The organism is Octadecabacter dasysiphoniae, assembly GCF_021532615.1.
In the GTDB taxonomy this organism is placed as follows: Bacteria; Pseudomonadota; Alphaproteobacteria; order Rhodobacterales; family Rhodobacteraceae; genus Octadecabacter; species Octadecabacter dasysiphoniae.
The window spans coordinates 567,965-680,031 of record NZ_JAKGAQ010000001.1; the positions used below are offsets into that span (position 1 = coordinate 567,965).

At 57.6% G+C, this 112,067-nt stretch carries 115 protein-coding genes, 1 tRNA gene, 1 other RNA gene, 1 pseudogene and 1 riboswitch (2 of these 119 running past the window's edge); of the genes and pseudogenes, 78 read left to right on the plus strand and 40 right to left on the minus strand.

What is annotated here, in order from left to right; all coding sequences use genetic code 11:
* The 7 genes from L0664_RS02760 to L0664_RS02790 form a co-directional block, all read right to left on the minus strand.
* Window positions 1–987 carry the 5' portion of a TFIIB-type zinc ribbon-containing protein gene (locus L0664_RS02760; RefSeq protein ID WP_235224098.1) on the minus strand. The gene continues 132 nt to the left of window position 1, outside the view, so 987 of the gene's 1,119 nt are visible here — the first part of the coding sequence; the start codon lies at window positions 985–987; the stop codon falls past the left edge of the window.
* Window positions 987–1,364, minus strand: a complete 378-nt coding sequence (locus L0664_RS02765) for a hypothetical protein (RefSeq protein ID WP_235224099.1) — start codon at window positions 1,362–1,364, stop codon at window positions 987–989. Before L0664_RS02765 ends, L0664_RS02760 begins: the two co-directional genes overlap by 1 nt.
* 57 nt (window positions 1,365–1,421) lie before the next feature.
* A complete protein-coding gene (locus tag L0664_RS02770; RefSeq protein ID WP_235224100.1) occupies window positions 1,422–2,525 on the minus strand; it encodes an SPFH domain-containing protein in 1,104 nt (367 codons plus the stop codon).
* 32 nt (window positions 2,526–2,557) lie between these two features.
* Window positions 2,558–3,484, minus strand: a complete 927-nt coding sequence (locus L0664_RS02775) for a DUF2927 domain-containing protein (protein WP_235224101.1) — start codon at window positions 3,482–3,484, stop codon at window positions 2,558–2,560.
* Window positions 3,485–3,542: 58 nt separating this feature from the next.
* Complete coding sequence (locus L0664_RS02780) at window positions 3,543–4,745, minus strand: toxic anion resistance protein (RefSeq protein ID WP_235224102.1); 1,203 nt, start codon at window positions 4,743–4,745, stop codon at window positions 3,543–3,545.
* 25 nt (window positions 4,746–4,770) lie between these two features.
* A complete protein-coding gene (locus tag L0664_RS02785; protein ID WP_235224103.1) occupies window positions 4,771–5,643 on the minus strand; it encodes a 5-bromo-4-chloroindolyl phosphate hydrolysis family protein in 873 nt (290 codons plus the stop codon).
* A 301-nt stretch (window positions 5,644–5,944) separates the two neighbouring features.
* Complete coding sequence (locus L0664_RS02790; RefSeq protein WP_235224104.1) at window positions 5,945–6,781, minus strand: pseudouridine synthase; 837 nt, start codon at window positions 6,779–6,781, stop codon at window positions 5,945–5,947.
* An 87-nt stretch (window positions 6,782–6,868) separates the two neighbouring features.
* Here L0664_RS02790 and L0664_RS02795 point away from each other — a divergent pair, with 87 nt between their 5' ends.
* The 9 genes from L0664_RS02795 to rpmG all read left to right on the plus strand — a co-directional run bounded on the left by L0664_RS02795 (window position 6,869) and on the right by rpmG (window position 13,267).
* Window positions 6,869–7,324 carry a nucleoside deaminase gene (locus tag L0664_RS02795; RefSeq protein WP_235224105.1) on the plus strand — a complete coding sequence of 152 codons (456 nt, stop codon included), beginning with the start codon at window positions 6,869–6,871 and terminating at the stop codon, window positions 7,322–7,324.
* 60 nt (window positions 7,325–7,384) lie between these two features.
* Window positions 7,385–8,032, plus strand: coding sequence for a hypothetical protein (locus L0664_RS02800; protein ID WP_235224106.1), 648 nt, complete (start codon window positions 7,385–7,387; stop codon window positions 8,030–8,032).
* Window positions 8,033–8,068: 36 nt separating this feature from the next.
* Window positions 8,069–8,356, plus strand: a complete 288-nt coding sequence (gene gatC, locus L0664_RS02805; protein WP_235224107.1) for an Asp-tRNA(Asn)/Glu-tRNA(Gln) amidotransferase subunit GatC — start codon at window positions 8,069–8,071, stop codon at window positions 8,354–8,356.
* On the plus strand, window positions 8,356–9,834 hold the full coding sequence (gatA, locus tag L0664_RS02810) for an Asp-tRNA(Asn)/Glu-tRNA(Gln) amidotransferase subunit GatA (RefSeq protein ID WP_235224108.1): 1,479 nt from the start codon (window positions 8,356–8,358) through the stop codon (window positions 9,832–9,834). The genes gatC and gatA overlap by 1 nt, the downstream gene beginning before the upstream one ends.
* Before the next feature lie 37 nt (window positions 9,835–9,871).
* Window positions 9,872–10,549, plus strand: coding sequence for a hypothetical protein (locus L0664_RS02815; RefSeq protein ID WP_235224109.1), 678 nt, complete (start codon window positions 9,872–9,874; stop codon window positions 10,547–10,549).
* Window positions 10,550–11,227, plus strand: coding sequence for an N-acetylmuramoyl-L-alanine amidase (locus tag L0664_RS02820; protein ID WP_235224110.1), 678 nt, complete (start codon window positions 10,550–10,552; stop codon window positions 11,225–11,227).
* A gap of 11 nt (window positions 11,228–11,238) precedes the next feature.
* An RNA gene (gene rnpB, locus L0664_RS02825) (RNase P RNA component class A) lies at window positions 11,239–11,621 on the plus strand.
* Between the two features lie 347 nt (window positions 11,622–11,968).
* A complete protein-coding gene (gene mgrA, locus L0664_RS02830; RefSeq protein ID WP_235224111.1) occupies window positions 11,969–13,000 on the plus strand; it encodes an L-glyceraldehyde 3-phosphate reductase in 1,032 nt (343 codons plus the stop codon).
* Between the two features lie 99 nt (window positions 13,001–13,099).
* Window positions 13,100–13,267: a 50S ribosomal protein L33 gene (rpmG, locus tag L0664_RS02835; protein WP_015494428.1), complete on the plus strand. Its 168-nt coding sequence runs from the start codon at window positions 13,100–13,102 to the stop codon at window positions 13,265–13,267.
* A 60-nt stretch (window positions 13,268–13,327) separates the two neighbouring features.
* On the opposite strand, the gene L0664_RS02840 is transcribed toward rpmG, so the two are convergent.
* The gene (locus L0664_RS02840) at window positions 13,328–13,915 is read right to left on the minus strand and encodes a hypothetical protein (protein WP_235224112.1); all 588 of its coding nucleotides are present in this window, start codon (window positions 13,913–13,915) and stop codon (window positions 13,328–13,330) included.
* A gap of 21 nt (window positions 13,916–13,936) precedes the next feature.
* Here L0664_RS02840 and L0664_RS02845 point away from each other — a divergent pair, with 21 nt between their 5' ends.
* Window positions 13,937–14,503 carry a GNAT family N-acetyltransferase gene (locus L0664_RS02845; RefSeq protein ID WP_235224113.1) on the plus strand — a complete coding sequence of 189 codons (567 nt, stop codon included), beginning with the start codon at window positions 13,937–13,939 and terminating at the stop codon, window positions 14,501–14,503.
* 83 nt (window positions 14,504–14,586) lie between these two features.
* On the opposite strand, the gene L0664_RS02850 is transcribed toward L0664_RS02845, so the two are convergent.
* Both L0664_RS02850 and L0664_RS02855 read right to left on the minus strand, forming a co-directional pair.
* Complete coding sequence (locus tag L0664_RS02850; protein ID WP_235224114.1) at window positions 14,587–15,333, minus strand: Bax inhibitor-1/YccA family protein; 747 nt, start codon at window positions 15,331–15,333, stop codon at window positions 14,587–14,589.
* 182 nt (window positions 15,334–15,515) lie between these two features.
* Complete coding sequence (locus L0664_RS02855) at window positions 15,516–15,662, minus strand: DUF1127 domain-containing protein (protein WP_235224115.1); 147 nt, start codon at window positions 15,660–15,662, stop codon at window positions 15,516–15,518.
* Window positions 15,663–15,848: 186 nt separating this feature from the next.
* Here L0664_RS02855 and L0664_RS02860 point away from each other — a divergent pair, with 186 nt between their 5' ends.
* Window positions 15,849–16,733 carry a LysR family transcriptional regulator gene (locus tag L0664_RS02860; RefSeq protein ID WP_235224116.1) on the plus strand — a complete coding sequence of 295 codons (885 nt, stop codon included), beginning with the start codon at window positions 15,849–15,851 and terminating at the stop codon, window positions 16,731–16,733.
* On the opposite strand, the gene L0664_RS02865 is transcribed toward L0664_RS02860, so the two are convergent.
* Complete coding sequence (locus L0664_RS02865) at window positions 16,730–17,686, minus strand: NADPH:quinone oxidoreductase family protein (RefSeq protein WP_235224117.1); 957 nt, start codon at window positions 17,684–17,686, stop codon at window positions 16,730–16,732. The genes L0664_RS02860 and L0664_RS02865 overlap by 4 nt on opposite strands.
* A 287-nt stretch (window positions 17,687–17,973) precedes the next feature.
* Here L0664_RS02865 and L0664_RS02870 point away from each other — a divergent pair, with 287 nt between their 5' ends.
* The 4 genes from L0664_RS02870 to L0664_RS02885 all read left to right on the plus strand — a co-directional run bounded on the left by L0664_RS02870 (window position 17,974) and on the right by L0664_RS02885 (window position 21,214).
* A complete protein-coding gene (locus L0664_RS02870) occupies window positions 17,974–18,342 on the plus strand; it encodes a helix-turn-helix domain-containing protein (RefSeq protein ID WP_235224118.1) in 369 nt (122 codons plus the stop codon).
* 80 nt (window positions 18,343–18,422) lie between these two features.
* On the plus strand, window positions 18,423–19,235 hold the full coding sequence (locus L0664_RS02875) for an inositol monophosphatase family protein (RefSeq protein WP_235224119.1): 813 nt from the start codon (window positions 18,423–18,425) through the stop codon (window positions 19,233–19,235).
* A 177-nt stretch (window positions 19,236–19,412) separates the two neighbouring features.
* Complete coding sequence (locus L0664_RS02880; protein WP_235224120.1) at window positions 19,413–20,750, plus strand: 8-oxoguanine deaminase; 1,338 nt, start codon at window positions 19,413–19,415, stop codon at window positions 20,748–20,750.
* Between the two features lie 11 nt (window positions 20,751–20,761).
* Window positions 20,762–21,214 carry a CAP domain-containing protein gene (locus tag L0664_RS02885; protein ID WP_235224121.1) on the plus strand — a complete coding sequence of 151 codons (453 nt, stop codon included), beginning with the start codon at window positions 20,762–20,764 and terminating at the stop codon, window positions 21,212–21,214.
* Here the strand turns inward: L0664_RS02885 and guaD are convergent.
* Complete coding sequence (guaD, locus tag L0664_RS02890) at window positions 21,211–22,497, minus strand: guanine deaminase (RefSeq protein WP_235224122.1); 1,287 nt, start codon at window positions 22,495–22,497, stop codon at window positions 21,211–21,213. The two genes, L0664_RS02885 and guaD, sit on opposite strands and share 4 nt — an antisense overlap.
* Before the next feature lie 104 nt (window positions 22,498–22,601).
* Between guaD and mgtE the strand changes: the two genes are divergently transcribed.
* Genes mgtE through L0664_RS02915 form a run of 5 tightly spaced genes read left to right on the plus strand, consistent with a single transcriptional unit; the run spans window position 22,602 to window position 28,110 of the window.
* Window positions 22,602–23,975 carry a magnesium transporter gene (mgtE, locus tag L0664_RS02895; RefSeq protein ID WP_235224123.1) on the plus strand — a complete coding sequence of 458 codons (1,374 nt, stop codon included), beginning with the start codon at window positions 22,602–22,604 and terminating at the stop codon, window positions 23,973–23,975.
* Window positions 23,972–24,526, plus strand: coding sequence for a 5-formyltetrahydrofolate cyclo-ligase (locus L0664_RS02900; protein ID WP_235224124.1), 555 nt, complete (start codon window positions 23,972–23,974; stop codon window positions 24,524–24,526). The genes mgtE and L0664_RS02900 overlap by 4 nt, the downstream gene beginning before the upstream one ends.
* Window positions 24,527–24,565: 39 nt before the next feature.
* Window positions 24,566–25,381: a TIGR00282 family metallophosphoesterase gene (locus L0664_RS02905; RefSeq protein WP_235224125.1), complete on the plus strand. Its 816-nt coding sequence runs from the start codon at window positions 24,566–24,568 to the stop codon at window positions 25,379–25,381.
* Entirely contained in the window at window positions 25,378–26,307 is a 930-nt protein-coding gene (locus tag L0664_RS02910; protein WP_235224126.1) for a DMT family transporter, read from the plus strand. Before L0664_RS02905 ends, L0664_RS02910 begins: the two co-directional genes overlap by 4 nt.
* 21 nt (window positions 26,308–26,328) lie before the next feature.
* Window positions 26,329–28,110 (plus strand): SLC13 family permease, encoded by a 1,782-nt coding sequence (locus L0664_RS02915; RefSeq protein WP_235224127.1) that lies wholly within the window; start codon window positions 26,329–26,331, stop codon window positions 28,108–28,110.
* Here L0664_RS02915 and L0664_RS02920 read toward each other — a convergent pair.
* Complete coding sequence (locus tag L0664_RS02920) at window positions 28,092–28,832, minus strand: glutamine amidotransferase (protein WP_235224128.1); 741 nt, start codon at window positions 28,830–28,832, stop codon at window positions 28,092–28,094. The genes L0664_RS02915 and L0664_RS02920 overlap by 19 nt on opposite strands.
* 42 nt (window positions 28,833–28,874) lie before the next feature.
* Window positions 28,875–30,653: an SLC13 family permease gene (locus tag L0664_RS02925; RefSeq protein ID WP_235224129.1), complete on the minus strand. Its 1,779-nt coding sequence runs from the start codon at window positions 30,651–30,653 to the stop codon at window positions 28,875–28,877.
* Between the two features lie 158 nt (window positions 30,654–30,811).
* Here L0664_RS02925 and L0664_RS02930 point away from each other — a divergent pair, with 158 nt between their 5' ends.
* From L0664_RS02930 to ribD, 11 genes are all read left to right on the plus strand, one after another.
* Window positions 30,812–31,567, plus strand: a complete 756-nt coding sequence (locus L0664_RS02930) for a YebC/PmpR family DNA-binding transcriptional regulator (RefSeq protein WP_235224130.1) — start codon at window positions 30,812–30,814, stop codon at window positions 31,565–31,567.
* A 79-nt stretch (window positions 31,568–31,646) separates the two neighbouring features.
* The gene (locus L0664_RS02935; protein WP_235224131.1) at window positions 31,647–32,252 is read left to right on the plus strand and encodes a LysE/ArgO family amino acid transporter; all 606 of its coding nucleotides are present in this window, start codon (window positions 31,647–31,649) and stop codon (window positions 32,250–32,252) included.
* A 17-nt stretch (window positions 32,253–32,269) separates the two neighbouring features.
* Window positions 32,270–33,163, plus strand: a complete 894-nt coding sequence (locus L0664_RS02940) for a DMT family transporter (protein WP_235224132.1) — start codon at window positions 32,270–32,272, stop codon at window positions 33,161–33,163.
* 25 nt (window positions 33,164–33,188) lie between these two features.
* On the plus strand, window positions 33,189–35,144 hold the full coding sequence (gene dnaG / locus L0664_RS02945; RefSeq protein ID WP_235224133.1) for a DNA primase: 1,956 nt from the start codon (window positions 33,189–33,191) through the stop codon (window positions 35,142–35,144).
* 145 nt (window positions 35,145–35,289) lie between these two features.
* Window positions 35,290–37,254: an RNA polymerase sigma factor RpoD gene (gene rpoD, locus L0664_RS02950; protein WP_235224134.1), complete on the plus strand. Its 1,965-nt coding sequence runs from the start codon at window positions 35,290–35,292 to the stop codon at window positions 37,252–37,254.
* 80 nt (window positions 37,255–37,334) lie between these two features.
* Window positions 37,335–37,598, plus strand: coding sequence for a hypothetical protein (locus tag L0664_RS02955; protein WP_235224135.1), 264 nt, complete (start codon window positions 37,335–37,337; stop codon window positions 37,596–37,598).
* Window positions 37,599–37,693: 95 nt separating this feature from the next.
* Window positions 37,694–38,092, plus strand: a complete 399-nt coding sequence (locus L0664_RS02960; RefSeq protein ID WP_235224136.1) for a secondary thiamine-phosphate synthase enzyme YjbQ — start codon at window positions 37,694–37,696, stop codon at window positions 38,090–38,092.
* On the plus strand, window positions 38,089–39,645 hold the full coding sequence (locus L0664_RS02965) for a zinc-binding metallopeptidase family protein (protein WP_235224137.1): 1,557 nt from the start codon (window positions 38,089–38,091) through the stop codon (window positions 39,643–39,645). The genes L0664_RS02960 and L0664_RS02965 overlap by 4 nt, the downstream gene beginning before the upstream one ends.
* Window positions 39,642–40,151, plus strand: a complete 510-nt coding sequence (locus L0664_RS02970) for a hypothetical protein (RefSeq protein WP_235224138.1) — start codon at window positions 39,642–39,644, stop codon at window positions 40,149–40,151. The genes L0664_RS02965 and L0664_RS02970 overlap by 4 nt, the downstream gene beginning before the upstream one ends.
* 133 nt (window positions 40,152–40,284) lie before the next feature.
* Window positions 40,285–40,752, plus strand: a complete 468-nt coding sequence (nrdR, locus tag L0664_RS02975) for a transcriptional regulator NrdR (RefSeq protein ID WP_235224139.1) — start codon at window positions 40,285–40,287, stop codon at window positions 40,750–40,752.
* A gap of 23 nt (window positions 40,753–40,775) precedes the next feature.
* Window positions 40,776–41,828, plus strand: a complete 1,053-nt coding sequence (gene ribD / locus L0664_RS02980) for a bifunctional diaminohydroxyphosphoribosylaminopyrimidine deaminase/5-amino-6-(5-phosphoribosylamino)uracil reductase RibD (RefSeq protein WP_235224140.1) — start codon at window positions 40,776–40,778, stop codon at window positions 41,826–41,828.
* Here ribD and L0664_RS02985 read toward each other — a convergent pair.
* The 3 genes from L0664_RS02985 to L0664_RS02995 all read right to left on the minus strand — a co-directional run bounded on the left by L0664_RS02985 (window position 41,825) and on the right by L0664_RS02995 (window position 46,447).
* Window positions 41,825–43,855, minus strand: a complete 2,031-nt coding sequence (locus L0664_RS02985; protein WP_235224141.1) for a capsular polysaccharide biosynthesis protein — start codon at window positions 43,853–43,855, stop codon at window positions 41,825–41,827. The genes ribD and L0664_RS02985 overlap by 4 nt on opposite strands.
* Window positions 43,855–44,985, minus strand: coding sequence for a polysaccharide biosynthesis/export family protein (locus tag L0664_RS02990; protein ID WP_235224142.1), 1,131 nt, complete (start codon window positions 44,983–44,985; stop codon window positions 43,855–43,857). The genes L0664_RS02985 and L0664_RS02990 overlap by 1 nt, the downstream gene beginning before the upstream one ends.
* A 175-nt stretch (window positions 44,986–45,160) precedes the next feature.
* Window positions 45,161–46,447 carry a capsule biosynthesis protein gene (locus L0664_RS02995; RefSeq protein WP_235224143.1) on the minus strand — a complete coding sequence of 429 codons (1,287 nt, stop codon included), beginning with the start codon at window positions 46,445–46,447 and terminating at the stop codon, window positions 45,161–45,163.
* Between the two features lie 151 nt (window positions 46,448–46,598).
* Between L0664_RS02995 and L0664_RS03000 the strand changes: the two genes are divergently transcribed.
* Genes L0664_RS03000 through L0664_RS03030 form a run of 7 tightly spaced genes read left to right on the plus strand, consistent with a single transcriptional unit; the run spans window position 46,599 to window position 50,581 of the window.
* Window positions 46,599–47,195 carry a riboflavin synthase gene (locus L0664_RS03000; RefSeq protein WP_235224144.1) on the plus strand — a complete coding sequence of 199 codons (597 nt, stop codon included), beginning with the start codon at window positions 46,599–46,601 and terminating at the stop codon, window positions 47,193–47,195.
* Window positions 47,192–47,749 (plus strand): hypothetical protein, encoded by a 558-nt coding sequence (locus L0664_RS03005; protein WP_235224145.1) that lies wholly within the window; start codon window positions 47,192–47,194, stop codon window positions 47,747–47,749. Before L0664_RS03000 ends, L0664_RS03005 begins: the two co-directional genes overlap by 4 nt.
* Window positions 47,746–47,976, plus strand: coding sequence for a hypothetical protein (locus L0664_RS03010; protein ID WP_235224146.1), 231 nt, complete (start codon window positions 47,746–47,748; stop codon window positions 47,974–47,976). Before L0664_RS03005 ends, L0664_RS03010 begins: the two co-directional genes overlap by 4 nt.
* A gap of 58 nt (window positions 47,977–48,034) precedes the next feature.
* A complete protein-coding gene (ribB, locus tag L0664_RS03015; RefSeq protein WP_235224147.1) occupies window positions 48,035–49,165 on the plus strand; it encodes a 3,4-dihydroxy-2-butanone-4-phosphate synthase in 1,131 nt (376 codons plus the stop codon).
* Window positions 49,165–49,704, plus strand: coding sequence for a 6,7-dimethyl-8-ribityllumazine synthase (locus L0664_RS03020; protein WP_235224148.1), 540 nt, complete (start codon window positions 49,165–49,167; stop codon window positions 49,702–49,704). Before ribB ends, L0664_RS03020 begins: the two co-directional genes overlap by 1 nt.
* Window positions 49,701–50,183, plus strand: a complete 483-nt coding sequence (nusB, locus tag L0664_RS03025; RefSeq protein WP_235224149.1) for a transcription antitermination factor NusB — start codon at window positions 49,701–49,703, stop codon at window positions 50,181–50,183. The genes L0664_RS03020 and nusB overlap by 4 nt, the downstream gene beginning before the upstream one ends.
* A gap of 53 nt (window positions 50,184–50,236) precedes the next feature.
* Window positions 50,237–50,581 (plus strand): hypothetical protein, encoded by a 345-nt coding sequence (locus L0664_RS03030; protein ID WP_235224150.1) that lies wholly within the window; start codon window positions 50,237–50,239, stop codon window positions 50,579–50,581.
* Window positions 50,582–50,790: 209 nt separating this feature from the next.
* Here the strand turns inward: L0664_RS03030 and L0664_RS03035 are convergent, their stop codons facing one another.
* On the minus strand, window positions 50,791–51,207 hold the full coding sequence (locus L0664_RS03035; protein WP_235224151.1) for an SRPBCC family protein: 417 nt from the start codon (window positions 51,205–51,207) through the stop codon (window positions 50,791–50,793).
* Window positions 51,204–51,521: an ArsR/SmtB family transcription factor gene (locus L0664_RS03040; RefSeq protein WP_235224152.1), complete on the minus strand. Its 318-nt coding sequence runs from the start codon at window positions 51,519–51,521 to the stop codon at window positions 51,204–51,206. The genes L0664_RS03035 and L0664_RS03040 overlap by 4 nt, the downstream gene beginning before the upstream one ends.
* 107 nt (window positions 51,522–51,628) lie before the next feature.
* Here L0664_RS03040 and L0664_RS03045 point away from each other — a divergent pair, with 107 nt between their 5' ends.
* Window positions 51,629–52,096: an MmcB family DNA repair protein gene (locus L0664_RS03045; RefSeq protein ID WP_235224153.1), complete on the plus strand. Its 468-nt coding sequence runs from the start codon at window positions 51,629–51,631 to the stop codon at window positions 52,094–52,096.
* Here the strand turns inward: L0664_RS03045 and L0664_RS03050 are convergent.
* Window positions 52,093–52,956, minus strand: a complete 864-nt coding sequence (locus L0664_RS03050) for a DMT family transporter (protein ID WP_235224154.1) — start codon at window positions 52,954–52,956, stop codon at window positions 52,093–52,095. The genes L0664_RS03045 and L0664_RS03050 overlap by 4 nt on opposite strands.
* The gene (locus L0664_RS03055; RefSeq protein ID WP_235224155.1) at window positions 52,956–53,147 is read right to left on the minus strand and encodes a DUF6324 family protein; all 192 of its coding nucleotides are present in this window, start codon (window positions 53,145–53,147) and stop codon (window positions 52,956–52,958) included. Before L0664_RS03055 ends, L0664_RS03050 begins: the two co-directional genes overlap by 1 nt.
* Window positions 53,148–53,228: 81 nt before the next feature.
* Between L0664_RS03055 and L0664_RS03060 the strand changes: the two genes are divergently transcribed.
* The 7 genes from L0664_RS03060 to L0664_RS03090 all read left to right on the plus strand — a co-directional run bounded on the left by L0664_RS03060 (window position 53,229) and on the right by L0664_RS03090 (window position 58,451).
* Window positions 53,229–53,711 (plus strand): GNAT family N-acetyltransferase, encoded by a 483-nt coding sequence (locus L0664_RS03060; RefSeq protein ID WP_235224156.1) that lies wholly within the window; start codon window positions 53,229–53,231, stop codon window positions 53,709–53,711.
* Between the two features lie 43 nt (window positions 53,712–53,754).
* Window positions 53,755–53,831 (plus strand) — tRNA-His (locus L0664_RS03065).
* Window positions 53,832–53,873: 42 nt separating this feature from the next.
* Window positions 53,874–54,890: an AbrB family transcriptional regulator gene (locus L0664_RS03070; RefSeq protein ID WP_235224157.1), complete on the plus strand. Its 1,017-nt coding sequence runs from the start codon at window positions 53,874–53,876 to the stop codon at window positions 54,888–54,890.
* Window positions 54,891–54,921: 31 nt separating this feature from the next.
* Window positions 54,922–55,956 carry an RluA family pseudouridine synthase gene (locus L0664_RS03075; RefSeq protein ID WP_235224158.1) on the plus strand — a complete coding sequence of 345 codons (1,035 nt, stop codon included), beginning with the start codon at window positions 54,922–54,924 and terminating at the stop codon, window positions 55,954–55,956.
* A gap of 207 nt (window positions 55,957–56,163) precedes the next feature.
* A complete protein-coding gene (gene rpoH, locus L0664_RS03080; protein WP_235224159.1) occupies window positions 56,164–57,060 on the plus strand; it encodes an RNA polymerase sigma factor RpoH in 897 nt (298 codons plus the stop codon).
* 76 nt (window positions 57,061–57,136) lie between these two features.
* Complete coding sequence (locus L0664_RS03085; RefSeq protein ID WP_235224160.1) at window positions 57,137–58,111, plus strand: Gfo/Idh/MocA family protein; 975 nt, start codon at window positions 57,137–57,139, stop codon at window positions 58,109–58,111.
* 25 nt (window positions 58,112–58,136) lie between these two features.
* Window positions 58,137–58,451 (plus strand): DUF4389 domain-containing protein, encoded by a 315-nt coding sequence (locus tag L0664_RS03090; RefSeq protein WP_235224161.1) that lies wholly within the window; start codon window positions 58,137–58,139, stop codon window positions 58,449–58,451.
* Window positions 58,452–58,553: 102 nt separating this feature from the next.
* Here L0664_RS03090 and L0664_RS03095 read toward each other — a convergent pair whose 3' ends face one another.
* The 4 genes from L0664_RS03095 to L0664_RS03110 all read right to left on the minus strand — a co-directional run bounded on the left by L0664_RS03095 (window position 58,554) and on the right by L0664_RS03110 (window position 63,893).
* The gene (locus L0664_RS03095) at window positions 58,554–60,368 is read right to left on the minus strand and encodes a M3 family oligoendopeptidase (protein ID WP_235224162.1); all 1,815 of its coding nucleotides are present in this window, start codon (window positions 60,366–60,368) and stop codon (window positions 58,554–58,556) included.
* A 66-nt stretch (window positions 60,369–60,434) separates the two neighbouring features.
* Window positions 60,435–61,313 (minus strand): amidohydrolase family protein, encoded by an 879-nt coding sequence (locus tag L0664_RS03100; RefSeq protein ID WP_235224163.1) that lies wholly within the window; start codon window positions 61,311–61,313, stop codon window positions 60,435–60,437.
* Window positions 61,306–62,895, minus strand: a complete 1,590-nt coding sequence (locus tag L0664_RS03105; RefSeq protein WP_235224164.1) for an ATP-dependent DNA ligase — start codon at window positions 62,893–62,895, stop codon at window positions 61,306–61,308. Before L0664_RS03105 ends, L0664_RS03100 begins: the two co-directional genes overlap by 8 nt.
* Window positions 62,892–63,893 carry a ligase-associated DNA damage response exonuclease gene (locus L0664_RS03110; protein ID WP_235224165.1) on the minus strand — a complete coding sequence of 334 codons (1,002 nt, stop codon included), beginning with the start codon at window positions 63,891–63,893 and terminating at the stop codon, window positions 62,892–62,894. Before L0664_RS03110 ends, L0664_RS03105 begins: the two co-directional genes overlap by 4 nt.
* Window positions 63,894–63,984: 91 nt before the next feature.
* Between L0664_RS03110 and L0664_RS03115 the strand changes: the two genes are divergently transcribed.
* A complete protein-coding gene (locus L0664_RS03115; RefSeq protein ID WP_235224166.1) occupies window positions 63,985–64,743 on the plus strand; it encodes an HpcH/HpaI aldolase family protein in 759 nt (252 codons plus the stop codon).
* Here L0664_RS03115 and L0664_RS03120 read toward each other — a convergent pair.
* Both L0664_RS03120 and L0664_RS03125 read right to left on the minus strand, forming a co-directional pair.
* Window positions 64,740–65,684: an alpha/beta hydrolase gene (locus L0664_RS03120; RefSeq protein WP_235224167.1), complete on the minus strand. Its 945-nt coding sequence runs from the start codon at window positions 65,682–65,684 to the stop codon at window positions 64,740–64,742. The two genes, L0664_RS03115 and L0664_RS03120, sit on opposite strands and share 4 nt — an antisense overlap.
* Before the next feature lie 5 nt (window positions 65,685–65,689).
* Window positions 65,690–65,980 (minus strand): SCP2 sterol-binding domain-containing protein, encoded by a 291-nt coding sequence (locus L0664_RS03125; RefSeq protein ID WP_235224168.1) that lies wholly within the window; start codon window positions 65,978–65,980, stop codon window positions 65,690–65,692.
* A gap of 134 nt (window positions 65,981–66,114) precedes the next feature.
* On the opposite strand from L0664_RS03125, the gene L0664_RS03130 reads away from it, so the two are divergent.
* The 5 genes from L0664_RS03130 to L0664_RS03150 all read left to right on the plus strand — a co-directional run bounded on the left by L0664_RS03130 (window position 66,115) and on the right by L0664_RS03150 (window position 70,845).
* Window positions 66,115–66,639, plus strand: a complete 525-nt coding sequence (locus L0664_RS03130) for a tetratricopeptide repeat protein (RefSeq protein WP_235224169.1) — start codon at window positions 66,115–66,117, stop codon at window positions 66,637–66,639.
* Between the two features lie 24 nt (window positions 66,640–66,663).
* Window positions 66,664–69,363, plus strand: coding sequence for a helicase-related protein (locus L0664_RS03135; RefSeq protein ID WP_235224170.1), 2,700 nt, complete (start codon window positions 66,664–66,666; stop codon window positions 69,361–69,363).
* Window positions 69,360–69,728, plus strand: coding sequence for an RNA-binding S4 domain-containing protein (locus L0664_RS03140; protein ID WP_235224171.1), 369 nt, complete (start codon window positions 69,360–69,362; stop codon window positions 69,726–69,728). The genes L0664_RS03135 and L0664_RS03140 overlap by 4 nt, the downstream gene beginning before the upstream one ends.
* Window positions 69,729–69,804: 76 nt before the next feature.
* Complete coding sequence (gene fdxA / locus L0664_RS03145) at window positions 69,805–70,140, plus strand: ferredoxin FdxA (protein WP_235224172.1); 336 nt, start codon at window positions 69,805–69,807, stop codon at window positions 70,138–70,140.
* A gap of 189 nt (window positions 70,141–70,329) precedes the next feature.
* Window positions 70,330–70,845 (plus strand): CarD family transcriptional regulator, encoded by a 516-nt coding sequence (locus L0664_RS03150; protein ID WP_235224173.1) that lies wholly within the window; start codon window positions 70,330–70,332, stop codon window positions 70,843–70,845.
* Between the two features lie 94 nt (window positions 70,846–70,939).
* Here the strand turns inward: L0664_RS03150 and purD are convergent, their stop codons facing one another.
* Window positions 70,940–72,202, minus strand: coding sequence for a phosphoribosylamine--glycine ligase (purD, locus tag L0664_RS03155; RefSeq protein ID WP_235224174.1), 1,263 nt, complete (start codon window positions 72,200–72,202; stop codon window positions 70,940–70,942).
* 63 nt (window positions 72,203–72,265) lie between these two features.
* Between purD and xseA the strand changes: the two genes are divergently transcribed.
* Window positions 72,266–73,801 carry an exodeoxyribonuclease VII large subunit gene (xseA, locus tag L0664_RS03160; RefSeq protein WP_235224175.1) on the plus strand — a complete coding sequence of 512 codons (1,536 nt, stop codon included), beginning with the start codon at window positions 72,266–72,268 and terminating at the stop codon, window positions 73,799–73,801.
* Window positions 73,802–73,834: 33 nt separating this feature from the next.
* Here the strand turns inward: xseA and L0664_RS03165 are convergent, their stop codons facing one another.
* Both L0664_RS03165 and L0664_RS03170 read right to left on the minus strand, forming a co-directional pair.
* A complete protein-coding gene (locus L0664_RS03165; RefSeq protein ID WP_235224176.1) occupies window positions 73,835–74,227 on the minus strand; it encodes a hypothetical protein in 393 nt (130 codons plus the stop codon).
* A gap of 46 nt (window positions 74,228–74,273) precedes the next feature.
* On the minus strand, window positions 74,274–75,308 hold the full coding sequence (locus L0664_RS03170) for an alkane 1-monooxygenase (RefSeq protein ID WP_235224177.1): 1,035 nt from the start codon (window positions 75,306–75,308) through the stop codon (window positions 74,274–74,276).
* A 558-nt stretch (window positions 75,309–75,866) separates the two neighbouring features.
* On the opposite strand from L0664_RS03170, the gene ftsY reads away from it, so the two are divergent.
* The 5 genes and pseudogenes from ftsY (at window position 75,867) to L0664_RS03195 (ending at window position 80,582) form a co-directional block, all read left to right on the plus strand.
* Window positions 75,867–77,204: a signal recognition particle-docking protein FtsY gene (gene ftsY, locus L0664_RS03175; protein ID WP_235224884.1), complete on the plus strand. Its 1,338-nt coding sequence runs from the start codon at window positions 75,867–75,869 to the stop codon at window positions 77,202–77,204.
* Entirely contained in the window at window positions 77,201–78,133 is a 933-nt protein-coding gene (locus L0664_RS03180) for a hypothetical protein (RefSeq protein WP_235224178.1), read from the plus strand. The genes ftsY and L0664_RS03180 overlap by 4 nt, the downstream gene beginning before the upstream one ends.
* A complete protein-coding gene (locus L0664_RS03185; RefSeq protein ID WP_235224179.1) occupies window positions 78,130–79,044 on the plus strand; it encodes a hypothetical protein in 915 nt (304 codons plus the stop codon). The genes L0664_RS03180 and L0664_RS03185 overlap by 4 nt, the downstream gene beginning before the upstream one ends.
* 7 nt (window positions 79,045–79,051) lie before the next feature.
* A pseudogene (locus L0664_RS03190) lies at window positions 79,052–79,955 on the plus strand (EamA family transporter).
* A 9-nt stretch (window positions 79,956–79,964) separates the two neighbouring features.
* Window positions 79,965–80,582 carry an inner membrane-spanning protein YciB gene (locus L0664_RS03195; protein ID WP_235224180.1) on the plus strand — a complete coding sequence of 206 codons (618 nt, stop codon included), beginning with the start codon at window positions 79,965–79,967 and terminating at the stop codon, window positions 80,580–80,582.
* A gap of 2 nt (window positions 80,583–80,584) precedes the next feature.
* On the opposite strand, the gene L0664_RS03200 is transcribed toward L0664_RS03195, so the two are convergent.
* Window positions 80,585–80,866: a PilZ domain-containing protein gene (locus tag L0664_RS03200; protein ID WP_268821541.1), complete on the minus strand. Its 282-nt coding sequence runs from the start codon at window positions 80,864–80,866 to the stop codon at window positions 80,585–80,587.
* Between the two features lie 52 nt (window positions 80,867–80,918).
* The gene (locus L0664_RS03205) at window positions 80,919–81,617 is read right to left on the minus strand and encodes a glutathione S-transferase N-terminal domain-containing protein (RefSeq protein WP_235224182.1); all 699 of its coding nucleotides are present in this window, start codon (window positions 81,615–81,617) and stop codon (window positions 80,919–80,921) included.
* Between the two features lie 80 nt (window positions 81,618–81,697).
* A riboswitch (SAM riboswitch) is annotated at window positions 81,698–81,775 on the plus strand.
* Between the two features lie 43 nt (window positions 81,776–81,818).
* Here L0664_RS03205 and L0664_RS03210 point away from each other — a divergent pair.
* Together L0664_RS03210 and folE2 are read left to right on the plus strand one after the other, a co-directional pair.
* Entirely contained in the window at window positions 81,819–82,997 is a 1,179-nt protein-coding gene (locus L0664_RS03210; RefSeq protein ID WP_235224183.1) for an aminotransferase class V-fold PLP-dependent enzyme, read from the plus strand.
* A 269-nt stretch (window positions 82,998–83,266) separates the two neighbouring features.
* Window positions 83,267–84,370 (plus strand): GTP cyclohydrolase FolE2, encoded by a 1,104-nt coding sequence (gene folE2, locus L0664_RS03215; protein ID WP_235224184.1) that lies wholly within the window; start codon window positions 83,267–83,269, stop codon window positions 84,368–84,370.
* Window positions 84,371–84,523: 153 nt separating this feature from the next.
* On the opposite strand, the gene L0664_RS03220 is transcribed toward folE2, so the two are convergent.
* Complete coding sequence (locus tag L0664_RS03220) at window positions 84,524–85,090, minus strand: phage tail protein (protein WP_235224185.1); 567 nt, start codon at window positions 85,088–85,090, stop codon at window positions 84,524–84,526.
* Window positions 85,091–85,326: 236 nt separating this feature from the next.
* Between L0664_RS03220 and L0664_RS03225 the strand changes: the two genes are divergently transcribed.
* Window positions 85,327–86,778: a TrkH family potassium uptake protein gene (locus tag L0664_RS03225; RefSeq protein WP_235224186.1), complete on the plus strand. Its 1,452-nt coding sequence runs from the start codon at window positions 85,327–85,329 to the stop codon at window positions 86,776–86,778.
* Between the two features lie 2 nt (window positions 86,779–86,780).
* On the plus strand, window positions 86,781–88,388 hold the full coding sequence (locus L0664_RS03230; protein WP_235224187.1) for a thiamine pyrophosphate-binding protein: 1,608 nt from the start codon (window positions 86,781–86,783) through the stop codon (window positions 88,386–88,388).
* On the opposite strand, the gene L0664_RS03235 is transcribed toward L0664_RS03230, so the two are convergent.
* Window positions 88,385–90,151, minus strand: coding sequence for a trypsin-like peptidase domain-containing protein (locus L0664_RS03235; RefSeq protein WP_235224188.1), 1,767 nt, complete (start codon window positions 90,149–90,151; stop codon window positions 88,385–88,387). The genes L0664_RS03230 and L0664_RS03235 overlap by 4 nt on opposite strands.
* Window positions 90,152–90,362: 211 nt before the next feature.
* Here L0664_RS03235 and L0664_RS03240 point away from each other — a divergent pair, with 211 nt between their 5' ends.
* From L0664_RS03240 to glmM, 8 genes are all read left to right on the plus strand, one after another.
* Window positions 90,363–91,280, plus strand: coding sequence for a glycine--tRNA ligase subunit alpha (locus tag L0664_RS03240; RefSeq protein ID WP_235224189.1), 918 nt, complete (start codon window positions 90,363–90,365; stop codon window positions 91,278–91,280).
* The gene (locus L0664_RS03245) at window positions 91,277–91,825 is read left to right on the plus strand and encodes a DUF6446 family protein (protein WP_235224190.1); all 549 of its coding nucleotides are present in this window, start codon (window positions 91,277–91,279) and stop codon (window positions 91,823–91,825) included. Before L0664_RS03240 ends, L0664_RS03245 begins: the two co-directional genes overlap by 4 nt.
* Window positions 91,825–93,858, plus strand: coding sequence for a glycine--tRNA ligase subunit beta (glyS, locus tag L0664_RS03250; protein WP_235224191.1), 2,034 nt, complete (start codon window positions 91,825–91,827; stop codon window positions 93,856–93,858). Before L0664_RS03245 ends, glyS begins: the two co-directional genes overlap by 1 nt.
* A 69-nt stretch (window positions 93,859–93,927) precedes the next feature.
* Window positions 93,928–96,477, plus strand: coding sequence for a putative PEP-binding protein (locus tag L0664_RS03255; RefSeq protein ID WP_235224192.1), 2,550 nt, complete (start codon window positions 93,928–93,930; stop codon window positions 96,475–96,477).
* A 187-nt stretch (window positions 96,478–96,664) separates the two neighbouring features.
* Entirely contained in the window at window positions 96,665–97,321 is a 657-nt protein-coding gene (locus L0664_RS03260; protein WP_235224193.1) for a cell wall hydrolase, read from the plus strand.
* A 90-nt stretch (window positions 97,322–97,411) separates the two neighbouring features.
* Window positions 97,412–98,320: a dihydroneopterin aldolase gene (locus L0664_RS03265; RefSeq protein ID WP_235224194.1), complete on the plus strand. Its 909-nt coding sequence runs from the start codon at window positions 97,412–97,414 to the stop codon at window positions 98,318–98,320.
* Window positions 98,321–99,316, plus strand: coding sequence for a dihydropteroate synthase (folP, locus tag L0664_RS03270; protein WP_235224195.1), 996 nt, complete (start codon window positions 98,321–98,323; stop codon window positions 99,314–99,316).
* A gap of 19 nt (window positions 99,317–99,335) precedes the next feature.
* On the plus strand, window positions 99,336–100,691 hold the full coding sequence (gene glmM / locus L0664_RS03275) for a phosphoglucosamine mutase (RefSeq protein WP_235224196.1): 1,356 nt from the start codon (window positions 99,336–99,338) through the stop codon (window positions 100,689–100,691).
* On the opposite strand, the gene L0664_RS03280 is transcribed toward glmM, so the two are convergent.
* From L0664_RS03280 to ilvC, 3 genes are all read right to left on the minus strand, one after another.
* A complete protein-coding gene (locus L0664_RS03280; protein ID WP_235224197.1) occupies window positions 100,681–101,577 on the minus strand; it encodes a DMT family transporter in 897 nt (298 codons plus the stop codon). The two genes, glmM and L0664_RS03280, sit on opposite strands and share 11 nt — an antisense overlap.
* 146 nt (window positions 101,578–101,723) lie before the next feature.
* Entirely contained in the window at window positions 101,724–102,920 is a 1,197-nt protein-coding gene (opgC, locus tag L0664_RS03285; RefSeq protein ID WP_336247085.1) for an OpgC domain-containing protein, read from the minus strand.
* 130 nt (window positions 102,921–103,050) lie between these two features.
* A complete protein-coding gene (ilvC, locus tag L0664_RS03290; protein WP_235224198.1) occupies window positions 103,051–104,073 on the minus strand; it encodes a ketol-acid reductoisomerase in 1,023 nt (340 codons plus the stop codon).
* A 132-nt stretch (window positions 104,074–104,205) separates the two neighbouring features.
* Here ilvC and L0664_RS03295 point away from each other — a divergent pair, with 132 nt between their 5' ends.
* The 4 genes from L0664_RS03295 to L0664_RS03310 all read left to right on the plus strand — a co-directional run bounded on the left by L0664_RS03295 (window position 104,206) and on the right by L0664_RS03310 (window position 107,156).
* Window positions 104,206–104,661, plus strand: coding sequence for an Lrp/AsnC family transcriptional regulator (locus L0664_RS03295; RefSeq protein WP_235224199.1), 456 nt, complete (start codon window positions 104,206–104,208; stop codon window positions 104,659–104,661).
* Window positions 104,658–105,110, plus strand: coding sequence for an Lrp/AsnC family transcriptional regulator (locus L0664_RS03300; RefSeq protein ID WP_235224200.1), 453 nt, complete (start codon window positions 104,658–104,660; stop codon window positions 105,108–105,110). Before L0664_RS03295 ends, L0664_RS03300 begins: the two co-directional genes overlap by 4 nt.
* A 67-nt stretch (window positions 105,111–105,177) precedes the next feature.
* The gene (locus L0664_RS03305; protein ID WP_235224201.1) at window positions 105,178–105,912 is read left to right on the plus strand and encodes a GGDEF domain-containing protein; all 735 of its coding nucleotides are present in this window, start codon (window positions 105,178–105,180) and stop codon (window positions 105,910–105,912) included.
* Between the two features lie 110 nt (window positions 105,913–106,022).
* Complete coding sequence (locus L0664_RS03310; protein ID WP_235224202.1) at window positions 106,023–107,156, plus strand: aminotransferase class V-fold PLP-dependent enzyme; 1,134 nt, start codon at window positions 106,023–106,025, stop codon at window positions 107,154–107,156.
* A 22-nt stretch (window positions 107,157–107,178) separates the two neighbouring features.
* On the opposite strand, the gene L0664_RS03315 is transcribed toward L0664_RS03310, so the two are convergent.
* A complete protein-coding gene (locus L0664_RS03315; protein WP_235224203.1) occupies window positions 107,179–107,883 on the minus strand; it encodes a TIGR02453 family protein in 705 nt (234 codons plus the stop codon).
* 98 nt (window positions 107,884–107,981) lie between these two features.
* Here L0664_RS03315 and L0664_RS03320 point away from each other — a divergent pair, with 98 nt between their 5' ends.
* Window positions 107,982–109,358: an MATE family efflux transporter gene (locus L0664_RS03320; protein ID WP_235224204.1), complete on the plus strand. Its 1,377-nt coding sequence runs from the start codon at window positions 107,982–107,984 to the stop codon at window positions 109,356–109,358.
* Between the two features lie 26 nt (window positions 109,359–109,384).
* On the opposite strand, the gene L0664_RS03325 is transcribed toward L0664_RS03320, so the two are convergent.
* Both L0664_RS03325 and L0664_RS03330 read right to left on the minus strand, forming a co-directional pair.
* Window positions 109,385–109,801 carry a hypothetical protein gene (locus L0664_RS03325; protein ID WP_235224205.1) on the minus strand — a complete coding sequence of 139 codons (417 nt, stop codon included), beginning with the start codon at window positions 109,799–109,801 and terminating at the stop codon, window positions 109,385–109,387.
* Window positions 109,802–109,861: 60 nt separating this feature from the next.
* Window positions 109,862–111,064 carry a pyridoxal phosphate-dependent aminotransferase gene (locus L0664_RS03330; protein WP_235224206.1) on the minus strand — a complete coding sequence of 401 codons (1,203 nt, stop codon included), beginning with the start codon at window positions 111,062–111,064 and terminating at the stop codon, window positions 109,862–109,864.
* A gap of 90 nt (window positions 111,065–111,154) precedes the next feature.
* Here L0664_RS03330 and L0664_RS03335 point away from each other — a divergent pair, with 90 nt between their 5' ends.
* From L0664_RS03335 to L0664_RS03345, 3 genes are all read left to right on the plus strand, one after another.
* Window positions 111,155–111,550 (plus strand): helix-turn-helix domain-containing protein, encoded by a 396-nt coding sequence (locus L0664_RS03335; RefSeq protein ID WP_235224207.1) that lies wholly within the window; start codon window positions 111,155–111,157, stop codon window positions 111,548–111,550.
* Window positions 111,547–111,816, plus strand: a complete 270-nt coding sequence (locus L0664_RS03340; RefSeq protein ID WP_235224208.1) for a succinate dehydrogenase assembly factor 2 — start codon at window positions 111,547–111,549, stop codon at window positions 111,814–111,816. The genes L0664_RS03335 and L0664_RS03340 overlap by 4 nt, the downstream gene beginning before the upstream one ends.
* A 92-nt stretch (window positions 111,817–111,908) precedes the next feature.
* On the plus strand, window positions 111,909–112,067 hold the beginning of the coding sequence (locus tag L0664_RS03345; protein ID WP_235224209.1) for a MarR family winged helix-turn-helix transcriptional regulator. 357 nt of this gene lie beyond the right edge of the window; the window shows 159 of its 516 coding nt (coding positions 1–159); it begins with the start codon at window positions 111,909–111,911; its stop codon lies off the right edge, out of view.

Genomic DNA, 112,067 nt, shown 5'->3' on the forward strand with positions numbered 1-112,067 from the left:
GCGATAGGTCTTGCCGCGATATTTATAGGCCGCCAGCCAGACAGGCAGCAGCACATGTTTGAACGTCAGCGTGCCAAGCGTCGTGTCGACTGACCCGACCCGCTGCGCGTCCCCGCCAATGTCGAATTTCACATCGCGGTGGATGACGCGGTCCATATGATCGCGCGCTTCGCCAAAGGCATCTTCAAGTTCGACGGAATAACCTTCGGCGCGAAAACCGGCAAGATATTCAGGCTGATAGGGTTCCATCGCGGACAAATCCCAAGGTTCCAAAGCGTCCGTATACCGCTTTGGCAAACTGCGAGAACCAAGCACCAGCACATCATCAAAAAACCGCGCCACGCGGCCCGATACGCCGCGCCAACGGGTTTTGCGCACACGCACCTGTTCACGCTTACCGTCGCGCATCACGGTCTTGGTTTCATAGTAATGTGTGCCGCGCTGGCCGGAATATTTGGATTTTGTATCGGCATCAAATGTCCAATAGGGCACATAAATGCCCGAGAGTGTGCGGCCTTTGCGGGCGAATTCTTGCAGACCGTTGGGCGCGAACCAAAGCGAGCCGAGCCAGTCTGTCATCGTGCCGCGCGCCTGACCTTCATCAAACATGAAGGGCAACAACCCTTTGGGTTTGATATGGCGGTGCGTTCCTGTGTCCGTGACGACGGGCGTCGCACAAAACGGACATTCGGCGGCATGCACGGCTTCGTCAAATTCGGTTTGGGCGCCGCAATTGGGGCAGGACACGACGCGGGTTTCTTCGATCTCTGCCTCGGGCATGTCACCTGCGACGGCGACGCGAAGATCAAGTTCTTGCAAGGTGCCGCCGTGCCAAGGGCCGCCCGCAATTTCATCGGTGTTGCCGCAATGGTCGCAAATCAGTTGGTTGTGCCCGGGATCAAACCGGAAATCCGCCCCGCAATTGTCGCAGGGAAAACGGTGTTCATCTGCGGGTTTGGGTTTGTCCCCAAGGAATGTGTCAGACATTACAAAACCTTATGCATAATCTTGGGCGTGATCAGCCGCAGCGCCCCGTCATAAAGCGCGGTGTGACGCCAAAAGTGGAATAGGCCATGAAACGCACCGATCCCGAGTAAAACGAGCAGTGAAATCCAGGCGGGTCCGGGCGTAAACCAGCCGATCAGTTCACCTGCGTTCAATACCGCTGACACGGTCAGAGTTCCATAAATCGCGCGGTGCATCCACGGATAGGCGGCGCGCGCGGCGGGGCCCAGTTTCGGCCCTGCTTTGCCGATCAACCCGCGTGCCACGGCAATTGCCACCCAAACGGACACGCAGACAACAAATGTCCAGCGCAGCCATTCCGCAGACGCGCCGCCTTTGACCATAGCCAAAATCAGCATGAAGACGGTCCAGTGTAATGCGATATGAACCCTGCGGCGCGTCACTTGTCCGCCGCCTTAAGCGCCCGGTGGGGGTGGGGGCAGTACGGTGAACAATTGGGCCAGTTCAGCCACGTCATCTGCGGCCATCCAGCCGTCCTGGCCCTGGGTCCAGACCATTGTTGCGCGGCTCAATTTGCCATCTGCTGCCATGCGGCCCAATGCTGCCTTTGAAAAGGGGCCCGTCGTCTTCCCGTTGTCTGCGATGTGCCAGACGTGTTCGACGGGCGGCGGTGGGGGTGGTGCTGTCGGCGCCGCAGAAGGCGATTGTTGCGCCCACGGGTTCGCCATTTGCTGGGCCATTGCCATGCCCATACCAGCGCCAAGGCCTGCACCCATCGCACCAGAAGCCTCGCCACCTTTGCGCAGGGCTTCTGCGGCGGCGTATTGCATATGCGCATCCAGATCACCCGTGAGACCGCGCGACGTGCGGGTGTCGAGCGCGGCTTCGACCGCAGGGGGCAAGCTGATGTTTTCAATGTATAATTCAGGGATCATGATGCCGTATTGTGCAACCGTTTCACCAATTGCACCGGCAATCAATTTGCCCAGATCGCGTGTGTTTGCGGCCATGTCGAGGACAGGAATACCGCTGGATGCGATAACTTGGGTGAACGATTGCACGATGATGTTGCGGATCTGGAACGAAATCTCGTCCATCGTAAATTCACCGTCCGTGCCGACAATTTCACGCAGGAATTTCGCGGGGTCTGTGATGCGCACCGAATAGGTGCCAAACGCACGCACGCGGGTTGGGCCAAATTCGGGATCGCGCAGCATGATCGGGTTTTTGGTGCCCCATTTCAGATCGTTGAACCGCGTCGTGTTGACGTAATAGATTTCTGATTTGAACGGCGATTTGAACCCGTGATCCCAATGCTGCAGCGTCGTCATGATCGGCATGTTGTTGGTTTCAAGCATATAAAGGCCCGGCGTGAACACATCCGCCAGCTGGCCTTCGTGCACAAACACCGCCGCCTGACCTTCGCGCACGGTCAGCTTGGCACCATACTTGATCTCGTGGGCCTCACGTTCAAACCGCCACACCATCGTGTCGCGTGTGTCGTCGGTCCAATGGATGACGTCAATAAATTCGCCAGTGAGAAAATCGAGAATGCCCATGAGTGGCTCCTTGTTTCGTTAATTATGCGCGATCAAACTGGACCGCTGTTCATCAATTCGCGTGCGATCACACGTGCGATTGGCGCGGCTTCTGCCGCGGCCATGCCGGTTTGCAGGCGGTCATCATACAGCATCTTGAGAAGCAATTCGTCGTGTGTTGTCAGCAGGCCGAATTCTTCGTCGTCGTTAAAGATACTTGGGCGCGCGCGGGGGCTGTCGTTGGCCAAGCCCAAGCCTTGGGCCAGTTCTTCGTGAATGCAGGCCAGCCGCATCAGATCGGGATGTTCGCCCCGGATCAGCGCCACCGCTTGGCTGTATTGCGGGCTGCCGTCTTTGCTGAACGCCAACACGAGGCACAGCGTATCGCGTGGCACATCCATGAAGGCACGCACGCTGGTATCATCGATCCCGGGCACCAAGGCGCGCAGACGGTCTGCGTACCCCAAACGGTCGTCTTCGTTCAGGATCAGCACGTGAAAATTGGCGTTTGCGTCATCCATGGATGTGGGATGGCCTGATACGCGACCCAGACGAGACACGAAATTGCGCACGTTTTGGCTATCTTCGATCCGCTGGTCCGGCGGAACCGTGTCACCGTATTCGACCGTAAAGCGAACAGGCTGTTCCCAGCGGCGCAAACGGCTGATGGTGGGTTGCGCGCGCAGGCCTGTCGGCGTGGCAATGAATTCATCAAACAGCGCGATGCGCACGAAATTGCGTGCCAATACTGTGTCAGTAAATGTGGTGTCCGGCCCGCCGCCATCCGTGCGCAGCAACCCGCGCGCCAGCAAATCGTTTTGTAGACGCTGGAAATGCACGGACAACGCGCGACTTGCCTCAGAACGCTCAGCCGATGTTGGGGCGGGGGGCGGTACGTCGGGCACCAAACCTGATGGGCGGGTCGGTGGAATGGCCGACGGTTCCGACGGCCCCGCAAGATCACAGGCGGCAAGGGTCATCAGGGCCACAAGACCCAAGACTTTCCCGAAAGTGCCGCCCGCGTTTGGTTTCAAAGGGTTATTCCGAACCCGTGGCTGAACCGATGTTATGCCCTGATGCCGTGCCGCGTGCTTTGGCGGCGGACAATGTGGCCTTCAATTCGGCTTCCATGGTTTGCAGTTCTTTTTCGGCCTCGGCGCGCTTGCGTTTGCCTTCGTCGGCAATCTCTAGGGATTCTTCGATCGTGCCGATCAGGTTGGCATTGGCGGATTTGATTGCCTCAATGTCAAAGACACCGCGTTCCATTTCAGTGCGGATCATTTTGTTGGCAGAGCGCAGGTTTTCCGCGTTTGCCATCAACAGCTCATTGGTCAGATCATTGGCTTCGCGCACGGCCACAGCCGCCTCGGCCGAGCGTTGGATCGTCACGGCCTGCGCCAATTGCGTTTCCCACAGCGGCACTGTGTTGATCAGCGTGGAGTTGATTTTGGTGACCAGCGATTTGTCGTTTTCCTGCACCAAACGGATGGACGGCAGCGATTGCATCGTCACCTGACGGGTCAGTTTCAGATCGTGAACACGGCGTTCCAAATCGTCGCGGGCAGCCCGCAGATCACGCAATTCTTGCGCTTTCATCACGCCGTCTTCTTCGGCGGCGGCGGCCACCTCGGCCTCTTTGGCGGGGATGGCACCTGCATCCATTTCGGCCAGCTTTGCTTCGCCTGCGGCGATATAGAGGCCCAATTCGTCGTAGAAATTCAACGTTTTGTCGTACAATACATCAAGGCTTTCGATGTCTTTCAACAGGATCGTTTCATGCCCGTGCAGATCATCCGTGACCTTATCGATTTGGCCCTGAACGGTCTCAAACTTAGCGGCGAATTTCGCGGCGGGGGCCATGCGGCCCAACAGGCGTTCCCACCAGCTGCGTTTGCGGCGCACATCCAGTTCAGACACGTTAAAGCCGCGAATTGTTGTCACGATTTCGCGCAATGAATCGCCCGCTGGGCCCACGTCTTTGTTGCGCACACCTTGCAGCATAGACTGTGAAATCACCTGCAGTTCTGCCTGTGCGGATGATCCGAACCCGATGATGGAATTCGTGTCTTCCATGTCGAGCTCTGCCATGCGCTTGGTGATTTCCGCGCTTGTTGGTTTGTCAGCTGCGTCAAGCGTGACCAATTCACCCTTGGGTTCGGCCAAAATCACCGCTGTGACTTTTTCAACTGTCTTGAGGCTCGCCTGTGCGGCCTCCATGTTTTTTACGACTGTATCAGACATATTTTGTCCCCCTTATGTGACCCGTTTACAGGCCTTCGCGCTGCAACCGATCGCGCAGCACTTTGATTTCAATATCCATGTCGCCACGCTCATCGAGCAACATTTTTTCTGTTCGCGCGGCAAAATTTTGCTCAAGATCATCTAGCAGTGCCTCAAAATCAGCCCGCGCGCTGTCATCGCGCTGACGTTTATAGAGGTCCGCAAACTTCGCCGCCGCGTCCCGCGCCCCTTCAAGGTAGACGCTGAGGAATTTGCGCGCACGGGTCAGATCACGCGGGTCTTCTTCGACGGTGCGGATCATTTTGCGCGCAATCGCCTGAAACTGCGCTGTGCGGGTTTCCAGATGGCGATCGCCGATGCTGGTGATGTGGTCGGTCATTGCAGCAAGGTGCGCTTCGGCTTTGTCGACGACCTTGGCGACGCGGTCTTGTTGGAAGGTGTCTATGCCCTCCATCCGTTTGTCGCGCAGGGGATCAATGCCAAAGGCCATCGTGTGCAAAACGCCCGCCGCGACGCCGTACAAAATTGCGGCGATGCTGGATGGATCGTTAGAATAGGACGCAATCGCGATCCCCACACCGACCAAGACCGTCCCGAGCAGTTTGCGAGGCACCGCCGGTTTACGCGCCACTTTGCGTTGGTCATAGGCGGCAGCGGCCCGCAGGCCATCACGGGTCAGCCATGCGGCCAACGTCAGCACCGCCGCGCCGACCAATCCTGTGATCAGCCCAACCGCGCCTTCGTTCAGCGATAAAAATGCAAGAACAACACCGGGCACAAACAAAACCGTCGCCTTGGCACCCGCCGCGTCGACCTTGCGTGCATCAACAACGGCCTCGCGCACGCTTGCATCACCTTGCCCGTCAGGGCTGAATTTTCCGCCGAATTTCTTGGCCACGTTAAAGTCCCCCCAGCCAGCCGGTGACGACGCCGAACATCAGCACAATCAGCAGCAGGTAAGAAATGGTCTTGGCTGTTTTAGGCACGCGGGCCTCCTGTTTTGGTCTTATGCGAACGTGTCGCACCACAAGATAGGGCCAATGCCGCGCGATTGCGACTCTGCACACTGATACGTCCCACAAAGGCGCAAATCGTTCCCAACTGCGATGTCACAGCCTTCATGTGCATAAATACGTCCCCAATTTGGCTGAACCGGCCAGTTGCACCAAACATGCACACCAACAAAAGGGGGGCAAGGGTCAACTGTTACCAGTTTTCCCCTTGGCGGATGCATGGGTGCCCCGTTTGGGTGGGGGGCGTTTGCCCTTAGCCGGTTTTCGCCCCATCGGTGCCTTGGGTGTTTCGCGCAGGCCCATCTGGTCGCGCACCACCCGTTGCTTTAATTCTTCCACCGCCCCGGGTTTCAACTGGCCAAGCTGGAAGGGACCATAGGAAATGCGCAAAAGGCGGTTCACGACCACACCTTGGGCTTCCATCAGGCGGCGGATTTCGCGGTTCTTGCCTTCGCGCAAACCCACCGTCAGCCAGGCGTTTGCGCCCTGTTGGCGGTCAAACTTGGCCTCAATCGGGGCGTAGCGGACACCGTCCACTTCGATGCCCGCGCGTAATTCATCCAGCTTTGCCTCTGAGATGGAGCCTTTGATGCGCACGCGGTATCGCCGCAGCCACCCCGTGGCAGGCAATTCCATTGTGCGTTTCAGCTCACCATCGTTGGTCAGCAACAACAGACCTTCGGAATTGATATCAAGCCGCCCGACAGACATCACACGGGGCATGTCATCAGGAAGCTTGGAAAAGACCGTATCGCGGCCCTTTTCGTCACGCTCTGTCGTCACCAAACCGGCAGGCTTATGATACAGCCAGATGCGCGGCGGTTCGGGTTCGGCCAGGGGTTTGTTGTCTACCACGATGCGGTCACGATCGGTGACGTTCAACGCGGGTGACGTGATGATTTTGCCGTTCACCTGCACGCGGCCCGCTTCGATGATGGCTTCGGCACCACGGCGGCTGGCCACACCTGCGCGGGCCAGAACTTTGGCGATGCGGTCGCCGGACGGAGTTGTTTTATCGCTCATGCCTTCCGCCTAATCGCTTGGGGGCCGCATCGCAAGCACAGCCCGCGCCTACTTGCCAAACATGGCCCCAATCGCGCAATGAAGCGTATGACCTTTCGAACCCACATGGACGCCGCCTTGCAAGAGGCCAAATCCGCCGCCTCCCGCGGTGAGGTGCCTGTGGGGGCTGTTGTTGTGTCTGCATCAGGCGACGTGATTGCAACGGCCGGCAACCGCACGCGCGAATTGAACGATCCGACGGCCCATGCCGAAATCCTCGCTATTCGCGCGGCGTGCGACGTTTTGGGACAGGAACGGCTGACGGGGTATGATCTTTACGTGACGCTTGAACCTTGTCCGATGTGCGCCGCCGCGATCAGCAATGCGCGCATTGCGCGGCTGTATTACGGCGCGTCTGATCCTAAATCCGGCGGCGTCGCGCAAGGTCCGGCTGTTTTCACCCATCCGCAATGCCACCACGCGCCCGAGGTCTATGAAGGGTTGTCAGCGCAGGCCTCAGAAACGTTGATAAAGACGTTCTTTGCGCAAAAGCGGGGTGGGTAGGGCCGTGCGAAATCAACTTGTGCTTCGGATTTTTTGCTCGAATTCAAAAGGTTCGGGTTGATGGGCTGGTTTGAACAGATTGATGCCTATTGTGAACGCATCGATTTTTCGATGTGGTCAGAGCCCGTTAACGCCGTAACAAATGCCGCGTTTTTGATTGCAGCAATCGTGATGTGGCGGCGCAGCAAGGGTTTGATCGGTGCGCGGGCGTTAACCATTGTCTTGTTCGCAATCGGCGTCGGCAGTGGCCTGTTTCATACGTTTGCCACCACGTGGGCCAGCACCGCAGACGTGTTTCCGATTGTTGTTTTCATCTTGCTTTATCTGTTTTTGGTGCATGTGCACCTTATCCGTTGGCCTGTGTGGGCGGCCGCAATCGCGACGCTTGGGTTTGTGCCCTTTGCCATCGGGATAACCGTGATATTTCAGGATGTTCCATTCTTCAGCATCTCCAGTTTTTACTGGTCGGTTCCGATCCTACTGGTTGTATATGCGCCGTTTATTGGCGGTAAAACCGCGCGCGGTTTTCTGATCGGGGCGGCACTTTTGGCCTTGTCCATCACCGTGCGTTCTTTGGATGTTGCGCTGTATGACGTCTGGCCGCTGGGCACGCATTTCGGCTGGCATATCCTTAACGCGGTGATGTTGGGCTTCATGATAGACGTTTACCGCCGCCACATGGTTGAAGCCCCTGCAATCCAAGGGTAAAGCAACCCAAAGCGATCACATCTACCGGAGACGCACATGTCCATCGATACAGATACCGCCCGCCGCGTGGCCAAGCTGGCACGCATTCAAGTGCCCGAGGCTGATTTGCCGGAATTGGCCAATGAATTCAGCGCAATACTTGGTTTTATCGAGCAGCTGAACGAAGTTGATATCGAAGGCATTGAGCCGATGACATCCGTCACCCCGCAGCGCCTGAAGCGCCGGACCGACGTTGTGACCGATGGCAACCAGCCGCAAGCCGTGTTGAAAAACGCACCCGATGCCCGCGAAGGATTTTTCGCCGTTCCCAAGGTGGTTGAATAATGTCTGACCTGTCAAAAATGAAAATCTCCGAGGCGCGTGACGCCCTGAAAAAGGGGGATGTGACGTCTGTTGAACTGACGCAAGCCTGCCTGTCCGAGATCGAAAAAGCGGACGCTTTAGGGGCTTTCGTGCACAAGACGCCTGACCTTGCGCTAGACATGGCGAAGGCCGCTGACGCGAATAAAAACGGCGGCGATTTGAACGGAATTCCGTTAGGGATCAAAGACTTGTTCTGCACCAAGGGTGTGCCGTCGCAGGCCGCATCCGGCATCCTTGAAGGGTTCAAACCGGAATATGAATCAACGGTGACCAGCCAATTGTTCGCGGACGGCGCGGTGATGTTGGGCAAGTTGAACATGGACGAATTTGCCATGGGATCGTCCAACGAAACGTCTGTTTACGGCAATGCTGTTAACCCTTGGAAGCGCGGAAATTCTGATGCCGCGTTGACGCCCGGTGGGTCTTCGGGTGGGTCTGCATCTGCTGTGGCCGCTGATCTGTGCCTTGGCGCAACAGGAACCGATACCGGTGGTTCAATCCGCCAACCCGCGGCTTTTGTTGGCATAACCGGCATCAAGCCGACCTATGGGCGTGTATCGCGCTGGGGCATTGTGGCGTTTGCGTCATCGCTCGATCAGGCGGGCCCGATGACGAAAGATGTTCGTGACGCGGCCATTATGCTGAAGGCGATGTCGGGGCATGACCCCAAAGATTCCACGTCTGCCGACCTTGCGGTGCCGGATTTCGAAGCGGCGCTCACAGGTGACATTCGCGGCAAAGTCATTGGTATTCCGAAAGAATACCGCATGGACGGCATGCCCGAAGAAATTGCAAAGCTGTGGGAAGACGGCACCGCTATGCTGAAAGATGCGGGCGCTGAAATCCGCGACATCACCCTGCCGCACACCAAATACGCATTGCCCGCCTATTACGTGATCGCGCCTGCGGAAGCATCCAGTAACCTTGCGCGATATGACGGTGTGCGTTTTGGCCACCGTGCCAAGATCGATGCGGGCGACGGTATCACAGAGATGTACGAAAAAACCCGCGCAGAGGGCTTCGGTAACGAAGTGAAACGCCGCGTGATGATCGGGACTTATGTTCTAAGCGCCGGATTCTACGATGCTTATTACAACCGCGCCCGCAAAGTTCGTGCGCTGATCAAACGTGATTTCGAAAACGTCTTTGATGATGGTGTTGATGCGATCCTGACGCCTGCAACGCCATCGTCGGCCTTTGAACTAGGGTCAATGGCGGATGCTGATCCGATCAAAATGTACCTTAACGATGTGTTCACCGTGACGACGAACCTTGCGGGGCTTCCGGGCATTGCCGTGCCTGCTGGCGTTGACAAAGACGGTCTGCCCCTTGGGTTGCAGTTGATTGGCCGCCCGTGGGAAGAAGCGGATTTGCTGAATACTGCCTACGCTTTGGAACAATCGGCGCAATTTGTAGCAAAACCGAACCGTTGGTGGTAAACCGCCTAACGACCAAAAACAGAGACTGAGTAAGCCCGTGAAAAAGATCGCAATTCTAGGTGTTAGCCTTCTGGCGCTGGCCGCCTGTACTCCGCAGGTGCCGGATAGTGGTGCCGGTGTCGGTTTTAACGACTACGCCGAATACGAACTTGAGCGCGCCCGCCGCGAAGCTGCGTTGCAGGGCGGCACGGCCCCGACGATCAGCGACAACGGCGCGATCCTTCCGCCCGCCGCTGGCATTTCCACGACGGAACTTGCCGCTGCGGGGATCAACACAACTGATGTGGTAGACACGCCGCAAACCGCGCTGGCGTCCAACCCGGAAATTTCGGACGAGCAGAATTTCGCAGCCGTGGCGAGCCGCGAAAGCATTGAATCCGATGCCGAACGTCGTGCCCGTCAGGCGGCAGCCTATCAATTGATTGAGGCCACGGCGCTACCGGATCGTCCGGGCAATGCTGGCCCCAATATCGTGCAATATGCGCTGCAAGCCCCGAACAATCGGGGTGAGGGCGTGTTTGACCGTTCGGGTTTGTCAACGGATGCACGGTTCCAGCGTAATTGTGCCAAGTATCGCACGCCCGATGATGCCCAGCGCGATTTTCTGACCCGTGGCGGCCCGTCGCGTGACCGCCTTGGCATTGACCCTGATGGTGATGGTTTTGCCTGTGGTTGGGATCCGCAAGCGTTCCGCACGATCGCTGCTGGCAACTGATTGGCGCGATCGCCAAATTTTGGCCCGCGCCGCGATGGCGCTGTCCCTGACATCATCGTTTTGCACTATACTGCGATGCCGGACTGGCGCGCGGCCCGCGACTGGTTGTGCAATCCTGACGCACAGGTATCGGCCCATTATATCCTGTCGGAACAAGGGGATGTGGTGCAGTTGGTCGACGAAGATCAGCGCGCGTGGCATGCCGGGGCAGGGTCTTGGGGTGATATCACAGACGTCAATTCACGTTCCATCGGGATTGAGCTTAACAACGATGGATATTCGCCTTTTGCCGCGCCGTTGATGGATGGGTTAGAGCGGTTGTTGCCCCAGATAATGGACCGTTGGGCCATTCCAGCCCACCGTGTGATTGCCCATTCCGACCTCGCGCCGGGGCGCAAAATTGACCCCGGTGCGCGGTTTGATTGGGTGCGTTTGGCACGTGGCGGGATGGCTGTGGCGGCAGATCACAAGACCGCCGCGCCTTTGGATGCTGATACATTTGCACGCGATCTGGTCACGATCGGTTACGTTGCTGATGTTGATCCCGATGTGGTGCTGCATGCCTTTCGTTTGCGCCACAGGCAGGGCCACCACGGCCCCCTTGATGGCGTCGATTGCGCACTCGCCGCTGATTTGGCGGAACGGTTCCCTATTGCGAAACATCGCCTCACCTCTTAACCCGATCCCACGCGGAGGATTGGATGGCCGAGGTCAGCGCAAGTTGATCTAGGAAAGTCCGGACTCCATCAAGGCACGGTGCCGGGTAACGCCCGGGCAGGGCAACCTGACGGACAGCGCCACAGAGAACAGACCGCCTGACTGGTTCAGGTAAGGGTGAAACGGTGGGGTAAAAGCCCACCGCGGCGGTGGCAACATCGCTGGCATGGCAAGCCCCACCGGGAGCAATGCCAAATAGGGGCCGCGTGTGGGGGGTAACTTCACAGGATCGTCTTGATCCGAGCAGGTCCGGGTTGGCAGCTAGAGGGTGTCTGGTAACAGGCACTTGAGATGAATGGTCATCGAACTGGGGCAACTCAGGGAACAAAATCCGGCTTATAGATCCTCCGCGTATTTCTGGACGAAGGTCCAGAAATACGGGTGGCAATGGCATAATTGGCGCAGCCAAATATGCAGCCACTCAGGCGTTAAGGCGCGCTGGCGTGTCCGGACGAATGTCCAGAAATACGGGTGGCAATGGCATAATTGGCGCAGCCAAATATGCAGCCACTCAGGCGTTAAGGCGTACTGGCGTGTCCGGACGAAGGTCCAGATATACGGGTGGCAAAGGGTGCGTCAAACATCTACCCCATATCCAGTCCGCGAAGCCGGACAGCGGCTGAGATCCGTTAGGACGAAGGCGCGCACCCTCTGTTGCAACCACCACCCTTGTCCCGCAAACTCTCAATCAAAGGAGCCCGCATGACATATATCCCCGCCGATACCCGCTACGACACCATGCCCTACCGCCGCTGCGGCAAATCGGGCCTCAAACTCCCTGCGGTTTCCCTTGGCCTGTGGCACAACTTCGGCGGCGATACACCGCATGAGCTGAAACGCGACATGTGCCGCACTGCGTTTGATCACGGGATCACGCATTTCGATTTGGCCAATAATTACGGCCCACCAGCGGGCAGCGCCGAGGAAGCATTCGGGGAAATCCTCGCAACGGATTTCAACGGGTATCGGGATGAGCTGATTATCAGTTCGAAAGCCGGATATATGATGTGGCCCGGCCCTTACGGCGAAATGGGCAGCCGCAAATATCTGATTTCATCGTGCGATCAATCGCTGAAACGGATGGGCCTTGATTACGTCGACATTTTCTATTCGCATCGTTTTGACCCCGACACCCCGCTGGAAGAAACGATGGGCGCGCTTGATCATATCGTGCGATCTGGTCGCGCACTTTACGTCGGTATTTCGTCGTACAACTCTGAACGCACCCGCGAAGCTGTCGCAATCCTCAACGACCTTGGAACGCCCTGTGTTATTCACCAGCCAAGCTATAATATGCTGAACCGCTGGGTGGAACGTGATGGTCTGAAGGACACGTTGGATGATCTTGGGGTTGGGTCGATTGCGTTCACTCCTTTGGCCCAAGGGCTTTTGACCAAGAAATATCTGGGTGGCATTCCTGAGGGCAGCCGCGCGACCAAAGACAGTTCATTGGACGCGGGCGTTATCACCGATGAGATGATCGCAGCGTTGAAGGGGCTGAATGGCATCGCCGAAGCCCGCGGGCAAACGCTGGCGCAGATGGCCATTGCGTGGGTGCTGCGCGACAACGGAATTACAACCGCTTTGATCGGTGCGTCGAAATCCAGCCAGATTGTTGATTGTGCGGGCGCTGCCCAGAACCTTGAATTTAGTGCGACAGAGCTGGCTGAGATTGACAAATTTGCCAGTGACAAAGGCCTGAACCTTTGGGCAACCTCGTCTGAGGAGGTCTAGCGCGGCGATTGGTGTTGACTCGCGCCCACAACCCCTTAGAAGGCGGGTTCAATATGTATTCACGCGCCCGATTCAGCGGCGCGAAGTCGGAGAGAACCCATGGCGAAGCCAACCACGATCAAAATCCGCCTGAACTCCACAGCAGGCACCGGCCACTTCTACGTGGCAAAGAAAAACGCGCGCACGATGACCGAGAAAATGGTCGTCAATAAGTATGACCCAGTGGTCCGCAAGCACGTTGAGTACAAAGAAGGCAAGATCAAGTAAGATCAGCCTTTTGCAAGTTTCAAAGCGGGTCGCCCCAATCGGGCGGCCCGTTTTCGTTTGCTATAGTGTCAGCGGGGCAGGGCGCGCCCACAGGGACAGGGTGCTTGACGTCGCAACGGCCAACGTGCGGCCCGTCCACGAAAAGCCCAGCGCACGGATTTCTTCGCTGCCACGGTCCAACATATAAAATGTCGGGTCTTTCGCGTAACTTTCCCATTTAGGATCAAGGAAATGAATGGACGCGTTCAGCGGATGTAAAATGCTCGCCCCGCGCAGTGCCTCAACCGACCAGCCGTCATCAGTTACGGTGCGCAGGCCGCCACCATATAGCCCTGCCATGTCGAACCGTTCATCTGCCGGATGGTCTAGCCGCGTTCCCTTGAGCGCGGACACATCAAGGCCGTCGTCGTCGCGGTTGCGATAAAGAATGTCACCAGTGGTTCCGGCAATCACGCTTTGACCATTAGCCGACGTGACAAGCAGTGTGTCGCTGGCACGATCAAACCCGATGGCTGTCAGGCCCCCGACAGCCATCACGGTGATCTGGTGCCACGGGCCTGCGTGTTCCGCCACCTCGGCCGTCGCCAAGGCCGCGTCAACCGGATCGCCCGTCCCACCTGCCCCAAACAGGGATTGCATCACTTTCACGCGCCGCGCCTTATGTTGTCATTGCCTAACATTGCCCGGAATGCGGGCTATGTTCCTGACCACGCTACCCGAAACAACAAGGACCGCGACACGATGTTCACCCTGCGCGCCGCCACCAAGCAAGATATCGCCGCTGTTGATGCCCTGTTGGCGCGGGCTTATCCAAGATTGCTGAAGCCCGATTATCCGCCCTCGACGCTTGTTTTGGCCCTGCCAAAGATCAGCCGCGCCCAGCCAGAGCTGGTGACCTGCGGCACGTATTTTCTTGTGGAAGAAGATGGCGTTTTGCTGGGGGCGGGCGGCTGGACTGCAACGGCACCGGGCAAGGGCAGTCTGACCCGTGGTGTGGGGCATATCCGTCATGTTGTGACCGATGATCGTGTAACACGTCGCGGTGTCGGACGTGCCCTGCTGACCCACATCGCAGCGGATGCAAAGGCCCAAGGGTTGCGCCGCCTGCATTGTTATTCGACCCTGACCGCCGCCCCGTTTTACGGCGCAATGGAATTCGACACTTTAGGGCCGATCACCATCCCCCTTGGCCCGGGCATTGATTTCCCCGCCATTGAAATGGAGCGCCATCTGTAGGCCGTCATTTATATGTCGCGCACGAAAAAGGCCGCCCCGGTTTGCACTGGGGCGGCCTTTCAAATGTTATTTCCGAAGATCGATTAGTCGTTGCTGGACAGCAAGAACAGGATCGACCGGAACATCGCGATGAACGAGATATAGAGGCTCAGCGCGCCAACGATGGCCGCTTTTTCAAGATACTGCTCTGCCTCTGGGCCGCCGTATGTGCGGGCCTGAAGATATTCGTTCTTGATGCTTTGCGTGTAGTAGGCTGTGAGGCCCGCAAAAATCACCAGCGCAAGAAGGTTGATCGCGAATTCCATGCCGGATGAAATGCCGATGCCGAATACCCATGCGCCAAGCGTCAAGGCAACCAAGCCCCATGCGCCCATGATCAAGAAGGCGCCAATCGGACCCAGATCGCGTTTGGTGGTGTAGCCGACCAGCGACAGACCAAGGAACGCCACGGATGTGACGCCGAGTGCGACGAAAATTTCGCCCAAGTTGAACATCACAAAGATGACGGACAAGGACGCGCCGGTCAGGGCCGCGTAGGCCCAGAAGATGCCGTTCAAGGCGCCAACAGACAGACGCGCGAAGCTAAAGTTCAGCACCAGCACCAAGGCCAGTGGGCCAAACATGATCGCGTACAGCAACGGGGTGTTCGTAAAGATCGTCTCAAGCGCGGCGTTGCTTGTGCCAATCGTGTAGGCAATCGCTGCCGTCACGACCATCGCAAGCGACATCAGCCCGTAGACTTTGTTCATGTGGGCGCGAAGGCCCTCATCGATATCCGCCGTGCGCACGCCAGCTGCGGTGCCCATTTGCGGGTTTCTGTAGTCAGCCATGGTTCCCTCCAAGGTTGAACGTTTCTAACATTCGGGCCCCTGAAACAGCTGGTTGGCTGCCGGAACTCCCTTGGTGTAGGATATTGGCACGGTTCCCTTGTATTTCAAGGAAAACCGATACCACATCCCCCTAATTCCGCGCAAAATTGTCAGGAATGCCACGGGATCGGGCAAACCAGACCCTAACCGCAGGTCTGGGCCGGCAAATCCCAGAAAGGGCGGGCCGCTTCGATCGCGGCGTCTTGGGGTGAAATCCCCATATCTTTCAGGCGCGACACATCCATGCGGGCCAGCGCACGGCGTTCGGACCAAACGGTTAATGCTGTCATCAATGATGCACGGGGCCGGGGTGCGCGCTGTGTGCAGGAAGATGCCCGTGATGTTGCAATTGAAATCGTCATATCTCGTCCTTTCGTGATGTGTTGATCGTTTAGTATTCGATATGTTGATGTATCTAGGATTATGTGACATAAGTGAAATGAATGATTGAAAGATAAACTATCAGGATTGGTGATATGGCGAGAAATCTGGATACAACCGCACTGCGTTCATTCGTGACGGTGGCGGATACGGGCGGTGTGACGAAGGCCGCTGGGATGCTGAACCTGACGCAATCGGCGGTGTCCATGCAGCTCAAGCGGTTGGAGGAAAGCCTCGGCGTGTCTTTGCTGGACCGTTCCGCGCGCCAGATTTCGGTGACCGCTGAGGGGGAGCAGCTGCTGAGTTATGCGCGCCGGATGCTGACGTTGAACGACGAAGCCTTACAGCGCCTGACATCGCAGGATTATGAAGGCGAAATCGTGCTGGGTGTGCCCCACGACATTATCGACCCCTATATTCCGCCTGTGCTGCGCCGCTTTGCCGCTGATTTCCCGCGTATGAAGATTAAATTGGTGTCTGAGCCGACAAAGCGCCTGCGCGAGATGTTTGGCCGTGGTGAATGTGACGCGATTATCACCACAGAATCCCAACCCGGCCCGGGCGGCGAAGCACTTGTGACGCTGCCGCTGGTCTGGGTGGGGGCTGTGGGGGGCGGCGCGTGGCGCCAACGCCCGTTGCCGGTCGCCTTTTGCAGCAACTGCATTTTCCGCGCTGGCGTCCTGAAACGTATGGATGATGCATCTTTCGGGTGGGAAATGGTCGTGGAATCGCAAACCGACACGGCCATCGAAGCAGTGGTGAGCGCGGACCTCGCGGTTCATGCGGTGATCAAAGGTGTCTACGCGCGCCAGACTGCCCCGATCCCGTCAGAGGCCAATCTACCGGATCCCGGCACGTCCTCAATTGTTCTATACATGCAGTCCAAGGCTGATCCGGTTCAGGCGGCCCTGTATGACATGATCCGCCATTCCTATTTGTCCGAATGGGCGGATGATGCCGCACGACTGCGCAGCGTTTAGGGGGTCACGACAACTTTTCCGGTGCTTTTGCGGCTGCGCAACAGCTCAAGCGCGGCGGCGGCATCGGCCAAGGGCAGCACATGGCTGACATGGGGTTTCAGTCGGCCCGCTGCGTACCAGTCCAACAGCTCACCCATGCTGTCGGTCAGCGCGGTCGGGTTGAATTTAAGGTATCCACCCCAATAAAACCCGATCAGCGTGATGTTTTTGACCAGCAGATGATTGGCCGGCACTTGTGGAACGTCGCCACTCGCAAAGCCGATTGTCACAATGCGGCCTTCGCGGTTTGTGGCGCGCATCGCGGCGGTAAACGCATCGCCCCCGACGGGGTCATACACCACGTCCGCCCCACCCAGCGCGCGAACCTGCGCTGTGATATCATCTGAGGCATCAAAAACATGATCGGCCCCCGCGGCAGACGCGACGGCCATCTTGTCTGCGCCGCGCGCGACCGCGATCACACGCGCGCCCATCGCTTTGCCAATTTCAACTGCCGTCAGGCCAACCCCGCCAGCGGCACCAAGCACCAGCAGAGTTTCCCCCTGCTTTAGCGCGGCGCGGCGGGTCAGGGCCAAATGGGATGTGCCATAAGCCACCTGAAATCCGGCGGCCTGTTCTGACGTCATGTCATCGGGCACGGCGCGACACAGGGCTGCCGGGAAAACACCTTGTTCCGCCAGCCCGCCTTGGCCGCCAAACACCGCAACGCGGGTGCCGATTGCGGGTTGTGTCACGCCCGCGCCGAGGGCCGTGACGACGCCACAGACCTCCATCCCTAAAGTGAACGGAGCAGGGGGCGTGTCCTGATAGGTGCCTTTGGCCATTAACAGATCGGCAAAGTTCAATCCGCACGCCGCGATGTCGAGCAGCACTTCGCCTTCTGCGGGCACAGGTGCGGCGACGGTATTCAGGGTGGGTTTTGTGGCTGTCTCAAGAACTTGGAAGGCGCGCATGGGGAACTTTCGTAAAAAGAAACCCTTTTAGAATCAACAATTTTTGATCGATCCAAGAGGGGTAACGAGGGAATGATTTTGGAGCACCGAAAATGAAAACTGTCCTTTCCGACAGGCCCGTGACCTTTGAACCTGTCCTAAAGGATAGGCTTTGGGATGCAACCCTTGCGTGTTCGGGCTGTGGCCGATTTCTAGGCGTCTAACGCGAATAACTTTGCGATACCAAACAACCGCGTCACCGCGACAGGCCAAAGGCCGGTGTGTGGCACAATTACGGGAAGATACCTATGAAACACCCAGTTGACGTCCATGTGGGCAAGCGCATCCGCCACCGCCGATGGGTCAGTGGCACCACGCAACAACAGCTTGCCGATCAGGTTGGCATCAAGTTCCAGCAAATCCAGAAATACGAAACAGGCATGAACCGCGTCAGCGCGTCCCGTCTTTGGGATATTGCAGCGGCTTTGGGCGTCGAAGTGGCGTTCTTCTTTGAAGGCCTTGATGGCGACATGATCCCAACGGATCACGCCGGAATGCCGAGCGATATTTTGTCCGACAAAGAAGCCCTTGATCTGTTGCGGTCCTACTACGCGATCCCGGAAAACCAGCGCCGTCGCTTGTTCGATCTGGCCCGCGTTCTGTCCGAAGCGGCCTAAGCGCCGCAGTCTACGCCCTTGACCTTTGGCCCATTGCCCCGCTACCGCAGCGGGGATGAATTTGGCCAAAGGCGGGTGCGATGACTCTTTCACATGTGAAATTGACGGCGGCAGACCAGGACGCATTGCGCGCCTGTGCCCATGCCATGGCAGATGCCGCACGCGGGGCGATCCTGCCGCTGTTTCGTACAGGCCTTGTATCAGACAACAAAGACGCTGGCGGATTTGACCCCGTCACAGAAGCCGACCGCGCCGCCGAATTGGCCATGCGCGCGATAGTGGCAACCCTGCGCCCGGATGATGCGATCCTGGGCGAAGAGTTTGGCGAAACAAGCGGCACGACGGGCCTGCAATGGGTTCTGGATCCGATTGATGGCACCCGCGGGTTTATCAGCGGCACGCCGACATGGGGTGTTCTGGTGTCGGTGCGCGACGTCAGTGGGGTTTTATACGGGCTTATCGATCAACCCTATATCGGGGAGCGGTTCGAGGGCGGATTTGGAATTGCCGACATGACAGGACCGCAAGGTGCAGCACCTTTGCGGACGTCAGCGACCGAAACTCTTGCGCAGGCCACGATCCTGACAACCTTTCCCGAAGTCGGGACAGTGCAGGACGGCGCGGCCTTTCGCGAGGTGGCGACAAAATGCAAGCTGACCCGCTATGGCATGGATTGTTATGGCTACGCGCTGTTGGCGTTGGGGCAGGTTGATCTGGTCATTGAGGCCGGGTTGAGCGCCTATGACATTCAAGCCCCGATTGCCGTCGTACATGCGGCGGGGGGGATTGTGACAGATTGGCAAGGTGGTCCTGCCCATGAAGGTGGGCGGGCGCTTGCCGCGGCGAACGCAACGCTTCACGCGCAGGCGCTTAAGATATTGGCGAGCCTGTAGTCGAATTGGCTTCGCCAATCCGATCCGCTGGGGGGCTAGCCCCCCAGACCCCCCAGAATATTTGGGAACCAAAGATGGGTTGAAGGGCGGTACGGTTCACCGTTAGCTTACGTGTGTCGTGTCCTTACCCGTTCTGACGGCAATACCTAACCCGAACGGGATCGAAAGGATTGGCCGATGCCAGATATTTTGATCAAGGGCGCTTTAGCGGTTTTGACGATGGACGATGCGCGGCGCGAATTGGCCGGCGCGGATGTGTTGCTGAGCGATGGCGTGATAGCGCAGATTGACGTCGGTTTAGACGCGGCGGGCGCTGAGGTGATCCATGCTGCGGGTTGTGTCGTTACGCCCGGATTGGTGAACACACATCACCATTTGTATCAAACACTGACGCGGGCCGTTCCAGGCGGGCAGGATGCGTTGTTGTTTGGGTGGTTGCAGACGCTTTATCCGATTTGGGCGCGGTTTGGGCCCGAAGAAATGTTTGTATCGGCGCAGATCGGATTGGCCGAACTGGCACTGTCGGGATGCACGATGACGTCCGATCATCTGTATCTTTACCCGAACGGGTCGCGGTTGGATGACACGATTGCCGCCGCAGGTGAGGTCGGGTTGCGGTTCCATCCGACCCGCGGAGCCATGTCCATCGGTGAGAGCGACGGAGGGTTGCCGCCGGATTCGCTGGTCGAGGACGAGGCCGTAATTCTTGAAGACTGTATCCGTGTCATCGATGCGCACCACGATAGGTCAGACGGCGCCATGGTGCGGGTCGGTGTGGCACCCTGTTCGCCGTTTTCGGTCAGCCGCGATCTGATGCGCGATGCTGCTGTGCTGGCGCGTGACAAGGGCGTCATGTTGCACACACATTTGGCCGAAAACGACGAAGACATCGCCTATTCACTGGAAAAATTTGGCTGCCGCCCCGGTCAATACGCCGAAGATTTGGGCTGGACCGGACCGGATGTGTGGCATGCGCATTGTGTAAAGCTTGACGGGCAAGAGATTGATTTATTTGCGCGATCCAAAACAGGGGTCGCCCATTGTCCGTGTTCCAATTGTCGCCTTGGGTCGGGTATCGCACCTGTACGCGCGATGCGGGACGCGGGTGTTCCTGTCGGGCTTGGCGTGGATGGATCTGCGTCAAACGATGCAGGGTCCTTGGTCGGTGAGGCGCGCCAGACGATGTTGTTGCAGCGGGTGGCCTTGGGTGCGGATGCGATGTCAGCACGTGAGGCGTTGGAAATTGCAACAAGAGGCGGGGCAGAGGTTTTGGGGCGCGACGATTGCGGGCAAATTGCGATCGGCAAGCGTGCGGATATCGCAATTTGGGATGTCAGCGGGATCGAAAGTGCAGGGTCATGGGATCCGGCTGCGATTTTGCTGGCGGGTCCGACCCGTGTGCGTGACCTACTGGTAGAGGGGCGGCGCATTGTGGCGGATGGCCGCGTGGTCAGCTTTGATCTGGGCCGCGCGATTGTCAGGCAAGGGCAGTTGGTGCAGAAATTACAAAACTGACGGAGGCTGCGATGAAACGAATATTGGGTCTTGCGGTGCTGGCGCTTTCGGCGTGCCAACCTGCTGTTGAAACATCGACAAATGCGGTGCCCGTGGTTGTGCCGCAGGGGCAAATCGGGGCTCTTTTGAACAGCGAGCGGGCTGCGCAGGGGCTTGGGGCATTGTCCGAAGACGTAAATCTGTCCCGCGCGGCGCAGGCTCATGCACAGGATATGGTCACGCAGGGATATTTTTCGCACGAGGGTCGCAACGGGTCTTCGTTTGTGCAGCGCGCACAGGCGGCAGGGTATCCGTGCGTTGCGGCTGAAAACATTGCCAACGGACAACTATCAGAGGCGGCGGTGATGACTGGCTGGATGAATTCAAGCGGCCACAGGCGCAATATTCTGCTACCCGATGCCACTGAATTTGGCATTGGTCGGGTAAACAATATGTGGGTTTTGATGTTGGGGCGCGGCTGCTAGATCGCTTTGCCCGCGACATAAACCTGCGCGATTGCGCGGTCGTCGCCCATCATGATTGTTGGAAACAGCGCCTCCCACAGGGTGTCCGCACGTGCGCTGCGCTGGGCAATGGCGGGCGTTGAGGACAGGTCGAGCACGGTGATGTCGGCCATGGCACCAACCGTCAGTGACCCGATTTCGCCACCCATGTGCAGGGCGCGGGCTGATCCTTCGCTGGCCAGCCACATCAGTTGCGCCGGATGCAGCGCTGTGCCGCGCAACTGGGCGATTTCATACGCCGCGGCCATAGTGCGCAACATGGAAAATGACGATCCGCCGCCTGTGTCTGTGGCAAGTCCTACGGACAGCCCACGCGCCTTTAGCCCCGCCATATCGAACAGACCGGACCCGATAAAAGTGTTGGAAGTCGGGCAGTGAACGACGGCCCCGCCGACTTCGGCCAATCGATCCACCTCGCGCGGTTCAAGATGGATCGCGTGGCCATACAGGCCGCGTTCGCCCAGCAGACCGAAGGTTTCGTATGTATCGAGGTAATCGCGCGCCGTCGGAAACAAATCACGCACCCATGCGATTTCATCGACCTGTTCGCTCAGGTGGGTTTGCATCAATGCCTCGGGGTGTTCGGCCCATAAAACGCCCAACGTCTCAAGCTGTTCTGGGGTCGATGTTGGCGAAAACCGTGGCGTAATCGCGTAGGTCGCACGCCCGTTCCCGTGCCATTTTTCAAGCAGCGCTTTGCTGTCGTCATAGGCGGATTTCGCATTGTCGCGCAGCCCGTCTGGTGCGTTGCGATCCATACAGGTTTTGCCTGCAACCACCGCCATGTTGCGCGCAGAGGCCGCGCCGAAAAATGCATCTACAGAGGCCGGATGGATCGTGCAAAAGCTGGTCAACGTGGTGGTGCCGTGCGCCAACGCGAGGTCGAGCGTGCGATCTGCGATGTCATCTGCGTACGCCCGATCCGCGAATTTTGTTTCTTCGGGAAAGGTGTAGGTGTTCAGCCAATCGATCAGGCGTTTGCCCCATGATGCGATCATCGCGGTTTGTGGGTAATGCATGTGGGCGTCCACGAACCCGGCGGTGATCAGCTTGTCGCCGTGATCGATAATGTCGACCTGCGGGTGGTCGCGGCGCAAATCGTCCGCTTCGCCGACACCCGCAATCCGCCCATCGCGCACCAAAACGCCACCGCGTGCGCCGATTATTGCGCTGTCCTGCGGTGCACCGACGAAGGGATCGCCGGAAAAACGCAAGGTTTGGCCAAGAAGAAGGTGATCTTTCATGCCTCTTGTCTAGTTTTGTGCAACGGGCGGGTAAATCGCAAAATCATGCATGATCGCTTGAGGGTGCGCGGTGAATGGATATGCTGCATGCGAACGGGGGACATATGGCCGACACAGCAGAGATGATCGAAGAAGACGAAGGCCTGCCCAAGAACCTTGTGGCGATGGTCGTTGATATCGTGAACGCCGATGATATCGCGTCGCTCAACACGGTGCTTAACCCGTTGCACCCCGCCGACGTTGCCGACCTTCTGGAACAGTTGAACGAACGTGATCGCGCCGCGCTGTTGGCGTTGTGGAAAGACGGGATGGACGGTGAAATCCTGTCCGAACTTGGCGATGATCTGCGCGAAGAAGTCATCGACATTTTGGGCCCGACCGAACTGGCCGATGCTGTGCGGCATCTGGAATCCGATGATGTCGTTGATCTGGTCGAAGACCTTGGCGAGGATCAACAAGAACAGGTGTTGGACGCGCTGAACGCCAGTGATCGTTTGGTCGTTGAACAGGCTTTGGCCTATCCCGACGAATCCGCCGGACGCCTGATGCAAATGGAAGTCGTGCGCGCGCCGTCCCACTGGACGGTCGGCGAAACGATTGATTATCTGCGCGCGTCCGATGATCTGCCGGAACAGTTTTACCACGTGATTTTGGTCGACCCGCGCATGAAACCCGTGGGCTATGTGACGCTGGGCCGCCTTTTGGGCACGCCGCGCCCGATCCATCTGACCGAGCTGATGGAAGACAGTTTTCGCACATTCCGCGTCGATCAGGACGAAGAAGACGTGGCCTATGCGTTCAATCAATATCACCTAATTTCCGCGCCTGTGGTCGACGAAGACGACCGGCTTGTTGGTGTGATCACCATTGATGACGCGATGATCGTGCTGGATGACGAACACGAAGAAGACATTTTGCGCCTTGCGGGTGTGGACGGCGAATCCAGCCTGACGGACAAGGTCATCGCGACGACCAAGCGTCGTTTTCCATGGCTGGCCGTCAATTTGGTCACCGCGATTTTCGCGTCCCTCGTGATTTCCATGTTCGAAGACACCATCGCGACCCTTGTGGCGCTCGCTGTGTTGATGCCTATTGTGGCGTCCATGGGCGGCAATGCGGGCACGCAATCTTTGACCGTTGCGGTGCGTTCGATTGCCACCAAAGATTTGACCAGCGCCAACGTCTGGCGCGTGATCCGCCGCGAAGTGTATGTGGGGCTGATAAACGGAGCGATTTTCGCGGTCGTGATGGGGATCGTGGGTTGGGTCTGGTTCGGGTCGCCCATGCTTGGCGTTGTGATTGCGATTGCGATGGTGATCAACATGGTGGTCGCGGGGCTGGCGGGTACCGCAATCCCGGTTGTACTTGAAAAATTCGGAATTGACCCTGCGCTGGCCTCTGGTGCGTTTGTGACAACGGTGACGGATGTTGTAGGCTTTTTCGCGTTCCTTGGGCTGGCGGCGGTGATGTTGCTGTGACGCTTCAGGATCGCAAAGACGCCGCGCGCAAAGCCGCCTTTGCGGCCCGCAAAACCGCCCATGAATTCGGGCAGGGCCATGCGGGCCATCTGTCATCGGTATTGGCGGGCTATCGCGGCGTGCCCCTTGCCGGATACGCGCAGATGCGCACTGAAATTGATCCCACCGCCGCCATGGAAGAAGCAAGTGCGCATGGCCTCGTTTGCCTGCCTGTGATTAAGGCTGCGGGCCAGCCGCTGAAGTTTCGCGCATGGACGCCGGACTGTGACATGATCGAAGGTGCCTTTGGTGCCAAAATTCCCGCAACGGGGGATTGGGTGACCCCCGAAATCCTGATTGTGCCGCTGGTCGCATTTTCGCGCGCAGGTGGGCGGTTGGGGTATGGCGGCGGGTTTTATGACCGCACGCTTGAAGGATTGCGCGCGCGCAATCCGACCCTTGCCATCGGGTTTGCCTATGCCGCGCAAGAACTGCCTGACCTGCCGCTGGAGCCTACGGATCAACCCCTTGATTTGATCGTCACGGAAAACGGGATCATCGAACCGCACTAAGCCCTTGCCCTTGGCCCGCGCGCTTGGAATACCCATTCCATGAAAATCATGTTTCTTGGCGACGTCATGGGCCGCGCAGGCCGCACTGCAATCATCGAACGGCTGGGCAAGCTGCGCGAGGAGTGGAAGCTCGATTTTGTCGTGGTGAACGGGGAAAATGCGTCAAATGGGGCGGGGCTGACCGCGACCCACGCCAAGGCGCTGCTGGATGCGGGTGCGGATGTGCTGACCCTTGGCGATCATGCGTTCGATCAAAAGGACATGATGCAATATTGTGAAACCGATCCGCGCATTATTCGCCCGCTGAACTATTCCAAGGCCGCGCCGGGCAAGGGTGCGCGCGTGTTCGAAGCATCGCGCGGTCGTAAGGTGCTGGTCGCCCAAGTGCTGGGTCAGGTGTTCATGAAACGCGCCTTTGACGACCCGTTCAGCGCGGTGGAAAGCGTGCTGAAGGCGCATCCGATGGGCGGCAACGTGCAGGCCAGCCTGATTGACATCCATTGCGAAGCGACATCCGAAAAAATGGCTATGGGGCATTTCTGCGATGGCCGCGCGTCTATTGTGGTTGGCACGCATACCCATGTTCCAACGTCAGACACGATGATCTTGCCCGGTGGCACTGCGTTTCAATCCGACGCGGGCATGTGCGGCGATTACAATTCGGTCATCGGGATGGACAAGGCCGAACCGCTGCGCCGTTTTATCACGGGCATGCCCAAATCGCGGTTTGAACCCGCCAAAGGCGAAGCGACGTTGTCTGGCATCTACGTGGAAACCGACGATCGCACAGGCAAAGCCACCCGCGTTGAGGCCGTGCGCCAAGGCGGGCGGTTAAGCCAGCAAGGCCCGCAATGAACGACGGCCTAAGCCGCCACGCTGCACTGCCCTGGATCGCTCTGGTCACATTTGGCGTCGTCTGGGGGATGATGCAACCGATCAGCAAGATCGCCGTGAATGGCGGGTTCGAACCGTTCGGGATGATGGTCTGGCAAGGCGCGATTTCGCTGGGTCTCGCCGGGGCGTTGGCCGCGCGCAAAGGTTTGCCGAAAGGGCGGGCGCAATGGCAGTTTTGCGGGCAGGTCGCGGTCTTGGGCAACCTGATCCCGCATTTTGCGACCTTTACGGCGGTGTCCCATCTTCCGGCGGGTCTAATGGCGATCATCCTTGCGCTGGTGCCGATCCTTGCGTTGACAATCGCCGGCCTGATCGGCCGTGAGGCGTTGACACCGCGCCGCGTCGGGGGCGTGACCTTGGGCCTGTTGGCCATGGCAATTATCATCCTGACACGCACCCAAACAGAAACAAGCGGCGCCGACTGGCCCGTCTGGGCAGTGGGCGTCGCGGCACTGGCGCCGTTGTGTTATGCAATCAATTCTACCCTTACGGCGGCGCGCGGCATGGCGGGCATGCACCCGCTTCAGGCTTTTGCGGGCGCATCGGCGATCTTTTTGCCTGTGTCGATCATCATGGCGCTGATCACGGGCCAACTGAGGGGGCTTTCCTTTGATATCCCCAGCTTTTCGGTTGTGGCTGTATCCACAAGCCACACGTTGGTTTATGCGGGGTATCTGTGGTTGTTGGGGCGGTCGGGCGCAGTGTTTGCCAGCCAAACGGCCTATCTGGTCACCGGATTTGGCGTGATCTGGTCGATGGTTTTGTTGGGTGAAAGATATTCATCATGGGTTTGGGCCGCACTTGTTTTGATGTTGATTGGTTTGACCTTGGTGCGCCCGTCGCAGACATCCCTTGCGCACACCGACCCGTCGCGCGACACTGCATAAACCTAAACGGCGAGGCACACCGTGGTTGAGATTTTCGACATATCCCAAACGGGCCAAGCGGTCCTGACGCTGACGGTTGTCGCGATCATGTTTGTGTTGTTCTTGCGCGAAACATATCCCACCGAGGTCGTGGCCCTGACGGGTGTGTCGCTTCTGTTGGCCAGCGGTGTTTTGCCCTATGATCAGGCGCTTTCGGTGCTGTCCAACCCGGCACCTTGGACGATTGCGGCAATGTTTATTGTCATGGGGGCCTTGGTGCGCACGGGGTCGCTGGATGCGCTGACGGCACTGGCTGAACGCAATGCAAAGGACCGCCCCATGGTGTCACTGGCGGCTTTGATGGCGTTTGTTGTGTTCGCGTCCGCGATTGTGTCAAACACGCCTGTTGTCGTCGTGATGATCCCGATCTTTGTGCAATTGGCCAAGACCATGGGGTTGTCGGCGTCAAAACTGCTGATCCCACTGTCTTACGGCGCGATCTTGGGCGGCACGCTGACGTTGATTGGTACGTCTACGAACCTGTTGGTGGATGGTGTGGCCCGCGCCGAGGGGTTGGAACCGTTCACGATTTTTGAGGTCACACCGCTGGGCATCGTGCTGGTCATCTGGGGGATGATCTATCTAGGTGTGATTGCGCCACGCCTTTTGCCGGACCGCGACAGCATGGCGAACCTGTTGTCGGATCGCAGCAAAATGCGGTTCTTCACCGAGGCCGTGATCCCCCCTGACAGCAACCTGATCGGGCGCGAAGTGACGGGTGTGCAATTGTTCAAACGCGAAGGCGTGCGGTTGGTGGATGTGGTGCGCGGCGACCAATCGTTGCGCCGCAATCTGCAAGGCGTCGAACTGGCCGTGGGGGACCGCGTGGTGTTGCGCACGGCGATGACAGAATTGCTTTCGTTGCAAGCCACCAAAGACCTGCGCCGCGTGGATCAGGTTTCGGCCGTTGAATCCCAAACGGTCGAGGTTTTGATCACGCCGGGCTGTAAAATGATTGGCCGTACCCTGGGCGCGCTGCGCTTGCGTCGCCGTTTTGCGGTTTATGTTTTGGCTGTGCATCGGCGCAACCAGAACATCGGGCGGCAATTGGATGAACTGGTGGTTCGTGTTGGCGATACCTTGCTGCTAGAAGGATCGAGCGAGGACATTCAGCGCCTTGCGACGGAGATGGATTTGGTCGATGTGTCCCACCCGTCCGCGCGGGCGTATCGGCGCGCGCAGGCCCCCATTGCGCTGGCCGCTTTGGTGATGATCGTCGGGCTGGCGGCCTTTGGTGTCGCGCCTATTTTCCTGCTGAGCATTCTGGCCGTTGCCATTGTTCTGATCACCCGCTGCATTGATGCGGATGAGGCGTTCAGTTTCGTAGATGGACGGCTGTTGACGCTGATCTTTTCAATGTTGGCCATTGGGGCCGCGTTGCAGGCATCCGGGGCGGTATCTTTGATTGTCGAAGGGGTCGCGCCCGCGCTTGGGATGTTGCCGCCGTTCCTGATCATCTGGGCGGTTTATCTGTTGACCAGCGTGTTGACCGAAATGGTCAGCAACAACGCCGTTGCGGTGGTGGTGACGCCCATTGCCATCGGATTGGCGATTGAACTGGGCTATGATCCGCGCCCCTTGGTTGTCGCCGTGATGGTCGCCGCATCGGCCAGTTTCGCAACGCCCATCGGATACCAGACGAACACGTTGGTATATGGCCCCGGCGGTTACAAATTCAGCGATTTCCTGAAGGTAGGCGTGCCTTTGAACCTGAGCATCGGCATCTTGGCGTCCGCCGTGATCCCCTACATCTGGCCGCTGTAACGCGCGACGAAATTGCGCAGGATGCGCGGGGCGTGGGACACGTCGGCGGCGTTGACCATGGCTGTCAGCGCGTCGGCATCTTCGGGCGGAAAATACCCTTTGTCTTTGTAAATACGGATGCGGGTCGCGAAACCGTTTGCGTCTGCTTCCGGATGGAACTGCGTGGCGTAGACATTTGATTTGTAACGTATCATCTGGAACGGGCAGGCGTCGCCTGACAGGAGATGCTTGGTATCTTGCGGTAGGTTCTGGACCGCTTCTTTGTGGCCAACGAAGGCGTCAAATTGGGCAGGTAATCCTGTCAGGACCGGATCGATGGCTCCGTCAGGCGTCATGGTGCAGGTCGCCGCGCTGACCGCTTCGCCGTAGCGCGCTTTGGACACATCGGCACCCAGATGGTGCGCAAGAATACCGATGCCATAACAGCACCCCATGAACGGCAGGTCGTTGTCTGTGATCTGGGGCATGAGGGACAGGCACGCGGCCTCTGCGCGGGCATCAATCGGTGTTTTATCTGCGGGGGCGTCGGACACGCAACCGGGGCCGCCGCCGACGATTGTTCCTGCATAACGGGCCAGGTCCAGATCGGGTAAGGGATCACGGTCAAGGCGGATGCGATGGGTGTTCGCCGGGGCAAGTTCACCGGTGCGCAGGATGGCGGCGTATTCATCATCGCTCGCCTCGTCTTCGGGGCGCAATTGCAGGATCAGAAAGGGTTTCAACGTCAGGGAGCCTCCGGCGGGAGTTTGTAGGCCTAGATGAAGTTACAAGGGCCAGAACACGAGGATCGAGGGGATCGACACGGCCACGACAAGTATTTCCAGCGGCAGGCCCATGCGCCAGTAATCCCCGAAAGAATATCCGCCAGGGCCAAGGATCAGCGTGTTGTTTTTATGGCCAATCGGCGTGAGGAACGCGCTTGAGGCGGCGACGGCGACGGCCATTAAAAACGGGTCCGGTGACACGTTCAGCGACTGCGCCATCTGGATGCCAACGGGGGCGACGACGATGGTGGTGGCGGTGTTGTTCAGGACGTCAGACAAGGTCATCGTGACGATCATCAGAACCGTCAGAATGATCCATGGCGCGAGCCCTGCGGTGAGATCCACGAGTGCGCCTGCAATCAGTTCCGTGCCTCCGGATGTTTCAAGCGCGGCACCCAGCGGGATCATCGAGCCGAGCAGGACAACGACGGGCCATTCGATGTGTGTGTAGAGTTCGGACAGGGGCACGATTTTTGCCAGCACATAGGCGACAACCACAAGACCCAAAGCAATCGGCAGATAGATCAAACCGAACGACGCTAGCGCAACCGCACCGGCGAACAATCCGATGGCCAGCCAGACTTTGGAATTGGCCGTGACAGACACGCCGCGATCCGCCAGCGGCAGACAGCCCAGCCATTCCGTGACGTCGTTCGCGGTATCACTTGGCGTCAGCAAGAGCAGGAGGTCACCCGTCTGGATCACCGTTTTGCGCATTTGCGTTTTGACCTGTCTGCCCTTGCGCGACAGGCCCATCAGCACCGTGCGTTGGCGCCATGCAAGCCCGATGCTGGATGCGGTTTTGCCGGTGATCCGCGATGTTTCTGTCGCGATGACTTCGATTTTGGTTAGTCCGTCGGCGGCTGTGGACAACACTTTTTCGCGCTTTGCGTCCGAAAAATCGAGCGACAGGGCGGCGCGGAATTCATCCAGTGCTTCGGGGGCGGCTTCGATGACAAGAATGTCTTTGGCTTTGATCACGCGGTCCTGGCTGGTGCCGTATAGGCGTTTGCCATCCCGGATCAAACCGATGATGGAAACGTCATTCTTTTCAGCGGCTTCATAGAGTTCGGACACACGTTTATCGATGTGTTTGCTGCCGTCCGGCACGGTCAGTTCAGCGAGGTAATCGGTATAGCTTTCGAGGGTTTCGCCGCCTTGTTTTCCGCTGCGTTCGGGGATCAGGCGCCAACCGATCAGGGCCACAAAGATGAGGCCTGCGATGGCTGTGATGCCGCCCACGGGTGCGAAATCAAACATCTTGAACGGCTCACCCAATGTTTCTTCGCGGATAGAGGCGATAATGATATTCGGGGGCGTGCCGATGAGGGTGACCATGCCGCCGAGGATCGTCGCAAAGCTCAGCGGCATAAGGCTGAGGCCGGGATCGCGGCCTGCTTTGCGCGCAGTTTGGATGTCCACGGGCATGAGCAGCGCGAGGGCGGCGACGTTGTTCATGAACGCCGACAAAACCCCGCCGATCGCGCCCATGATGGCGATATGCGCGCCAAGTTTTCGCGATGCATCCACAAGCGTTCGTGTGATGAGATATACCGCCCCCGAGCGCACCAATCCAGCAGATACCACCAACACCAAAGCCACGATGATCGTCGCCGGATGCCCGAAGCCAGAGAACGCGTCTTTGGTTGGCACCACGCCGAGGACCACGCCGATCATTAGCGCGGTGAAGGCCACGATATCGTAGCGGAATTTGCCCCACAGCAGCATGCCGAACACGGAACCGAACAGGGTGAAGAGGATGATTTGATCTGTTGTCATTCCGCCTGTGTAACGTTGTTTTGGGCGGTATGGAAAGCGTATGGGTCTGGTATGGGTCTGGTATGGGCGTGATACGGTATTGCATGGGATTGCAGCCCCGCGCCTGCGTGCCCTATAGAGGGCGGCAACCACAGATTTAATTTAACGGGAGAGCCCTCATGGCCGGCCACTCAAAATGGGCAAACATCCAGCACCGCAAAGGGCGTCAGGACAAAATCCGCGGCAAATTGTTTTCCAAGCTGTCCAAGGAAATCACGATTGCTGCCAAGATGGGTGATCCTGACGTGGACAATAATCCGCGTTTGCGCATGGCCGTCAAAGAGGCGAAGTCGCTTTCGATGCCCAAGGACAACATCGACCGCGCCATCAAAAAGGCGATTGGTGGGGACGCAGAAAACTACGATGAGATCCGCTATGAGGGCTATGGCCCCGGGGGTGTCGCTGTGATCGTTGAGGCGATGACCGACAACAAGAACCGCACGGCATCCACGGTGCGATCTACGTTTTCCAAATCCGGTGGCAATTTAGGCGAAACCGGCAGCGTTGGTTTCATGTTCGACCGTAAAGGCGAGGTGGTTTACCCTGCGTCCGTGGGCGATGTTGATACCGTGATGATGGCCGCGATCGAGGCAGGTGCGGAAGATGTGCAAAGCGATGATGAAAACCATGTCATCCTGTGCGCGGATACCGATCTGAACGATGTGTCCACGGCGCTTGAGGCGGAGCTGGGCGAATCCGAATCCACCAAACTGATCTGGCAGCCCAACATCCAGTCCGAGCTGGACCTTGAAGGTGTTGAAAAGCTGATGCGCCTGGTTGAGGCGCTTGAGGATGATGATGACATCCAGAAAGTCACAACCAACATGGACGCGCCTGATGAGGTTATGCAGGCCTATGCTGAGGGCGATGGGTGATTTCGCGCGCCCTTCGTGCTGTGCGGTAGGCGGTAACCGTGGTGCTTTGGATATTTAAGAACCAAAGAAACGGGGCGCGATGCTGACGGCGTATCTTAACGGTTTTGGTGTCGCGATTTCGTTGATTTTGGCAATCGGGGCGCAAAACGCCTTTGTGCTGAAGCAAGGGTTGCGGCGCGAACATGTGCTGGCGGTGGTGCTGGTTTGCGCGGTTTCTGATGCAATTTTGATCACTGTCGGCGTGTTCGGTTTTACCGCCCTGACGCAAGCCTTGCCTGCGCTGGCGCCTGCCATGTTGTGGTTGGGGGCTGCGTTTTTGTTTGCGTATGGCGCGTTCAGTTTCTGGCGCGCATGGCAGGGGGGCGCAGCGCTTGATCCGGGGCAGGGGGCGGGGACGACGTTGAAGGCGGCGGTTTTGTTTTGCCTCGCGATTACGTGGCTGAACCCGCATGTTTATCTGGATACGGTGTTGTTGATCGGATCAATCGCGTCGCGGTTTGACGGGTTTGCGACCGCGTTTTGGGCGGGGGCTGTGACGTCTTCGTTTACGTTCTTTTTCGGGCTTGGATACGGTGCGCGCCTGCTGGCCCCGATCATGGCGCGCCCTGTGTCCTGGCGGGTTCTTGAGGTGTTGATCGGCTGTGTGATGTGGGCCATTGCTTTGGGGTTGATCTTCAAAGGGTAGAGGCGTCTAGTCGCGCTATGCCTGCGCAAAATCGCCCCCTTATCGGTGTGTTCTGGATGGTCCTGACGGGCCTGAATTTTGTTGCCGTGACCGCACTTGTTAAACATATCGGCGACGCTGTGCCGGCTGCCCAAGGAGCGTTTTTGCGGTACCTGTTGGGGCTGGTGTTTCTGATCCCGATGATCCGGCCCATATTGGCCGCGCATCTGACACGCCGGCAGGTGAAATTGTTTGCTGCGCGCGGGGTTGTGCACACGCTGGCGGTGATTTTGTGGTTCTTTGCCATGGCGCGCATCCCGATCGCGGATGTGACGGCGATGAATTATCTGGCGCCGGTTTACATAACGCTGGGGGCCGCGTTGTTCCTGAAAGAACCGCTGCCGCCGCGGCGTATGTTTGCGGTTGTGATGGCGTTGATCGGGGCGCTGGTGATTTTGCGACCGGGATTTCGTGAAATTGACACGGGCCATATTGCGATGTTGGGCACTGCTGTCGGGTTTGCGGCCGGATACCTGATTGCCAAACAGCTGAGCGGGGAGGTCAGCCCTGCGGTGATTGTCGGCATGTTGTCGATTACGGTGACCATCGGGTTGGCCCCCTTTGCCGCCGCTGTTTGGGTGCCTGTCAGTATGGCCAATGTCGGCTGGTTGTTTCTGGTCGCGTGTTTTGCCACGGCCGGGCATTTGACGATGACGATGGCCTTTGCCGCGGCACCCCTGACTGTGACGCAGCCGGTGACGTTTTTGCAACTGATCTGGGCCGTGATCCTTGGGGCGGTTGTGTTTGACGAAGGCATTGATGGCTGGGTTGTTTTTGGCGGTGCGGTTATCATGGCGTCGGTCAGTTTCATCACGTGGCGCGAAGCCATTGCCAAGCGCGCCTTGACCCCGGCTGTGCACGCTACCAAGTAAGGGTCAACGCTGCTATAGAGGCCCCATGTCGCTGCCACCGGGATTCTTGGACGAATTGCGCACCCGTCTGTCTATTGGGCAGGTTGTCGGGCGCAAAGTCATGTGGGATCAGCGCAAGTCGAATCAGGGTAAGGGCGATCTTTGGGCGCCGTGCCCGTTTCATCAGGAAAAATCAGCCAGCTTTCACGTGGATGACCGCAAGGGGTATTACTACTGCTTCGGGTGCCACGCTAAGGGTGACGCGATTTCGTTTGTGCGCGAGACCGAAAATGTAGGGTTCATGGAAGCCGTTCAGATTTTGGCCGGTGAGGCGGGGATGACGATGCCTGCGCGCGACCCGGAGGCGCAGAAAAAGGCCGACCGCCGCACGCTACTGGCCGAGGTGATGGAATATGCGGTGCAGTTTTACCGGCTTCAGTTGAAAACGGGCGCGGGGGCTGAGGCGCGGGACTATCTGGCGGGGCGCGGGTTGAAAGACAAAGCGCTGGAGCGTTGGGAAATCGGGTTTGCGCCGCAGGGCTGGCAGAACCTGTGGGATCATTTGACCGCTAAGGGCGTGTCAGAGGATTTGATCATCGGATGTGGTTTGGCAAAGGCCAGCCAGCAGGGCAAAAAGCCATACGACACGTTTCGCCACCGCATCATGTTCCCGATCCGAGATGCGCGGGGCCGTGCGATTGCGTTTGGTGGCCGCGCGATGGACCCGACGGACAACGCGAAATACCTGAATTCTCCTGAGACCGAGCTGTTTGATAAGGGCCGCAACTTGTTCAATCTTGGCCCCGCGCGCGAGGCCGCCGGTAAGGGCCAGCCGTTGATTGTCGCCGAAGGATATATGGACGTCATCGCGCTGAGCGAGGCGGGATTTGGTGCATCTGTAGCGCCATTGGGCACGGCTGTAACGGAAATGCAGTTGCAGATGATGTGGCGCGTGTCGCCCGAACCTGTGATCACGCTGGACGGGGATACAGCGGGCCAGCGCGCCGCGATGCGGGTGATTGATCTGGCACTGCCGCTGCTTGAGGCGGGGCAGTCCGTGCGCTTTGCGATGATGCCCGACGGCCAAGACCCCGACGATTTGTTGAAGTCTGCCGGTACGGGCGCGATGCGCGATAAGGTCGAAAACGCCCTGCCGATGGTGCAACTGCTGTGGGACCGCGAAGTGGAGGGCAAGAATTTCGACAGCCCTGAACGCAAGGCGGCGCTGGATAAATCCCTGCGCGAAAAGATCATGTTGATCAAAGATCCAAGCATCCGCAGCCATTACGGCCAAGCGATCAAGGATATGCGTTGGGAGCTGTTTGGCACCAAACGTGCGGCGTTTGATCCCGGTGCGCCGCGTGGCAAATGGACGCCAAAGGGCGCGAAATTGCCGGCGCAATCCAGCACGAAGGCGTCGATCCTCGCGGGGAGCGGCGGGTCGGAGGATCATATGCGCGAAGCGGTGATTTTGGCCGTTCTGATCCGCAACCCTCATATTGTGGGCGATTTTTACAGCGCGCTTGAACGTATGCTGTGCAGCGGGCCAGACAATGCGGCGTTGCGCGATGCCTTGTTGCGGGTTGAGGCCACGGATGATCTTGAACCCGCCCTGATCGAAATGATTGGCGATGATCCCCTTGTAAAGCTGTTTGCACAGCCCCACGTGGCAATTACGCCAGCCGTGCGTCGCCCTGATAACGGGGACCTTGCGCGGATGTGCCTTGCTGAAGAGATGGCAAAACTCACCGCCCGCAGGGGCCACGCCCATGAGGTCGAAGACGCCATTGAAGAATTGTCATCGGATGTGGCTGACGAACGGCTTACCGCGCGATTGGCGCAATCTATCGCCGCCATGAACAATGCCGGGCGCCAAGACAACGATGACAGCGCCGAATACCACACGGGTGGGAACGGTGCGCGAATCAAAAAAGATGAACGCAGCGCATTTGATGCACTTTTAGACAACATCGACTTTGCCAAAGGGGGCAAGGCGCACTAAGTCACCTGTTAACTGACGCGCAACGGCCTAGAAAAATAAGCGTTCTGGGCATTGCGAATCACTCACCGTCTTGGTTGATTCGTTTCAACCGAATCACCCGAATCATCTAGCCTTGATTTTGGGCGATAGCCGAAGGGAACTACGCATGGCCGCCAAGGATAACACTGAGCAACGCGACGACGGGGATCATTCCCTCGACATGAGCCAAGCTGCTGTCAAAAAAATGATCGCCGAAGCGCGCGAGCGCGGGACGATCACCTATGACCAGCTGAACGCTGTGTTGCCGCCCGATCAGGTCAGTTCCGACCAGATTGAGGATGTGATGTCCATGCTCAATGAAATGGGCATTCAGGTCACCGAAGAAGAAGAATCCGAAGAAGTCGACGATGACGGCAAATCCAAGGAACTGGCGACAGTTTCGGGCGGGCGCGAGGTCACACTCGGCGGGGCGGAGGCTGAAAAGCTGGACCGCACGGACGACCCTGTGCGCATGTATCTGCGCGAAATGGGCAGCGTTGAACTGCTGAGCCGGGAAGGCGAAATCGCGATTGCCAAACGCATTGAGGCGGGCCGCAACACGATGATCCTCGGGCTGTGCGAAAGCCCGCTGACGTTTCAGGCGATTACGATCTGGCGCGACGAACTTTTGTCCGAAGATATTTTGCTGCGCGATGTGATCGATCTGGAAACCACGTTCGGCGATCAGCTGGCCGAAGAGACCGAGGAAACCAATGTGGTGGCCTCTGCGGATGGTGAAAAGAAAGAAGAAAAACAAGAACTTGATGCGGATGGGAACCCCATCGCTAAAGACGACGACGATGATGAGGATGACGCCGCAAACCTGTCGCTGGCCGCGATGGAAGCGCAGTTGAAGCCACAGGTTCTGGACACACTGGAATTGATCGCGCGCGACTTTGCGAAACTGTCTGACATGCAGGACGCACGGATGTCCGCGACGCTGAACGAAGACGACAGCTTTACCGACAAAGAAGAAAAGAAATACCAGAAACTGCGGTCTGAAATCGTTGAACTGGTGAATTCGCTGCACCTGCACAACAACCGTATCGAAGCGCTGATTGACCAGTTGTATGGCATCAACCGCCGTATCATGCAGATCGATTCCAACATGGTGAAGCTGGCCGACCAAGCCCGCATCAATCGCCGCGAGTTTGTGGATGCCTATAAAGGTCGTGAACTCGACCCAACGTGGCTTGAGGAAATGGGCCAGAAGGCCGGGCGCGGTTGGCAGATGCTGATCGAACGGTCCACTGGTAAGATCGAAGATCTGCGCGCGGAAATGGCGCAGGTTGGTAACTATATCGGTGTCGATATTTCCGAATTCCGCCGCATCGTACAGCAGGTCCAGAAGGGCGAAAAAGAAGCCCGTCAGGCCAAGAAAGAAATGGTTGAGGCGAACCTGCGTTTGGTGATCTCGATCGCGAAGAAATACACGAACCGTGGCCTGCAATTCCTTGATCTTATTCAAGAAGGTAACATCGGCCTGATGAAGGCGGTTGATAAGTTCGAATACCGTCGCGGGTATAAATTCTCGACCTATGCGACGTGGTGGATTCGTCAGGCGATTACCCGCTCAATCGCGGATCAGGCCCGGACAATCCGTATTCCGGTGCACATGATCGAAACGATCAACAAACTGGTGCGCACGGGCCGTCAGATGTTGCACGAAATTGGCCGCGAACCCACACCGGAAGAATTGGCCGCCAAGTTGCAGATGCCTTTGGAAAAAGTGCGCAAGGTGATGAAGATCGCCAAAGAGCCGATTTCCCTTGAGACCCCGATTGGTGACGAAGAAGACAGCCAACTCGGTGATTTCATTGAAGATAAAAATGCAGTGCTGCCGCTGGATTCCGCCATTCAGGAAAACTTGAAGGAAACCACGACACGGGTTCTGGCATCACTTACACCGCGCGAAGAACGTGTTTTGCGGATGCGTTTTGGCATCGGGATGAATACGGACCACACCCTCGAAGAGGTTGGTCAGCAGTTCAGCGTGACGCGCGAACGTATTCGCCAGATCGAAGCAAAGGCGCTGCGCAAGCTGAAACACCCGAGCCGATCACGCCGCTTGCGGTCATTCCTCGACCAGTGATTGATTTTTTCTTCAAATAACGCGGTTTCGCTGTTAATACTTTCATACCGAGCACACAAAAAACAAAAAGAGGTAATGAAATGGCTGAAGTAGCTAAGAAGATTGAACGCACACCCGAGCACCGCATGCGCACACGCGTTGGCCTTACAATTGGCCGTGGCGTTTGGTTGGCTGGATACAAGATTGAATTCCCCAACGCGACCGCAGACGAGCGTAAAGCCGCGTGGAAAGAAGCCCGTAAGGATTTCAAAAAGATCGGCATGAAGGCGTTGAAAACGCTTGAGAAAAACGGTTTTGAAGTGGTTGAGAAGCCAGAAGAAAAGCCTGCTGTAGCCGCGGCGTAAGCCCCCTGGCATTGAATTTGGAAAGGGTCGCCTTGGGCGGCCCTTTTTGCATTTGCACCCTTGCATGACGGGCGCGTGCGCGGAACACTTCGCCTATGGAATGGACGATTTCAACGCACGGGCCTGGCCTGTATGATTTTACCAGCGACGTGGCGGCGCAGGTGTCGGGCACCGGTATTTTGACGTTGTTTGTGCAGCACACGTCGTGTTCGCTGCTGATCCAAGAAAACGCAGACCCCGAAGTACAGACAGACCTTGTCGCCTATTTTGATCGGCTTGTTCCACCGGCAAGCGATCCGTCGATGTCATACCTGAAGCATACGTATGAGGGCCCAGACGACATGCCTGCCCATATCAAGGCGTCGATGTTGCCCGTCAGCTTGCAGATTCCTGTCATTTCAGGGCGGATGCAGCTGGGAACATGGCAGGGAATTTACCTTTTCGAACATAGAACCGTGCGCCATCAGCGCCATGTTACGGGGATGCTAAGATGAGCCTATCCGCCGCCCAAACCAGTGCGCAAAAATGGGTGGAAAATGCCCGCGCAGGCTTGTCTGCCGATTGCGCGCGCATCTTTGATTTCGCCGAACCTGCGTGGCGGGAATACAAATCTGCTGCTTGGTACGTTGAACGGTTGCGGGCCGAAGGGTTCACGGTTGAGGAGGGCAGTGGCGGGATGCCGACGGCGTTTTGCGCGCAATGGTCAAACGGTGATGGGCCCGTGGTGGGCATGTATGCCGAATATGACGCGGTGCCGGGAAACTGCCAGGCCGCACGCCCCGAGGCCGGCCCGCGTGAGGGGTTTGGGCCCCATGCTGCGGGCCACACAGACCCGCATTCTGCATTGGGGATCAGTGGGTTAGGCGGGCTTTTGGCCACAAAGGTCGCGATGGATCTGCACGGCATCAAAGGCGGGTTGAGATTCACGGGGGAGCCTGCGGAAAAGGTGCGCGGGTCCAAGCCGATCCATGCTGCGCAGGGGTATTACGATGGGCTGGCGGGGATGTTGTCGTTCCATCCGTTTTACATGCTGCCCATGTGCAATACCGTGCGTTGGGACACGCATTGCGGCGCGGCCTATTCGATGATTTATCGGTTTATCTGCGATGATCCGCATCTGTTTGGTGCCAAAGACGGCGCGCCGATCCCGCAAAGCCATAGCGATATTCGCGCACCCGGGGCCAATGATGCGTTGGTGATGATGTACAGCCAGGCCCGTATGTTGCGCGATACGATGTTGCCCCATACGGGCGGTTGGTCCATTTCCGAGGCGATCCTGAGTGCGGGGCAGGCGACGGCGGACAACCTGCCGGCGGGGCTGGCGGAACTGCAATATATGATGCGGGTTCCGACCGTTGAAATGGCCGAGGCGGTTTCGTCGCGCCTCGATGATTTGGCGCACAGCATTGCGGGGCAAACGGGGTGTCGGGTGGAGCGCCACTGGGTTTGTAAATCGCGCCCCGGATTGGCGAACCACGCGATGGCGAATCTGGTTTGGGAGCAAATTCAACATGTTGGCCCGCCGGTTTGGGATGAAGACGCCAAAGCATTGATGCGCAAGGTGCAGGAAAATTGCGGGGGAGAGCCAGACGCCGACCCGATCCTGCCCGCCTGTAAAGAACTGATCCCCCCGCAAGAGGCAGAGGCGATTTTGCGACAGTCCCTACCGCCAAATCAGCGCAATTCCACGTCTGATGATTACACGGATATGACGTGGCACGCCCCGACGGCGCGATTTTACATGGCGCGTCCGGCGTTGAAGGGCGGGCCATATCCGGCGTGGGCGATGAATGCGCTGGGGGGCATGACGCAAACGATTGATCCTATGGTTCAGGCGGCGGCGCAGGTTTTGGCGCTGTCGGCTTTGCGTCTGCTTGAGGACGACACCGCGCGTGACACTGCCCTCGCCGAATTTGACCGCCGTAAGGGCGAACACGACATCGCGCCGCTGTGCGATTATCCGGCCCCGATCGGGTTCAATTGGCCCGAATACAGCGACACAGCGCGCGGGAACGATTGGCATATTCCAACATTGGAGGGGTCATGAAGGCCATTTTTGCACTACTGGCTTTCACAAATGCCGCTTGGGCCGATTGCCTGGATGGCGAAGGCACGTTCCTGTCCTGCCGCATAGCGGATAGCGAAAATGTGCTGCGTGTTTGTTTTACCGCGACAGACACATTTTATCGGTTCGGCCCGCTTGGTCAAACGCCTGATCTAGAACTTATGGAACCGATCGCATCAGTGGATTATCAGCCGTGGAACGGCGTCGGGCGGTCGATAAGTGAGGCGATTACATTTAACACCGGGCCCTATTCCTACCTCACGTACGCGGGTTTTGAACGTATGTTTGGCGAAGAAGAGTACGAAGACATCCCGCACCGAAGCTTTGGTGGTGTCACTGTCACGAAAAATGACACCGAAATCGCGCGGTTGGAATGTGACCGTTCCAGCGTTGATTTTGGCTGGGATGTCGCACTTTTTGAGGCAAAACAAGCGCTTGGATTTGTCTGGGATGATCGCAATCGTGAATGGGTTGAATTGCCCGACTGAGTCACATCTGTCACGCCGTTGGCCCATCATCTAGCGTCTGAAATTGCCCACTACCCAAAACTTATCCCGCAGCCTATAGTGGCTGTGGATAAATGGGGCGTTAGACCCCAGAGGCAGATAAACGAGGACAGACATGCGTTGCCCCTTTTGTGGAAACGTCGACACCCAAGTGAAGGATTCCCGCCCTGCGGAAGATCACGTCGCCATTCGGCGGCGCCGGTTTTGCCCCGCGTGTGGGGGTCGTTTTACGACCTATGAACGTGTGCAATTGCGCGATCTGGTTGTGATCAAATCCAACGGGCGTCGTGAAGATTTTGACCGACCCAAGCTTGAACGCTCTGTGCGGATATCGATGCAAAAACGCCCGGTTGAGCCGGAACGCGTGGATCAGATGATTTCTGGCATCGTGCGGCGCCTTGAAAGCATGGGCGAAACCGACATCGGATCAAAGCAAATCGGTGAGATCGTGATGGAGGCTTTGGCCCGCATCGACACCGTCGCTTATGTGCGATTTGCCAGTGTTTACAAGAACTTCCAGGCTGCGGACGACTTCGATAAATTTGTGAGCGAATTGCGCCCACAAGCCCCATCGGACGATTGAACGCTGCGATAGACCATAGATTTATGGGCGTGGCCCTGTCGCTCGGGCGGCGGGGCCTCGGTCGTGTCTGGCCCAACCCGAATGTGGGCTGCGTCATTGTCAAAGATGGCCGCGTGATCGGGCGGGGCTGGACGGCAGATGGGGGGCGACCCCATGCGGAGGCTCGCGCGCTGGCGGGTATCGATGCCGCGGGTGCGACGGCCTATGTCACGCTTGAACCTTGCGCACATCATGGACAAACGCCGCCCTGTTCTGCGGCCCTGATTGCTGCGGGCGTGACCCGTGTGGTGATCGCGGCGGATGATCCCGACCCCCGTGTCTCTGGCAAAGGGATTGCGATGCTTGAGGCGGCGGGCATCGACGTTGTAACTGGTGTTCGCGGCGCTGAAGCGCGCGTTGATCTGGCCGGGTTTCTGTCGCGGGTGACGCAAAATCGCCCGTTTGTGACGCTGAAGCTGGCCAGTTCGTTTGACGGGCGGATTGCCACGGCGATTGGCGAAAGCAAATGGATCACCGGGCCAGCAGCGCGCCGTGCGGTGCATGCCATGCGGGCGCGTCATGACGCGGTTCTGGTAGGCGCGGGTACGGTGCGCGCGGATGATCCGACCCTGACGGTGCGTGGCCTTGGCGTAACGCGCCAACCTGTGCGCATTGTGGCGTCGCGCGGGCTTGATATTGAGGCCAAGGCGCTGCGCGCCACCACCGATGAGGCTCCGCTTTGGCTGTGCCATGGGGCAGGGGCGTCGCTGGCGGATTGGCAGGGTGAGGGCGTGGAAACTGTCCTGTGCGAAACTGCTGAGGGGGCGATTGATCCCGTCGATATGATGAAACAATTGGCGGATCGCGGCCTGACGCGCGTGTTCTGTGAGGGCGGTGGGCGCCTTGCGGCGTCGCTGCTGGGGGCGGGGCTGGTGGATGATATTGTCGGGTTTACCGCGGGGCTTGCGTTGGGGGCTGAGGGTACGCCGTCAATCGGCGCGATGGCGCGTGGCCCGCTTGCGGATGTGGCGCGGTATCGCTTGGTTGAAACCCAACAGATCGGGCCGGATCTGATGCACCGTTGGGCCCGTAATTAGCGCCAGATTTGGGCGTAACTTGCGAAGACACCCTGCAGTTTGGCCAGCAGCCGATTTGCTCGTGACGGACGCGGGAGGGTTCCGGTTTCGAGCCGTTCAATCACCACTTCGACGGGGCAGGGCAACCCTGCGACGGGGTCAAAATATCGTGGATAATCAATCAGAACCGCGTGGGTCAGCTGCGCCAGTGTCGGGCGCGCGCTGCGCCGTTCAATCGGATGCGCGCGATCATCCGTGAGCCCCCAACCCGCATAAAAAGGCGACCCGAGGCAGGTGACGGTTTTGCCGCGCAAGAGGGCTTCGAAGCCGAGGGTTGAGGTCATTGTCCAGACCTCATCCACGCTGTTGAGTGCGGCGATGGGGGATGTTTGAGTGAGGACCACATCGGCGAGGTCGGCGGCGTCGGGGACAGCACCTGATCGCAGGCCAGCCTCAACATCCGGGTGGGGTTTATAGAGGATCACAGCCGAAGGGTTGGCCGCGCGGCAGGCCGCTAGCAGGGCGCGGTTTGTCGACACGTCGGTTGTGCCGAGCCTGATTGATGCGTCGTCTTCGACCTGACCGGGGACGAGGATACGGCGCCCGTTCGGAAGGTCTGCGGGGATGTCATCGGCCGCCAGATTGTATTTAGACAGACCCGCGCCGATGATGTTTGTTATCAGATCTTCGGCGCGTCGCACGGCCACATCGGGCAGCGTGGTCGCGGTTTCGATCAGCGTTTCAAGGCGGCTTGGCCCTGTGGGGTCGTAATAAATACCAAGATCATCGAGCACGAGGGACAGCGGTGGCGTGAGGTCCGCGCCAAGCCCGCGCGAGCGCAAAAACCCGTCTTCGACGCGCAGCGCACTGTCGTGGCCTGCAGCCTTGCCCGCCCAGACCATGCGGCCCCGCCCCGTTTTAGCGGCAAGTGCGTCGGCCTTTTCGGGATCGTCCTGAAACATCATTTTGCGCGATGTGCCGAACACGTTTTGCAGCGGTGCGCGTTTCCACAACCGCATGCCAGAGGCGACCCAGCCTTGTGCATCATCGCGCCACGCGCGGGCCTGCGCGTCTAGGGTTTTTATCGCGTCCTCAAGCGTGCACAAACGGTCGCGGTAGGGGTCATACCAGCGCGGATAGAGGATCATCGCGGCGGCAAATATTTGCGCGCGGGTCAGGTTGCGTTGGCGGCGATCCAGCGGCATGCGGTCATCCGTCAGGCCCCATCCGATGTAGAACGGCTGACCAAAGACCACGGTTTTGTGCCCCGCAAGCAAGGCTTCGAACCCGAATTGGGAGGACACGGTGTAGACGGCAATGGCGCCGTCCAAAAGCGGGTGGGGTGAAATGGGATCGCTGTAAAATGCGACGTTTTCGCCCAAATCCGTGTCGCGGTAGTGACCATCGCGATGACCAGCGGTGGTTTCGGGGTGGGTTTTGATAAGAATGCGGGCGGTGGGGTGTTCTTCGCGGGCCACGAACAACATTTCGAGGAATGTGTTTCGATCCGCGCGGCTGGCGGTGACGCTGGCGTCCCCCGCCGTTTGATCGATCACCAGTACATAGCCGGGATCGGGCGCAGCCAGATCAAGATCGAAGGCGTTGTATTTGCTCAGGTTTGCGCGCTTGATCGCGTCCATGGCGTCGCGTGCACGGTTCAGCAGGGCTGTGTCGTCCAGTGGATGTTCGCGCAGGATCATTTCCAGATCGGACGGCTGGGCAGGATCAAAATGCACGCCGCGGCTGTCCAGATGCAGGCCGAGGGGCGGTTCCCCGTCGCGGCCCGGCAGAACGGAGCGGAGAAAGGCATCTTCGACACGCAGAACAGGTGCGGACGTGCGATCAGACACCGCTTCGCCGCGCCACGATGTCGGGGATTGGCCCCACACACCGATCAGATCGTCGGGGGAGGGTTTGCCGAGGGATACGTCATAGCCAGATAGCGACAAAATGCGTTTGATGCGCGTGTTTGTCAGAAAACCGCCGTTGTAAACGTAAAGCCGCCGCGAAGTTTCCTCCGCGGCGGCTGTATCAGTCGATAGCGTCATTACTGACCGAGGCTTGCGGCCGTGTTGACGCTGCCCAGCGTGCCGAACACTGCTGAAATCGTCTTGTTGAACTGGCTGAACGGCGCTTCTGTGACGTAGACCGTATCACTGTCACGGATCGCGAAATCGCGCGCCATGAACATGCCGTTTGGTTCTGTAAGATCAAGAACATAGACAACGCGCTGGGTGCCTGTGATGTCATTGCGACCAAGAAGTTGCTTGGCGATGTCTTCGGGTTCGTTGCGGAACACAAACACGCCCGTCGGATCGGCGAGGTTGGTGTTCAGGCCGCCGACCTGGGCGATGGCCTCAATCGCTGAGATTGTCTGCGATTCAAACGCGACGCGGGACTGTGACCCGGTGGCGCCAAGGGCGGTAAAGCTGCGCGTATCCTGTTCGACGAAAATACGATCCCCTGCGCGCAGGGCGATGTCGTGGCCGGGATGATCATAGAGATCTTCGAACCAGATGCTGTCAGAATGGGAGCCGCGCACGACGGTCACTTGCGCGATTTCGGGCTGCACGGTCACACCGCCCGCACGCGCGAGCATAGCCGCCAATGTGCGGGTCGGGCGTTCGATGGCGTAGACGCCTTGCGCGCCGACGGCACCCACAACAGACACTGTCGATCCGTCACCGGCAAGGCGACGCACCTGAACCTGCGGATCCGGTGTTTGTTCTTCGAGCTTGGTTGTGATGATGCGGCGGATAGCCTCTGGTGTGTTGCCAGCGACGCGGATGCGGCCCGCATAAGGCACAAAGATAAAGCCTGAGCCGTCAACTTGTACTTCTTCCAGTACAGTGGCGTTTTGGCCAGCGGGCACCAGCAGTGGATCGCGCACGTTTTCCCAGATCGTCAGTCCCAGAACATCGCCGGCGCGGATTGTGTCGCTGCCCAGTTCGGATGCGTTGCGAAAGCCTGCCGAAAATCCAAGAGCTGGGGTGACGGAGGCCACCAGATTGACGCGGTCATCGACCAACAACACAAATGCATCGCCGTCGCGCATCACAGAACCTGCGAAGATTTCGTTTTTCGTCGGGCCAGAGCGGGGGAGGCCACAAGATGCAACTACGGCCAACGCGGCGGCAAGCGCCACGCCTTTGGCTAGGCGGAATCCAACTGATTTCACTGCTTCGGTCTCCTCGACCTAATTAAAACTGCCTCGGTCTTCATGTGGGCGACTTCGGGGCCACCTCACCTTTTGTCGGTAAGCTACGGGAATCCGTGGGCAGAATCCAGTCTTTGCTTGGTCCATGGATCGGGTGTGGCCGCCATGCAACCGCACCCCCTAGGTGTTGTGTTCGTTATTTGACGACACGCAACTGCTGGCGCGGGGGGGCCTTGCCAGACTTCAACGCCTCATAGGGATCACGTTTGTCGAGCATCATATCCACCACTTGGCGCATCAATTGGCGCCGTCCACGTGCGGAGTAAAAACCACCCGGCACCTGGGACGTTTCAAGCAGATAGCGGCGGTAATCCTTGAAGGCGCGATTGTCGGGGCGCGCGGGGCGTTGAAAGAACTTTTCAACCGACAGATCAGACACGAATTCGGGTTTGGCGTAGACAGCATTGCCAAACACCTTCAGCGGGATGCCACGGTGCAACACCTGCTGGGCGGCGGTGGAATTGACGGTGACGGCGGTGCGCGCGTGATCCAAGACCTGCGCCAGTTTGCCGCCACGCACGTAGTGAACCCGTGCTGTGACGCCGTGATCTTTGGCGAGGCGCGTGATGATCCGGCGCAGGGGGCTGCGACCATTTTCAAGCGGGTGCGCTTTGAACACCAGGTGGTGGTGTTTGGGCGCGCCTTTGGAAAACCCTTCGATCACCACGGCGAGGAAATCTTCCATTCGGGTGAAGGGTGAATGCATCTGAAAGCTGCTGTCATGTTCAAGCTGCAACAGCGCAATATGATAGGGGTACCCACCGTGTTTGATGCGAAATGTGGATATGATCCGGTCAAGCGCGATGAAGGGCATCAACATCAGGCGGCGTGTATACAGGGCCGTTTCAGCCACCAGCGGCAATTCACGGTGGCGCTGGAATTTGCGGTATTCGCCGTTTCGAAACATCACGAACCAATGGTACAGCGCGCCGTAAAACACATGATGGCGCATGTCGCCCCAATGCGCGGGCGGTTCGGGCACGTCGAGTTCGGATTGCGCAAGGGCGGTGCGCATATCATCCACCGATGTGGTCATCAGTTTGGAATGGCCGTTCGCGCCGCCGCGTTCGTAGGTGACCCAAAAGGGGCGCATGTAGCCTTCTTCAAAGACATGGACGTTCAGGCCCAGATCATTTGCGGCTTCGATGGCCTGCGCATGGATCGGGCGCGTGTCGCCATACAGCACGATGTCGGTGATTTTTTTGTCTGCAACAATTGCGCGGAAGGTGTCGGCCCATTCGTGCGGTCCGTCGCGATAGGGGATATATCCTTTGGCACCGAACCAGAACGCACGGTCCCCCGCATTAAACCCCACACGGTGGACTTCGGCCCCCGCCGCGCGCAGCATTTTGCCAAGGCGGTGAAAGAACGGCCCGTGGGGCCCCTGTAGGAACAGGAAAGATTTTGTCGCGTGCTCGGTCACTTCGGTCCCATCGTTACGTGGCGCGGGTTATGCATCGGTTAACCACATGAAGGGGGCCGAATTATGGCAAAACGCCCCGCCGTGCCACCTAGCCACCTTGCCCACGTTCCATCAAGGGGCTAGTGCATGGGAAAGAGACGAAGGAAACATCATGTTTACAGGTATCATCACCGACGTGGGCCATGTTTTGGCGTTGGAAAACCGGGGCGATTTGCGCGCCCGGATTGGCACAGCATACGACATTTCCGGGATTGAGATCGGCGCGTCGATCGCGTCTGACGGTGTGTGTCTGACAGTTGTCGATAAAGGCACAGACCCGCAGGGGTGGTACGACGTTGATATTTCAGCTGAAACTGTATCCAAAACGTCCCTCGCGGCGTGGGTGGTTGGCAAACGTGTGAACCTTGAACGCGCGCTGAAGGTGGGTGATGAACTGGGCGGGCATATCGTGTCGGGCCATGTCGACGGTGTCGCGATGATCGTTGAGATGAAAGATGAGGGCGACAGCACCCGCGTCACCCTTGAGGCCCCCGATGATCTGGGGCGTTTCATCGCACCCAAAGGGTCTGTTGCGCTGAACGGCACGTCCCTGACCGTGAATGAGGTGGACGGCACGCGCTTTGGTATCAACTTTATTCCGCACACAAAATCTGTGACCACGTGGGGGGATGCCAAAGTGGGGGACCCTGTGAACCTAGAGGTCGATACGATGGCGCGATATGTCGCCCGTCTTCGGGATTACGGATGAGCGGGATCGGACATAATTCGGGCCGTGTGGACGAACCCGGCAAACAGTGGCGCACCTATGCTTGGGCGAAGGCACGCAAGGCCTTGATGCCACGCCTTCCCATCGAAGTGGTCCGCCGACGGGTGGCCCGCGCCAAGGAATTGGGCCTTCCGTATAAGACATACGCAGGGCTGCGGGCGGCCTCTGGTGATGATCTGATCGGGTTCATGTTTTCGACAAATGCGTTGGATGTGTTGAGCAAAGGCGATGCGATTGCAGCTGAAAAAGCGCGCAAAATCAACGAATTGATTGAGGCGCGCAAATTGGCGTTGATGCACAAGCCCATCACAGCACCCCAAGTTGTGCCCCCACTGCAAGCCGCCTACGCGGCCCCTGCGCCGCTGGCCCCGTGGAACGCGACCCGCAACCATCTGCGCGACACGTTTATCGCCGCGAAAACACCGGCCAGCCGCATGGTCCTGGTTTATGACACAGCGCTTGAGGGCGAATGGGCGGACGCCGCACATATGGCCGGCGCGCTGCCTGCGCCGCAGTTTTTCGGGGATGCCGGATGAGCGACGCAAAGCCCTTGGTCGTCGCGTCGCTTGAGGATGATACGGGCGATCGATGTGTCGATATTTTGAAACACGCCGATGATCATTTCACCTACGTTGAATGTCGCCGTGATCCCGAAGACAACCACGGATGGCGCCGCCTAAACGAGGCCGAAGGGCGTATGTTCAAAACAGAATACGCAGCCTATGTCGCCGCCACGCGCGACGTTGACTGGTTATTGGACTAACCCTTTTCAAAATCCCCCCCACGCGGTATGCGCAGGCAGCTGCGCTTGAAGGACTGTCATGACCCAAAACTTCGAAAATCCCGGCCAAGTTGAAACCGACTGGAAAGACGCGATTTCCAGCATCGAAGATATCATCGACGACGCCCGCAATGGCCGCATGTTTGTTCTGGTGGATCATGAGGATCGCGAAAACGAAGGCGATCTGGTAATTCCTGCACAGATGGCCACGCCGGATGCGATCAATTTTATGGCGACACACGGGCGCGGGTTGATTTGTTTGACCCTGCCTGCGGAACGTCTGGATGCGCTGGGCCTGTCGTTGATGTCCACGCATAATTCCAGCCGCCATGAAACCGCGTTCACCGTGTCGATTGAGGCGCGCGAAGGTGTGACGACGGGCATTTCTGCCGCTGATCGTGCGCGCACGGTTGCTGTGGCGATTGATGCGTCCAAAGGCCCGCAGGATATTGCCACGCCGGGCCATGTGTTCCCGTTGCGTGCGCGTGCGGGCGGTGTGTTGGTGCGCGCTGGCCATACCGAAGCCGCGGTTGATATTTCCCGCCTTGCTGGCCTGAACCCGTCCGGCGTGATCTGCGAGATCATGAAAGACGACGGCGAAATGGCGCGTTTGCCTGATCTGGTTGCCTTTGCGCAATTGCACGGGCTGAAAATTGGCACGATTTCGGATTTGATCGCCTATCGTCGCCGCCATGACAATCTGGTGCGCGTGCAAGGCAGCGAAACCATCACGTCAGAATTTGGCGGTGAATGGGAGATGAAGATTTATGCGGATGAAACCCATGGCGATGAACATGTGGTTCTGACCAAGGGTGATATTTCTGGTGATGCGCCCGTGCTGGTGCGTATGCACGCCATGGACCCGATGCTGGATATCATCGGCGTTGGTCCCAAGGGGCGCACGGCTGAATTTGGCGAAGCGATGAAACGGGTCGAAGAAGAAGGGCGCGGCGTTGTCGTGTTGCTGCGCGACACGTCGATGAAAATGGTCGCCCATGATGATGTGTCCCCGCAGACGTTGCGCCAATATGGTTTGGGCGCGCAGATTTTGTCTTCGCTCGGCCTTGGGCAGATTGAATTGCTGACGAATTCACCGAAGCCCAAGATTGTGGGCCTTGAGGCCTACGGGCTTGAGATCGTCGGAACCCGTAAGATTTCGGAGCTTGGCTAATGGCTGGATCATCACACTACATCATGCCGCGTGCTGAATTTGACGACGCGCCGAAACTGCTGATCGTCATTTCGCCCTATTACAAAGACATCGCCGACAATCTGCTGGCAGGTGCCAAGGCCGAGATTGAGGCCGCTGGCGGCACACACGAGGTTATCGAAGTGCCCGGCGCGTTGGAAATCCCGACGGCCATCGGAATTGCCGAACGCATGAGCAATTTTGACGGCTACGTCGCGCTGGGCTGTGTCATTCGTGGTGAAACAACCCATTATGAAACGGTCTGCAATGACAGCAGCCGCGCGATCCAGTTGCTGGGGCTCCAGGGGCTGTGCATCGGTAATGGAATCCTAACCGTTGAGACGCAAAAGCAGGCCGAGGTCCGCGCGGATGTGAATGACCAAAACAAAGGGGGCGGGGCGGCTGCTGCGGCCTTGCACCTGATCGCGCTGGCCCGTAAGTGGAGCGTCGCGCGCAAGGGCGTTGGGTTCACCAACGACATCCTGATGGCGGGCAAAACCGATGGATCTTCGACTGCATGACCCAAACGACTTCAAATGTGTCTGGCAACCAACGCCGCAAAATGCGCTCTGCGTCGCGGCTGTATGCGGTACAGGCGCTGTTCCAGATGGAACATTCCAGCCAGACCATTGATGCGGTCGTTGCTGAATTTATGCATTTTCGTTTTGGCGAAACCTATGAAGGTGCCGAAATGCAGGACGGCGATATCGACCTGTTCAAAACGCTTGTCGAAGATGCCGTCAACCATCAGGCCAAGATTGACCAGATGACCGATCGCGCGCTTGTGGCGCGCTGGCCGCTGGGCCGGATTGATCCGACGTTGCGGGCGTTGTTTCGCGCCGCCGGGGTTGAACTGATTGGCCGTGACACGCCGCCGCGGGTTGCGATCACGGAATATGTAGACGTTGCCAAGGCATTCTTTGACGGTGGGGATGAACCCAAATTCGTCAACGCGGTTCTTGATCACATGGCCAAAGAAGCCAAGCCCGAGGCGTTTTAGACACTGGACTTTGCGTATTTCGATCTTACCTATTGTCGGTAGGAGGCACTGCCATGTCACATCAAAAAATGCCTGATCTTATCAAACTCTATATCAAAAGCTGCGCGATCGGGTTCGTGCTCGCGGCGGTTTTCGTTGGTTTGGTGCTGTGGTTTGATGTTGCAGGACTGGGCCATCTGATCGCGGGATCTGACATTGGCGTCATGGCTGTGATCGTGTTTTGGGTGCTGAACGGGATCGTCTTTGCGGGTGTGCAGTTTGCGATTGCCGTGATGGGCATGGCCGAGGACGATGATGATGATGACCCCCGTGGCGGGCGGATGATGCCGGTTTTTCTGGCAGAGCCTATTCCCGTGCGCGTGTCTGATCGCAAAGACCGGCGCAGGTTTCGGCAGTAGGTGGCGGGAACCGCTGCAACCGTAGGAATCTAATTCCCGAGGACCTGTAAGTACAGGTGGTAGCCAGGTAACGAAGCCAGAGCCCCGACAGCGCCAGCCACCTCGGATTTGCGTAAGGCCACTGGAATGTTGTTCCGTATTTACGAGAAGAGCAGAAGCCCGCCGCTGCAATACGTAGTGCGCAGGGCGGGCATCTTCAAGGCTTAGGTTCAGTCGGTTCCATGCACTGCGTCGCGCAGTTGGCCGAAATGTCCGTCCCATCCTTTATCAAGCGCGAGAACGAAATCGAACGCGTCTTCGCCCAGTGGCAGGCCTTCGTGGACCAGCGTAAGCCGCGTGCCGCCAAAGACGTCTTCGAGGGTGATGCGAACGGTGCTGACGTTGTCGGGCATGTGCGGAATCGTAAATGTGTATTCCAAATGTTCGCAATGGTAGGCTTCGATGACATCGCCCGAGATCAATTTGTCGCCACTGGTGGTGCCATGCATGGCAAAGGTATCGCCTTTTTCCAACGTCTTCGTCGGTTTGTGAAACCAAAGCGCCATTTTGTCGGGTTCGGTCAAATAGGGCCAAACGTCTTTTCTCGGGGCTTTCAAATAGATGGTTTTTGTCAGCGTATGGGTCATGTGCTGTCCTTTTCAATAAGTGTTTTGAGGGTGCTAAGACGGTCATCCCAAAAGGCATCAAAGAACGACAGCCAATCACGGATGGGGGTGAAAGCGTTTGGGTTCAGAGCGTTATATTTTTCCCGCCCGTTGGCGCGCACGGTGATCAGGCCGCCGTCTGACAACACCGTGAGGTGTTTTTTCACCGCCGCGCGGGTCATGTCGAAATTGCTGGCGACCTGTGTGATGGTCATGTCGGTATCGCGCAGCATCAACAGGATGTCGCGGCGGGTGGGGTCCGCGAGGGCGCGGAAGATGGGCTGGTCTGTGTTCATGGCGACTCACGTGATACTGATTGGTATCACTTTATGCAGTACCAAAAGGTATCATGTCAAGGGGCACGGGTCTTGACGGATGTTCCTGTATTGTTCATGTTTGGGAAATGCCTGATGATCTGATCCAATCCGACCTTTCGACGTTTCAACCCGGCCAGCTTTTGGCGCGGGGGGTGTGCCGCCATTTGCGCGGTCTGGATTTTGTTTGCGTCGAAGAACTCGTGCCGACGCGCGGTCTGCGGGTGGATGTGATGGCGCTGGGCCCCAAGGGTGAGGTTTGGGTGATTGAATGCAAATCCAGCCGTGCTGATTTCATGTCAGACAGCAAATGGCAGGGCTATCTTGAATGGTGCGACCGGTTTTTCTGGGCCGTGGATGGGGATTTTCCGACGGAGTTGTTGCCCGATGAAACCGGGTTGATTTTGGCGGATGCTTACGACGCAGAGGTCGTGCGGATGGCACCCGAGGATAAGCTGGCACCGGCGCGGCGTAAGGTGATGGTGCAAAAATTTGCGCGCACGGCGGCGATGCGCCTGCAAGGATTGCGCGACCCCGAGAGCCTGCGCGCATTTTAGCGGCGCGATAGCGCGAGCGACGCAATGCCGGTGGTGAAAATCACGGCGAGGCCAACAAAGCTGACCCAATCGGGCCAATCCGAAAAGACCAGATAGCCCAGCATCGTCGCAGGGATCAGCTGCGTGTAGATGAGGGGGGCAATCACGCTGGAAGGCGTTGTTTTACTGAGCGTCACGAGCAAAAGGTTGCCAAACGCAGACCCCATGGCGCTGATCGCGATGAGGCCCAATCCGGCCCATGTTATGGCGTCTGGCAACGCTGCCAGCCCGAAGGGTGCAAGGATAATGCCGCCAAGGACCAGTTGTGAAATCAGCAACAATCGGGGACGATAAAGGGGGGCGATCCAGCGGGTCGCCACGACATAACAGCCGTGAAAAACACCCGCGAGAAGGGCGAACACCATGCCCAGCGTCGCACCAAAGCCCGGTTGCACCACAAGCAGGACACCAACAAAGCTGAGCGCCAGAAGCACGGCGCGGACCAGTGTGATGCGTTCTTTGAGCAGCAGTGCGGACAGCGCAAAGGCGACAATTGGCCCGATAAAGAATGCCCCAAACGTGTTTGCGACAGGTTCGGTGCGCAGGGCCGTCAGGATCAGACAAATGCCCGCCATGATCAGGATCGCGCGCAGCCATACGCGTGGGTCGCGCAGGGCGGGGGTATCGGCCCGTGATAGCCCGCAAAACGGCAACAACACGAGGGCCGCCAGTGCAAAGCGTGTCCATGCGGTGAAAATCGGGCTAACGCCACTTTGGGACAGGACTTTGGCTGCGACGTCCCCGCCGACAATCAACGTCATTGAAATCAACATGATCACGCCGACGCGCCACAATGGAACGGCGCGGGCTTCGGTGGTCATTACTTGGTTTTCACAAGACGGGCCGCTTTGGCCGCTGCCATGATTTCTTCTGCAATTTCCTCGGCTTCTTCGGGGAGGAAATCCATCGGAATTTCAATGCCGTCGCCTTCGATGAACAGGCGGACCTGACCCAAATCGGTGGGACCGATCTGAAGGTTGGCTTCGATATCGCGTTGGTCGTTAATACCCATGAAAGACGTCCTTTGGATGTGTGCCCTTGATGTACCCTTGGGCCGTATTGATTGGCAAGGCGAGAGGGGTAGTCTGGTGCAATGAAACAGATAACGATTCGCCCTGCCGTGGCGACAGATGCAGATTGGATTGTGGCACAACACAGTGACCTTTACGCACGCGATGACGGGTTTGACGACACGTTTGCAGTGCTGGTGGCCGATATTGTCGCAGAGTTTTTTGATCAGCATGACGGCGAAAAAGAACGCGGTTGGATCGCGGAAATGGACGGTCAGAGGGTGGGCTGCATTTTCTGTGTCAGAGTTACCGAAACCACGGCCAAACTGCGGCTGTTTTTACTGTCGCCACAGGCGCGGGGGCAGGGTTTGGGCCAACAATTACTGGCGACATGCACTGATTTTGCGCGCGATACCGGATATACAGATATGGTGTTGTGGACCCATGCCAGCCACACGGCGGCCTGTGCGTTATACGCGCGGTCAGGCTGGACGTTGCAAAGCGAGAAAAACGTACGCTCCTTTGGGTGCGATTTGATTGAGCAATCCTGGACGCGGCCCCTCTAATCCACTTGCAATCATGTGCGAGGCTGGCTAAATCGGCGATGTTGCCGCCTTAGCTCAGTTGGTTAGAGCACTGGTTTGTGGAACCAGGGGTCCCCCGTTCAAGCCGGGGAGGCGGTACCACTCCCCCCTTTTTATTTTTGCTGCGGCGTGGGATCAGGTCTTATGGCGTTGGCAGTGACCCTTTTGATTTCGATTGTCGGTGTGGGGGTGTTTTATGCGCTGGCCTTGCCGCTGCCGTGGTTGTTGGGCCCGCTGCTGGGCTGTTTGATCGCCGCGCTGTTTGGTGTGCGGTTGCAGGGCGCGCCGCGATCCAGCCAAGTTATGCGCACGATTTTGGGGGTCGCCGTGGGGGCGACCATCACGCCTGCGTTGTTTGCGCAGTTGGGTACGTTGATCTGGACGCTGGCATTGGTGCCGCTGTTGGTCATTTGCGTGGGCGCGGTGGGATATCCGCTGTTTCGCAAAGGGTTCGGGTTTGATCATCCGACGGCGTTTTATGCGTCCATGCCCGGCGGTTTGCAGGATATGTTGTTGTTTGGCGAAGAGGCGGGCGGCGATGTGCGCGCGCTGTCCCTGATTCACGCGACGCGCGTTTTGATTGTGGTCATGGTTTTGCCGTTCGTTTTCGCGTTCTTTTATAACGTCGATCTGAACCAACCCGCGGGCGAGCCGTTTACATCCGTTCCACCAATCGAACTGTTGATCCTCGCGGTGGCAGGCATCGCCGGATGGCGGATTGCGAAATTTGTTGGATTGTTTGGCGCGTCGTTGTTGGGGCCCTTGTTTCTGACCGCCGCATTGTCGCTGGGGGATGTTATTCACCACCGCCCCCCCGCCGAGGCGATTGCAGCGGCGCAATTTTTCATCGGGTTCACCATTGGGGTGAAATACACTGGCATTTCTTGGCGCGAATTGCGCATTGATGTGACCGCAGGGGTGATATTTTCCGTGCTTAGTCTGATCGTCGGGGCAATCTTTGCGGCTGTGATCATCCGCCTTGGCTGGTTGCCGTTCACCGAAGCGGTGCTTGCGTTTTCCCCCGGTGGGCAGGCGGAAATGGCGATTGTTGCGCTGGTGGCGGGGGCGGATGCGGCTGTGGTGGTCGCCCATCATCTGGTGCGGATCGTGTTTGTGATCATGGGCGCGCCATTGGTCGATCGTTGGTTTGGTAGCACGTGACACGGCTGCCAGACTGCCCTAAGACGCGCCCATGACCGCTAGAACAGTAACCTTTGAAATTTCGGAAAACCCCGCACCGCGTTTGGATAAGGCGCTGGCGCGCGATGTGCCGATTGATGCATCCCTCAGCCGATCCCGCATGGCGCGGCTGTTGGCGGATGGTGCGGTGACGGTGAATGGCATCGTTGTGACCGACCCGCGCGCAAAACCGCGGATGGGCGACGCGGTTGAGATTACGGTTGAGATTGCGGATGACTACCACGTCGCGGCCGAGGATATCCCGCTGGATGTCGTGTTCGAAGACGATGATCTGATCGTCATCAACAAGCCCACAGGCATGGTCGTGCATCCGGCCCCCGGCACGCCCGGTGGGACATTGGTGAATGCGTTGTTGCATCATTGCGGGGATGCCTTGTCTGGTGTGGGTGGGGAAAAACGCCCCGGGATCGTGCACCGTATCGATAAAGAAACCAGTGGTTTGCTGGTCGTCGCGAAGACGGACCGCGCCCATCACGGGCTTGCTGCCCAGTTTGAGGCGCATACGGTTGAACGCCATTACCGCGCCATTTGTTACGGTGTGCCCGACAGCAATGATCCGCGTGTGCGCGGCATTAAGGGGGCATCGTTTGAACCCGGCAATATCCTGAAACTGCAAACGCAACTGGCGCGCCATAAACATGACCGTCAGAAACAGGCCGTGGTTTGGCACAATGGCCGACATGCGGTGACGCGGGCGCGGATTGTGCAGCCACTCGGCACGCCCGGCGTAGCGGCGTTGTTGGATTGCTGGCTGGAAACCGGGCGCACCCATCAAATTCGGGTGCATTTGACCCATGCGGGCCACGGGTTGATCGGCGATCCAACATATGGGGGGCGGCGTAAACTGTCTGAAAAGGCGGTGGGCGAAGCAGGGCGGTTGGCGGCCTATACGTTCCCGCGTCAGGCGTTGCATGCGGCGACATTGGGCTTTGAACACCCCGTTTCGAAAGACATGATGCGGTTCGAGGCCCCGATGCCCGCCGATATGACGGACCTGATCGCCGCATTGGGCGGCGCAGAGGGCTGAAATATGCGGTCCCATGTGCGTGAACGCGCAGACACATATCTTTACGCCGCTTAATCCTTCCTTAAATGTAATTGACGAAAACTGAACCGATCAGTCTTGAAACAGGGGGAAATGCCCCCATATTGATGTTAAGGTCATAAACATGCCGTAACGGGTGTTGGCCAATATGCTGCCGATCAACGGGGCATTCAGGAGAGGGAGAGACACATGTCATCTTACACAAATTTACCGGCCCCATCGCCGGAACAAGGTCTGAACCGCTACATGCAGGACATCCGCAAGTTCCCGATGTTGGAACCGGATGAAGAATACATGCTTGCCAAACGCTGGGTCGACCATGAGGACACCGATGCCGCGCATAAGATGGTAACATCGCACCTGCGTCTGGCCGCAAAAATCGCCATGGGCTATCGCGGCTACGGGTTGCCACAGGCCGAGGTTATTTCCGAGGCGAATGTGGGCCTGATGCAAGCTGTCAAACGCTTTGACCCTGAAAAGGGCTTTCGCCTTGCGACCTATGCGATGTGGTGGATTCGTGCGTCTATTCAGGAATACGTGCTGCGCAGTTGGTCGATGGTGAAGCTGGGCACAACGTCCGCGCAGAAAAAGCTGTTTTTCAACCTGCGCAAAGCCAAGAACCGTATTGGTGCGCTGGAAGAGGGCGATCTGCGCCCCGAGAACGTAGAGCGCATCGCAAATGATCTGGGCGTGACCGAGGACGAAGTGATTTCCATGAACCGCCGGATGTCTGGCGGGGATGCGTCCCTGAATGCCACCGTCGGGTCTGAGGGCGAAGGTACGATGCAGTGGCAGGATTGGCTTGAGGATGAATCCGCTGACCAAGCGGGGGATTACGAAGCCAAGGATGAGCTGGAAAGCCGCCGCGAGCTTTTGGCCGAAGCTATGAGTGTGCTGAATGACCGTGAAAAGGACATTTTGATGCAACGCCGTTTGGCGGAAAAGACCGTGACGCTTGAGGATTTGAGCGGGCAGTATTCTGTCAGCCGCGAACGCATCCGCCAGATCGAAGTGCGCGCGTTCGAGAAGCTGCAAAAGAAGATGCAGACCCTCGCCAAAGAAAAAGGCATGTTGGCCACGGCCTAAAAGCCTGCAACAACAAGGGCGCTGACCGAAAGGTCAGCGCCTTTTTCTTTGGGATAGGCACGCATGAGGGGGCGATATGGGCAAAATCATCAAATGGGCGATCTTGGGCGCAGGTAATTTTGCGCGCGAACATATGGGCCCCGCGATCCATGCGGCGTCTGGTGCGCAGCTGGTCGCACTGGGTACATCATCAGTGCAAAAAGCTGAACCGTTTCAGGCCTTTGCGCCGAATTTGCGCGTGCACGCCACATATGATGATGTGCTGGCGGACGAAGATGTTGATGTGGTCTACATTCCGCTGCCCAACCATCTGCATATTGAATGGGCCAGCCGCGCGTTGCGGGCCGGTAAACATGTGCTGGTCGAAAAACCGGTCGGGATGACGGCGGCGCAGATTGACCCGTTGATCGCGTTGCGCGATGAAACCGGATTGATGTGCACAGAAGCCTATATGATCGCGCACCACCCGCAGTGGCACCGCGTGCGCGAAATGCTGGAAAGCGGCGCGATTGGCACGTTGCGCCATGTCGATGGCATTTTCACCTACAACAATCCCGATCTTGCGAACGTGCGTTTTGATGCGGCCAAGGGCGGTGGCGGGTTGCCTGACATTGGCGTTTACACCATCGGATCGACGCGGTTGGTGACGGGGCAAGACCCTGTTGCGATCACTCATGCGGATATTGATTACATCGATGGCGTGGACATCACCGCACGTGTTTCCGCGCGATTTGAAGGGTTTACTGCCCATTGGGTGACGTCGATGAACACGCACCTGACCCAGTCCATGACGTTTTTGGGCAGCGACGGGCGTATTCGTGTGTCGGCGCCGTTCAACGCGGGCAGCTACGGCGAAGCACAGGTAGAGTTGATCCAAAGCGACGGATCGATCCGTGTGGAACGCTGGCCGCAAGAAGCGCAATATGTGAACCAGGTTGAGGCGTTCAGCGCATCGGTGCGCGACGGGGTCCCCTATGCGTGGTCACTGGAAGACGCGCGCGCGACGCAAGCTGTCATTGATGCGGTTTATGAGGCTGGCCCGCCGCGCTAAACTGCCCCAAGCAAGGAGAATCGCTATGGCCGATCCGCATGAATTTGACGACGTAATGCCCGAAAACACGGCCAAACGTGAACCCGAAGTTCCGGTTGAGGAAAATCTGTTCACGCGCCTTGTTTATATGATCATCATCGCGTTCATGATCAGTTTTGCGAGCACGATTATTGGCGTGTTGGCCGTGATCCAGTTTATCATCATGTTGGCCAGCCAGAAGCAGCCCAATGAGCGTTTGGCAGAGCTTGGCACGGATGTTGGTATTTGGGTCGCAAAGGCCACGCGGTATCAGACTGCGGCGTCAGAGGTTAAACCCTGGCCGTGGACCGAGCTTGATTAACGAGATTTCTTCGCAGAGGTGAGGCGAGACGATCTTACGATCGGCCCCTCTGCGGGGGGGGCGCAAAACCCCAAGAGGTTTTGCGCGTCTGCGTCCGAAAGATCAGTCTTCCATCGCTTCGAGTTCGTCGATCATGCCTTCGATCATGCCCAGACCTTTGGCCCAGAAGGAGGGATCGGATGCATCCAGCCCGAATGGGGCCAGAAGTTCACTGTGGTGCTTTGATCCGCCTGCCTTGAGCATGTCGAAGTATTTGTCTTTGAAATCATCGCCCATGTCTTCATAGACCGCATAAAGCGCGTTCACGAGGCCATCGCCGAAGGCATAGGCGTAGACGTAAAACGGTGAATGGACGAAGTGGGGGATGTAGGCCCAGAACGTTTCATAACCGTCCATAAAGTTGAACACGGGGCCCAAGGATTCGCCCTGCACGGACATCCAGAGCGCATTGATATCATCCGGCGTGAGTTCGCCATTTGCGCGCGCGGCGTGCAGTTTACATTCAAAGTCATAGAACGCGATCTGGCGCACAACGGTGTTGATCATATCCTCAACCTTGCCGGCCAGCAGAACTTTGCGCTCCTTTTGATCTTTCGCCTGATCCAGCAGCTTGCGGAAGGTGAGCATTTCACCAAACACAGACGCAGTTTCGGCGAGTGTCAGCGGCGTCGATGACAGAAGTTCGCCCTGCTCGGCCGCCAGAACCTGATGCACGCCGTGGCCGAGTTCGTGAGCCAAGGTCATGACATCGCGGGGTTTTCCCAGATAGTTGAGCATGACGTAGGGGTGAACGGTCGTGACCGTTGGATGCGCAAATGCACCCGGTGCCTTGCCCTCTTTGACGCCCGCGTCGATCCAGCCATCGGTGAAGAATGGCTTGGCGATTTCGGCCATGCGGGGGTCAAAGGCGGCATAGGCATCCATGACGGTGGTTTCGGCTTCGTCCCACGACACAGTGCGGTCAGCCTCCATCGGGAGGGGGGCGTTGCGATCCCAGACTTCCATTTTATCAAGGCCCATCCATTTGGCCTTAAGCGCATAATAGCGGTGGCTGAGGCGTGGATAGGCATCGACCACGGCATTGCGCAGGGCGTCGACCACCTCGGCCTCGACGTGGTTTGAAAGGTGCCGACCTGCTTGGGGCGACGGCATCCCGCGCCAACGGTCTTCAATCGCCTTTTCCTTGGCGAGGGTATTGTGAACACGCGCAAACAGCGTCGCGTTGACGCCCAGCACGCGGGCCATTTCGCGCACGCCGCTTTCGCGTTTGGCGCGGTCGGGGTGCGACATCAGATCGGCCACGCCCTCAAGCCCCATGTCTTCGCCGTCCACGGTAAATTTCAGGCCCGCGACTGTTTCATCGAACAGCTTGTTCCATGCGGACGCGCCGACAACGGACTGATCGTGCAGGAATTTTTCCAGCTCGTCAGACAGTTGGTAGGGTTTCATGGCGCGCATGCGGTCAAACACGGGTTTGTAGCGGGCAAGGTCTGCGTTGGCGGCCAAAAGCCCGTCCACATGCGCATCATCCATGCGGTTGAATTCAAGGCCATAAAAGACCAGCGGTGTGGTGTAATTGGTAATTTTGTCCTGCGCATTAGACATGAATTGCGCGCGTTCAGGGTCGGTTGTGTGCTGGTAGTACCGCAGACCGGCGTAAGACATCAGGCGGCCTGCAATCGTGTCGATTTGTTCATATCGCGTTACGGCCTTAAGCAGTCCGGCAGCATCCAGATCGGCAAGTTTGCCTTCGTAATCTGTGGCGAAGCTTTTGCATGCGTCCTCGAGCCAGCCCATATCACGGGTTAGTTCCGGCGCATCCGGGGCGGGGTACAGATCGCTGAGGTCCCATTCAGGAAGATCCCCAAAGGGAGAACCGGAGGTGGCGTTGGCGTCGAACGTGCGGGGGTCAGTCATGAAAGCCTCATTGTTGGTTTTGTCTTATGTAGGAGCGCGGGGCGGGCTTGGCTAGGCGGGCCGTCATCACAGATCAAAGAACAGCCGATCCGGCACATGTTTCAGGATGGTTTCACGGTGATCGTCGCGGGTGACAACATCGTGGAACGCATCCAGCAGGGTCGCGGCATCTGGCATCTGCGCGCCGTTCAGCATCAGATGTGGCCAGTCTGACCCCCAAAGGCAACCTTCTGGGTTTGCGGCCACGAGGGCTGCGATGAACGGAGCGGCCTGATCGTAAGGCGCGGGGCACAAACGATAGATCGCGCTGAGTTTGATGTGCACATGGCCGTCGCTGACCAGTTTAAGCAATCGTGGAAAGCCCGGGTCATCGGTGCCGAGGCTGAGGTCTGGCCAGCCGACGTGATCAATCACCAGCGGCACGGGTAGCGCGCGTATGTCGGCGTCCAGCTCCTCCATGTGCAGGTGGCTGTGCAGCAGCATTTGAATGTGCAGGCCGCGGTCTGCAAGGCGCGGTGCCAGTGTCTTTGCGCCATCCCACGACAGCACGCCACCGTGGACGTAGTTCAGCCGCACGGCCTTTAGGTTCTGATCAACGAATTGATCAAGCTGGGCGTCGGTGGCCGTATCGGGCAGCAACCCAACGCCCCTAAAATTCCCGCCGAGCCGTTTGAGCGTTTCAACCGTGACACTGTTGTCGGTGCCATAAAGGATCGAATGGACGATCAGCCCTTTGGTGAACCCCAGCGCGTCAAGATGGGCACGATAAAGCGACAGCCAGCCGTCAAAATCCGGGCCTTCCGCAGGGTTTTCAACGCGGCCATCCCAAAGAGGAAAATCTTTCTGACCCGCGACCAGATGCACATGCGCGTCACAGGATCCCGCAGGTGGTGCGATTTTTGGCGCCTTTGGTGCGGGCGGCATTTGGGCGTTTGGCTTATCCATAGGTGCGCAGCATGTCCTTTAGATCGTCGAGGGTGTTGATCTCGTCCGCGGGTTTGTCATGGCGCCAACGGAGCATGCGCGGGAACCGGAGCGCAATCCCCGATTTGTGGCGCGGCGACGCTTGGATACCTTCAAACGCGATTTCAAAAACGTGTTCGGCGGGGACAGATCGCACGGGGCCGAACCGCTGCAGTGTGTTGCGTTTGACCCACGTAGTGATCTGGCGGAATTCATCGTCCGTGAGGCCAGAATAGGCCTTCGTGAAGGGGACCAAATCGTTGCCGTTTTTGACCGCAAAGGTGAAATCGGTGAACAGGTTTGCGCGCCTGCCTGACCCTGCTTGCGCGTAGATCATCACGGCATCCACGGTCAGGGGATCTATTTTCCATTTCCACCAATCGCCCTTTTTGCGACCCGACAAATAGCGGCTGTCGCGCCGTTTCAGCATGAGGCCTTCTGCGTTCAGATCGCGCGATTTTGCCCGTTCGCGCGCGAAATCATCCCAGCTGGAGCCTGTAACTTCGCTGGATAAACGGATGGGGGCAGACGTGGGTGCCGATTTTAGTAATTTTTCCAACAGGTTGCGGCGTATTTCTAATGTTTGATCGCGAATGTCTTTTCCGTCCAATTCCAACAGGTCGTAGGCCATCAAGATAACAGGTGCTTGGGTCAGAAGCTTTTTGGGCACGGTCTTGCGGCCAATGCGCTTTTGCAATGTGTTGAAAGACAAGGGTTTTTCGTCCTGAAAGGCGAGGATTTCACCGTCAATCACTGTGCCGTCGGGCAGATAGTCGCGCAGTTGTGCAAGTTCGGGGAAACGGTCTGTTATCAGATCTTCACCGCGTGACCACAGGTGATGTTCGCCCCCGCGCAGGATCAATTGACCACGTATGCCATCCCACTTTCTATCTATAAACCAATCGGTTGTGGGGCCTAGTTGATTCACGTCCTCAACCCCATACGCAAGGTAGAAAGGATATGGTCGTGACAGGTCTGCCGTTGGATCGTCCGCCTCGATCAGGTCGGCCCAGGTTGTCGTTTCCGGTGTCCAGTTCCCCATAAGCTTGTGGGTCAGGACCGCCTCATCCTGCTTGGTCGCTTTGGCCAGCGCGCGCGTCATGAGTTTTTGGCTGACCCCAATACGAAAGCCCCCCGTCAGCAGTTTGATAAACAAAAACCGCTGCGTTTGCGGCAGGATTTTCCATGCGTTTAGAATGCCGGTCTTGCGGCCGTCGTCATCCAAACTCGAAAGTCGTTTTAGTTCATTTATCCAATAAGTTAGGGGTCGTTCTTCATCTCCAGTCGATGGCGGCAAAAACAGGTTTATCGTTTCCGCAAGGTCGCCAACGATCGGGTAGCATTCCTCAAATAGCCAAAGCGGTAGTCCGGCGCGTTCGGCGGCCCATTCGCGCAGCAATGTTGTCATTATCACGCGGCGCGGACGACGGCCGGAAAACAGTGCGATGCACCAAAGTTTGTCCTGATCGGATGCCGTGCGGAAATACGAAGCCATCGCCGCCACCTTGAAGCTGGTCTTCGTGGTTTGATCGAGCGCGGTGAACAGGGCGGCGAAATCTTTCATTGCCCGTCCTCATCCGCTTCGCCGTCAAATTCTGTTTGCACAATTTGCGCGTCATACCCCTGTTCGGACAGCCACCGCGAAAACACCGATGTGTAGCCGTGCGTGACGAAAATCCGTTCGGCCCCGGTTTGTTTGATGGCGTTGTTCAGGCCGTTCCAATCAGCGTGGTCGGACATGATAAAACCACGGTCTGCGGCCCGTCTGCGCCGCACTCCGCGCAGGGCCATCCAGCCGGAGGCAAAGGCGGACGAGGCAGGTTTGAAACGACGCGCCCATGTGGAATTCAGCGCGGACGGCGTTGCTAGAACCAGCGCGCCTTTGTGCGCCTTTAGGTCAAGCTCGGGCGTGACCAGAGTCGTATCAGGAAGCGCAATTCCTTGGCCGCGCATGATCTGGTTGGTCGCCTCAATCGCGCCGTGGGTCAGGATCGTGCCGATGTCGGGGTTGACCGCGCGCAACAGGCGCTGTGCCTTGCCAAGCGCATAACATGACAGCAAGGAATACACCCCGTTTGCCGCATTTTCCGCCCACCACGCGTTGATCTGGTCGGCCAGAACATCCTGCGGGGTCCAGTTGAAGACGGGCAATCCGAAGGTCGATTCTGTGATGAAGGCGTGGCAGGGCACAGGTTCAAACGGTTCGGACAGACCATCATCGACGGTTTTATAATCGCCCGACGCCACCCAGACTTGCCCTTTGTGTTCGACGCGGATTTGTGCGGACCCCGGAACATGGCCCGCCGGATGATAGGACACGTTCACCCCGTTTATCGAGGTCACGTCGCCGTAATTGACTGTATCCAAACGAATATCGCCCAAGCGGTGGCGCATGACGGGGGCGGCGGACGTCGTGGCCATATAGGCGCCCATGTCGGGGCGGGCGTGGTCTGCGTGGCCGTGGGTGATCAGCGCGCGTGCAACGGGACGCCACGGATCAATGTAGAAATCGCCCGCCTCGCAGTAGATGCCGTTGGGTGTGAAGGTCAAAAGATCAGCCATTTTGCAAACTTAGCCCCTCGGGCGCGGGTGGGAAGGGCTTGCGTGTGGGCAAGTGCTGTGGTCGCCTATGCCAAAGCATCAGGAGACAGACATGCGGACAGCACAATTAAGGGCGCGAATTTTAGCGCGTGAGACCTTGGCATCGACATTTGTAAAAACCGCAGAGGTCACGGTGGTCGAGGTTCTGGCAACGTCCGGTCTGGATTTCATTGTGCTGGACGGCGAACACGCAGGGTTTGATCGGGGTCGGTTGGATGCCTGTTTGGCGGTGTGTCGCGCGCTTGATTTTCCGGCGATGGTGCGCATTTCCAGCGGGTCGGAGGAAAACATCCTCATGGCGCTGGACGCGGGTGCCGTTGGCGTCGTCGTGCCGCATGTTGACTGCGTGGCAAAGGCACAAGCTATTGCAAAGGCTGCGCATTTCGGGCGTGGCGGGCGTGGGTTTGCGGGATCAACCCGTTGGGCTGGTTTTACGATGCAATCCATGGGTGAAGTTCTGGATCAGGACGGTCAGACCATCGTTATGGCGCAAATCGAAGAACCCGAAGGGGTTGAGGCCTGCGAAGAGATTGCGGCGATTGACGGTATTGATGCGTTGTTTGCCGGGCCTGCGGATTTGACCGTGGGCTATGGGCATCGCAGCCAGGATAACCCTGATTTACCCATGGCACTGGAACGTGTCGGCAAGGCCTGCGCTGCGAACGGCAAGGCGTTTGTGTCTTGGGTTCCGGATGCGGCAAAGGCGGCAGACTGGGCGCAGTACCAGATGACGGGATTTGTGGTTGCGTCAGAACATACCTGGATGCGTCAGGGCGCGATTGCCGCGGCCAAGGGCATTCACGCGATTTAGGCCATCTGCGGTGAATGTTTGTTGAACAGGTCTGTGGCGCCGTCAAAGACCCGATCACGCAGGGGTTTGGTTTCCATCAGCACTTCGTGACGGCCTTTTTCTAGCAAAACCAATTCGCCGCCGGGCCAGCGTGCCATACGGTCATTGATGCGCACGGGGTCGACAATGGATTCTTCGGTGCCCAAGAACGTCAGGCAGGGCACATCCGGTGAGGGACGTTGTGACAACGTCCGCATTTCGCGCAGCGATTCGTTGAGCCAGTGAAGGGAAGGACCGCCAAGCGCGAGGTCGGGATGCGTGATCAGCTGGTTTTGCAAAATCTCAAAGCTGCTTGGGTCGGATGTGAGGGTGTTTTCATCCGCGTTGGTGCGCAAAACATAGGTTTCGGCCTGCTGTCCGGGCGCGAAAATGCCACCAAAGCCCAAAGGTTTACTGACCGAGCTGAGCCCCCAAGCGATCGGGCGCAAAGCGGGTGACATTCTGATCCCCCACATCGGTGCCGAAAAGACGACCGATCGGACCGCCAGACCGTCATAAAGCGCGCGCAATCCGATGCAGCCGCCCATAGAATGGCCAAGCAAATGGTAGGGTTCGGGCAAGCCGAGCTTTTTGACGTGGGTCAGCACGGCCTTGATGTCCAACTGGTAGTCTTCAAAGACGTCCACGTGGCCGACGGCGCGGTTTTCCAGCAGACGATCCGCTAAACCTTGTCCGCGCCAGTCAATCGCCACGCTAGCAAAGCCGCGTTTGGACAGTTCAGCGGCGGTGCGGCCATATTTTTCGACATATTCGGTCCGGCCCGGGAAAATCAGGACCGTCCCTTTTGCTTGTGCGAAGGACCAATGCCCGACGCGAATGCGCACCCCGTCCACGCAGGTGAGCCAATGGCAAGTCCCATCAGGATTGCCAGCGATATCAGCGTGGTAGGGTGCGGATTCCATATAATTTAGCCCAATACACCAGCGAGTTTCATAGCCAGCCCCATATCGCCATCAACCGACAGTTTGCCTGTCATGAAGGCGGCTGTTGCGTTTTGTTCGCCGTCAAGAATGGCTTTGAATGTTTCGGCGTTCGCAGACAACGTGACGTCCGCTGCATCGTCGGACGCGCGTGCGCCGTTTTCATCAATGATGATCGCGCCTTCGCCTTCGATGTCGAATTTGGCTGTGCCGTCAAAGCCGCCGCCGTCCATCTTTGCGTTCAGGGCTGTTACGGCTTCGTTCACTACATCGCTCATGTTTGTTCCGTTCCTTCAGGTTGTGGCCCCGTTTTTGTGATCGGGTGCCTCTGGTGCCTCGCGCGTGATGCGCTACACTCACCACTATGGGCATTAACAAACATCTTCACAAATCTATCGTGGCGGCACTTTTGATGGGAGTATGGATTTCCACACCTTTAAGTGCGCAAACCAGTACGGATTCCGAACGTTTGGACCTTTTATTTGAACAATTGCTTGAGGCTGAGCCCGGTCAGGTGGCCCGCATCGAAGAGCAAATCATAACCGAATGGGGCAAAAGCGGGTCTGCCGCGATGGATTTGCTGTTGCGGCGTGGCGAAGATGCGCTTGAAGACGGGGCGCCGGACGTTGCTGTCCAACATTTCACCGCGCTTGTGGATCATGCGCCAAATTTCGCCGAAGGGTACAACGGGCGCGCATCGGCCTACTACCAACTTGGCCTATATGGCCCCGCGATTGATGATTTACGCCAGACTTTGGTGCTGGAACCACGCCACATCGGGGCGATGTCCGGTGTTGCTTTTATCCTCGAAGAAATCGGGCGGCCGGATGACGCCCTTGAAGTTTGGCAGGCAATTGCGCAGATCACACCTGCGGACGGCGAAGTTGCCGGAATGATTGAACGACTGCAGGTGCAACTGAGCGGTGAAGCTCTCTGATACGTCAGATTCGGGGATGGTCCTATGAATGCCCGAGGGCGTGTGACGGCTGTTTTAGGCCCGACAAATACAGGTAAAACGCATTACGCGATTGAGCGCATGCTGGGGCACAAGACGGGTGTGATCGGTTTGCCGCTGCGTCTTTTGGCGCGCGAGGTTTATGACCGTATCGTGGCCGTGCGTGGCCCCGGCGTGGTTGCACTGCTGACAGGTGAAGAACGCATCGTGCCGCCGCGCGCGGCCTATTGGGTCTGCACCGTTGAGGCCATGCCGCAAGATATTGGCGCAGATTTCGTGGCCGTGGATGAAATACAGCTGTGTGCCGATCTGGACCGTGGGCACGTGTTTACAGACCGTCTGTTGCGGATGCGCGGCCTTCACGAGACGCTTTTTATGGGCGCGGAAACCATGTGGGGCGCGATTGCGTCCATGGTGCCCGAGGCGGAATTTATCAAACGCGAACGGTTCAGCACGCTCACGTACTCAGGTTCCAAAAAGATAAGCCGGATGCCCGCTCGCAGCGCAATTGTCGGGTTTTCTGTTGAGAATGTCTATGCCATCGCAGAGCTGTTGCGCCGCCAAAAGGGCGGGGCCGCCGTGGTGATGGGGGCGTTGTCCCCCCGCACGCGCAATGCACAGGTTGAGATGTATCAGAACGGGGATGTGGATTACCTCGTGGCGACGGATGCCATCGGGATGGGGCTGAACCTCGATATTGATCACGTCGCGTTTTCATCCATCACCAAATACGACGGACGGCGGATGCGTCATTTGATGCCCAATGAGCTGGCCCAGATCGCAGGGCGTGCGGGGCGGCATATGAACAAGGGCACGTTCGGGGTGACGGGCGAGGCCCCGACGCTGGATGAAGGCGTGGTGGATGCGATCCAGAACAACCAGTTCGCGCCTGTTAAGAAACTGCAATGGCGCAATGCGCGGCTGCAATTTGGCTCTGTTGGGCGGTTGATCCAAACGTTGGAAGAACGCACCGATGATCCGTGGCTGACCCGTGTGCGCGAAAGCGATGATCTGGGCGCGCTCAAGGCCGTTTCAGCGGACGCCGAAGTTGCCGCGCGCGCCACAGATGGGCCGTCTGTGCAACTTCTGTGGGACGTCTGCCGTATTCCGGACTTTCGTGGCATCAGCAATGTCGAACACGCCCAGCTTTTGACGGATATTTACAATTTTTTGCATGAAAAGGGCCGCGTCCCGGACGATTGGCTGGCGGGGCGGGTAAACCGCATTGACCGCACGGACGGCGACATTGATGCGCTGTCCAAACGGTTGGCATATATCCGCACATGGACCTACGTGGCGCAGCGCAAAGGTTGGGTCAGTAACGAAAGCCATTGGCGTGACGTCACACGCGCTGTAGAAGACCGCCTATCAGATGCGTTACACGCGCGCCTGACAGCAAGATTTGTGGACCGGCGGACCAGTGTTCTGCTTCGCCGGCTCAACCAAAAGGAGGGCCTCGTGGCCGACGTAAACGACAAAGGTGAAGTGACTGTCGAAGGACAGTTTGTAGGCAAAATCGAAGGCTTTAGGTTCCGTCAGGATCAGAATGCCACGGCCGAGGAAGCGAAAACCATTCGCGCCGCAAGCATTCAGGCGCTCGCGCCGCAGTTTCATCTGCGCGCAGACCGTTTTTATAACGCGCCCGATACGGAAATCGATTTCACCGAGCAAGGCGGCCTGATGTGGGGCACCGAAGCTGTCGGGAAACTGGTGGCTGGCCAAGACGCGTTGAAGCCGACGGTTGTGGCGTTCGTTGACGACGAGGCCGGAACGGATGTGGCCGAAAAGGTCCAACGCCGCTTGCAGCATTTCATTGATCGCAAGATTGCGACGGCGTTTGAACCAATGTTGAAGATGCAGAACGACGATGAATTGGCCGGATTGGCCAAGGGTTTCGCGTTCCGTATGGTCGAAGGGTTCGGCGTGATCACCCGTGGTGAGGTCGCCGACGAGGTCAAGGCGCTGGAACAAGACGCCCGTGGTGCATTGCGCAAACACGGTGTGCGGTTCGGTCAATTCACGATCTTTATGCCATTGCTGCTGAAGCCCGCGCCAACGCGCCTGCGTCTGGTATTGTGGAGCCTGTCCAAAGGGTTGCAGGATTTCCCAGAGGCACCGCCCCCCGGTTTGGTGACAGTTCCAACGATTTCCGGCCTTCCCGATGGCACCTACACGATGTCGGGGTATCGCGCTGCCGGTGATCGCGCGATCCGCATTGATATGCTGGAACGCCTTGCCGATATGCTGCGGGATCAAAACACCCGCGCAGGGTTCGAGGCGACGGCAGATATGTTGTCGATCACGGGCATGACGCTGGATCAATTCGCAAACCTGATGGAGGGCTTGGGCTACAAGGCCGAAAAGGGTGAGCGCGAGAAAGTGAAAACGCCCGCCGTTGTTGAACCTGCACCCGAGGGTGAAACGCCGAACCCGATCCCGGAAGGCGAAAGCATTGCACCCGTTGAGGCCGCTGACGAAGCGCCCGAAATGGAAGTGTTTTACACGATCACCTGGGCGCCCAAGCGCAGCCCGCGTCCGCAAAACGATCAACCCAAGCGCAAAGGCGCCACAAAGGGCAAGCGTGGCGGCAAACCGCAGCGAGACAACAAAGCGCAGAATTTCTCGGCCAGACCGCCGAAGAAAGAAAAGGCGATTGACCCGGACAATCCGTTTGCGGCCGCTTTGGCGGGGCTCAAGAAGGATTGAGCGAGGCTGGAGACAGTATTCGTTTAGACAAATGGCTGTGGCACGCGCGGTTTTTCAAATCGCGCGGGCTGGCCGCCGCTCTCGTTAAATCGGGGCGCATCAGGGTGGATGGAACGCCCGTCAGCAAGCCGAGCCGCGCAATTTCCGCTGGCGTGGTGCTGACATTCCCGAAAGAAGACGAAGTGCGCATTGTGAAAGTGCTGGGGCTTGGCGTGCGCCGTGGCCCCGCACCCGAAGCGCAAGCCTTATACGAAGATTTGACCCCAGCACGCGAACCGCGGATTAACCCGTTGGAACATAGGGTTGGGGGGCGTCCGACAAAGAAAGACCGCCGCGATATGGATATTCTTAAAGGGTCGCGATGACGCAGACGCCAGTTCAGGTCTTGAAGGCCACGCAGGTGGCAGCTAAAGACGCGGTGACCCTAAACGGACCGGACCTATGACATACATCGTCAATGACAACTGCATCGCCTGCAAATACACCGACTGCGTCGAAGTGTGCCCCGTGGATTGTTTCTATGAGGGTGAGAACATGCTGGTGATCCACCCCGACGAATGTATCGATTGTGGCGTGTGCGAACCTGAATGCCCCGCCGATGCGATCCGCCCCGACACCGAGCCGGACATGGAAAAATGGGTTGAGTTCAACCGCAAGTATTCCATCGCTTGGCCTGTCATCATCACCAAAAAAGACCCTCTGCCGACCGCTGATGAAATGGACGGCAAAGAGGGCAAGATGGATCTGTTTTCCGAAGCCCCGGGCGAGGGTGGCTAAAACACTTCGTTGTTGGGTGTGGGAATCAGGCGGTTTTTGTGCTATAGACTGTGTAATGCCGCGTAATTGTTGATCTGGAATTGTAGAAGCGCTGACGGGGGTCCTTGGGCCAACGTCGGTTTTTTGTCGTCCGAATTGGATGGATGTGATGCAAGTTTGGTGAGACTGCTTTGAGGAAAGGAAAAACTCATGGCCAAGAAGAAAAGTGAATTTAGCCCCAACGACTTCGTTGTTTACCCCGCACATGGCGTGGGCAAGATCGTATCGATCGAGACACAAGAGGTCGCCGGGTTCGAGCTGGAGATGTTCGTGATCGCGTTTGAAAAGGACAAGATGACGTTGAAAGTACCAACAAATAAGGCGGAAGAGGTCGGCATGCGGGCGCTGTCCGGCCCTGACGTCGTTGCCGATTGCATGAAAACCCTGAAGGGTAAGGCCAAGGTCAAAAAGGCCATGTGGTCGCGCCGTGCGCAGGAATATGAGCAAAAGATCAACTCGGGTGATCTGATCGCGATTGCCGAAGTGGTGCGTGATTTGCACCGTGCGGACGATCAGCGCGAGCAGAGCTATTCCGAGCGCCAGCTGTATGAAGCAGCGCTTGAGCGTTTGACGCGTGAATTTGCGGCTGTGGGCAATGGTAACGAAGTTGATGCTGGGCTTGAGATTACAGACACCCTTGCAAGTCGTGCGGTTCCCGCAGCTTAAGCGACTGTTAGAAAATAGAAAAAGCCGCGCTGAAGAAGCGCGGCTTTTGTCGTTTTTACGGGTGCATGATGTCGGCCTGATCGCGCCGTGATGATTACAGCGCGCGGTGGCCGATATCGCGGCGGTAAAATCCATCAGGCCAGTCAATGCCATCAATCATGGCGTAGGCCTTTGCGTGTGCGTCTTCCAGCGTAGCGCCCCGCGCGGTGACATTCAGAACGCGACCACCCGCGGCAACGATTTGGCCGTTATAGGTGCGTGTTCCCGCATGAAACGTCATTTCGCCCGAGGTTTCGGGCAGATCGTCCAGGCCTTTGATCTGCGTGCCCTTCGCGTAGCTGCCCGGATACCCGTTGGCCGCCATCACAATTGTCAGCGCGTGATCATCTGCCCAGTTTGGTGTGACATCCGCCAACCGATTTTCAGCGCAGGCGTGCAGCAGATCAAGAACCTGCGCCCCAAGACGCATCATCAACACCTGACATTCAGGATCACCAAAGCGCACATTATATTCGACCAGACGCGGCTGCCCGTCCTTGATCATCAGGCCTGCATATAGGATGCCCTGAAACGGCGTGCCACGTTTTGCCATTTCCGCCACAGTTGGTTCTACGATTTCTTTCAAGGCCTTAGCAGCGATGGCATCGGTCAGAACCGGGGCAGGGGAATAGGCACCCATCCCGCCCGTGTTGGGGCCTTCGTCGCCGTCATAGGCGCGTTTGTGGTCTTGCGCGGTGCCGATGGGCAGAACGGTTTTTCCGTCGCACAGGATGAAATAAGACGCCTCTTCGCCGTCCATGAATTCTTCGATGACGACTTCTGCACCTGCCGCGCCGAATTGACCGCCCAGCATATCATCGACTGCGGCGTGGGCTGTGGCCACATCCATGGCAACGACGACGCCTTTTCCTGCGGCCAGCCCATCTGCCTTAATCACGATTGGCGCACCCTGTTCGGTGACATAGGCCTTGGCGGCATCCGCGTCGGTGAAATGGGCGTAGCCTGCGGTTGGCGCAGCGCAGGCGTCGCAGATTGCTTTTGTGAAAGATTTAGAAGATTCCAACTTGGCCGCAGCCTGAGAACATCCAAATACGACAAGCCCATTTGCGCGCAAAACGTCCGCAACACCTGCTGCAAGGGGGGCTTCTGGACCGATTATCACGAAATCAATTGCGTTTTCGGCGCAAAACATCGCCACCGCGTCCCCGTTTTCGATTTCGAGCGCCGCACATTCAGCAATTTGCGCGATACCGGCGTTGCCCGGTGCCACGATCAGGCGGTCACATTTGGGGTTTTGCTTTACGGCCCATGCGAGGCTGTGCTCGCGTCCGCCACCGCCTAAAATCAGGATGTTCATCTGTATTTCCCTTCCGCTTTGGTGCCGTTTAAGGTGCACAAGACCACAGCACAAGAGACACCCATGGACCTGATCGACGAACCGGAATCCGCAGGCAACACCCCTGAATTCACCGTGAGCGACCTGACGGGCGCGGTCAAACGCGCGATTGAGGGCGAATTTGGCCATGTGCGGGTTAAGGCCGAAGTGGGACGCGTGGTGCGGGCACGGTCTGGCCATCTTTACTTTGACCTCAAGGATGATCGCAACGTGCTGGCCTGCACGACGTGGAAGGGCCAAGTGTCGAGCCTGTCCGTGATCCCCGAGGAGGGGATGGAGGTCGTGGTGCAAGGGCGGATGACCACCTTTGGTAGCCAGTCGAAATATCAGCTGAACGCGACAGAAGTGGCCGTGGCAGGCGTCGGCGCGCTGATGGCGATGCTTGATAAGCGCAAGAAAACGCTTGAGGCCGAGGGGCTGTTTGATAGCGCAAGAAAGCAGGAACTGCCGTTTCTGCCGGATGTGATCGGGGTTGTTACGTCGCCGACGGGCGCCGTTATTCGTGATATTTTACATAGGCTTAGGGACAGGTTTCCGCGCAAGGTTCTGGTTTGGCCAGTCGCGGTGCAAGGCAAGGACTGCGCACCACAAGTTGCGCGTGCGATTGAAGGGTTCAACGCGATGACGCCCGGTGGCGCGATGCCACGGCCCGACCTGATTATCGTAGCGCGTGGGGGCGGATCGATTGAGGATCTGTGGGGCTTTAACGAGGAAATCGTTGCACGTGCGACTGCTGCGTCAAACATTCCCCTGATTTCTGCGGTGGGTCACGAAACGGATACGACCCTGATCGACTTTGTTTCGGACCGGCGCGCGCCGACGCCAACGGCAGCGGCTGAAATGGCGGTTCCTGTGCGGCTGGAATTGCTTGCAGGTGTGGATCAAATGGGGGCTCGCGCCAGCCGTGCCGCATCTGACGGGATTGCACGGCGTAAACAACGGGTTGCGGATTTGTGGCGGGTTCTTCCGAAGAAGGAACAACTGACAGATGACGCGAAACAACGGTATGATTACTGGGCCGAAAAGCTGGATGTTGCACTGATTTCGCGGGTGCGGGATGGAAAATTGCGGCTGGGTGAGGCGTCCGGTTTGTTGCGCCCGTCTGTTTTGGGCAATCGCATCGGGCAGGGGCGTGACCGTTTGACAGGATTGCAATCGCGACTTGCGCCAGCATTGGGGCGCACAACGGCGCAAGCGCGGCGCGATCTGAACCGCCACCTGCTGCGCCCCGATGTCGTGCGCGCCGTTCAATCGCGTGCCGCCAAGGATCTGGGCGCGACCCTGCGGCGCATGTCCACGGCTGCGTTGACGCAGGTCGAACGGCAGCGCAACCGCCTTGGTGCGTTGGACAGGATGCGCGAAACGCTTGGGTATCGCGAAACGCTGAAACGGGGCTACGCCGTTGTGCGCGGCGACGGTGAGGTGGTGACAACAGCCAAAGCAGCTAAATCTGCGGCAACCCTCGAGATTGAGTTCGCGGACGGTAAGATGGCGCCCGCAGGAAAACCTGCCAAGGCGAAAACCAAGACGCCGCCGCCCGATCAAGGCAGTCTATTTTAGGGTACATATCGCGGTAAATTTGGGCGCGGGGGTTTAGGTGCCAACACCGCTACAAATCAAGGGTTCGGATTCAACGGCTTCATAAAGGACGGTTGTCCCGGGTGTGTTAGCAAAATCAGCGCGAATTTTTCCATCGACGTCAAAGACTTGCCAGCATTGCGGATCCGGATTGTTGTCATAGACAAAGCAAATATTGGGGCCAGTATCCGACGCCTTTTCAAACCATTCGCCCGCCACGCAATCACCGCCTTGAAACGACCACACCACTTGTCGGTTGGGGCCGTAGTATTCGACCCCGTAGGGAAATGCCCCTGTTGAAAAGCTGAGGGTTTTTCCTTCCACCAGTGCTTCGAACGCAGCACCGTCAAGGGGCGTTTCCGCAAAAGCAGGGCCAGCAAGGGCGATCAGGATAAGTACGCTACGCATGGTTGGATTTTTGCAGAAAACTAAAGCCACGACCAGCCACGGTTTTTTATTCAGCCGCGTCTTGCCAGTCGGCGACGCGCGGATCCATCATGCGCCGCCACAAGCGTGGGTAAAGGGCAACGCAGGCCATCGCGGGCAATGACAGCGGCAGCATGGGCATTTCATGATCCAGCCGCAGCGCAGGAAAGGGGCGCGCAGGGTGGGCGTGATGATCCGAATGGCGCGGCGCATTTAGCATAAGCGCGGATGACATGGCGTGCGGGGCGTTCCATGAATGGCGCGATCCCACGGGTTCGTATTTGCCATTGTCCAGTTTGCGCCGCCACAAACCATAATGTTGGACGTAATCCGACATCATCAATTGCAACTGGGCAAATGCGGCCAAACACACCGCGGCCAGCACGCCAATCGCCCCGCCGATTATACCTGCAAGGATCAAAACCGCAGCCGCGCCAACTATGTAGGCGACATAGGGATGGCGCCATTTGGGTCTGTTAAGGCGTTCAAAACGCTGGTTTTCGACCCTTAGCCCTTCTACAAAACCGCCCGCCCATGCGCGTAAGAAGAATCGATAGAAATTTTCACCCCGTCGCGCGGTGCTCGGATCATTTGGTGTGCCGATGTGAACGTGATGGATCAACGTATGGGCTGACAAATGGTGCCCGAACAGCACCGATATATAAACCCAACGGCCCAAGCTGCGCAGCCAACGGCCGGGGCGGTGGATTAGTTCGTGTGCGTTTGAATTGCTGACTTGGCCCATAAACAACCCGGCGGCAGCGAACACGACCAGCTTTTCCCAAGTTGCCAGCCCCGTTTGATCGCTAAGGGCCGCAATAACCGCAAACCACAATGTGAAATGTGCAATGGCGATGGCCACCGACAGCCCATTTGCGGCGGGAAATTCATCGCCTTCAACCGACGGCAATGTGGCTGTGACCAGTTCATCGATGCTGGCGGTCAATGCAGTCATCCATGCCAGTCCGGCCAATGCCCAGTACCCGCCCCAAAGCGCACCCGCGCCAATCAGCAGGGGGGCCATCAATGTGACTGTTGTGAAAATCGGCAATGGGTTACGCACGTGGTGGACCTTTTTGGGCGGGACAATCGAGTTTTAGACTATATTCCAAGTGAATGTAGCGCGACAGGTGGTCCCAACCACGGCGCAGATGTGGAAATTTCGTGGTCTCGGGTTTCTTCCCTGCTTGTGGCCCATTAGATGTTACAAAAGACTAAAAGCGAGGCCGGTGTGGCGTTTTTCAAGAAACTCAAAGATCGTTTGTTCAAATCTTCCTCTAAGATCGAGGATGGCCTGGATGCTATCGTCGGTGATGGTGGGGTTGAGGAAGACGTAGAAGCGCAAATCGACACGGCTGCACACGAGGCAGCGGAACGCGCGAAAGCCGAGGCCGCGCTAGAAGCCGAACGATTGGAAACAGCCCGATTGGCACAAGAAGCCGCCGAGGCTGAGGCCGCAGAGGCCCAACGAGTGAGGGACGAAGAGGCCCGCGAAGCGACCCGCCTTGAGGAAGAACGCGCTGCTGAAACCGCACGGGTTGCCGAAAACCGGCGTTTGGCAGAAGCAGCCGAGCGTGAACAGGCGGCCCGCGCACAAGCCGAGCGTGCCGAGGCAGAGCGTATCCAAGCCGAGGCAGCGGCATTGGCGGCAGCCCAAGCGGCCAAAGAACTCGCCGAAGCCGAGGCGCAAGCCCAAGCAAACGCCGCCCAAGAGGCCGCAGAAGATGAAGCAGAACGTGCGAGGTTGCGCGCGGTTGAAGCAGAACGACTGGAAACAGAACGCGCCGCAGAGGTCGCTCGACAGGCCGAAGCCGCCCGTATTGCCGAACAAGAACGCCAAGATGCAGCCGCCCTTGAGGCCGAATCTGCGGCCCGCGCACAAGAGGCACAATTGGCCGAAAATGCGCGGCGTGCCGAAGACGCCCAACACGCCCACGAAGCGCGCCTTGCCGCTGAAGCCCGTGCAGCTGACGCGGAACGCGAAGCCGCACAGGCCGCCGAAGCTGCGGCCGCGCGCGCGGCAGAGGATGCACGCCTTGCAGAAGCGCAAAAGGCCGAAAGTGCCGTCGCAAAACCCGGTCTTTTGGGGCGTCTGTTGGGGCGCGGCGAAAAGAAAACCGTCGTGCGCCGAGAACTTGATGACGATATGCTTGAACAGCTCGAAGAATTGTTGATTTCGGCTGATATGGGCGTGGACACGGCCCTGCGTGTGACAGCAAATATGGCCGAAGGGCGGTTTGGAAAACGCCTTTCGACGCAGGAAATCAAAGAGTTACTGGCCGCAGAGGTGACCCGCATCATGGAGCCTGTCGCGCGTCCCATGCCGCTTTATCCCACCAAGCCGCAAGTCGTGCTGGTCGTCGGCGTGAACGGATCTGGTAAGACAACAACGATCGGAAAGCTCGCCAGCCAATTTCAGGCAGCAGGCAAAAAGGTCGTGATCGCGGCGGGCGATACGTTTCGCGCGGCTGCGGTCGAACAATTGCAGGTCTGGGGGGATCGTGCGGGCGTTCCCGTGCTGACGGCCGCAGAAGGAAGCGACCCTGCCAGCCTTGCCTTTGATGCCATGGAACAAGCGGCCAAAGACGGCGCGGATTTGTTGATGATCGATACCGCCGGACGTTTGCAAAACCGTGCAGACCTGATGGAAGAACTGTCAAAGATTGTGCGCGTCATCCGCAAGAAAGACCCGGATGCGCCGCACAATACGTTGCTGGTGCTGGACGCGACAACGGGGCAGAACGCATTGTCCCAAGTCAAAACATTTCAGGAATTGGCGGACGTCAGCGGCTTGGTCATGACGAAGTTGGATGGCACCGCAAAGGGCGGTGTTTTAGTGGCATTGGCGGATAAATTCGGTCTGCCGATCCATGCCATTGGTGTGGGAGAGCAAATTGATGACCTCGCGCCGTTTGACCCCGAAGAATTTGCTGATGCCTTGATCGGGCTAGATCGATGAAACACTGGATCATCGCCGCGCTTTTGCTTGCGTCCCCCGCCGCCGCACAAGACCGCATGACGCCAGCGCAATGTACGGGCAGCCTGTCTGCAGTGACGGCGATGGCCGACCTCCCGGCGACGTTGGGCACGGCGCAAGTCGATGATGAGGGCTGGTGCCGGCTGTCAGACGTCGAGGTGCCGATTGATGATGTAAGCGGGCTGAGGATCGGGCATCTGCGGTGGCGCGCGTCTGATATCGCGCGGTTCATTGAGGGCGGGCTTCCGCCCCGCACGATCGACATTGAGGGCGTTGATTTTGGTATGACGGCGCGCACCGGCGATCCAGTGTTTGACTATCTTTTGGGATTGCAGATGCGCCAGGCACAGATGTCATTTGGGGCATCCTTGCGCTGGGACGGGGTCCAAAATGCCGTTACCATCAACAATGCCTATTTTGAATTTGATGCGACAAACCGCATAGAAGCGACAGCGCGGATTGAGGGCGTCAACCTGAGTGATATGGCGGCAATCCAAACCAGTCTTGGCACTGCTGGCCTGCGCAGCCTGACGATGAAATCGCAGTTTGACGGATGGTTTGAGACCTATGTTGCGATGATTGTCGGCAATATGGTTTTGGCAGAAGGCGACGGCACACCAGAAGCGCAAGTCGCGGCGCGCAAACGCCAAGCTATTGAATTTATGAATGATCTTCCCGATAGCTTTATGCCCACGCCAAGCCGAAGCGCGCTTGCGGGATTTATCAACGGCCTGCCGACGCCGCGGGGTACGGCGCAGTTGCAAATCAGTGCGAACCCCACGATTGGCGCTGTGCGCGCGGCCCGTCTAGCGGCCATCCCGCGTGATGCCGATCTCGCGCAGTTGGTGGAAATGGCGCTGGACGGTGTGACAGCGTTGTTCACCTGGACCCCGGCAGGACAGGCAAAATGAAAAAGGTAGCCGCCGCCGCCCTGATCGCCGCGATCGCTGCGCCCCTTGCCGCACAAGAACAAATGACCCGCACATCTTGTCAAGAATCGTATCAACGGGCCGCCGATCTGGTCAGCCCGAATGATGCGACTGTCGGTTTGCAAATACAGTTTACGCGGGTCACACCCGATGGCTGGTGCCAGTTTTTGGGCACTGATCCGGGGTTCGACACTGCGCCGTTTGCATCGTTTGATTGGCGTCTGGAGGACAGCGCCCGTTGGACGCGTGACGGCGTGCCGCCCCTGGCCGTTGAGGTCAGGATTGATGGATTTACCCCCGAAGACACGCCGCCCAACGGGCAGACGGCGATCCCGTCGCTGAGTATCGAGGCGACCTTGCGCCAAGATCCGGATGCGGGGATGGTCATTCTGGAACGCGCCGTCGTGACAAACGATTTTGGCGACGTCCTGTCGGTGTCGGGTGTGTTCGAACGGGTGTTTTTATCGTCACCCTCCATGATGCAGGTGTCCATGGGGTCTGCGACGTTCAAGGCCGGGCTGCTATCTATGACGCTGGGCGGCGAGATCGAAAATCCCTTTGGATTTCGGGGGGAGGTCAATGTGACCGGCACGCCTAAATCCCAAAGCGAAGCGGCGTTTGATGCCATCACGCGACTGCCGGACGGTTTGATGAACGATGCATCGCGTGCGGAACTGATGGCGTTTTCCGCCGATCTGCCCAAACCTGTCGGCACGTTAGAAGTGTCGGTTGCCTCCGAACGTGGCCTTGGATTGATGCAGGTCGGATCAGCGATGTATTCCGGTTTCACGTCTGTCATGGACGAAGGCACCATGAGCAACGAAATGGAAATCATGTTTGACGGTTTGACCGTTGATGCCAATTGGAGCCCAGCGGCCCAAGTGGCGGATTAACCGTGCAGTGACCGACTGGATTATCTTAATCGCGGGCACGCCGGAAGGCGCGCGCTGGGCTATGGCATTGGCGTTGATGTCGGCGGTTGCACATGCGGTTTTTTGGCGCGTTGCAAAAGGGGCGGCATGATCCTTGGTTGATCCGTGGATCGATCGATGCGTCCTTGGTCGTGATATCTGCGCCGGTCGCGTTCTTCTTGGTGCCGTGGCCAACGACGTCAACATTTCTGGTCTTGCTGGGCGCCATGCTAGTTCATTTTGCCTACAAGGTGACGGTCGCGCTGGCCTATGAACGCGCGGCCTATACGGTGGTCTATCCGGTGATCCGTGGCACAGGCCCTTTGGTGACTGTGATTGGCGCGAGCCTGCTGTTTCAGGAACATTTTGAACCGTTGCAATGGCTTGGCGTAGCGTGCCTGTCCGGGGCGATGCTGCTGCTTGCGCTGCGTAATATGGCGGCGGAACAAGTCGATCTAAGGGGGCTTAAGATCGGCCTGATCTGGGCGTTTGCGGGTGGAATGCTGGTGGCGATCTATACGGTGTGGGATGCCTACGGAATTCGCCAATCCCCTGATCCTTTCACCTTTTTGGCGTGGTTCTTCTTTCTGACCGCCCTGGATTTTCCAATTCTTGCAGCACTTCGATATCGGCGCACAGGCGCACCCGGCGGTGTGGGATCGCTGCTGCGGCGCGGCTTTGCGGGGGCGGTGATTGCTTGGGTTAGTTTTGGCGGCGTGATGATGGCGACGCGGTTGGGCGGTGTCGGCGAAGCGGCGGTCCTGCGAGAAACATCCACCGTCTTTGCCGCATTGATCGGGTGGTTCATTTTGGGTGAAACGGTGGGGCCACGACGGTTGATCTTGATGGGTTTGATCGCTTTGGGGGCTGTAATGGTTCAAATTGGGGGTTAAGTGACAGTTATGGCAGAGAAAACAATCAATCCCGTCTTGAAACAAATCCTCGAACTTGGCCCGACGGTCGCGTTTTTTGTGCTGTATACGCGCATCAAGGATGATGTGTTTACCTTTGGTGGCACCGAATACACGGGTTTTATCGTGGCAACGATTGCGTTCGTTCCGGTGCTGTTGATCGCCATGGCGATTTTATGGGCGCTGACAGGTCAGTTGAGCCGCATTCAGGTTTTTACGGCCTTTATGGTTATTTTCTTTGGCGCGCTGACGGCGTGGTTCAACGATGAACGGTTCTTCAAAATGAAGACGTCCATCGTTAATGGGCTGTTTGCGGTGATCCTAGGTGCGGGGCTTTTGCGGGGCAAAAGTCTGTTGAAATGGATCATGGGGGACATGTTGCCGATGCAGGACGAAGGATGGATGATCCTGACCAAACGTCTGGCCATCGGTTTTGCCGCCCTCGCGATCATCAATGAGGTAGTCTGGCGCACAATGTCGACCGATGCTTGGGTCAAGATTGAAACGTTCGGTTTCCCGCTGGCCCTGTTCTTGTACTTATGGGTCCAGATTATCACGCTGCAAAAATATGTGATCGAACCGGACAAAGCGCCCGAAGACAACGCCTGACGCTAGGCGATCGATTTCATAGCGCGGATGCTGTTCAGGCCGACCGTTGACAGATGGTTTTCAAATTTCACACCCATCATATTTCCCGTTGCCCACATGATCGTCGCGCGGGTTTGGCCGATTGCGTAGTCAAGAACGGCGGTTTCACCCTTGGCCAATTGATGCGTGGCCACGATGCAGCCGCCACCCGTGCTTATGTTGCAGATGGTTGCTGGAAACATGACCGGTCCCTTGCGTAAGACGACCGGAAAATTCGCTGGAAAACGTTGGGCGCGACCTGACATAGGAACTCCTTAACTCAAGCTCTTTGCGTAGGTCTCATTCGTAAAGATTCCGTTAGTCGCGCTTGAACAATCGGTCCTGTGCCGCCTTGTCGCCTTTGTAGTCGCCGCGCTTTTCGGCGGCCACCGCGCGGCCCCGTTCAACGCCGGGGCGGGCTGATACAGTTTCAAGCCAGCGCGCCATATGTGGTTTGTCATCCAATGTTTGTTGCTGGCCTTCCCAAAGTGACGCCCAGCCCCAAATCGACATATCCGCGATGGAATAGAAATCCCCGGCGACGAATTCATGTTTTGCCAACTGGCGATCCAGAACCCCGTAAAGTCGTGCCGTTTCAGCGCGGTAGCGGTCCTTTGCATAGGAAATGTCTTGCGGTGGATCCATGTTTGGCGCGTATTTCAGAAAATGATGCGCCTGTCCGGCCATTGGCCCCAAACCGCCCATTTGCCACATTAGCCATTGATCCACTGCAATACGGTCCCGTTCGGTCGGGCCGCCGAATTGCCCTGTTTTACGCGCAAGATACTGCAGGATCGCGCCGGATTCGAACACCGAAATCGGCGCACCATCCGGCCCGTCAGGGTCCACAATTGCCGGCATCCGGTTGTTGGGCGCAATCTTAAGAAAATCGGGTGCAAATTGATCGCCCGCGCCGATATTGATCAGGTGCACGGCGTAATCCAGCCCCATTTCCTCAAGGCAGATCGTGGTTTTCCAACCGTTTGGCGTGGGCCAGTAATACAGATCAATGGTCATCGGGCGTCTCCTCTAATGCTACAATGCCTGACAGTGGCGCACGCGCAAGGGGTGTTGACGCAGCCGCACGGCAGGCGTATTCCACCCTTAGTGGCGATTTGTTACCGGATTGCGGGCCACTTTAAATATGCTGCTAAAAGGGACGGGCGTAGCCCCGATACCTTTGCCGGTGTCGGGGTTTTTGCTTGAAGGGGCATTAGAATGGACACTTGGAAGAAACGTACAAAAGCGGTGCACGCGGGCACGCGGCGCAGTCAATATGGTGAAGTGAGCGAGGCCGTGTTCCTCACCCAGGGTTTTGTTTACCCATCCGCCGAAGCCGCAGAGGCCCGGTTCGAAAATTTGTGCGCCGACGAATTTATCTACGCCCGCTACGGCAACCCAACCGTGCGCATGTTCGAGGATCGCATGGCGATGCTTTTGGGCTATGAAGACGCATTTGCGTGCACATCTGGCATGGCGGCCGTGTCCGGCGCGTTGATGGCGTTTTTGAAGGCGGGCGATCATGTTGTATCGTCGCGGGCGTTGTTTGGATCATGCCTGTACGTACTGGAAGACATCATCGCGCGCTTCGGGGTTGAAGTGACATTGGTGGATGGCACGGACAACGCTGCATGGGACGCCGCGATCCGGCCTGAAACAACGGTTGTTTTCCTTGAAAGCATTTCAAATCCAACGCTTGAGGTCGTGGACCTGCGCCACGTTGTCAAAGCGTCCCACGCGGTGGGCGCAAAGGTCGTTGTCGATGATGCCATGGCCACGCCTATCTATTCTTACGCGGCTGAGTGCGGTGCAGATATCGCGGTTGTTTCGACCACAAAACACGTGGACGGGCAGGGGCGGATGCTGGGCGGTTTGATTGCCGGTTCTCGCGATCTGATCCGCGGCCCGATCGAGGCTTATTTGAAACACACCGGCGGTGCGATGAACCCGTTTACCGCCTGGACCCATCTGAAATCGCTTGAGACGTTGGATTTGCGCGTCGGCCAGCAATCGGCCACGGCGATGGCGATTGCCGACGCGCTTGACGGGCACCCCAAGCTGAATACCGTGCGTTATCCCAATCACGCAGCACACCCGCAATGTGATTTGGCCCGCAGCCAATGTGAAACGGGCGGTACGGTTCTGGCGATTGATGTGAAGGGCGGCAAAGACGCCTGTTTCACATTCCTGAATGCGTTGAATTTGTTCACGATTTCCAACAATTTTGCGGATGCCAAATCTATCGTTACACATCCTGCCACGACGACGCATCAGCGTTTGCCACAGGATCAAAAGGACACATTGGGGATCACCGGCGGTCTGGTGCGGATTTCAGCAGGGCTTGAGGACGCAGGTGATCTGATCGACGATCTTATTGCGGCGCTTGACGCGATCTAATTCGGGGCAGTGTTGCGGGCGTGGCCGTGCGGCGGTGCTGAACAAGCTGAGTGTAAATATAGTCACACGTGACGGGCGATACATCGACACCCGGATCATGAAAAACGCCTTTGCTAAGGGGGCGAAAACGCTGGCGTTTCGCACCGATTGCGGCCAGTCTCGTTTGATCCAAAGCTGTCACAATCCCGTATCAGGAGCATGTTAAAGTGGAAAAAGAACGCAAGGCACCCCATCTGGAGGTTCTGCGAGCTCAGCCCGAGGGGGACACCATGAATATCCATGCCAAAGACCTGAAACGTGAATTAACCCATGACGAAGCCGCCGATGCGCTGGCATTGCTGCGCCAGTGGGCTGCGGGTGTCACGGACGAAGAAGTGGCCGCCCTTGATCCGTTGGTGTCACGTTTGGTGCCCGGCAAAGAAGTGTCAAACTATCCGGCACTTGCCCGCGCCTACCCCGAAGAATTTGAGGTGGACGAGGTTTACAAAGCGTCAATGCCGGACCTGCAAAACGGGCCGAGCAGCCTGATCAAAGGGGCGAAACGGGCGATCCAGCATGTGGGCATTTCCAACTTTCGGTTGCCGATCCGGTTTCACACCCGCGATGCGGCTGATCTGACGCTTGAAACATCCGTGACGGGAACGGTGTCCTTGGATGCGGAAAAGAAGGGCATCAACATGTCCCGCATCATGCGCACATTTTACAAACACGCCGAAAAGACATTTAGCTTTGAAGTGATCGACGCGGCCTTGGATGCCTATAAAACCGACCTCGAAAGCTTTGATGCGCGGATCATGATGCGGACATCCTTCCCGATGAAAGTGAATTCGCTGCGCTCTGGCCTTGCGGGATACCAATATTACGATATCGCGCTTGAGCTGATTGAAACAGACGGCGTGCGCAAAAAGATCGTGCATCTTGATTATGTCTATTCCAGCACCTGCCCATGTTCTTTGGAGCTGTCCGAACATGCCCGCCAATTCCGCGGGCAGTTGGCCACGCCGCATTCCCAACGAAGCGTCGCGCGGGTGTCTGTCGAATTAGACGACGAGGCGGGAGTTTTGTGGTTCGAGGATTTGATTGATCGCTGTCGTGCAGCCGTGCCCACAGAAACCCAAGTGATGGTGAAACGCGAAGACGAACAGGCGTTTGCTGAACTGAACGCGGCAAATCCGATTTTTGTAGAAGACGCCGCGCGTTTGTTCGCCGAACAAATGCAGGCAGATGACCGCATCGCCGATTACCGTGTTATTGCGTCCCATCAGGAAAGCCTGCACAGCCATGACGCCGTGTCGGTGCTGACCGAAGGATCAACGTTTGACGCGGAATCCCTTGATCCGCGCCTGTTCCAGTCGCTGTTTCATGTGGGGTAGTGATCGGCCCACACTTCAGATCCAGTGTAGGGCGGGAAGGGGGCGACAAATAAAAGCGCGAACGCCTTTTTAACTGGCTAACCTCACCCTAATTCAGCGGCTTAAGAATGCCTTTGATTAGGTTTTGGCCTTCCTTTGGCCAACCAGCATGCCCTACGAAGCTGGCAGCGAGAACGAGGGCTCAGTCGCAGTCTCTACAGACGTATCACGTTCCCAACCTTCATTTTCCATGACAATGGATTGGATCACTACAGCAGGCTTTCCAGTAGCGTCTAAGTCGGACAGGGCCTGAAATTCAGAAACCCAAGCGTTGTAAACTTTGTAAGCGAGAACAATTTGGCCCGCTTCATTGTAAACTTCGATGATCAGGTTCTTGCGGACATCAAACTGCGAAGGGTTTTCCTCCGCCAAATTTTGCGAGGACTGAAAATCAAAGACCTTGTTCGCCCATTCTTGAAAGGAAGTATCGTAGGACACGCCGCGCTCAAGCGTAATTGCAGAATACTCGGTCTGGCCCGGTGCCAGATGCGTTAACGACGGATCGCCGCCCTCACGGTGATGAATAACCTTCGTTGTATGCGAAGGTGCGCTCACCCGATTTACCCCTGCGACGTAGATTTCTTTTCCAGAGCTATCAGACCATTTCAGCTTGAACCGAAAGTTCGGATAGGGCGTGAGGCGTTGTGGGTTTTGAGGATATTCCGAAGGTGGCGTAGTCATAATCTAGTGTCCCTCATTTCGCGACATGATGCCCGTTGTTAAGGTTTTAGGCTCCGATTGCTGTCTCACCAAGTGAGAAGATCGGTGCATCCGATTGGCTTTACTATGCGGCGTGTTTTCTGAGATGCAACCGTCGCGTTTGAATGGTTTTGGTGCGTTCGGCTTACCGATTTTCAGACCTGACATGACTGTCCCAACGCTTGACACTTTGGCCCCCTCAAGCCAACCGTTAACCCATGTTTGACGTACGCCCCGTAGGATATGTGATCGGCCTTTTGGTCGCGGCCCTTGGGGCCACCATGTTCGCGCCTTTGTTGGCTGATCTTACAGCAGGGAACGGTCATTGGCCTGTGTTCCTGGAAAGCGCGGTGATCACGATATTGGTCGGCGGGCTGGTTGCCTTGGCGTGCCAGAACGGGGTGTCGCAAGGGTTGAATATTCGCCAGACGTTTTTGCTGACGACGCTGGTTTGGCTAGCTTTGCCACTGTTTGGATCGTTGCCGTTCGTGTTGGGCGACGCAGAGCTGAATTTCACGGATGCCTTTTTTGAGGCGATGTCAGGGCTGACAACGACAGGGGCCACTGTGATCGTCGGGATTGAGGGGCTGCCCGAAGGGTTAAAGCTGTGGCGCGCGATCATGCAATGGCTTGGCGGCATTGGTATCATTGTTGTGGCGATGGTTTTTCTGCCGGAACTGCGTGTTGGCGGTATGCAGATTTTCCGCAGCGAAGCGTTTGATACAATGGGAAAAATCCTGCCCCGCGCTGCGGAAATTTCCAGCCGAATTTCTGTCATTTACGTCGCCATCACCCTTGCCTGTGCCCTGTCTTATTCCTTCGTCGGGCTGAACGCCTTTGATGCGATCACCCATGCAATGACCACCGTCGCGACGGGCGGTTTTGCCAATTACGACAGCTCGTTCGGGGCGCTGGGGGCGGGGCCGCAGTATGTCGGCAGTGTCTTTATGATCCTCGCGGCACTGCCATTTGTGCGCTACGTCCAACTGATTTCGGGCAACGGCGCGAAGCCGCTGTTGCAAGACAGCCAAATCCGCACCTTCTTTGTCGTGATTTTTGCACTGGTCTTGGTGATGACGCTGTGGCTGTGGCAAACGTTTCACGGCTTTTCCGAAATCGGTTTCCGGGAGTCGCTGTTCAACGTCGTGTCGATCCTGACAGGAACAGGCTACGCCAGCGCGGATTATATGCAGTGGGGGCCTTTTGCCGTCACGATGTTCTTCTTCATCGGGTTGATCGGTGGCTGTGCGGGATCAACCGCATGTAGCGTCAAAATTTTCCGCTATCAGTTGCTGTTTGCGTCCATCAAAGCCCAAATTCGCCGCATTCACAGCCCCCATGGCATCTTTACCCCGCGTTATCAGGGGCGATCGGTGGGGGACGATGTTTTGAACTCGGTCATGGCGTTCTTTGTGGCGTTTATGGTGGCGATCGGGGTGGTTGGTGTTTTGCTTGCGCTGACGGGTCTTGATTTTATCACGTCGATTTCCGGTGCGGCGACGGCGCTGGCCAATGTAGGGCCGGGGTTGGGTAATGAAATCGGACCAGCGGGTAACTTTGCAGGGCTGAATGATGCCGCTAAATGGATCCTCGCGATTGCGATGCTTGTCGGGCGGCTTGAAATTATGGCCGTGTTTACCATCCTCAGCTGGCATTTCTGGAGAGCTTAGCAATGACAAAACGACCCCTCGATGCGCAACCTGCGGTGCGACCCCTTGGCGCGCAAATTTCCCATATGTTGAAAGACCGCGGGATCGATACGATTTTTGGCATTCCCGGTGTGCACAATCAGGAAATGTATCGCGGTATCGAAGAAGCCGGCATTCAGCACGTTTTGGCGCGCCACGAACAGGGCGCGGGGTTTATGGCTGATGGCTATGCGCGGGCGTCCGGCAAACCCGGTGTGTGCTATGTCATTACCGGACCGGGCGTGCTGAACGCGCTGACGCCCATGGGGCAGGCCTATTCGGATTCTGTGCCCGTGCTGATGCTGGCGTCCTGTCTGGATGAGGTCGCGTTCGAAAAGGGCCAGTTGCACCAGATGAACGATCAAGAAGGGGCGGCGGCGTCTGTGACGGATTGGTCTGCAACACCGCTAACGGCAAATGCGACCTATGGTTTGATCGACCGCGCCTTGTCTGAATTTCAAACCAAACGCGCGCGCCCCAAGGCGATCCATGTCCCGATCAAGCTGCTTGAGGCCGAGGCAAGCGCACCGCCTGCCACATCTAAATACACGCACATGCGCGATGAGCGCCCCGAAATGTCGGGCCTCGCCGAAGCTGTGAACCGCGCCAAACGCCCTTTATTTATTTTCGGGGGCGGCGCGGTTTCAGCAGGGCAGGCCGTGCGCGATGTGGTTGAGATCAGCAATGCCGCGTCCATAACCACCTACGCGGGGCGCGGATTGATCCATCACAGCGATCCCTTGCATTTCGGTGCCTGTCTGTCGCGTCCGTCCTCAGAAGCGATCATCGCATCCGCAGATCTTGTGATTGCGGTCGGAACCGAGCTGGCGGAGGTCGATTTGTGGCGGCCCGAACTAGGCAACAGCGTTCCGCTGGTGCGCATTGATATCGACCCCGAGATGTTGACGAGCCGACAAAACACCGGCCAGACGTTTGTCGCGGATGCACGCGCCGCACTTGAGGCATTGTATGAACACCTGACCCCACGCGCAGATGCGGGCTGGTCAACTGAAGAAGTCGCGAAAGCCCGCGCCGCGTGGCGTTCCGAGATCGAGGCAGAGCGCCCCGGCCTGCCATTGATCATCGACACCGTCCGCGCGGCGATGCCCGATGATGTGATGTATTTTTCGGACATGACGGGCTTTGCCTATGCTGCCAAAGACATCTGGCCGATGGAATATCCTGGCCAGTGGCACCATCCGTTCGGGTTTGGCACGCTGGGCTATGCGTTGCCCGCGTCTATTGGTGGCGCTGTAGCGCGCAAGGGCCAACGGACCGCCTGCATCATTGGGGACTACGGGCTGCAATATACCATCGCTGAACTTGGCACCGCTGTTGAGCTTGGCCTGCCGTTGCCGATCATCCTGTGGGACAATGGCAAGCTGGGCGAGATTGAGGATTCAATGGTGCGCGCACAGATCGCCCCGAACGCCGTGATCCAGCGCAATCCCGATTTCCTTGCATTGGCAAAGGCCTATGGCGCACTGTCGGTGCAGCCCGAAACGCTGGCCGATATTGCGCCAGCGTTGGACGCGGCGTTTAAGGCAGATGTCCCGACGGTGATCCGCCTTACGCCTGCGCTAACGGCTTAGTCGTCCCAGCAGCTGACCAGCACGGTCATGTCGGCGGCCATCAACGTCAGCAGTTCTGGCGTCATGTAGGCCACGGATTCTGTTGTCTGAACGTTCAAGCCTGCCGTTTGCAAGGACGTTACGATTTGGTCTGCATCCACAGAAAACGAAACCTCGGGGGGCAAGGATTGCCCGTTCGTTTGCGCCTTTGGCAACAGCATCCCCAGCACCGCGCCGCCATTGTCATAGACAGGGCCACCTGCGTCACCGGGTTGGGCAAAGATCGACAGGCGCTTGACCTCATCCTCACCGTTGAGGCCACGAATATCAGCCAGTTTGCCAAACGTCAGGGCAGGGGTCGTCAACACGTTGCCATAAGGAAACCCCGCGACGGCCACTTCGGCATTCAGGCGCGGCACACCTGTTTGGAATTCTGCAACAGCAGGGGGCGCAAGGGAAGTTGTGGGGCGCAACACAGCCAAGCCCAAAGCGTCGTCTTGATGCACAACAGTTGCGTCATGTTCCAGGCCCAGCGTGATTGACGTACATTCGCCAATCGCCTCGAGCGTGGTCAAAACTTCGCCTGATCTGTTGATATAAAAGCCCGAGCGATCACGGATCGGTTTGCGCACAGCCAATCCTGCAATCAAATCAATCGCCTGATTTTCGTCAGGGCGCGCAATTGCGGGGTCAAGAACCCCGTCGATGGTTGTGAAACTGGCCTGCATTTCCGCAAGGACACGGCGGCGTCGGTCATCATCACCCGCAGGCCAGACCAACGTGAAGCCCTTGATTTGATTATTTTCCAGCACGACGGACGTGTAGGAATGGACGGAGTTGTCTACGCCCTCAATCGTAAAGCTGCGGTCGCGGCGGCTGCGTTCGCCTTCTGGCGGGATAATCGCCAGCGTTTGCAGGATTTCGTATAGGCCGAACATGCGGGTTTGATCGCCCGGTTGGCTGATCAACAACACCTGCGCTGCAACGTCGCCAGAGGCATCAAAGCGCGCGAAGGGGGGCTCATATTCTGCGAACTTTACAACGCCTGTGGGGATTTGCATTTCAATGCCCGTCGCGTCGTCGCGCACCAATTGCAGGCCCATGCCATCAAGGATCGCGTTATAAGAGCCGAGCAATTCAGCACGCTGTCCTGTTGTCAGAACGCCCGTAACCTCGTGGTTGTTGGCCTCTTGCCACGTTGACATAGACCGGCGTGTGCCGCGTCCGTACAAGCCGTCAATCGCACCCTCATAAACGCCAGCCCATTGCAATGCTGTCTGCAACAGGCGCTTTTCGTCGCGGTCCAATGTTTGTTCGCTGGATTGGGCTTCCCGCAGTGTTTCATCGGGGATTGTGATTGGGTCAGGTTCGGGCACGATGATTGGGTTTACAGCGGCGATGGGCGTTTCAGGTGCTTCGGCCGTTGGCGTTTCAATGGCCACGGGTGCCGTCGGGGCTGTGAGGCCCACGGGCCAGAACTGGGTGCGGAACCGTCCACCATCCACGATGTAGCTGTCTGATGGGATCAAACCGGCACGGCGCAAACGACGCAGCTCTGCATCTGCATCCACTGGTGCGTAAGGACCGACAGCAATGCCGTACCATCCCCCGGGCAGGGCGAACCCCGTCACATCATCAACACCGGCTGACGCATAGCCACGCGCGGCATTTTGCGCGCCAGTCAGGGTGCGCTGGGCCTCAATCTGGACCCAAACGCTTTGCTGCGCCAATGCGGGAAAGGCCATCACGAGGCTAAGAATAAGTGCTGATAAAATACGAAACATTGCTTGAAACCGTCCCCGAAGAATCCTTTGCCGGACTGTCCCGTCGCGGCGCTTCGGCGCAATTTATCACTCACAGCCCGAAGCGCACGCGCAAAGTGATGTGAATCCACTGGAAAATAGCCCTAATCACGGGCTGTTGCGGCCTTTTGCGCACATTGACCCCCGCGCCCGCGCCGCCTATGCAAGCGGAAAGCAGAATTAGGGGTCCGATATGGCCGATACGCCGCGCAGTTTTCAGGAGATTATCCTTCGCCTTCAGGCCTATTGGGCCGATCACGGCTGCGCGATTATGCAGCCTTATGACATGGAAGTTGGCGCAGGCACGTTTCATCCCGCGACAACATTGCGATCCTTGGGGAATGTGCCATGGGCGGCGGCCTACGTGCAGCCATCGCGCCGCCCGACGGATGGGCGATACGGCGAAAACCCGAACCGTTTGCAGCACTATTACCAATACCAAGTGCTGATCAAACCCAGCCCGCCCGATTTGCAGGAACTGTATTTGGGGTCGTTGCGCGCAATCGGCGTGGACATGGATCTGCACGACATCCGGTTTGTCGAAGACGACTGGGAAAGCCCGACACTGGGCGCATGGGGCCTTGGTTGGGAAGTCTGGTGTGACGGCATGGAAGTGTCACAATTCACATATTTTCAACAGGTTGGCGGGCACGACTGCCACCCTGTTTCTGGGGAACTGACCTACGGGCTCGAACGCCTTGCGATGTATATTCTTGGCGTCGATCACGTTATGGACATGCCCTACAACGATCCGGACGCACCGATCCCGCTGACCTATGGCGATGTGTTTTTGCAAAACGAACAGGAATATTCGCGGTTCAATTTTGACATCGCGGATACCGACATTTTGCTGAAGCATTTTGAAGATGCAGAGAAAGAATGCGCCGCCATTCTGTCGCACGACCACATTGACCCAAAGACGGGCCATAAAATAGTCATGGCGCAACCCGCCTATGATCAGGCGATCAAGGCCAGCCATTTGTTTAACTTGTTGGACGCGCGCGGGGTCATCTCGGTCACCGAACGTCAGGCCTACATTGGCCGTGTGCGCACATTGTCGAAATTGTGTGCGGATGCCTTTGTGCAAACTGCGGCAGGGGGTGCTATATGAACGCCGTTCGCTTCTGGATCGTTGCGATCCTTGGCTGTGCTTTTGCTGGTGGCGCATTCATGTACTACAACCTCGTTTACGCTGGCTATGCAGAACTGACTGCGGATCAGGTTGGAGAAATCCAATTGTTGAACGTCGCCACGGATCAACCCGAGGCGATTTTGTCGCAAAATGTAAAGGGCATCGACACCGTCAAAGACGGCGTTCGCCTGTCTGGTGCTATTTCGTATCGCGTGTGTTTTGACACGCCCTCTAGTCAGGCAATGCTGTCAGAAACCTATGTCATCATGGATGATGCCGTGCCGCTGAACGCGCCGTCGTGGTTTGACTGCTTTGACGCACAGGCAATCGGCGCGGCGCTGGAAACTGGCGACGCGATTGCCTTCCTGAGCGAAGAAAACATCTCATACGGTGTGGACCGCGTTGTGGCCGTTCTGCCAGACGGACGCGGTTTTGTCTGGCACCAGTTGAACCCCTGCGGTGAGGCCGTTTTCGCCGGTGACAACACGCCTGATGGCTGCCCCGAATTACCCGAGGACTTTTGATGCCTGATCTTCTGATTGAACTCTTCTCCGAAGAAATTCCCGCGCGGATGCAGGCGAAAGCCGCCGCCGACCTGAAAAAGATGATGACCGATGGATTGGTTGATGCGGGCCTGACCTATGCGGGCGCGGGCGCGTTTTCTACGCCGCGTCGATTGGCCTTGTCGGTCGAAGGTTTGACCGCAGAGTCCCCTGATACACGCGAAGAACGCAAAGGCCCGAAAGTCGGCGCGCCAGACCAAGCAATCGAAGGGTTTTGCCGTGGCGCAGGCGTGTCACGCGACAGCCTTGAGGCACGCGATACCGGCAAAGGCAAAGTCTATTTCGCCATAATAGAAAGGCCCGGGCGCAAAGCGTCGGACATCATCGCAGAGGTGTTGGAATCCACGATCCGCAACTTCCCATGGCCCAAGTCCATGCGGTGGGGATCGGGCACGTTGAAATGGGTGCGCCCGCTGCATTCCATCATTTGTATTCTGTCCGACGAAGCAGGTGCGCAGGTCGTGCCCTTCACCGTTGAAGGCATTACATCTGGTGACACCACAAAGGGCCATCGTTTTATGGGCCCCGATGCTTTTTCTGTAACGTCTTTCGAGGATTACGAGGCAAAGTTAAAGCGCGCAAAGGTCATCCTAAGCGCGGATGAACGGGCTGATCTGATCTGGTCAGAGGCGTCCAATCAGGCGTTTGCTGCAGGGCTGGAACTGGTCGAGGATAAGGGGCTTCTGGCAGAGGTCGCGGGCCTTGTGGAATGGCCCGTTGTGTTGATGGGCACCATCGCGGACGACTTTTTGACCCTCCCGCCGGAGGTGTTGACCGCGTCGATGAAAGAGCACCAGAAATTCTTTTCTGTGCGCGATAAGTCTGGCCAAGTCGTGCGATTTGTGACCGTCGCCAACCGCGAAACATCCGATCAGGGCGCGACCATTTTGGCAGGCAACCAGAAGGTGCTGTTTGCGCGGTTGTCGGACGCGAAATTCTTTTGGGAAAACGATCTGCGGATTGCAAAGGCGGGCGGCCAAGAATGGCTGGATGCGCTTGGCAATGTCACGTTCCACAACAAGCTCGGGACGGTGGCCGAATTGGTGGATCGCATGGCCGCGCTAAGCCGCGAAATCGCGCCGCTGGTCGGGGCTGATCCTGACGAAGCCGATAAAGCCGCACGGTTCGCCAAGGCTGATCTGTCGTCCGAAATGGTCTACGAATTCCCCGACCTTCAGGGCTTGATGGGACGCTATTACGCGAAAGAAGCAGGGATGTCGGATGCCGTGGCCGCCGCCGCGCAGGACCACTATTCACCGTTGGGCCCATCCGATGACGTGCCGTCCGCGCCCGTGTCAGTCGCGGTTGCGCTGGCCGAAAAGATCGACAAGCTGACAGGCTTCTGGGCGATTGATGAAAAACCCACGGGGAGCAAAGACCCGTTTGCGCTGCGCCGTGCTGCGTTGGGTGTGATCCGGTTGGTGTTGGAGAACGGGCTGACCCTTAAACTGTCCAACGTTAACATCGATGACCACCTCCTCTCTTTCTTCCACGATCGCCTCAAGGTCTACCTTAAGGACGAAGGCGTTTCTCATGACGTGATCGACGCCTCTCTCGCTATGCCGGGCAACGATGATCTTTTGCTCCTCGTAAACCGCGCCAAAGCGCTCGCTGCTTTCTTGCAAACTGACGATGGGGAAAACCTGATCCAGGGGTTCAAGCGGGCAAACAACATCCTGTCCCAAGCCGAAGACAAAGACGGGGTTGAGTATTCGTACGGTGCGGACATCAAGTTTGCGGAAACCGACGCTGAAAAGGCGTTGTTTGCAGCGCTTGATGCGGCTGACGCCAAAATCGCCCCTGCAATGGCTGCCGAGGATTTCGCCGCTGCAATGTCCGCCATGGCTGATTTGCGCAGCCCGATTGATGCGTTTTTCGAGACTGTGCAAATCAATGCTGACAGCGAAGTCTTGCGTCGCAACCGTCTGAACCTGTTGCACCGCATCCGCACGATCTGCCTGAGCGTGGCTGATCTTAGGAAACTGGAGGGTTAACACTCTCTAAAGGTAATCCTTGCCCTGTCAGCGCACCTGTCTATGGTGCCTGACAGGAGGAATGCCGCAGTGCAGAAAGTTATCACGCTCAAGGATCTTTGCCTTGTCACCAAAACCGCGCAAATGGCCGCGAACATTCATGGTGGGCGGGCGAAATGCCTGCAACGGTTGATCCGGCTGGATATGCCAGTGCCGACGACTGTGGCCTTGTCATTTGATGCTGTGCGCGCGATTGCTGCGGGGCAAGTTGCTGATATCCCACAGATTTTGCGTCATTTCGAAGAAAACCCCCTATTGTCGGTGCGCCCCAGCAGCATGGACCCTGATTGGGGTGGGCCGGGTGCCATGCTCAACATCGGGATGAACGATGCCAAGCACGCGCAGTTGTGTGAAACACTGGGCGAAGATCCTGCCACGCGACTTTATATGCGGTATATTCAGTCCTTTGCAGTCGAAGTTGCGCGCCTTGACCCAGAAGAATTTTATCTGCCCGATCAGCCGTCGCTTGCGGCGCTCAAGGCGATGCTGGCCACCTACGAGACGGAAATGGATGCCGAATTCCCCCAAGACGCGGGTGAGCAGTTGGGCGAGGTTTTGCGATCTATGGCGCGCACTTGGGAAGGCACAACCGCGCGGCTGTTGCGCCAGGCCAAAGGTGCACCGGCAGATGCGGGATTGGGATTGGTCGTGCAGGAAATGGCGTTGGCGATGGGGCCGGGCATTTCCGGATCTGGCGTGATCCAGTTCGTGGACAACACCACGGGGACCGCCCAGATCAACGGGCGCTTTGCACCCCAAGCCACGCACACCGAAATCATTCGCGACAGCGCCAACGCGATTTACTTGACCCGCGATCCGCGTGGCCCGTCCCTTGAAGATGAGGCGCCCGATGCATTTCAGAAACTTATCGAATTTGGCGCGTTGGGCCGTATCCGTCTGCGCGAAGAAATGGAGATCAAGTTCATCCTGCGCGACGGGGAACTGACTATTCTGGATGCTATTCGGGTGCAGCGATCCAGCCGTGCGGCGGTTCGTATTGCTGTTGATCTGGCCACATCAGGTGTGATTGCCAAAGAAGACGCGGTGATGCGGGTACAGCCTGCGGCGTTGTCCGAATTGCTGCACCGCCAAGTAGACCGACGTGCCAAACGCGATTTTCTGGTCCGTGGCATCGCGGCAAGCCCCGGCGCGGCAAGTGGTCGATTGGTGTTCAGTGCCAACGAAGCACAGGCCAGTGCCGCGCGCGAAGAACCCTGCGTTTTGGTGCGGCGTGAAACCACCCCAGAAGATATCCGCGGTATGCATGCCGCTGCCGCCGTTGTGACCCTGCGGGGCGGTGTCACAAGCCATGCGGCTGTGATCGGGCGGGGCATGGGTTTGCCGTGCATCGTGGGCGCGGCTGATATGGACATCGATGAAAAGAAACGTGAAATCACGGTGCCTGACGGCCGCACGTTTCAAGCAGGGGACATGGTGACGGTGGATGGCACGACGGGCCAGATGCTTGCCGGGCAACCTGCGATGCTTGAGGCGGCGCTGGATGATGCGTTTCAAACGCTGTTGTCATGGGCCGATGCCGTGCGCGATATCGGTATCCGCGCCAATGCCGATACGCCTGCCGATGCGCAAACCGCCCGCAATTTTGAGGCCGAGGGGATCGGGCTGTGCCGCACCGAACATATGTTCTTTGATGGTGACCGCGTTGATTTGATGCGCGAGATGATCTTTGCTGAAACGCCGGAAGGGCTCGGGGCGGTATTAGAACGCCTGTTGCCGTTGCAGCGCGCCGATTTCAAAGACCTGTTTCGCATCATGCAGGGCCTACCTGTGTGCATACGTTTGTTTGACGCGCCCTTGCACGAATTCTTGCCTGTGGGAAAATCCGGCATGCGCGAACTCGCCGAGGTGCTCGATGTGCCACTGGCCCAAATCACTGCACGGGTTGATGATTTGTCCGAATACAACCCGATGTTGGGGCAACGCGGCGTGCGTTTGGGCATCTCGGTTCCTGAAATCTACGACATGCAAGCGCGCGCCATTTTCGAAGCGACGGCAGCGGCAAGCGAAACAAGCGGCGCAATTGTCCCTGAAATCATGATTCCGCTGGTCAGTGCCATGCGCGAAGTGGAACTTGTCCAGTCGCGTATCGACGCCGTTGCCGCAGCTGTGCGCACCGAAACTGGCGTTGATTTTGAATATAAGCTGGGCGTGATGGTTGAAACGCCGCGTGCAGCATTGCGTGCCGAAGATATTGCAGAACACGCAGCGTTCCTGTCGTTTGGCACCAATGATCTGACCCAGATGACGTATGGTTTATCGCGCGATGATGCCGGCAAATTCATGTCTGACTACGTCAAACAACAAGTCTACGAAGAAGACCCGTTCCACACGCTGGACCTTGAGGGCGTGGGCGAGTTGTTGAAACTTGGTGCGGAAAGGGGCCGTCGGGGCCGCCCGGACGTGACGTTGTCGATCTGCGGCGAACACGGTGGCGACACCAATGCAATCGCGTTTTGCCGCGCGCAGGGCTTTGATTATGTGTCCTGTTCACCGTTTCGTGTTCCCGTTGCGCGGCTTTCCGCCGCTCAACTGGCCCTAAAAGACAAAATCGGCCAGTGATACCGATCTAGGTGTGCGGGTCAAAAATACAGTAACCCCAATATGTTGTGGTGCATAGTTCGTGCTGTGCCTTAACTGCATCGGTGCGCCGCTCTGCCACGGGGGGGTATGCTAGACGACTCCGTGGCTTTCCCTTAGAGGCAGGGCGCTTGCGTGGGGCAAACCGCGCGTCGATTTGGAAATATCTATGTTGAAGCGCGTTTTGGGGAAAACACTGGCAGCTGCCGTGCTGTCGGTGGTTGCTATGGGTGCACCTGCACAAGCTGATGATGTCTTGGCCGCACGATTGGGTGCGCTGCTGGGGCAGGAACGTACTGCGATCCAACAGGTGTCAGACGTGCGTATTGCTGCCCTGACGGCGGTGCCGCCTGCTTCTGCCCGCAATATCCCAACGGCCCCCGACGTGATTACCTACGACGTCGCATTCCTCAACGGCCAACCTGATGCGTCCGGTGGGGAACAATGGCGTTGTTTGGCCGAAGCGTTGTATTTCGAAGCGCGCGGCGAAAGCGTGCGGGGCATGTTTGCCGTCGGCGAAGTTATCATGAACCGCGTCGATTCTTCGCGCTTCCCCAGTTCCCTTTGTGGTGTGATCAACCAGGGCACGGGCCGCCAGTACGCCTGCCAATTTACATATACGTGTGATGGCAATGCCGAGGTTATTCATGAACCTGCCGCATGGGCCAAGGTCGGAAAAGTTGCCCGTTTGCTGATGGATGGCGCGCCGCGCCAGCTGACCGATGGTGCCACACATTATCACACACGCGCCGTGAATCCACGCTGGGCGCGGGTGTTTCCACGCACCACAACGATCGGGTCGCACCACTTCTACCGTCAGTCCTAGTCGCATCCGCCCCCTAGGGTGGCGCGATAGATGCTTGTTTGGCCCCGCGAGGCTTAGTATTCCACGCGCAACACCTGCGAGGATAACAAGATGAGCAGCGATACAAGATTGGCCTTTGCCCACCCGTCAGAACGGGCAGAGGCAACGTCACCGGATGGCAGCGGCGGGCTGCGTGACCGCATTTCCCTGCGCGATTACATCACCGAAGTCGAAATTGGTGCGTTTCAGGCCGAACGCGGCACGCTGCAACGCATCAAATTCAACGTCGTGGTTGAGGTCGCGCCGCTGACCGGCGCCATCGACGATGATGTCGACCGTATCCTGTCCTATGACCGTGTCACCGAAGCGATTGATGCCGAATTGGGTGCCGAACGCCTGAACCTTCTTGAAACACTGGCAGCGCGGGTGGCAGAGCGGATTTTGCTCGAACCCCAAGCGTTGCGGGTTTTTGTGCGGATCGAAAAGATTGATCGCGGGCCTTATTCGCTTGGCGTTGAAATTGTGCGTGAACAGGGCGGGAACGCCGATGCCGCCGTCGAAACCGTCGAAGATCCGCATCCGCGTGTTGTGTACCTGTCCAACGACGCCATGGCCCGGGACGAGGTTTCGACCCTCATTGACGATCTGGCCAAAGACGACACGCCGTTGATCTTTTGTGTTGGGGCCGGTGAAACGCCTGCACCAAGAACGCGGATTGCAATGGCGCAGCGGCGCATTGATTTATTGGCGATTGAACAAAACGCATGGGTTCTGGCGGGGCGCGACAAGCGTTGTGTTGTTGTTGGCACCCGAACCGAGCTCGACTGGGCGATGAAGAACGGACAGATTTGCGTCTGGGCCCCGTCTAAAATTGTGCTAGACGCGGTGGACGGTCCAAGCGCGCATGCAGCGGATGCACTGGCACTTGTGGCGTGGTTTGCGGGGCAAATGCAGGCACAGGAATTGGTCGTGATCGGGGATGGCGCGCCCGACTGCGCCGTACCGGTGCGCGTTCTGTAGATGGTCTATTACCGCCCGATAGTTATGACGGATCCCTGTCGCCCAGCAGGTGCGCACACAGTGGCGGGGGGCGGGTGTTGGTTTACCCATGCTGAGCGTATGGAGCGCGGCGGATCGTCAGGTCTAGTGACGGCGTCCGACATACCGGCCGATGTATTGACCCGACTGACAGAACCGCGCGCGCTGGTTTCAGGTGTGTCGATGGACAGCCCGCGTATCATGGGCATCTTGAACGTCACGCCGGACAGCTTTTCGGACGGTGGTTTGTTTCGCGAACCGGATGCAGCCCTGGCCCAAGCCCGCCAGATGATGGCGGATGGTGCGGACATTCTTGATATTGGCGGCGAAAGCACGCGACCCGGTGCCGCCACGGTCGATGTAAACGATGAAATCGCCCGAACGGCGCCTGTCATCAAGGCCCTGTTGACGCAAGACTGCGCGCCGATTTCCATCGATACCCGCAAGGCTGGTGTGGCACGTGCGGCGCTGGATGCGGGGGCGACCATTCTTAACGATGTTGCGGCGATGACCTATGACGCGGATATGGCGCAGGTTGCAGCGCGTGCCAATGTTCCGATCTGTTTGATGCACGCACAGGGCGACCCTGAAACCATGCAGGATGCGCCACATTATGATAACGTCACGCTTGATGTTTACGACTTTCTGGCCGCGCGCATCGCCACCGCAGAGGCAGCGGGGATCAGCCGGTCAAACATCATCGTTGATCCGGGGATCGGGTTTGGCAAAACACAGGCACACAACCTTACTCTTTTGAAAAATATATCTATTTTTCATGGGCTTGGATGCCCCATTTTGTTGGGCGCGTCCCGAAAGCGATTTATTGGTGCAATCGGAAATGCACCGCACGCCCGCGACCGGATGCCAGGGTCAGTCGCCGTAGGGTTGCACGGTGCACGCCAAGGTGTGCAAATTCTGCGGGTCCATGATATAGCAGAAACAAGACAGGCGATGAGCCTGCATCTGGCAGTGAATTAAGACTAAGACAGGGCGCCCCATGGCACGTAAATTTTTCGGAACCGATGGTGTACGCGGTAAGGCCAACACCTACCCAATGACTGCGGACATGGCGTTGAAAATTGGCGCCGCAGCGGGGCGGTATTTTCGCAATGACGGGTCGAACGGCCACCGTGTTGTGATTGGCAAAGACACGCGTTTGTCGGGGTACATGTTCGAAAGCGCGCTGACAGCGGGCCTGACCAGTACGGGGATGAATGTACTGCTGCTGGGCCCGATCCCAACGCCGGGTGTTGGCCTGTTGACCACGTCCATGCGCGCCGATCTGGGCATCATGATTTCCGCAAGCCACAATCCGGCCTGCGACAATGGCGTTAAATTCTTTGGCCCGGACGGTTTCAAACTGTCCGATGAGGCAGAGATGGAAATCGAAGCATTGCTGGAAGGTGAGATTATTCCAGCGCAAGCCACCAACATCGGCCGCGCAAAACGCATTGATGATGGCCGGTTCCGCTATGCTGAACGCCTTAAGGGGACGTTTCCGGCAGGTATGCGATTGGATGGGCTTAAGGTTGTTGTCGATTGCGCGAATGGCGCAGGCTACAAGGTTGCGCCCGAAGTCTTGTGGGAACTTGGCGCAACGGTGATCCCTGTTGGCACTGCGCCAGACGGTTTTAACATCAACGAAGGGTGTGGGTCGACAGCCCCGCGCACTGCGGCGGAAACGATCGTGACGCACGGCGCGGATGTGGGCATTTGTCTGGACGGCGATGCAGACCGCGTGATGATCTTGGACGAAAAGGGCATCGTGGCAGACGGCGATCAGATTATGGGCCTGTTTGCATCCCGCTGGGCTGAAAAAGACCGCCTTCAGGGCGGGACTTTGGTGGCGACTGTGATGTCGAACCTCGGGCTGGAACGGTTCCTTAACGATAAGGGTTTGGCCCTGCTGCGCACGAACGTTGGTGATCGCTATGTCGTCGAAGCGATGCGCGCAGGCGGGTATAATCTGGGCGGTGAGCAGTCGGGCCACATCGTCATGACGGACTACGCGACGACTGGCGATGGGTTGCTTGCCGGGCTCCAGTTCCTCAGCGCGATGGTTGAAACCGGTAAACGCGCGTCAGAACTGTGCCGCGTGTTCGAAACCGTGCCCCAAGTCCTTAAGAACGTGCGCTATGAGGCCGGGGCTGATCCATTGTCCGCAGGCGCCGTGCAGGCCGCTATTTCCAGTGCCGAAGCATCGTTGGTCGGCAAAGGCAGACTGCTGATCCGCAAATCTGGAACGGAACCGCTGATCCGCGTAATGGCGGAATGTGTGGATGATACTCTTTTGGGGCAGGTGGTTGATGGCATCGTCGCAGAGGTTGAGGCCGTCGCGAAAATCAGCGCTTAAGCAGCGATTTCAGACCGGCCCATTGGCTGATCGCCAACCCGCACAAGATCAGCGCGAGGGCTGCGAAAAAGCGTTGCGTCAGGACTTCTGACAGCACCCAAGCGCCGAAAACCATGGACCAAACGGGTACCTGGTAATTCACCAATGTCATAAACACGGACCCTGCGGTGCGTATCGTTTGCACGCGCAACAATGCGGCGAAGGCTGTTGGTACAAGACCAAGAAAAACGATCGCATATCCCGCGCGCCCATCTACCCATGTGGGCACGCCTTCAAACACAAGCATTGCCGGGATCAAACAAATAGCGCCCACGACAAGCGTTAGCGCGGCCATCGTGATGCTGTCTACGGGCGGGCAGCGCCGCGTCAGCACGCTTGAAATCGCATAGGACAGCGACGCCGCGATGCAGGCCAGTTGCGGCAGCGCCAAGCTGCCTTCGGAAAAATCAAACGCCCCCGGGCCCACCAGAACGGCCGCGCCGATAAATCCAACGATGACGCCGATTGTTTTGCGGCTTGTCATGCGTTCGTCGGAAAACAGGTGCGCCAAAGGGAAAACGAAAAGCGGCAGGGCGGCCATGGAAATCCCTGCAAAGGCGGATGGCACATATTGTTGCCCCCAACTTAGCAGCGCAAAGGGCAGGGCGGTGTTCAACACACCAATCACCGCGAGGTAACCCCACACGGCGGTTCCGCTTGGCATCGCCCGCCCCATAATCCGAACCAACAGCAGCAGCGTCACAGCACCCAATGTCGTACGCGCGCAGGCAACCGTCAAAGGGCCATACCCCTCAAGCGCGATGGCCACGACCATGAATGTCCCGCCCCAGATAAGGCCAAGCATCAGGATCGAAAGCCAATTGAACAGCGTCGGCTGATCGGACACGAGGTTACCTTTATGTTGGGAAGGCCTTTGTAACCGCTATATTAACGAGAAGGCGTTTTCATTCCAAGGACCAAAACGAAGACCAAATTAGTCGGCGTTCAAAGGGCCCAAAGACATGAACAAACGCCCGCATCGCGTCTTGTTCACTATTGGAACTGCGGCACAAATTTCTGTCGTTTCCGCAGTGCTTGAAAACGGGAATTGAGCGCGGCGGGAATGAAGATTGTGAGTGTCGCAAGAACGACCGCCCCTTCGCTGAACAACAGGTATTCACCAATGAGGTGTGGCGAGATAAACGCAGCGAAAAGGTAAACAAGGGCTGCCTGCCACGCAAAAACCTGCAACGCGTGCTGGCCAAGAAACACCAAGGCTGGACTGTTCAACACCTGCAAAAGGCCGCGTGCGGATGCCGCAATTGCGGGGAACCTTGATTGTGGCCCCGCGATTAAGACCCAGGCTCCGACATATAGATAGGCCATGAACACAAGGATGCGCGATGCGCTCATGTCCAAGCGGTCAAAGCTCAGCGCGGCGATTTCAAACAGGTCGCCCCATTCAGATGGTCCCTGTGAAATAATGATTTTGCTGACGTAGAACACGCCAATCAGGGCAAGGCTGGGCCACAAAAGGTGCAGCGCCGCCCGAGTGCGCATGAACGAAACATCAAGCCGATCTTGCGCCATGTAGAACCCGACAGCCAAGCCACCGAAATACAAGACCTGCCAGCCCAGACGGTTGAGGTAGGCGCCCAGTTGCAGACTGAATTCATCTAGGCCGATAAACGTCGATGCCATTTGCATCCAAACGGTCGAAAGCCCGGTCTGGGCAAGCACCCAGAACCCGAAACTGCACAGCGCAACAGCCCGCCAACGCCCCTTGTGAAGGGCGATCAGCACAGCCGGCGTAAGCAGCATAAACACGATATACAGGGCAAGGATATCGATGCCCCAAATTGGCGTCAGCTGCGCGATTGCCAGAACACCCGCCAGAATAGGCGCCTCCCCAAGGGGGGACGTTAAGAACGCGGGAAGATTTGGCAGCAATGGAATGGTGATGACGAAGGCCACGCAAAGGGCGATGCTCCACCGCAGGAGCATCAGCACACGGCCCGTCATCGCGCGGCGCATTTCAGCCTCTCCGCGTGACAACAAACGCTTGCCGTAGACCAAACCGATGATGAGGCCGGAAAACGCGACGAAACCCTGTGCGGCATCAATGAAGCCGGAGGTGTGATGCAAGTTGCGGCCGATCATCGATGGCGCAACGAAAGACAAATGGCCCATGGTCATACTGATGAGGAAAAACCCACGTATTCCGTCAAAAATTGAAATTCGCATAGCCATAGACTCCGAAGCAGAGGGTGCATCCAGAGAAAGCAGAACAATATGGCACGCCCAAGAAAGAACTATGGCGCCCAAAAGAAAAGAGGCGCCGGTTAAGGCGCCTCTTTCATTTAGATTTGACCAAAATAACTTAGTTCTTGGACTTGTCGACCATCTTGCCGTCGGAAATCCAAGGCATCATATCGCGCAGCTTGCCACCGACCAATTCGATCTCGTGCTCATCGTTGGAACGACGGGACGCTTTGATTGTTGGCTGGCCGACTGCGTTTTCAAGCATGAAGTCACGCACGAATTTGCCGGACTGGATGTCGTCCAGAACCGCCTTCATGCGGGCCTTTGTTTCGACGTATGGCAGGATGCGCGGGCCGGACACGTACTGGCCGTATTCAGCTGTGTTGGAGATCGAGTAATCCATGTTCGCGATGCCGCCTTCATAGATAAGATCCACGATCAGCTTTGTTTCGTGCAGGCATTCGAAATATGCCATCTCAGGCTCATAGCCAGCCTCGACCAGCGTCTCAAAGCCCATGCGGATCAACTCAACGATACCGCCACACAGAACAGCCTGTTCGCCGAACAGGTCGGTTTCGCATTCCTGACGGAAGTTGGTTTCGATGATGCCGGAACGACCGCCACCGATGGCGGAGCAATAAGACAGACCGATTTCGTGCGCCTTTCCGGATGCGTCTTTGTCGACTGCGATCAGGCAAGGCACGCCGCCGCCTTTGGTGTATTCGCCGCGCACCGTGTGGCCGGGGCCTTTGGGTGCCATCATGATGACGTCGACGCCTTCTTTGGGCTCAATCAAACCGAAGTGGACGTTCAGGCCGTGGGCGAACGCAATCGCAGCACCCGGCTTGATGTTGTCGTGAACGTATTTCTTGTATGTCTCTGCCTGAAGCTCGTCCGGCATCGTGAACATGATCACGTCACACCAAGCAGCGGCTTCTGCGATGCCCATAACCTTAAGGCCTTCGCCTTCCGCTTTCTTCTGGGACGGGGAGCCTTCGCGCAGAGCGACGACAAGGTTTTTCGCGCCGCTGTCGCGCAGGTTCAAAGCGTGGGCGTGGCCCTGTGAGCCGTAGCCGAGAATGGCGACTTTTTTGTCCTTGATCAGGTTCACATCGCAGTCACGGTCATAATAAACGCGCATGGGTTTATCCTTTGTTGGGTTGCATTGGCGTGCTTATGGCGCAGGTGATGGGCGTGGGCGAGGGGTGAAAGTGCCTATTTCGCACAAAGATCGAATTTGTTATGCGTCAATTTAATAAATAGTGAGATTTTCATGTTAGATGACATCGATCGCCGCCTTTTGCGCCAGTTGCAGGCCGAACCAACACTTACGGCCGCTGAACTTGGCGCGCGCGCGGGTGTGTCCGCGCTGAAGGCCGCGCGGCGGTTGGGGCGTCTTCAGGAACAGGGGATTCTTAAGGGGCAGCACGCTGTGATTAACTGGGCTGCGCTGGGGTATGCGGTGGGTGTGTCACTTCGCATCACGCTGGATAAAACACAAACGAGGGCCTTTGATGATTTTATTGATGCCGCGCGCGGCATTGCAGAAGTCACTGAAATTCAGACATTTCTGGGCCGCGTCGATGTGCGGCTCAGCGTGATCGCCCGCGATATGGCGCACTATCAAAACATCTATCGTGACCAAATCCTCGCCCTGCCACATATGGCCGATATTGAGGCTTTGATGACCGTCGCGACACTGCACAATGACGAAAGCCTGCCGTTATGATGTTGGATGACACGGATCGTGCGATTTTGGCGGCGCTTAGTCGTGATGCCACCCAAACGGCCGCAGCACTCGGCGGGCGCATCGGGTTAAGCCAACCCGCCACGTGGCGACGCATCAAACGATTGCGCGATGACGGCGTGTTGGCGGGACAGCGCGTCAGTCTGAACGCACAAGCGCTGGGGTTCGGGGTTACGGTGTTTCTTGGCGTTAAACTGGCGACCAAGGGGCGGGTTTCTCTGGATGATTTCGAACGCGCCGTAACGGCCATCCCCGAGGTGCAATTGGTGGAACATGTGCTGGGGCTCTATGATTATCGCCTGCGCGTTGTCGCCCGTGATCTGGCCGATTTCGAACGGGTCTTGCGCCGCCGCGTCATGACGTTGCCCGGCGTCGGTGACGTCGAAGCAAACGTATTGTTAAGCGAAGAACGCAGGCCCGGGCCTATTTAGCGCACCGGTATTCAGGGTTTCTTCAGATATTTTCACTAAGCACCGGCCTAAGGCAGAAGGTGCATTCATGTTGATTGATACGAACCGAAAGATCTGGGTATTTTCAATCTCTATAACGATTTTCGCGCTCGTCGTTTCAGAGGCGTTGAATCTGCTGCTTTTCCCAGCCCTGATTTTACCGGTCACCATGAAGGGAACTGCGATCATCGTTGGCGTAGTGACGATGCCGATTTGCCTATGGATCGGGCGGCAAATGAAGGAAAAAGCAATGATGAGCCTGCAACTTCAGGCCCTTGTTGACCGTGATCGTTTAACGGACGTTGCGACCCGCGACTTTTTCTTTGCGCGCCTGACTGAATTCCCCAACGCCTATGGTGTGTCGCTGATGATCGATATCGACAATTTCAAACAGGTCAATGACACCCACGGGCACCTTGCGGGGGATGACGTTATTCATGCCGTTGCCCAGATTTTGCGGGCGCAAATCCGTGACGTAGATATCGTGTGCCGTTTTGGTGGCGAAGAATTTATCGTGTTTTTGCAGAATGCCACGGCTGAGGAAGGATGGGTCATTGCTGAACGCATCCGCCATTGCATACAGGTCGCGACGACACGCACGGATGCGGGCGATATCAAGGTGACCGTCTCGGTCGGAGGATCGCTGAAGGACCGGTTGGAACATGTCGACGAAGCCATCAAACGCGCCGACGACTGTCTTTACCTCGCCAAACAAAAGGGGCGAAACCGGACGGTGGTCGATTGGCCCCAACGTGGCGCAGTGGAACAGATGCGCGCTTCTTGATTAGGGGATTTCTTTTGTTCGGCAGCGCAGGGCGATCCTGTGTGAAAATAGACTTTGCTCCTTTAGGCGTCGGGCACTAAACATTTGCGGACCGAATAAGGAAATCTGCTATGTCGACCAAATCACTGCGTACGCCCGTTGATCCCAATGGATTGATGGAATTTTCTGTCGTGTTTACCGACCGTTCCCTCAACCATATGTCCAAGGCGTTTCAGGGCGTGATGAAAGACCTCGACGCGCTTTTGTGTGATGTCTACGGCGCGGATGGTGTGGCAATTGTTCCCGGTGGGGGCACCTACGCGATGGAGGCTGTCGCGCGCCAGTTTGGCGGCGCGGCCCACACAATGATCGTGCGCAACGGTTGGTTTTCATACCGGTGGAGCCAGATTTTCGACGCAGGTGACTTCACCGCGAAAACGACGGTGCACAAAGCGCGCCAAACTGGAAACGACAGCCGTGCCCCCTTTGCGCCGGCCCCGATTGACGAAGTGACGGCCGCAATCCGTGACGCGAAACCAGACGTTGTCTTTGCGCCGCACGTGGAAACCAGCGCCGGAATCATTCTGCCTGATGACTACATTACGGCACTGGCCGAAGCCGCCCATGACGTCGGGGCGTTGTTGGTGCTGGATTGCATCGCGTCCGGCTGCGCGTGGGTTGATATGAAGGCAACAGGCGTTGATGTGTTGATTTCTGCGCCGCAAAAGGGGTGGTCCAGCAGCCCGTCAGCCGGCCTCGTGATGATGTCGGCGCGCGCGCTCGAACGTCTGGAAACGACAACATCCAACAGCTTTACCGTCGATCTGAAAAAATGGCGCCAGATTATGGAGGCGTATTTGGGCGACGGTCACGCGTACCATGCCACAATGCCCACGGATGCGTTGCGTGATTTCCGCGACACGATGGTCGAAAGCGCGGCCTTCGGGTTTGACGCGCTGCGCGATGCACAGTGGTATCTTGGGGATGGTGTCCGCAAATATTTCGCCGAAAAGGGGTTCAAATCTGTCGCGGCAGATGGTTTTGGCGCACCGGGCGTGGTGGTGTGTTACACCGATGATCCTGACATTCAGAACGGGTCAAAGTTTGCAGGGGCTGGAATGCAGATCGCCGCGGGTGTTCCGTTGGCTGTGGACGAACCCGCAGATTTTCGCACGTTTCGCATCGGCCTGTTCGGGATCGACAAACTGCGAACACCGGACGTAACGCTTAAGACATTCACTGATGTTGCGGATCAGGTTCTCTGAACCGCCCCAACCACAGTGTCACTTAGGGTCCGGCCAAAATCCGCAGGATTTTGGCCCCCGCCCGCCGCAGGCGTATTCTACAATGTGGGGGTTTCCGCGACGCCGACCAGCATGTCGGACACGGGCCAGATCTTGGCAAATTCTTTTCGTAAAGCACCCACCAGATCGCCTGCAAGATCCGGGTGGCCCGCGATGACCAATCCTTTGTGACGCAACAATTCGCCATGGGATGATCTTTGCCAAAAGGGGGCGGCACGCGTTTCAGCTTAGGCTCCCAAGGGGCGTATCCATGCTGCGCCGCTGTTTCGATTTTGTCCGACACATATGCGCCATCCAGATCGACGACTTTGCGCCAATCGCCCAGCACGTCTTTGGAAAACTCCATCATTCCGGTCGCAACCGTGACCTGCGACGGGTTGATGCCAAAGAACAAAGCAGGATCCTGGCGGGTGCCCGTCTGCACGCCCCACATCATATGAAGATGCGTATTATAGGGCGTCTTGTCCTTTGAAAATCGAACGTCACGATGGGCGCGAAACAGCTTTGTCGTCACCGGATACCCCGTGACGCGCGACAGATGCGGCGCAAGCTCGTCAAGCAGCGCTTTGGCGGGATCACGCAGTTTCGCGTCATACTCGGACTTATGGTCCAAGAACCAATCGCGCGTATTGTCTTGCGCCAATGCGCGCAGGAAGGTCTGGGCGTCTTTGATCAAGGTATCGAACATCTGGGCTCCTGCTTTTGGGTGATCTTATCACTGATCCGCGCCGTGCCAAACGCGCCACAGCGCTGGACCTGTTTGCGCTTTAGGCCTAGTCGTTTGGTATGACCCAGACTCTCTCATATCGCGAACACACCAAGCGGTTGTTGAAACTTGGCCTGCCTCTGGTCGGGGCCAATGTCGCCGGATTTTCGATCCATATGACGGATACGATCATGCTGGGGTGGTATTCGGTCACGTCTTTGGCCGCCGCCACTGTTGCGACAGGGCTGTGGTTTATCACCTTTATCATCGGCGCGGGGTTTGGTCGCGCGGTGACACCTTTGGTCGCAGAAGCTGCTGAGCTTGGCGATGAAACCAGCGCGCGCCGCGTCACCCGCATGGCGTTGTGGCTGTCCGCGATCTATTCCGCGCTGCTGATTGTGCCATTTATGTACGGGGAGGCGGTGCTTTTGGCGATTGGCCAAGAACCCGCCGTCGCAGCGCAAGGCGGGCTGTATTTGCGCATCGCTGTGTTAGGAATGTTTCCGGCCATGGGGGCGCAGGTGATGCGGTCCTATCTTGGTGCGATGGAACTGACGGCGATCCAGCTTTGGATCACGTTGGTTGCGCTGGTGGCGAATGCCGTGGTGAATTACGCACTTATTTTCGGCAACCTCGGTGCGCCTGAACTGGGCATCGAAGGGGCTGCGGTTGCTTCTGTGGTGATCCAGATCGTTCAGATGATCGCCCTGATGATTTACGTGCAATGGAAAAAGCCCGAGGCAGAGCTGTTCCGCCGTATCTGGAAATCCGACAACGAGGCGATTGCGCAAGTGTTTCGCCTAGGCCTACCCATCGGTCTGACATCGTTCGCTGAAGGGGGCTTGTTCGTGGCGTCGTCGGTGATGATGGGCTGGATCGGGGAAATTGAGCTCGCCGCGCACGGTATCGGAATGCAGCTAACTGCGTTCATGTTCATGTTCCACGTTGGTATGTCAGAGGCTGCGACGATCCGCGCCAGCCGCCAGTTTGGCGCGCGCAACGAGGCCGAATTGCGCCGCGGCGCCAAAGCAGCATACGCCGTATCGCTCAGCTTTGGGGTTCTGGTTATTGTGTTGTTCTTGACCATGCCCGGAGTGTTTGTCGGCTTGTTCATTGACCCGGACGACCCGGCCCGTGATGCGGTTTTGGCGCTGGGAATCGTGCTGATCATGTTGTCGGCGTTGTTCCAGTTCGTGGACGCCGTCCAAATTGTCGCGCTGTCCGTGTTGCGCGGTGTACAGGACACGGGCGTGCCCATGTGGCTGGCCTGCGTCAGTTATTGGGTGATCGGAATCCCGGCGAGCTACGCGATGGCGTTTGCGCTTGGCTGGGGGCCGGTCGGTCTTTGGCTTGGGCTGACGGTCGGTTTGGGTGTTGCGGCGGTGTTGTTGAACCAGCGTTTCTGGGGGCGGTCTGTCCACATTGCCCGATCACCTGCGCCTGCGGCGGGCGGGTAGCCGATTTTCTTCGAAAATCGGCGGCGCTATTCGGCGGCGTCTTGTGCGTTCATCAGGCGGTCCGCCTTTTTGCGCACAAGGATAGAGCGAAGGTCGTGCATGGCCAAAAGCAGCGCGTCCGTCACATCTTCAAGCTGATCATCCGCGGCTTTGGACTGGACCCATTGGGTGGTGATGTTGAGGTAGTCCACGGCACGGTGGATGTCATCAATATCGCGCTGGGCCAGCAGCGCCATACGCTCTGCCATCCAAGTTTCAATCTGCGCGATGTCTTCGTCGGACAACTGGCGATCGCCGTGGGGTTTTACTTCGCCATTTTTGATATTGATGACAGCGATCTGGTCCATTTCGATGCGGCGCTGACGGTTTTCGGTGTCGACGCGAAACACCGCAGCCCCGTTTTCGCGGACACGGAAATAATAGTCTGGAAGATCACCGGCCATGCGTCACCTCATTACAATTCTGCCCCAAGTGTAACAGCCACGCTGGCGTGGGGCTAGCGCTTAGCGAAGGGCCGCGCAGAAGGTCTGGATGCGATTGCACGCCTCGCGCAAGTCCTCGTCCGAGGTGGCGTAGCTGACGCGAAAATTCGGGCTGAGGCCGAAGGCCGCGCCAAAGACCACGGCAACACCTGTTTCATTCAACAGCGCGCTCGTGAACACTTCGTCATTGGTGATTTTTGTGCCTGCAGCGGTCGTCTTGCCGATGCATCCCTGAATATTGGGGTAGACGTAAAACGCGCCTTCGGGCTTTGGGCAGACAATGCCGTCCGCCGCGTTCAACATGTCCACGACCAGATCACGACGGCGGATAAACATCTCGTTGTTGGGCGCTAGGAAATCCTGCGTCCCTTCCAAGGCTTCGATTGCGGCCCATTGGCTGATTGTGCAGGGGTTGGATGTCGATTGGCTTTGGACCTTGCGGATCGCGTCAATCAGCGCCTTGGGTCCGGCCGCATAGCCAATACGCCAGCCGGTCATCGCGTAGGCCTTTGACACGCCGTTCATGGTCAACGTGCGGTCATACAGGGCGGGTTCCACTTGGGCGGGTGTGCAGAACTTGAAATCGCCATAGGCAAGATGTTCATACATATCATCGGTCAAAATCCACACATGCGGGTGGCGCACCAGCACGTCCGTCAGCGCCTTTAACTCATCTCGTGAATATCCGGCGCCTGTCGGGTTGGACGGGGAATTGAACAGAAACCATTTGGTTTTGGGCGTGATCGCCGCCTCAAGCTGGTCGGCAGTGATCTTGAAACCTGTCTCAAGCGGGGCTTGGATGAACACAGGTTCGCCCCCCGCCAAAAGCACCATGTCAGGATAGCTGACCCAGTAGGGGGCCGGAATGACGACTTCGTCACCGGGATTTAACGTGGCCATAAAGGCGTTGTACAACACTTGCTTGCCGCCCGTGCCAACGGTGACTTGATTGGGCACATACGTCAGGTCGTTGTCGCGCGCGAACTTTGCGCAAACCGCCTTTTTCAGCTCCGGAATACCATCAACGGCGGTGTATTTGGTCTTTCCTGCCTCAATCGCAGCGATCCCTGCGGCTTTGATGTTGGCGGGCGTGTCAAAATCAGGCTCCCCCGCGCCAAGCCCGATAATGTCGCGCCCCGCCGCCTTGAGTTCCTGCGCTTTAGTGGTTGCGGCAACCGTGGGGGAGGGTTTGACGCGATCAAGTGTCGCGGAAAGAAAGGACATGTCGGACCTCGTCTGGAAGACTGCGTTCAATCATGTCATATGGACCCCAAGACACGCTGGCAAGAAACCATGATCGCAAAGGATTTTTTTATGCAAGACGCCCCGGACCCGAACGATTGGTACAGCGAAGAAACCGCAACTTTCGGTGATCGGCTTGCCGCCGCCCGCGAGGCCGCGCATCTGGCACAAAAAGAGCTCGCGCAGCGGGTCGGCATCAAAACCGGAACTTTGCGCAATTGGGAAGAAGACCTGAGCGAGCCGCGCGCCAACCGGCTGAGCATTCTGGCAGGTATTCTGGGTGTTTCGCTAAGCTGGCTTTTGACCGGCGAAGGCGAAGGCGTCGCCGCCCCTGACGAAGAAGAATCCATCAACCGTGACATGACTGACCTACTGACAGATATGCGCGCTGTGCGTGCGCAGATGGCGCAGGCGACGGATCGTCTTGCGCGGCTGGAAAAACGACTGTTGGCGATGGCAAAATCATGACCGAACCGCTGGATGTGATGCGAAAACGGCTGCACATGCGGTCGATCCGACGCGGTATTAAGGAAATGGATCTGATTTTAATGGCCTTTTCCAAGGCCCGTTTGGCGGGACTGGATGCGGCGCAATTGACGACATATGATGCGCTGCTGTCAGAGAATGATCATGATTTATATCAATGGGTTAGCCTTCAAACTGCGGAACCTGACCATTACGTGGAACTGATGGACATGATCCGCGAAGGTGCGGTCGGAATTACGAAGCCCTAACGCGCGTTATTGATAAATTTCATACGATTTAACGGATTGTTTTCAGTTCACATGGCATCCGAGTCGCAGATGTATTGGCGACGGAGATCAAGATGAGCCTTCATTCCCTACCGACAGCACACGGCGCCCCGCCAACGGGCCCCGAGGCTGAATTTATCACCACGTATCTGGATGCGTTGACCTTGGTCGAAAGGCTTCATCGTCTTTTGCTGGACGTCATCAAGGACGAATTTGAACGTGTTGGCGTGCTG

What these genes read in the sequence shown, in the direction of transcription:
- nusB (WP_235224149.1), top strand. Translation starts at nt 49,701, where the DNA reads ATGACCCAAACGACTTCAAATGTGTCTGGCAACCAACGCCGCAAAATG.
- L0664_RS03070 (WP_235224157.1), top strand. Translation starts at nt 53,874, where the DNA reads ATGGCGTTGGCAGTGACCCTTTTGATTTCGATTGTCGGTGTGGGGGTG.
- L0664_RS03095 (WP_235224162.1), bottom strand. Translation starts at nt 60,368, where the DNA reads ATGACTGACCCCCGCACGTTCGACGCCAACGCCACCTCCGGTTCTCCC.
- L0664_RS03225 (WP_235224186.1), top strand. Translation starts at nt 85,327, where the DNA reads ATGTTTGACGTACGCCCCGTAGGATATGTGATCGGCCTTTTGGTCGCG.
- L0664_RS03230 (WP_235224187.1), top strand. Translation starts at nt 86,781, where the DNA reads ATGACAAAACGACCCCTCGATGCGCAACCTGCGGTGCGACCCCTTGGC.
- L0664_RS03115 (WP_235224166.1), top strand. Translation starts at nt 63,985, where the DNA reads ATGCGGACAGCACAATTAAGGGCGCGAATTTTAGCGCGTGAGACCTTG.
- L0664_RS02985 (WP_235224141.1), bottom strand. Translation starts at nt 43,855, where the DNA reads ATGACGCTATCGACTGATACAGCCGCCGCGGAGGAAACTTCGCGGCGG.
- L0664_RS03205 (WP_235224182.1), bottom strand. Translation starts at nt 81,617, where the DNA reads ATGACCATTGATCTGTATTACTGGCCCACGCCAAACGGTTGGAAAACC.
- L0664_RS02965 (WP_235224137.1), top strand. Translation starts at nt 38,089, where the DNA reads ATGAGCCTATCCGCCGCCCAAACCAGTGCGCAAAAATGGGTGGAAAAT.
- ribB (WP_235224147.1), top strand. Translation starts at nt 48,035, where the DNA reads ATGACCCAAAACTTCGAAAATCCCGGCCAAGTTGAAACCGACTGGAAA.
- rpoH (WP_235224159.1), top strand. Translation starts at nt 56,164, where the DNA reads ATGTCATCTTACACAAATTTACCGGCCCCATCGCCGGAACAAGGTCTG.
- L0664_RS02870 (WP_235224118.1), top strand. Translation starts at nt 17,974, where the DNA reads ATGAAACACCCAGTTGACGTCCATGTGGGCAAGCGCATCCGCCACCGC.
- L0664_RS03060 (WP_235224156.1), top strand. Translation starts at nt 53,229, where the DNA reads ATGAAACAGATAACGATTCGCCCTGCCGTGGCGACAGATGCAGATTGG.
- L0664_RS02800 (WP_235224106.1), top strand. Translation starts at nt 7,385, where the DNA reads ATGGGCTGGTTTGAACAGATTGATGCCTATTGTGAACGCATCGATTTT.
- L0664_RS02850 (WP_235224114.1), bottom strand. Translation starts at nt 15,333, where the DNA reads ATGGCTGACTACAGAAACCCGCAAATGGGCACCGCAGCTGGCGTGCGC.
- L0664_RS03185 (WP_235224179.1), top strand. Translation starts at nt 78,130, where the DNA reads ATGAAAAAGGTAGCCGCCGCCGCCCTGATCGCCGCGATCGCTGCGCCC.
- L0664_RS02930 (WP_235224130.1), top strand. Translation starts at nt 30,812, where the DNA reads ATGGCCGGCCACTCAAAATGGGCAAACATCCAGCACCGCAAAGGGCGT.
- ilvC (WP_235224198.1), bottom strand. Translation starts at nt 104,073, where the DNA reads ATGCGCGTTTATTATGACCGTGACTGCGATGTGAACCTGATCAAGGAC.
- guaD (WP_235224122.1), bottom strand. Translation starts at nt 22,497, where the DNA reads ATGAAAGATCACCTTCTTCTTGGCCAAACCTTGCGTTTTTCCGGCGAT.
- L0664_RS03235 (WP_235224188.1), bottom strand. Translation starts at nt 90,151, where the DNA reads ATGTTTCGTATTTTATCAGCACTTATTCTTAGCCTCGTGATGGCCTTT.
- L0664_RS03335 (WP_235224207.1), top strand. Translation starts at nt 111,155, where the DNA reads ATGCAAGACGCCCCGGACCCGAACGATTGGTACAGCGAAGAAACCGCA.
- L0664_RS02885 (WP_235224121.1), top strand. Translation starts at nt 20,762, where the DNA reads ATGAAACGAATATTGGGTCTTGCGGTGCTGGCGCTTTCGGCGTGCCAA.
- L0664_RS03295 (WP_235224199.1), top strand. Translation starts at nt 104,206, where the DNA reads ATGTTAGATGACATCGATCGCCGCCTTTTGCGCCAGTTGCAGGCCGAA.
- mgrA (WP_235224111.1), top strand. Translation starts at nt 11,969, where the DNA reads ATGACATATATCCCCGCCGATACCCGCTACGACACCATGCCCTACCGC.
- L0664_RS02855 (WP_235224115.1), bottom strand. Translation starts at nt 15,662, where the DNA reads ATGACAGCATTAACCGTTTGGTCCGAACGCCGTGCGCTGGCCCGCATG.
- rpoD (WP_235224134.1), top strand. Translation starts at nt 35,290, where the DNA reads ATGGCCGCCAAGGATAACACTGAGCAACGCGACGACGGGGATCATTCC.
- L0664_RS02795 (WP_235224105.1), top strand. Translation starts at nt 6,869, where the DNA reads ATGACCTTTCGAACCCACATGGACGCCGCCTTGCAAGAGGCCAAATCC.
- L0664_RS03180 (WP_235224178.1), top strand. Translation starts at nt 77,201, where the DNA reads ATGAAACACTGGATCATCGCCGCGCTTTTGCTTGCGTCCCCCGCCGCC.
- xseA (WP_235224175.1), top strand. Translation starts at nt 72,266, where the DNA reads ATGGACCTGATCGACGAACCGGAATCCGCAGGCAACACCCCTGAATTC.
- L0664_RS03045 (WP_235224153.1), top strand. Translation starts at nt 51,629, where the DNA reads ATGCCTGATGATCTGATCCAATCCGACCTTTCGACGTTTCAACCCGGC.
- L0664_RS03320 (WP_235224204.1), top strand. Translation starts at nt 107,982, where the DNA reads ATGACCCAGACTCTCTCATATCGCGAACACACCAAGCGGTTGTTGAAA.
- L0664_RS02910 (WP_235224126.1), top strand. Translation starts at nt 25,378, where the DNA reads ATGAACGACGGCCTAAGCCGCCACGCTGCACTGCCCTGGATCGCTCTG.
- L0664_RS02955 (WP_235224135.1), top strand. Translation starts at nt 37,335, where the DNA reads ATGGCTGAAGTAGCTAAGAAGATTGAACGCACACCCGAGCACCGCATG.
- L0664_RS02765 (WP_235224099.1), bottom strand. Translation starts at nt 1,364, where the DNA reads ATGCTGATTTTGGCTATGGTCAAAGGCGGCGCGTCTGCGGAATGGCTG.
- L0664_RS03265 (WP_235224194.1), top strand. Translation starts at nt 97,412, where the DNA reads ATGAGCAGCGATACAAGATTGGCCTTTGCCCACCCGTCAGAACGGGCA.
- L0664_RS03035 (WP_235224151.1), bottom strand. Translation starts at nt 51,207, where the DNA reads ATGACCCATACGCTGACAAAAACCATCTATTTGAAAGCCCCGAGAAAA.
- L0664_RS03055 (WP_235224155.1), bottom strand. Translation starts at nt 53,147, where the DNA reads ATGGGTATTAACGACCAACGCGATATCGAAGCCAACCTTCAGATCGGT.
- L0664_RS02925 (WP_235224129.1), bottom strand. Translation starts at nt 30,653, where the DNA reads ATGACAACAGATCAAATCATCCTCTTCACCCTGTTCGGTTCCGTGTTC.
- L0664_RS02875 (WP_235224119.1), top strand. Translation starts at nt 18,423, where the DNA reads ATGACTCTTTCACATGTGAAATTGACGGCGGCAGACCAGGACGCATTG.
- L0664_RS02880 (WP_235224120.1), top strand. Translation starts at nt 19,413, where the DNA reads ATGCCAGATATTTTGATCAAGGGCGCTTTAGCGGTTTTGACGATGGAC.
- L0664_RS03200 (WP_268821541.1), bottom strand. Translation starts at nt 80,866, where the DNA reads ATGTCAGGTCGCGCCCAACGTTTTCCAGCGAATTTTCCGGTCGTCTTA.
- L0664_RS02940 (WP_235224132.1), top strand. Translation starts at nt 32,270, where the DNA reads ATGCCTGCGCAAAATCGCCCCCTTATCGGTGTGTTCTGGATGGTCCTG.
- L0664_RS03040 (WP_235224152.1), bottom strand. Translation starts at nt 51,521, where the DNA reads ATGAACACAGACCAGCCCATCTTCCGCGCCCTCGCGGACCCCACCCGC.
- L0664_RS03005 (WP_235224145.1), top strand. Translation starts at nt 47,192, where the DNA reads ATGAGCGGGATCGGACATAATTCGGGCCGTGTGGACGAACCCGGCAAA.
- L0664_RS03085 (WP_235224160.1), top strand. Translation starts at nt 57,137, where the DNA reads ATGGGCAAAATCATCAAATGGGCGATCTTGGGCGCAGGTAATTTTGCG.
- L0664_RS03305 (WP_235224201.1), top strand. Translation starts at nt 105,178, where the DNA reads ATGTTGATTGATACGAACCGAAAGATCTGGGTATTTTCAATCTCTATA.
- L0664_RS03125 (WP_235224168.1), bottom strand. Translation starts at nt 65,980, where the DNA reads ATGAGCGATGTAGTGAACGAAGCCGTAACAGCCCTGAACGCAAAGATG.
- L0664_RS03340 (WP_235224208.1), top strand. Translation starts at nt 111,547, where the DNA reads ATGACCGAACCGCTGGATGTGATGCGAAAACGGCTGCACATGCGGTCG.
- L0664_RS03000 (WP_235224144.1), top strand. Translation starts at nt 46,599, where the DNA reads ATGTTTACAGGTATCATCACCGACGTGGGCCATGTTTTGGCGTTGGAA.
- gatA (WP_235224108.1), top strand. Translation starts at nt 8,356, where the DNA reads ATGTCTGACCTGTCAAAAATGAAAATCTCCGAGGCGCGTGACGCCCTG.
- purD (WP_235224174.1), bottom strand. Translation starts at nt 72,202, where the DNA reads ATGAACATCCTGATTTTAGGCGGTGGCGGACGCGAGCACAGCCTCGCA.
- L0664_RS02865 (WP_235224117.1), bottom strand. Translation starts at nt 17,686, where the DNA reads ATGCGCGCCTTCCAAGTTCTTGAGACAGCCACAAAACCCACCCTGAAT.
- L0664_RS03010 (WP_235224146.1), top strand. Translation starts at nt 47,746, where the DNA reads ATGAGCGACGCAAAGCCCTTGGTCGTCGCGTCGCTTGAGGATGATACG.
- nrdR (WP_235224139.1), top strand. Translation starts at nt 40,285, where the DNA reads ATGCGTTGCCCCTTTTGTGGAAACGTCGACACCCAAGTGAAGGATTCC.
- gatC (WP_235224107.1), top strand. Translation starts at nt 8,069, where the DNA reads ATGTCCATCGATACAGATACCGCCCGCCGCGTGGCCAAGCTGGCACGC.
- fdxA (WP_235224172.1), top strand. Translation starts at nt 69,805, where the DNA reads ATGACATACATCGTCAATGACAACTGCATCGCCTGCAAATACACCGAC.
- L0664_RS03210 (WP_235224183.1), top strand. Translation starts at nt 81,819, where the DNA reads ATGGACACTTGGAAGAAACGTACAAAAGCGGTGCACGCGGGCACGCGG.
- L0664_RS02960 (WP_235224136.1), top strand. Translation starts at nt 37,694, where the DNA reads ATGGAATGGACGATTTCAACGCACGGGCCTGGCCTGTATGATTTTACC.
- L0664_RS02970 (WP_235224138.1), top strand. Translation starts at nt 39,642, where the DNA reads ATGAAGGCCATTTTTGCACTACTGGCTTTCACAAATGCCGCTTGGGCC.
- L0664_RS03310 (WP_235224202.1), top strand. Translation starts at nt 106,023, where the DNA reads ATGTCGACCAAATCACTGCGTACGCCCGTTGATCCCAATGGATTGATG.
- L0664_RS03075 (WP_235224158.1), top strand. Translation starts at nt 54,922, where the DNA reads ATGACCGCTAGAACAGTAACCTTTGAAATTTCGGAAAACCCCGCACCG.
- folE2 (WP_235224184.1), top strand. Translation starts at nt 83,267, where the DNA reads ATGAATATCCATGCCAAAGACCTGAAACGTGAATTAACCCATGACGAA.
- L0664_RS02790 (WP_235224104.1), bottom strand. Translation starts at nt 6,781, where the DNA reads ATGAGCGATAAAACAACTCCGTCCGGCGACCGCATCGCCAAAGTTCTG.
- L0664_RS02780 (WP_235224102.1), bottom strand. Translation starts at nt 4,745, where the DNA reads ATGTCTGATACAGTCGTAAAAAACATGGAGGCCGCACAGGCGAGCCTC.
- dnaG (WP_235224133.1), top strand. Translation starts at nt 33,189, where the DNA reads ATGTCGCTGCCACCGGGATTCTTGGACGAATTGCGCACCCGTCTGTCT.
- L0664_RS02860 (WP_235224116.1), top strand. Translation starts at nt 15,849, where the DNA reads ATGGCGAGAAATCTGGATACAACCGCACTGCGTTCATTCGTGACGGTG.
- folP (WP_235224195.1), top strand. Translation starts at nt 98,321, where the DNA reads ATGGTCTATTACCGCCCGATAGTTATGACGGATCCCTGTCGCCCAGCA.
- L0664_RS03245 (WP_235224190.1), top strand. Translation starts at nt 91,277, where the DNA reads ATGAACGCCGTTCGCTTCTGGATCGTTGCGATCCTTGGCTGTGCTTTT.
- L0664_RS03325 (WP_235224205.1), bottom strand. Translation starts at nt 109,801, where the DNA reads ATGGCCGGTGATCTTCCAGACTATTATTTCCGTGTCCGCGAAAACGGG.
- L0664_RS03110 (WP_235224165.1), bottom strand. Translation starts at nt 63,893, where the DNA reads ATGGCTGATCTTTTGACCTTCACACCCAACGGCATCTACTGCGAGGCG.
- L0664_RS03050 (WP_235224154.1), bottom strand. Translation starts at nt 52,956, where the DNA reads ATGACCACCGAAGCCCGCGCCGTTCCATTGTGGCGCGTCGGCGTGATC.
- L0664_RS03260 (WP_235224193.1), top strand. Translation starts at nt 96,665, where the DNA reads ATGTTGAAGCGCGTTTTGGGGAAAACACTGGCAGCTGCCGTGCTGTCG.
- L0664_RS03030 (WP_235224150.1), top strand. Translation starts at nt 50,237, where the DNA reads ATGTCACATCAAAAAATGCCTGATCTTATCAAACTCTATATCAAAAGC.
- L0664_RS02935 (WP_235224131.1), top strand. Translation starts at nt 31,647, where the DNA reads ATGCTGACGGCGTATCTTAACGGTTTTGGTGTCGCGATTTCGTTGATT.
- L0664_RS03020 (WP_235224148.1), top strand. Translation starts at nt 49,165, where the DNA reads ATGGCTGGATCATCACACTACATCATGCCGCGTGCTGAATTTGACGAC.
- L0664_RS03300 (WP_235224200.1), top strand. Translation starts at nt 104,658, where the DNA reads ATGATGTTGGATGACACGGATCGTGCGATTTTGGCGGCGCTTAGTCGT.
- rpmG (WP_015494428.1), top strand. Translation starts at nt 13,100, where the DNA reads ATGGCGAAGCCAACCACGATCAAAATCCGCCTGAACTCCACAGCAGGC.
- L0664_RS03315 (WP_235224203.1), bottom strand. Translation starts at nt 107,883, where the DNA reads ATGTTCGATACCTTGATCAAAGACGCCCAGACCTTCCTGCGCGCATTG.
- L0664_RS03150 (WP_235224173.1), top strand. Translation starts at nt 70,330, where the DNA reads ATGGCCAAGAAGAAAAGTGAATTTAGCCCCAACGACTTCGTTGTTTAC.
- L0664_RS03195 (WP_235224180.1), top strand. Translation starts at nt 79,965, where the DNA reads ATGGCAGAGAAAACAATCAATCCCGTCTTGAAACAAATCCTCGAACTT.
- L0664_RS02905 (WP_235224125.1), top strand. Translation starts at nt 24,566, where the DNA reads ATGAAAATCATGTTTCTTGGCGACGTCATGGGCCGCGCAGGCCGCACT.
- glmM (WP_235224196.1), top strand. Translation starts at nt 99,336, where the DNA reads ATGGCACGTAAATTTTTCGGAACCGATGGTGTACGCGGTAAGGCCAAC.
- glyS (WP_235224191.1), top strand. Translation starts at nt 91,825, where the DNA reads ATGCCTGATCTTCTGATTGAACTCTTCTCCGAAGAAATTCCCGCGCGG.
- L0664_RS03135 (WP_235224170.1), top strand. Translation starts at nt 66,664, where the DNA reads ATGAATGCCCGAGGGCGTGTGACGGCTGTTTTAGGCCCGACAAATACA.
- L0664_RS03165 (WP_235224176.1), bottom strand. Translation starts at nt 74,227, where the DNA reads ATGCGTAGCGTACTTATCCTGATCGCCCTTGCTGGCCCTGCTTTTGCG.
- L0664_RS03100 (WP_235224163.1), bottom strand. Translation starts at nt 61,313, where the DNA reads ATGGATAAGCCAAACGCCCAAATGCCGCCCGCACCAAAGGCGCCAAAA.
- L0664_RS03130 (WP_235224169.1), top strand. Translation starts at nt 66,115, where the DNA reads ATGGGAGTATGGATTTCCACACCTTTAAGTGCGCAAACCAGTACGGAT.
- L0664_RS03220 (WP_235224185.1), bottom strand. Translation starts at nt 85,090, where the DNA reads ATGACTACGCCACCTTCGGAATATCCTCAAAACCCACAACGCCTCACG.
- L0664_RS02770 (WP_235224100.1), bottom strand. Translation starts at nt 2,525, where the DNA reads ATGGGCATTCTCGATTTTCTCACTGGCGAATTTATTGACGTCATCCAT.
- L0664_RS03330 (WP_235224206.1), bottom strand. Translation starts at nt 111,064, where the DNA reads ATGTCCTTTCTTTCCGCGACACTTGATCGCGTCAAACCCTCCCCCACG.
- L0664_RS03105 (WP_235224164.1), bottom strand. Translation starts at nt 62,895, where the DNA reads ATGAAAGATTTCGCCGCCCTGTTCACCGCGCTCGATCAAACCACGAAG.
- L0664_RS03240 (WP_235224189.1), top strand. Translation starts at nt 90,363, where the DNA reads ATGGCCGATACGCCGCGCAGTTTTCAGGAGATTATCCTTCGCCTTCAG.
- L0664_RS03120 (WP_235224167.1), bottom strand. Translation starts at nt 65,684, where the DNA reads ATGGAATCCGCACCCTACCACGCTGATATCGCTGGCAATCCTGATGGG.
- L0664_RS03090 (WP_235224161.1), top strand. Translation starts at nt 58,137, where the DNA reads ATGGCCGATCCGCATGAATTTGACGACGTAATGCCCGAAAACACGGCC.
- mgtE (WP_235224123.1), top strand. Translation starts at nt 22,602, where the DNA reads ATGGCCGACACAGCAGAGATGATCGAAGAAGACGAAGGCCTGCCCAAG.
- ribD (WP_235224140.1), top strand. Translation starts at nt 40,776, where the DNA reads ATGGGCGTGGCCCTGTCGCTCGGGCGGCGGGGCCTCGGTCGTGTCTGG.
- opgC (WP_336247085.1), bottom strand. Translation starts at nt 102,920, where the DNA reads ATGGCTATGCGAATTTCAATTTTTGACGGAATACGTGGGTTTTTCCTC.
- L0664_RS02775 (WP_235224101.1), bottom strand. Translation starts at nt 3,484, where the DNA reads ATGACCCTTGCCGCCTGTGATCTTGCGGGGCCGTCGGAACCGTCGGCC.